The organism is Lysinibacillus composti (genome assembly GCF_016908465.1).
Classification (GTDB): domain Bacteria; phylum Bacillota; class Bacilli; order Bacillales_A; family Planococcaceae; genus Ureibacillus; species Ureibacillus composti_A.
Genome location: NZ_JAFBDY010000001.1, coordinates 173015 through 288357, shown reverse-complemented (window position 1 = coordinate 288357; position 115343 = coordinate 173015). Strand labels below are relative to the sequence as shown.

General features: G+C 35.0%; 111 protein-coding genes, 1 tRNA gene, 1 other RNA gene, 1 pseudogene and 4 other annotated features (2 of these 118 running past the window's edge). Of the genes and pseudogenes, 12 read left to right on the top strand and 102 right to left on the bottom strand.

Going from position 1 to position 115343, the window contains the following annotated elements:
• The 8 genes from dnaK to gpr form a co-directional block, all read right to left on the bottom strand.
• Positions 1–397 carry the 5' portion of a molecular chaperone DnaK gene (dnaK, locus tag JOD29_RS01345; protein WP_124762142.1) on the bottom strand. 1442 nt of this gene lie to the left of the window's left edge, so the window shows 397 of its 1839 coding nt (coding positions 1–397); the start codon lies at positions 395–397; its stop codon lies off the left edge, out of view.
• Positions 398–460: 63 nt separating this feature from the next.
• Positions 461–1069 (bottom strand): nucleotide exchange factor GrpE, encoded by a 609-nt coding sequence (gene grpE / locus JOD29_RS01340; protein WP_124762144.1) that lies wholly within the window; start codon positions 1067–1069, stop codon positions 461–463.
• 12 nt (positions 1070–1081) lie between these two features.
• Complete coding sequence (gene hrcA, locus JOD29_RS01335) at positions 1082–2119, bottom strand: heat-inducible transcriptional repressor HrcA (RefSeq protein ID WP_124762146.1); 1038 nt, start codon at positions 2117–2119, stop codon at positions 1082–1084.
• A 90-nt stretch (positions 2120–2209) separates the two neighbouring features.
• The gene (gene hemW, locus JOD29_RS01330; RefSeq protein WP_124762148.1) at positions 2210–3355 is read right to left on the bottom strand and encodes a radical SAM family heme chaperone HemW; all 1146 of its coding nucleotides are present in this window, start codon (positions 3353–3355) and stop codon (positions 2210–2212) included.
• A gap of 148 nt (positions 3356–3503) precedes the next feature.
• Positions 3504–3827 (bottom strand): hypothetical protein, encoded by a 324-nt coding sequence (locus JOD29_RS01325; protein ID WP_124762150.1) that lies wholly within the window; start codon positions 3825–3827, stop codon positions 3504–3506.
• A gap of 263 nt (positions 3828–4090) precedes the next feature.
• Positions 4091–5917 carry a translation elongation factor 4 gene (gene lepA, locus JOD29_RS01320; protein ID WP_124762152.1) on the bottom strand — a complete coding sequence of 609 codons (1827 nt, stop codon included), beginning with the start codon at positions 5915–5917 and terminating at the stop codon, positions 4091–4093.
• 324 nt (positions 5918–6241) lie between these two features.
• Entirely contained in the window at positions 6242–7072 is an 831-nt protein-coding gene (gene spoIIP, locus JOD29_RS01315) for a stage II sporulation protein P (RefSeq protein WP_124762154.1), read from the bottom strand.
• A 51-nt stretch (positions 7073–7123) separates the two neighbouring features.
• Positions 7124–8152 (bottom strand): GPR endopeptidase, encoded by a 1029-nt coding sequence (gene gpr / locus JOD29_RS01310; protein ID WP_124762156.1) that lies wholly within the window; start codon positions 8150–8152, stop codon positions 7124–7126.
• 162 nt (positions 8153–8314) lie between these two features.
• Here gpr and rpsT point away from each other — a divergent pair, with 162 nt between their 5' ends.
• Positions 8315–8566: a 30S ribosomal protein S20 gene (rpsT, locus tag JOD29_RS01305; protein WP_124762158.1), complete on the top strand. Its 252-nt coding sequence runs from the start codon at positions 8315–8317 to the stop codon at positions 8564–8566.
• A 201-nt stretch (positions 8567–8767) separates the two neighbouring features.
• Here the strand turns inward: rpsT and holA are convergent, their stop codons facing one another.
• The gene (gene holA / locus JOD29_RS01300; RefSeq protein WP_124762160.1) at positions 8768–9781 is read right to left on the bottom strand and encodes a DNA polymerase III subunit delta; all 1014 of its coding nucleotides are present in this window, start codon (positions 9779–9781) and stop codon (positions 8768–8770) included.
• Positions 9782–9957: 176 nt separating this feature from the next.
• Here holA and JOD29_RS01295 point away from each other — a divergent pair, with 176 nt between their 5' ends.
• A complete protein-coding gene (locus tag JOD29_RS01295) occupies positions 9958–10122 on the top strand; it encodes a YqzM family protein (RefSeq protein WP_124762162.1) in 165 nt (54 codons plus the stop codon).
• Positions 10123–10239: 117 nt separating this feature from the next.
• On the opposite strand, the gene JOD29_RS01290 is transcribed toward JOD29_RS01295, so the two are convergent.
• The 13 genes and pseudogenes from JOD29_RS01290 to JOD29_RS01230 all read right to left on the bottom strand — a co-directional run bounded on the left by JOD29_RS01290 (position 10240) and on the right by JOD29_RS01230 (position 20057).
• Positions 10240–12333: a DNA internalization-related competence protein ComEC/Rec2 gene (locus JOD29_RS01290; protein ID WP_239585509.1), complete on the bottom strand. Its 2094-nt coding sequence runs from the start codon at positions 12331–12333 to the stop codon at positions 10240–10242.
• Between the two features lie 277 nt (positions 12334–12610).
• A pseudogene (locus JOD29_RS01285) lies at positions 12611–13060 on the bottom strand (ComE operon protein 2); the annotation flags it as partial.
• Between the two features lie 75 nt (positions 13061–13135).
• Positions 13136–13783, bottom strand: coding sequence for a helix-hairpin-helix domain-containing protein (locus tag JOD29_RS01280; RefSeq protein ID WP_124762167.1), 648 nt, complete (start codon positions 13781–13783; stop codon positions 13136–13138).
• Between the two features lie 105 nt (positions 13784–13888).
• Entirely contained in the window at positions 13889–14629 is a 741-nt protein-coding gene (locus tag JOD29_RS01275; RefSeq protein ID WP_124762169.1) for a class I SAM-dependent DNA methyltransferase, read from the bottom strand.
• A complete protein-coding gene (gene rsfS / locus JOD29_RS01270; RefSeq protein WP_124762171.1) occupies positions 14629–14982 on the bottom strand; it encodes a ribosome silencing factor in 354 nt (117 codons plus the stop codon). Before rsfS ends, JOD29_RS01275 begins: the two co-directional genes overlap by 1 nt.
• Positions 14983–15051: 69 nt before the next feature.
• On the bottom strand, positions 15052–15621 hold the full coding sequence (gene yqeK, locus JOD29_RS01265) for a bis(5'-nucleosyl)-tetraphosphatase (symmetrical) YqeK (protein ID WP_124762173.1): 570 nt from the start codon (positions 15619–15621) through the stop codon (positions 15052–15054).
• Complete coding sequence (locus JOD29_RS01260; RefSeq protein ID WP_124762175.1) at positions 15608–16180, bottom strand: nicotinate-nucleotide adenylyltransferase; 573 nt, start codon at positions 16178–16180, stop codon at positions 15608–15610. Before JOD29_RS01260 ends, yqeK begins: the two co-directional genes overlap by 14 nt.
• An 11-nt stretch (positions 16181–16191) precedes the next feature.
• A complete protein-coding gene (yhbY, locus tag JOD29_RS01255; RefSeq protein ID WP_124762177.1) occupies positions 16192–16497 on the bottom strand; it encodes a ribosome assembly RNA-binding protein YhbY in 306 nt (101 codons plus the stop codon).
• Between the two features lie 47 nt (positions 16498–16544).
• Positions 16545–17366 (bottom strand): shikimate dehydrogenase, encoded by an 822-nt coding sequence (gene aroE / locus JOD29_RS01250; protein ID WP_124762179.1) that lies wholly within the window; start codon positions 17364–17366, stop codon positions 16545–16547.
• A gap of 46 nt (positions 17367–17412) precedes the next feature.
• Positions 17413–18516, bottom strand: coding sequence for a ribosome biogenesis GTPase YqeH (gene yqeH / locus JOD29_RS01245; RefSeq protein ID WP_124762181.1), 1104 nt, complete (start codon positions 18514–18516; stop codon positions 17413–17415).
• Positions 18516–19037 (bottom strand): YqeG family HAD IIIA-type phosphatase, encoded by a 522-nt coding sequence (locus tag JOD29_RS01240; RefSeq protein WP_240033579.1) that lies wholly within the window; start codon positions 19035–19037, stop codon positions 18516–18518. The genes yqeH and JOD29_RS01240 overlap by 1 nt, the downstream gene beginning before the upstream one ends.
• 57 nt (positions 19038–19094) lie before the next feature.
• A complete protein-coding gene (locus JOD29_RS01235) occupies positions 19095–19232 on the bottom strand; it encodes a hypothetical protein (protein WP_158610509.1) in 138 nt (45 codons plus the stop codon).
• A gap of 42 nt (positions 19233–19274) precedes the next feature.
• Positions 19275–20057, bottom strand: a complete 783-nt coding sequence (locus tag JOD29_RS01230) for a phosphatidylserine decarboxylase (RefSeq protein WP_124762185.1) — start codon at positions 20055–20057, stop codon at positions 19275–19277.
• Positions 20058–20304: 247 nt separating this feature from the next.
• Here JOD29_RS01230 and pssA point away from each other — a divergent pair, with 247 nt between their 5' ends.
• Both pssA and sigK read left to right on the top strand, forming a co-directional pair.
• A complete protein-coding gene (gene pssA, locus JOD29_RS01225) occupies positions 20305–20844 on the top strand; it encodes a CDP-diacylglycerol--serine O-phosphatidyltransferase (protein WP_124762187.1) in 540 nt (179 codons plus the stop codon).
• A gap of 119 nt (positions 20845–20963) precedes the next feature.
• Positions 20964–21707: an RNA polymerase sporulation sigma factor SigK gene (gene sigK / locus JOD29_RS01220; RefSeq protein WP_124762677.1), complete on the top strand. Its 744-nt coding sequence runs from the start codon at positions 20964–20966 to the stop codon at positions 21705–21707.
• Between the two features lie 321 nt (positions 21708–22028).
• On the opposite strand, the gene mtnN is transcribed toward sigK, so the two are convergent.
• The 17 genes from mtnN to recD2 all read right to left on the bottom strand — a co-directional run bounded on the left by mtnN (position 22029) and on the right by recD2 (position 40045).
• The gene (gene mtnN, locus JOD29_RS01215; protein ID WP_124762189.1) at positions 22029–22721 is read right to left on the bottom strand and encodes a 5'-methylthioadenosine/S-adenosylhomocysteine nucleosidase; all 693 of its coding nucleotides are present in this window, start codon (positions 22719–22721) and stop codon (positions 22029–22031) included.
• Between the two features lie 105 nt (positions 22722–22826).
• A complete protein-coding gene (locus tag JOD29_RS01210; protein ID WP_124762191.1) occupies positions 22827–23513 on the bottom strand; it encodes a YrrS family protein in 687 nt (228 codons plus the stop codon).
• A 283-nt stretch (positions 23514–23796) separates the two neighbouring features.
• Positions 23797–24282: a transcription elongation factor GreA gene (greA, locus tag JOD29_RS01205; protein ID WP_124762193.1), complete on the bottom strand. Its 486-nt coding sequence runs from the start codon at positions 24280–24282 to the stop codon at positions 23797–23799.
• Between the two features lie 358 nt (positions 24283–24640).
• Positions 24641–25279: a uridine kinase gene (gene udk / locus JOD29_RS01200; protein ID WP_124762195.1), complete on the bottom strand. Its 639-nt coding sequence runs from the start codon at positions 25277–25279 to the stop codon at positions 24641–24643.
• Positions 25280–26557, bottom strand: a complete 1278-nt coding sequence (locus JOD29_RS01195; RefSeq protein ID WP_124762197.1) for a peptidase U32 family protein — start codon at positions 26555–26557, stop codon at positions 25280–25282.
• A gap of 16 nt (positions 26558–26573) precedes the next feature.
• Positions 26574–27506, bottom strand: coding sequence for a peptidase U32 family protein (locus JOD29_RS01190; RefSeq protein WP_124762199.1), 933 nt, complete (start codon positions 27504–27506; stop codon positions 26574–26576).
• A gap of 6 nt (positions 27507–27512) precedes the next feature.
• Positions 27513–28145, bottom strand: coding sequence for an O-methyltransferase (locus tag JOD29_RS01185; protein WP_124762201.1), 633 nt, complete (start codon positions 28143–28145; stop codon positions 27513–27515).
• 320 nt (positions 28146–28465) lie between these two features.
• A complete protein-coding gene (gene mltG / locus JOD29_RS01180; protein ID WP_124762203.1) occupies positions 28466–29584 on the bottom strand; it encodes an endolytic transglycosylase MltG in 1119 nt (372 codons plus the stop codon).
• Between the two features lie 340 nt (positions 29585–29924).
• Positions 29925–30446, bottom strand: coding sequence for a DUF1292 domain-containing protein (locus JOD29_RS20680; RefSeq protein WP_124762205.1), 522 nt, complete (start codon positions 30444–30446; stop codon positions 29925–29927).
• A 272-nt stretch (positions 30447–30718) separates the two neighbouring features.
• Positions 30719–31033, bottom strand: coding sequence for a DUF1292 domain-containing protein (locus JOD29_RS01170; protein WP_124762207.1), 315 nt, complete (start codon positions 31031–31033; stop codon positions 30719–30721).
• 153 nt (positions 31034–31186) lie between these two features.
• Positions 31187–31603, bottom strand: coding sequence for a Holliday junction resolvase RuvX (gene ruvX, locus JOD29_RS01165; protein WP_124762209.1), 417 nt, complete (start codon positions 31601–31603; stop codon positions 31187–31189).
• Positions 31604–31611: 8 nt separating this feature from the next.
• Positions 31612–31878 carry an IreB family regulatory phosphoprotein gene (locus JOD29_RS01160; protein ID WP_124762211.1) on the bottom strand — a complete coding sequence of 89 codons (267 nt, stop codon included), beginning with the start codon at positions 31876–31878 and terminating at the stop codon, positions 31612–31614.
• Positions 31879–32048: 170 nt separating this feature from the next.
• Positions 32049–34709 carry an alanine--tRNA ligase gene (gene alaS / locus JOD29_RS01155; RefSeq protein ID WP_124762213.1) on the bottom strand — a complete coding sequence of 887 codons (2661 nt, stop codon included), beginning with the start codon at positions 34707–34709 and terminating at the stop codon, positions 32049–32051.
• A gap of 66 nt (positions 34710–34775) precedes the next feature.
• Positions 34776–35027, bottom strand: a binding site (T-box leader).
• A gap of 57 nt (positions 35028–35084) precedes the next feature.
• Positions 35085–35855, bottom strand: a complete 771-nt coding sequence (locus JOD29_RS01150) for a sporulation protein (RefSeq protein ID WP_124762215.1) — start codon at positions 35853–35855, stop codon at positions 35085–35087.
• Between the two features lie 77 nt (positions 35856–35932).
• Positions 35933–36361, bottom strand: coding sequence for a DUF1801 domain-containing protein (locus JOD29_RS01145; RefSeq protein ID WP_124762217.1), 429 nt, complete (start codon positions 36359–36361; stop codon positions 35933–35935).
• Between the two features lie 186 nt (positions 36362–36547).
• Entirely contained in the window at positions 36548–37198 is a 651-nt protein-coding gene (locus JOD29_RS01140; protein WP_124762219.1) for an SIMPL domain-containing protein, read from the bottom strand.
• Between the two features lie 351 nt (positions 37199–37549).
• Complete coding sequence (recD2, locus tag JOD29_RS01135) at positions 37550–40045, bottom strand: SF1B family DNA helicase RecD2 (protein ID WP_124762221.1); 2496 nt, start codon at positions 40043–40045, stop codon at positions 37550–37552.
• 314 nt (positions 40046–40359) lie between these two features.
• Between recD2 and hisA the strand changes: the two genes are divergently transcribed.
• A complete protein-coding gene (gene hisA / locus JOD29_RS01130) occupies positions 40360–41118 on the top strand; it encodes a phosphoribosylformimino-5-aminoimidazole carboxamide ribotide isomerase (protein ID WP_124762223.1) in 759 nt (252 codons plus the stop codon).
• Positions 41119–41155: 37 nt separating this feature from the next.
• On the opposite strand, the gene JOD29_RS01125 is transcribed toward hisA, so the two are convergent.
• From JOD29_RS01125 to cymR, 5 genes are all read right to left on the bottom strand, one after another.
• On the bottom strand, positions 41156–42367 hold the full coding sequence (locus JOD29_RS01125) for a NupC/NupG family nucleoside CNT transporter (RefSeq protein WP_124762225.1): 1212 nt from the start codon (positions 42365–42367) through the stop codon (positions 41156–41158).
• A gap of 202 nt (positions 42368–42569) precedes the next feature.
• The gene (locus tag JOD29_RS01120) at positions 42570–43229 is read right to left on the bottom strand and encodes a tetratricopeptide repeat protein (protein ID WP_124762227.1); all 660 of its coding nucleotides are present in this window, start codon (positions 43227–43229) and stop codon (positions 42570–42572) included.
• 59 nt (positions 43230–43288) lie between these two features.
• On the bottom strand, positions 43289–44410 hold the full coding sequence (gene mnmA / locus JOD29_RS01115; RefSeq protein WP_124762229.1) for a tRNA 2-thiouridine(34) synthase MnmA: 1122 nt from the start codon (positions 44408–44410) through the stop codon (positions 43289–43291).
• 19 nt (positions 44411–44429) lie between these two features.
• On the bottom strand, positions 44430–45572 hold the full coding sequence (locus tag JOD29_RS01110; protein ID WP_124762231.1) for a cysteine desulfurase family protein: 1143 nt from the start codon (positions 45570–45572) through the stop codon (positions 44430–44432).
• A 60-nt stretch (positions 45573–45632) separates the two neighbouring features.
• Positions 45633–46052, bottom strand: coding sequence for a cysteine metabolism transcriptional regulator CymR (gene cymR, locus JOD29_RS01105; RefSeq protein ID WP_124762233.1), 420 nt, complete (start codon positions 46050–46052; stop codon positions 45633–45635).
• Positions 46053–46170: 118 nt separating this feature from the next.
• On the opposite strand from cymR, the gene JOD29_RS01100 reads away from it, so the two are divergent.
• Positions 46171–47457, top strand: coding sequence for a replication-associated recombination protein A (locus JOD29_RS01100; RefSeq protein WP_124762235.1), 1287 nt, complete (start codon positions 46171–46173; stop codon positions 47455–47457).
• Positions 47458–47549: 92 nt separating this feature from the next.
• Here JOD29_RS01100 and JOD29_RS01095 read toward each other — a convergent pair whose 3' ends face one another.
• The 5 genes from JOD29_RS01095 to hisS all read right to left on the bottom strand — a co-directional run bounded on the left by JOD29_RS01095 (position 47550) and on the right by hisS (position 52734).
• The gene (locus tag JOD29_RS01095; RefSeq protein ID WP_124762237.1) at positions 47550–48083 is read right to left on the bottom strand and encodes a hypothetical protein; all 534 of its coding nucleotides are present in this window, start codon (positions 48081–48083) and stop codon (positions 47550–47552) included.
• A 292-nt stretch (positions 48084–48375) separates the two neighbouring features.
• A complete protein-coding gene (locus JOD29_RS01090; RefSeq protein WP_124762239.1) occupies positions 48376–49137 on the bottom strand; it encodes a tRNA threonylcarbamoyladenosine dehydratase in 762 nt (253 codons plus the stop codon).
• A gap of 178 nt (positions 49138–49315) precedes the next feature.
• A non-coding RNA gene (gene ssrS / locus JOD29_RS01085) (6S RNA) lies at positions 49316–49507 on the bottom strand.
• Between the two features lie 163 nt (positions 49508–49670).
• Positions 49671–51437: an aspartate--tRNA ligase gene (aspS, locus tag JOD29_RS01080; RefSeq protein ID WP_124762241.1), complete on the bottom strand. Its 1767-nt coding sequence runs from the start codon at positions 51435–51437 to the stop codon at positions 49671–49673.
• A 34-nt stretch (positions 51438–51471) separates the two neighbouring features.
• Positions 51472–52734: a histidine--tRNA ligase gene (gene hisS, locus JOD29_RS01075; RefSeq protein ID WP_124762243.1), complete on the bottom strand. Its 1263-nt coding sequence runs from the start codon at positions 52732–52734 to the stop codon at positions 51472–51474.
• Positions 52735–52848: 114 nt separating this feature from the next.
• Positions 52849–53091 (bottom strand) — a binding site (T-box leader).
• A 258-nt stretch (positions 53092–53349) separates the two neighbouring features.
• On the opposite strand from hisS, the gene JOD29_RS01070 reads away from it, so the two are divergent.
• On the top strand, positions 53350–54981 hold the full coding sequence (locus tag JOD29_RS01070; RefSeq protein ID WP_124762245.1) for an N-acetylmuramoyl-L-alanine amidase family protein: 1632 nt from the start codon (positions 53350–53352) through the stop codon (positions 54979–54981).
• Positions 54982–55035: 54 nt separating this feature from the next.
• Here the strand turns inward: JOD29_RS01070 and JOD29_RS01065 are convergent, their stop codons facing one another.
• The 7 genes from JOD29_RS01065 to JOD29_RS01035 all read right to left on the bottom strand — a co-directional run bounded on the left by JOD29_RS01065 (position 55036) and on the right by JOD29_RS01035 (position 64886).
• On the bottom strand, positions 55036–55914 hold the full coding sequence (locus JOD29_RS01065) for a manganese catalase family protein (RefSeq protein ID WP_124762247.1): 879 nt from the start codon (positions 55912–55914) through the stop codon (positions 55036–55038).
• A gap of 77 nt (positions 55915–55991) precedes the next feature.
• Positions 55992–56432 (bottom strand): D-aminoacyl-tRNA deacylase, encoded by a 441-nt coding sequence (gene dtd / locus JOD29_RS01060; protein ID WP_124762249.1) that lies wholly within the window; start codon positions 56430–56432, stop codon positions 55992–55994.
• A 184-nt stretch (positions 56433–56616) separates the two neighbouring features.
• Positions 56617–58812, bottom strand: coding sequence for a RelA/SpoT family protein (locus JOD29_RS01055; RefSeq protein ID WP_124762251.1), 2196 nt, complete (start codon positions 58810–58812; stop codon positions 56617–56619).
• 313 nt (positions 58813–59125) lie between these two features.
• A complete protein-coding gene (locus tag JOD29_RS01050) occupies positions 59126–59638 on the bottom strand; it encodes an adenine phosphoribosyltransferase (RefSeq protein ID WP_124762253.1) in 513 nt (170 codons plus the stop codon).
• Between the two features lie 14 nt (positions 59639–59652).
• Positions 59653–61983 (bottom strand): single-stranded-DNA-specific exonuclease RecJ, encoded by a 2331-nt coding sequence (gene recJ / locus JOD29_RS01045; RefSeq protein ID WP_124762255.1) that lies wholly within the window; start codon positions 61981–61983, stop codon positions 59653–59655.
• 147 nt (positions 61984–62130) lie between these two features.
• Positions 62131–64398 (bottom strand): protein translocase subunit SecDF, encoded by a 2268-nt coding sequence (gene secDF, locus JOD29_RS01040; RefSeq protein WP_124762257.1) that lies wholly within the window; start codon positions 64396–64398, stop codon positions 62131–62133.
• Positions 64399–64568: 170 nt separating this feature from the next.
• Complete coding sequence (locus JOD29_RS01035; protein WP_124762259.1) at positions 64569–64886, bottom strand: post-transcriptional regulator; 318 nt, start codon at positions 64884–64886, stop codon at positions 64569–64571.
• A gap of 88 nt (positions 64887–64974) precedes the next feature.
• On the opposite strand from JOD29_RS01035, the gene JOD29_RS01030 reads away from it, so the two are divergent.
• Positions 64975–66498, top strand: coding sequence for a putative polysaccharide biosynthesis protein (locus tag JOD29_RS01030; RefSeq protein WP_124762261.1), 1524 nt, complete (start codon positions 64975–64977; stop codon positions 66496–66498).
• On the opposite strand, the gene JOD29_RS01025 is transcribed toward JOD29_RS01030, so the two are convergent.
• From JOD29_RS01025 to safA, 8 genes are all read right to left on the bottom strand, one after another.
• Positions 66466–67119, bottom strand: a complete 654-nt coding sequence (locus JOD29_RS01025; protein WP_124762263.1) for a DUF421 domain-containing protein — start codon at positions 67117–67119, stop codon at positions 66466–66468. The genes JOD29_RS01030 and JOD29_RS01025 overlap by 33 nt on opposite strands.
• Positions 67120–67377: 258 nt before the next feature.
• Positions 67378–67638 (bottom strand): preprotein translocase subunit YajC, encoded by a 261-nt coding sequence (yajC, locus tag JOD29_RS01020; RefSeq protein ID WP_124762265.1) that lies wholly within the window; start codon positions 67636–67638, stop codon positions 67378–67380.
• Between the two features lie 169 nt (positions 67639–67807).
• Positions 67808–68953, bottom strand: a complete 1146-nt coding sequence (tgt, locus tag JOD29_RS01015; RefSeq protein WP_124762267.1) for a tRNA guanosine(34) transglycosylase Tgt — start codon at positions 68951–68953, stop codon at positions 67808–67810.
• Between the two features lie 48 nt (positions 68954–69001).
• The gene (gene queA, locus JOD29_RS01010; RefSeq protein ID WP_124762269.1) at positions 69002–70039 is read right to left on the bottom strand and encodes a tRNA preQ1(34) S-adenosylmethionine ribosyltransferase-isomerase QueA; all 1038 of its coding nucleotides are present in this window, start codon (positions 70037–70039) and stop codon (positions 69002–69004) included.
• Positions 70040–70064: 25 nt separating this feature from the next.
• Positions 70065–71060 (bottom strand): Holliday junction branch migration DNA helicase RuvB, encoded by a 996-nt coding sequence (gene ruvB / locus JOD29_RS01005; RefSeq protein WP_124762271.1) that lies wholly within the window; start codon positions 71058–71060, stop codon positions 70065–70067.
• A 16-nt stretch (positions 71061–71076) separates the two neighbouring features.
• Positions 71077–71697 carry a Holliday junction branch migration protein RuvA gene (gene ruvA, locus JOD29_RS01000; protein WP_124762273.1) on the bottom strand — a complete coding sequence of 207 codons (621 nt, stop codon included), beginning with the start codon at positions 71695–71697 and terminating at the stop codon, positions 71077–71079.
• 173 nt (positions 71698–71870) lie between these two features.
• Positions 71871–72722 carry a phosphotransferase gene (locus JOD29_RS00995; protein ID WP_124762275.1) on the bottom strand — a complete coding sequence of 284 codons (852 nt, stop codon included), beginning with the start codon at positions 72720–72722 and terminating at the stop codon, positions 71871–71873.
• Positions 72723–74195 (bottom strand): SafA/ExsA family spore coat assembly protein, encoded by a 1473-nt coding sequence (gene safA, locus JOD29_RS00990; RefSeq protein ID WP_205101600.1) that lies wholly within the window; start codon positions 74193–74195, stop codon positions 72723–72725.
• Positions 74196–74341: 146 nt separating this feature from the next.
• Here safA and JOD29_RS00985 point away from each other — a divergent pair, with 146 nt between their 5' ends.
• Entirely contained in the window at positions 74342–74872 is a 531-nt protein-coding gene (locus tag JOD29_RS00985; protein WP_124762277.1) for a transcription repressor NadR, read from the top strand.
• Between the two features lie 129 nt (positions 74873–75001).
• Here the strand turns inward: JOD29_RS00985 and JOD29_RS00980 are convergent, their stop codons facing one another.
• The 21 genes from JOD29_RS00980 to JOD29_RS00880 all read right to left on the bottom strand — a co-directional run bounded on the left by JOD29_RS00980 (position 75002) and on the right by JOD29_RS00880 (position 93810).
• Positions 75002–75388 carry a thiol-disulfide oxidoreductase DCC family protein gene (locus JOD29_RS00980; RefSeq protein WP_124762279.1) on the bottom strand — a complete coding sequence of 129 codons (387 nt, stop codon included), beginning with the start codon at positions 75386–75388 and terminating at the stop codon, positions 75002–75004.
• Between the two features lie 10 nt (positions 75389–75398).
• The gene (pheA, locus tag JOD29_RS00975; RefSeq protein WP_124762281.1) at positions 75399–76277 is read right to left on the bottom strand and encodes a prephenate dehydratase; all 879 of its coding nucleotides are present in this window, start codon (positions 76275–76277) and stop codon (positions 75399–75401) included.
• 107 nt (positions 76278–76384) lie between these two features.
• Positions 76385–76840: an ACT domain-containing protein gene (locus tag JOD29_RS00970; RefSeq protein WP_124762283.1), complete on the bottom strand. Its 456-nt coding sequence runs from the start codon at positions 76838–76840 to the stop codon at positions 76385–76387.
• A gap of 183 nt (positions 76841–77023) precedes the next feature.
• Positions 77024–78313, bottom strand: a complete 1290-nt coding sequence (gene obgE, locus JOD29_RS00965; RefSeq protein ID WP_124762285.1) for a GTPase ObgE — start codon at positions 78311–78313, stop codon at positions 77024–77026.
• Between the two features lie 5 nt (positions 78314–78318).
• The gene (locus JOD29_RS00960; protein WP_240033576.1) at positions 78319–78855 is read right to left on the bottom strand and encodes a Spo0B domain-containing protein; all 537 of its coding nucleotides are present in this window, start codon (positions 78853–78855) and stop codon (positions 78319–78321) included.
• A gap of 799 nt (positions 78856–79654) precedes the next feature.
• Positions 79655–79954 carry a 50S ribosomal protein L27 gene (gene rpmA / locus JOD29_RS00955; RefSeq protein WP_124762289.1) on the bottom strand — a complete coding sequence of 100 codons (300 nt, stop codon included), beginning with the start codon at positions 79952–79954 and terminating at the stop codon, positions 79655–79657.
• A complete protein-coding gene (locus JOD29_RS00950; protein WP_124762291.1) occupies positions 79951–80307 on the bottom strand; it encodes a ribosomal-processing cysteine protease Prp in 357 nt (118 codons plus the stop codon). Before JOD29_RS00950 ends, rpmA begins: the two co-directional genes overlap by 4 nt.
• A gap of 17 nt (positions 80308–80324) precedes the next feature.
• Complete coding sequence (rplU, locus tag JOD29_RS00945; protein ID WP_097072744.1) at positions 80325–80633, bottom strand: 50S ribosomal protein L21; 309 nt, start codon at positions 80631–80633, stop codon at positions 80325–80327.
• Positions 80634–80647: 14 nt separating this feature from the next.
• Positions 80648–80723 (bottom strand) — a sequence feature (ribosomal protein L21 leader region).
• A gap of 42 nt (positions 80724–80765) precedes the next feature.
• Positions 80766–81404: a site-2 protease family protein gene (locus tag JOD29_RS20330; protein ID WP_239585507.1), complete on the bottom strand. Its 639-nt coding sequence runs from the start codon at positions 81402–81404 to the stop codon at positions 80766–80768.
• Complete coding sequence (locus JOD29_RS00935) at positions 81377–81940, bottom strand: M23 family metallopeptidase (RefSeq protein WP_124762293.1); 564 nt, start codon at positions 81938–81940, stop codon at positions 81377–81379. The genes JOD29_RS20330 and JOD29_RS00935 overlap by 28 nt, the downstream gene beginning before the upstream one ends.
• A 92-nt stretch (positions 81941–82032) precedes the next feature.
• Positions 82033–82830, bottom strand: a complete 798-nt coding sequence (gene minD / locus JOD29_RS00930; RefSeq protein WP_124762295.1) for a septum site-determining protein MinD — start codon at positions 82828–82830, stop codon at positions 82033–82035.
• Position 82831: 1 nt separating this feature from the next.
• Positions 82832–83500 carry a septum site-determining protein MinC gene (locus JOD29_RS00925; RefSeq protein WP_124762297.1) on the bottom strand — a complete coding sequence of 223 codons (669 nt, stop codon included), beginning with the start codon at positions 83498–83500 and terminating at the stop codon, positions 82832–82834.
• Positions 83501–83527: 27 nt separating this feature from the next.
• Positions 83528–84052, bottom strand: coding sequence for a rod shape-determining protein MreD (mreD, locus tag JOD29_RS00920; RefSeq protein WP_124762299.1), 525 nt, complete (start codon positions 84050–84052; stop codon positions 83528–83530).
• Positions 84049–84972, bottom strand: coding sequence for a rod shape-determining protein MreC (gene mreC / locus JOD29_RS00915; protein ID WP_124762301.1), 924 nt, complete (start codon positions 84970–84972; stop codon positions 84049–84051). Before mreC ends, mreD begins: the two co-directional genes overlap by 4 nt.
• Positions 84973–84985: 13 nt before the next feature.
• Positions 84986–86005, bottom strand: a complete 1020-nt coding sequence (locus JOD29_RS00910; protein ID WP_124762303.1) for a rod shape-determining protein — start codon at positions 86003–86005, stop codon at positions 84986–84988.
• Positions 86006–86356: 351 nt separating this feature from the next.
• The gene (gene radC / locus JOD29_RS00905; protein WP_124762305.1) at positions 86357–87055 is read right to left on the bottom strand and encodes a RadC family protein; all 699 of its coding nucleotides are present in this window, start codon (positions 87053–87055) and stop codon (positions 86357–86359) included.
• 15 nt (positions 87056–87070) lie between these two features.
• A complete protein-coding gene (locus JOD29_RS00900; RefSeq protein ID WP_124762307.1) occupies positions 87071–87658 on the bottom strand; it encodes a Maf family protein in 588 nt (195 codons plus the stop codon).
• A gap of 92 nt (positions 87659–87750) precedes the next feature.
• Positions 87751–88374: a hypothetical protein gene (locus JOD29_RS00895; protein WP_124762309.1), complete on the bottom strand. Its 624-nt coding sequence runs from the start codon at positions 88372–88374 to the stop codon at positions 87751–87753.
• A 146-nt stretch (positions 88375–88520) separates the two neighbouring features.
• On the bottom strand, positions 88521–89777 hold the full coding sequence (locus JOD29_RS00890; RefSeq protein ID WP_124762311.1) for a bifunctional folylpolyglutamate synthase/dihydrofolate synthase: 1257 nt from the start codon (positions 89775–89777) through the stop codon (positions 88521–88523).
• Between the two features lies 1 nt (position 89778).
• Positions 89779–91062, bottom strand: coding sequence for a bifunctional folylpolyglutamate synthase/dihydrofolate synthase (locus tag JOD29_RS00885; RefSeq protein WP_124762313.1), 1284 nt, complete (start codon positions 91060–91062; stop codon positions 89779–89781).
• A 96-nt stretch (positions 91063–91158) separates the two neighbouring features.
• Positions 91159–93810: a valine--tRNA ligase gene (locus tag JOD29_RS00880; RefSeq protein ID WP_124762315.1), complete on the bottom strand. Its 2652-nt coding sequence runs from the start codon at positions 93808–93810 to the stop codon at positions 91159–91161.
• Positions 93811–93953: 143 nt separating this feature from the next.
• Positions 93954–94332: a binding site (T-box leader), on the bottom strand.
• 183 nt (positions 94333–94515) lie between these two features.
• Here JOD29_RS00880 and JOD29_RS00875 point away from each other — a divergent pair.
• Entirely contained in the window at positions 94516–94713 is a 198-nt protein-coding gene (locus JOD29_RS00875; RefSeq protein WP_124762317.1) for a hypothetical protein, read from the top strand.
• Here the strand turns inward: JOD29_RS00875 and JOD29_RS00870 are convergent.
• From JOD29_RS00870 to JOD29_RS00815, 12 genes are all read right to left on the bottom strand, one after another.
• Positions 94690–96156: a hypothetical protein gene (locus JOD29_RS00870; protein WP_124762319.1), complete on the bottom strand. Its 1467-nt coding sequence runs from the start codon at positions 96154–96156 to the stop codon at positions 94690–94692. The genes JOD29_RS00875 and JOD29_RS00870 overlap by 24 nt on opposite strands.
• Positions 96157–96273: 117 nt before the next feature.
• Complete coding sequence (hemL, locus tag JOD29_RS00865; protein WP_124762321.1) at positions 96274–97566, bottom strand: glutamate-1-semialdehyde 2,1-aminomutase; 1293 nt, start codon at positions 97564–97566, stop codon at positions 96274–96276.
• Position 97567: 1 nt separating this feature from the next.
• The gene (gene hemB / locus JOD29_RS00860) at positions 97568–98548 is read right to left on the bottom strand and encodes a porphobilinogen synthase (protein WP_124762323.1); all 981 of its coding nucleotides are present in this window, start codon (positions 98546–98548) and stop codon (positions 97568–97570) included.
• Positions 98549–98551: 3 nt separating this feature from the next.
• A complete protein-coding gene (locus JOD29_RS00855) occupies positions 98552–99307 on the bottom strand; it encodes a uroporphyrinogen-III synthase (protein WP_124762325.1) in 756 nt (251 codons plus the stop codon).
• Positions 99297–100229 carry a hydroxymethylbilane synthase gene (gene hemC / locus JOD29_RS00850; protein ID WP_124762327.1) on the bottom strand — a complete coding sequence of 311 codons (933 nt, stop codon included), beginning with the start codon at positions 100227–100229 and terminating at the stop codon, positions 99297–99299. The genes JOD29_RS00855 and hemC overlap by 11 nt, the downstream gene beginning before the upstream one ends.
• A gap of 18 nt (positions 100230–100247) precedes the next feature.
• Positions 100248–101075, bottom strand: coding sequence for a cytochrome c biogenesis protein CcsA (ccsA, locus tag JOD29_RS00845; protein WP_124762681.1), 828 nt, complete (start codon positions 101073–101075; stop codon positions 100248–100250).
• 148 nt (positions 101076–101223) lie between these two features.
• Positions 101224–102585 carry a glutamyl-tRNA reductase gene (hemA, locus tag JOD29_RS00840; RefSeq protein WP_124762329.1) on the bottom strand — a complete coding sequence of 454 codons (1362 nt, stop codon included), beginning with the start codon at positions 102583–102585 and terminating at the stop codon, positions 101224–101226.
• Between the two features lie 284 nt (positions 102586–102869).
• Positions 102870–103451 carry a ribosome biogenesis GTP-binding protein YihA/YsxC gene (yihA, locus tag JOD29_RS00835; RefSeq protein WP_124762331.1) on the bottom strand — a complete coding sequence of 194 codons (582 nt, stop codon included), beginning with the start codon at positions 103449–103451 and terminating at the stop codon, positions 102870–102872.
• The gene (gene lon / locus JOD29_RS00830) at positions 103452–105770 is read right to left on the bottom strand and encodes an endopeptidase La (RefSeq protein ID WP_124762333.1); all 2319 of its coding nucleotides are present in this window, start codon (positions 105768–105770) and stop codon (positions 103452–103454) included. It lies immediately after the preceding gene.
• 309 nt (positions 105771–106079) lie between these two features.
• Complete coding sequence (gene clpX / locus JOD29_RS00825; RefSeq protein ID WP_124762335.1) at positions 106080–107342, bottom strand: ATP-dependent protease ATP-binding subunit ClpX; 1263 nt, start codon at positions 107340–107342, stop codon at positions 106080–106082.
• Between the two features lie 219 nt (positions 107343–107561).
• Entirely contained in the window at positions 107562–108851 is a 1290-nt protein-coding gene (tig, locus tag JOD29_RS00820) for a trigger factor (RefSeq protein WP_124762337.1), read from the bottom strand.
• A 115-nt stretch (positions 108852–108966) separates the two neighbouring features.
• Complete coding sequence (locus tag JOD29_RS00815; protein WP_124762339.1) at positions 108967–109959, bottom strand: tetratricopeptide repeat protein; 993 nt, start codon at positions 109957–109959, stop codon at positions 108967–108969.
• A 419-nt stretch (positions 109960–110378) separates the two neighbouring features.
• Between JOD29_RS00815 and JOD29_RS00810 the strand changes: the two genes are divergently transcribed.
• Positions 110379–111125 carry an SDR family NAD(P)-dependent oxidoreductase gene (locus tag JOD29_RS00810; RefSeq protein ID WP_124762341.1) on the top strand — a complete coding sequence of 249 codons (747 nt, stop codon included), beginning with the start codon at positions 110379–110381 and terminating at the stop codon, positions 111123–111125.
• Between the two features lie 214 nt (positions 111126–111339).
• Positions 111340–112362: a threonine aldolase family protein gene (locus JOD29_RS00805; protein WP_205101598.1), complete on the top strand. Its 1023-nt coding sequence runs from the start codon at positions 111340–111342 to the stop codon at positions 112360–112362.
• Between the two features lie 183 nt (positions 112363–112545).
• Here JOD29_RS00805 and JOD29_RS00800 read toward each other — a convergent pair.
• The 5 genes from JOD29_RS00800 to racE all read right to left on the bottom strand — a co-directional run.
• Positions 112546–112619 (bottom strand) — tRNA-Arg (locus JOD29_RS00800).
• Positions 112620–112754: 135 nt separating this feature from the next.
• Entirely contained in the window at positions 112755–113267 is a 513-nt protein-coding gene (locus tag JOD29_RS00795) for a metallophosphoesterase (protein ID WP_124762345.1), read from the bottom strand.
• A 61-nt stretch (positions 113268–113328) separates the two neighbouring features.
• Positions 113329–113922, bottom strand: coding sequence for an XTP/dITP diphosphatase (locus tag JOD29_RS00790; RefSeq protein ID WP_124762347.1), 594 nt, complete (start codon positions 113920–113922; stop codon positions 113329–113331).
• Complete coding sequence (gene rph / locus JOD29_RS00785) at positions 113919–114680, bottom strand: ribonuclease PH (protein ID WP_124762349.1); 762 nt, start codon at positions 114678–114680, stop codon at positions 113919–113921. The genes JOD29_RS00790 and rph overlap by 4 nt, the downstream gene beginning before the upstream one ends.
• A gap of 319 nt (positions 114681–114999) precedes the next feature.
• Positions 115000–115343, bottom strand: partial view of a glutamate racemase gene (racE, locus tag JOD29_RS00780; RefSeq protein ID WP_124762351.1) — the 3' end only. 451 nt of this gene lie beyond the right edge of the window; only the last 344 of its 795 coding nucleotides appear in the window; its start codon lies off the right edge, out of view; it ends in the stop codon at positions 115000–115002.

Here is a 115343-nt window from a genome sequence, read left to right as displayed (position 1 = left end):
TACCAGCATCTTTTGTCGCTTGGCGTTGCGCGTCATTGAAATAAGCAGGTACTGTAATAACAGCTTTAGTTACTTTTTCACCTAAATAGTCTTCAGCATAGCCTTTTAAATATTGCAAGATCATTGCTGATACTTCTTGTGGAGTATATTCATTATCTTCAATTTTAACTTTTTCATTTGTACCCATTTTTGATTTAATAGATAAAATTGTGTTTGGGTTTGTAATTGATTGACGTTTTGCAACTTCCCCAACTTGACGTTCACCGTTTTTGAATGAAACAGCAGATGGAGTAGTGCGGTTACCTTCTGGGTTTGGAATTACTTTTGGTTCGCCGCCTTCTAAAACAGCTACACAAGAGTTTGTTGTTCCTAAGTCAATACCAATAATTTTACTCATATAAATTTTGCCTCCTAAAATTAAGAAAACTAATCTGTTATTTTCATGAATTATTTTAAATGATTATTCATTTACTGAAACCATTGAAGGTCGTATTACACGATCTTTTAATTTATAACCTTTTTGAAGTTCTCTTAAAATGATTCCAGAGTCTTTACTATCATCTTTTTCTTGCATAACAGCTTGATGAATAGTAGGGTCAAAAACTTCACCTTCTGCTGGAATTAATTCAAGTCCCTCTTTTTTAGTAGCTTCAATAAGTGATTTGTATACCATTTCAATTCCTTTATAAAGTGAAGTGGCATCCTCTGAAGTTACCTCAACTTGTAATGCACGCTCAAAATTATCGATAACAGGCAGTAAATCAGATAATAAAGATTGTGCACGATATTTTTCCGCCGCTTCACGATCAAGTTGTGTACGACGGCGTAGGTTATCAAAATCAGCTCTCAAACGTAAGAAGCGATTTTCTTCTTCGGCTAGTTTAGTTTCAAGTTCTGCAATCTTAGACTGGTATTCATTTTCAAGTAAAGTCTCTTCTTTTAACTCAGTATCTAAACTTTCGTTGGCAGTTGAAGCTTCATTAATAGTTTCAACCGAGTCATTTACTTCCACATTTTGCTCTGTTACTTCTTCAAAGTTTTGCTCTTTTTTTTCTGTCGTCTCAGACACGTCTAATCCTCCTTAAAATCCATCACTTAGCTTATTAGAAAGGGCACGTGTTAATCCGCTTCTCATAATGTCAAGCAAAGAAATAACACGTTGATAATCCATTCGCGTAGGCCCAATAATGGCGATTGACCCTTGTTGATCATCACCAATTAAATAACTAGCCGTGATTACGCTACAGTCTTCCATTGCTAAATGGTTGTTCTCTGAACCAATTCGGATATGGATACCTTGATGATCATCAGGGTGTAATAATGAAATAACTTGGTTTTCTTTATCCATTAATTCCATAAGCATACGTACTTTATTTAAGTCGTGAAATTCTGGTTGATTCAGCATATTAGTTTTTCCACCGAAATAAAGTTTACCATCATTTTGGAAAGTTGTAATATTCATTAACGATGAAATAATAGAATCTGCCTTCGAAATATGTTGTCTTAGAACTTCAACTGTTTCTAATTCAAGTTTTCTCTGGAGTTCAAGTAAAGGGATTCCATTTAATCGGTCATTTAAAATATTTACTATTTTCTCTATATCTGAAGGACTAAATCCTTTAGGTAGATTAAATGTTTGATTTTCAACATGTCCATTGTCAGTGACAATAATTGCAACAGCTGTTTGTTCAGTTAATGGAACAATTTGAAATCTTTTTACTCGGTGATTTCTAACATTCGGCCCAAGCAAAATCGTTGTATATGTTGTTAATTCAGACAATATATTTGCCGACTCGCGAATCACTTGTTCCATTTCAATAATTTGATTTTGGAATAAAGATTGAATCGAGCGAATCTCTTGGACTGACATAGTTTTTGGTTTTAATAAATGATCAACATAAAAACGATACCCTTTCTCAGATGGTACACGACCAGATGATGTATGGGTCTTTTCAATAAAGCCTAATTCCTCTAAATCGGACATCTCATTTCGTATCGTTGCAGGACTAAATGTAATCCAATCCTTTTTTGATATTTGACGGGAACCTACTGGCTGAGCTGAAGTAACAAAATCATCAACGATTACCTGTAAAATTTGTAATTGTCGATTTGTTAGCACTGTTTATCACCTCTGTTAGCACTCGATAAGATAGAGTGCTAATACTAATAATAAATTATCAAATCTCATAAATGATGTCAACGGAATCGCTCAATCTTCTAATAAAAATTGTTGAAATACGTCGTTTCCTAGATAACGTCCTTTTTCACTTAATCTAATGCCTATTTCATCTTCTATTAACAATCCCTGTTGAGTTAACTGTCGAATAATGTCGCCGTATTTCTCGTGCATAGAGACCTGAAATCTCATCTCAAATTCTTTAAATGTAACTCCTTCATTTTTTCTTAACCCTAAAAACATATGCTCTTCACATTTTTCAGTAGTAGAAACCACATGTTCTCTTACTGTAGGTCGATTTCCACTTTCAACTGATTCCATATATTTTTTAATTGGTCCGTGGTTCGAATAACGTTGTCCATTTAGATAACCATGGGCCCCAGCACCGAAACCAGCGTACTCATCATTATCCCAATAAATTTTATTATGAATTGATTCAAAACCTTTGGACGCAAAATTACTAATTTCATACTGATTAAGTCCGTTCGCCTTCATTTTGTTCATTAATAGACCATACATTTCAGCTTCTGAATCTTCAGTTGGTAAAGAAAGTTTTCCTTTTGAGTACTGGATATAAAATACCGTTTTCGGCTCAACAATTAATGAGTATGCAGAGTAGTGTGGTAAATTCAATTGTAATGCTTTGTCTAATGTATCTTCCCACTGTTCTAGAGTTTGACCTGGTAATCCATACATTAAGTCGATACTAATATTTTGAAAACCAACTTCTTTTGCCTTTTGAATGGTTTCATATACATGATTATTCGAATGTGTTCGCCCCAATTTCTTCAGTAATTCTTCATCAAAAGATTGAACTCCCATACTTAACCGATTGACGCCACCATTTATTAATGCAATAAGCTTCTCCACTGTTAGCTCATCAGGATTCGCTTCAGAAGTAAACTCAACCACATGTTCCATTGGTAATTTTTCTTGAATCAATTGTAGAAGCCTTTCAAGTTGTGTTGCAGAAAGGGCAGTTGGTGTTCCCCCTCCTAAAAAAACAGTTTCAATTTTTTGAAATTGTTCCGGCATTTCTTTTACTACTATCTCTATTTCTTTACCAACTGCTTCAATATATTCATCTACAGGCTGATTTTTAAAAAATACTTTATTAAAATCACAGTAATTACAGATTTGATGACAAAATGGGATATGTATGTAAACGCCTCTAGCCAAATAATCAACTACTTTCCTTGTAAGTTAGTACTTCACTATATTTTACAGTTTCAATATAAAAATTCAATTTTACCGCACATTCATACTTCGATTTCTCCTAAAAATAAAAAGCGTACTTACCGTTTTCTACACAATAAGTACGCTTAAATTAATATGTAACTAATGTTTTTTCATTATTTAAAAATAATATCATATCGATTGCAGAAAATTTTTCAAATCTAGTAGTAAATTCAAGTGCCTCAGCACCCGATTTGAAATAATAAGCATTAAGCTCTTTCACAATTTCATATTGTCCACCGTCTAAATTGATTAAATATACACGGATTACTGAACAAGAAGGTACTAATTCCAATTCTTCTTCCGCTAATAAAATGCCAAGATTTCCAGTCTCTTCTAAAACGATAGTGCGAATCAGCTTTAAATTATCTAGCTCTAAGAAGTATGAACTATTTCCCTCAATATTTTTATTCATTTGTACAACCCCTTCGATATATTTTTAAAATAAGTTTACAATAGTGAAAATTACATACTGATGAATATGTATATTATTTACAATCCTTACTTTTTTACTAGGATTAGTGCTATTGTAATATAAAAGTCAGACAAAGAAAATACACATTTTAGATGTATTTTATACATGAAATAACAAAAAGTGGGTACCCCTGTAAAGGATTCCCACTTTTTAATTATGATTGATCATCCAAAAATATTACAATACTCAATCAATGACCTAATTTATTTTTTATCTTCCATTTTTAAGACTGCCATGAAAGCTTCTTGTGGTACTTCAACAGATCCCACTTGCTTCATACGTTTTTTACCTTCTTTTTGTTTTTCAAGAAGTTTACGTTTACGTGAAATATCTCCACCGTAACATTTAGCAAGAACGTTTTTACCCATCGATTTAATTGTGGAGCGTGCAATAATTTTTTGACCAATTGCAGCTTGAACTGGAACTTCAAATTGTTGACGCGGTATTAATTCTTTTAACTTCTCAACAATCACTTTTCCACGCTCATAAGCAAAATCACGGTGAACAATAAAGCTTAATGCATCGACTGTCTCACCATTTAATAAGATATCCATCTTCACAAGTTTAGATGGTTTATAACCAATTAACTCATAATCAAATGATGCATACCCTTTTGTATTTGATTTTAAGAAATCAAAGAAATCATAGACAATTTCAGATAATGGCATTTCATAAATAATACTTACACGACTTGAATCTATGTAATCCATCGTCATAAAGTTGCCACGTTTCATCTGGCAAAGCTCCATTACTGCGCCTACATAATCGTTTGGCACCATAATCGTTGCTTTTACATACGGTTCTTCAATACGATCGATTTTTTGTGGATCCGGCATCATAGAAGGATTATCAACTTTTAAAATTTCACCATTTGTTAAATGAACATCATAAATTACAGATGGTGCAGTTGTTATTAAGTCGATATTAAATTCACGTTCAATTCGTTCTTGGATAATTTCCATATGAAGTAATCCTAAGAATCCACAACGGAAACCAAAACCAAGAGCTTGTGAAGTCTCTGGCTCAAATTGAAGAGCAGAATCATTTAACTCTAATTTTTCTAATGCTTCCCGTAAATCGTTATATTTCGCCGTATCAATTGGATAAAGACCGCAATATACCATCGGGTTTAATTTCCGATATCCTTCAAGTGGTGTCTCAGCAGGACGGTTTGCAAATGTAACTGTATCCCCCACTCGAGTATCTGCAACATTTTTAATTGAAGCGGTTAAATAACCTACATCACCGACAGTCAGCTCACTTTGGGGAACTGATTTTGGAGTATGAACCCCCACTTCAATAACTTCGAATTCGGCTCCTGTTGCCATCATTCGAATTTTATCGCCAGCTTTTACTGTTCCATTTACGATACGGATTGATATAATAACACCCTTATATGCGTCATAAACAGAGTCAAAAATTAATGCTTGTAATGGAGCATCCGGATCCCCTGTTGGTGCAGGTACTTTTTCTACAATTTGTTCTAAGATTTCTTCAATCCCAATACCTGCTTTTGCCGAAGCTAGAACTGCTTCTGAAGCATCTAGCCCGATAACATCTTCAACTTCCTGTCGTACACGCTCAGGGTCTGCAGCGGGTAAATCTATTTTATTAATAACAGGTAATATTTCAAGATCGTTATCAAGAGCTAAATAAACATTGGCAAGTGTTTGAGCCTCAATTCCTTGAGCCGCATCGACAACTAAAATTGCACCCTCACAAGCTGCTAAACTTCTTGACACCTCATACGTAAAATCGACATGTCCTGGTGTATCGATTAAGTGGAAAGTATAAACCTCTCCATCTTTAGCGTTATATTTTAATTGTACAGCATTCAGTTTTATTGTAATTCCACGTTCACGTTCTAAATCCATCGAATCTAATAGCTGAGCTTTCATTTCTCGTGAAGTTAACGCTTTTGTTTTTTCTAATATGCGGTCAGCTAATGTTGATTTTCCATGGTCAATGTGCGCAATAATAGAAAAGTTTCGTATATTCTGTTGTCGCTTTAGTCTATCTTCTCGGTTCATGTAGTTGTCCACTCCTAATCAAATACGCCTCCCGCGTATGATTCTACAAACTTGTAGAAACATATTGAGCAAATTTTGTAACAATTTTCATAACAAAAATTGTTACAAAATCATTCATACGCTGGAGGCTTTAACCTTTATCAGTAGAGGGTACACCCTACTGAAATATAGTAAAAATTTAATTCATATACGTAAGAAAATGTCTTTTTCTTCGCAAAAAGGCTAATCTTATTTGAATTATATCAGTGAACAAGCTATTTACGCAATGTTCGAGTAAAAAAAACATGATTATCATAATAATCAACAACAATTCTAATAATTGTTTTAAGATGCTAATTCTGGATTCGCAAATGTTTTTGCAATCGCTTGGGCTAAAATGGAAATTGTGCGGTACACTTCATCTTCCGTATTATCAGGTCCACCAATTTCAATTAATAGTATTTCTTTAGCCAAATCTTGATTGTATACACCGTCAACACCTTCGCCTTTTTTCTCAATAATTCCACGAGAAATTCCTGGAACAATACTATTTAGTGAACTATTCAATGCATTTGCATTGCTTAAATTCGCCTTGTAATTTGGATTTTCAGCTCCAATAACAAATGCAACCTTCGCATAATTAACTTCATTGTGCTTAATTGTCGTTTTTGCTCCAGGTAGAGAATCCCGATGAATATCTAGAATTAAATCATATTTTTTTTGCTTTATTTCTTTACTTAGATAAGGTCTAACTGTGGCGTATGCCTGGTACATCTGTGCACCATTTTGTTTTAGCAACTTCATTACATCGACATCCAATGTGGTTGCCGTTAAACCGTTCAAGCGGAAATAATCTGCCATCGTCTTTTGCATGGAGAAAAGATTCGTTTGATCATCGTAAACTGCAACTGTTCCATTGGCATTTTTCATGACCGGTTTATATGTTTCATGAGAATGTGTAAAGACAAATAAGACTTCAAATGGATTATAATTTGGTGCTACATCTGTAGCCGTAACTGTTTCACTGCTTGCTGCATAAACGACTGGCTTTTCTTCAGCTTTTTCTTTAGGATGCACTAATTTTTCGTTATTCGGAAAAGGCAATTGTCCTGCAATTATAGGCAACATAAAAAAGAAGAATAGAAAAACAGATAATACTTTTAATTTTTTTAACATTGACATCCTCTCCTTCCACTACCTTATGGAGAGGAGAGAAAATTTAGAACATTATTTTGCTGTTTTGTTAACCCATTTAAATAAGCCTGAACTGATTAGATAAGAGTACTTATTAATCCATATATCGACTTCTTTCGGCGTAACAATTAGCCGTTCTGGATGAGAAGACAGAACTTCTTGGAAAAGTTGAAGTCGGTCATTCTGAGACCAGGTAGACCACTCACCAAAAATTGGTTTTAATACACTAAAATCAATTCTTTCATTTGGATCAGGTTGCCATGAGGTAACAGATAGCTTTCGAGAAGGCTTATCTTTCTCATGAATTTTTGCTGCAATAGAGCGAAAAACTTTTTCGACAGCATCCGCGATAATGACTGTTGCATCAACAACTGTTGGAATCCCAATTGCTGTAACAGGTACTCCTAATACTTCCTTCGATATTTCTGCTCTTTGATTGCCAACACCGGATCCCGGATGAATACCAGTATTTGTAATTTGAATCGTTTTACACAAACGATCACTTCCTCTTGTTGCTAATGCATCAATGACAATAACTAGTGCTGGTTTAATTTTTTCTGTCAATGCATGAACGAAGTCACTTGTTTCAAAACCTGTTTGTCCTGTAACACCTGGAGCGTACATAATAAGGTGTTCATTCGGATGGTCTAATTGTTCAATTTGCATTGAATCAATTGCAAAAGGACCAACTGCGTCAGGTGTAATTGTCTTATTTCCTAGTCCAATTACGAGAACTTTATCGTCTTCTCCTAGTGTGATTCCTTTATGAATATCATTTAAATACTTCATAAATGCAGCTTCTAACTGTTTAAATCCTATATCATCATCGATATTTAATGTGGGAACTGAGAGAGTAATATAAGTACCTTCTTTTTTTCCTATCTCTTCTTGTCCTTGTTTGTCGACAATGACTTTCGTAATTTTGACCCGATTCTCTTTAATCTCTTCAATTAAAACGCCATTTGAATCTTTTAATTTCTCTTTTTGCTGTTTGGTCTGGTGGGCAACAACCTCATCTGCTTCATCAATAAGATCGGTTCTGCTCCAATTTACTTCTGCCATATAATCACCTCACTTTTATAATGTTCAAACTGTCAAGTAAATATTCTTTGCATTTATATCTTGCAATTATTCCGTGCGTTTGGTAGAATGATTTTTGTTGTATTGACACATGAAACTAATGAGAAGTTACTCATCTCGTACCTTACTTAGGAGGTGAAAGTTATGCCAAATATTAAATCTGCAATTAAACGTGTAAAAGTTGCTGAAAAAGCAAACGCAGCTAATTCACAAGCTAAATCTGCAATGCGTACAACTGTTAAAAAAGCTGAACAAGCTTTAGCTAACAACGCTGAAAACGCACAAGAATTAGTAGTAGCTGCTTCTAAAGCTCTTGATAAAGCAGCTTCTAAAGGTCTTATCCACAAAAACGCTGCAGCTCGCAAAAAATCACGTCTTGCTCAAAAAGCAAACTAATGAACTTACAAAGATCAATTGCATTATGCAATTGATCTTTTTTCCATCTTCAAGAAATTCTTACGTTATTATAGATAATTACTATTTTTAAATGTACTGACTTCTGTTTTAGTAAACCTTTGTGAGTATATTAGCCATTTCAGCTGATATAAATACAAAAAATCCATCCTATCAAGGATGGATTTTTTGTTAGATTTTAAATTATAGCTTCTTCAACAAGAACATCTCTAACAACCGCTCTCTATTGCCACCAGTTGACTTTAATTGCAAGTCAATTTCTGACAATTTTTGAAGAGCTTTCAAGATGTTTTCTTCACTTGGCCGTTTTCGATTTTCAACCATTAACTTTACACGGTAAGGATGAATCTTTAAATTTTTTGCAATTTGAGTAGGATGATAACCTTTTTTCTGCAAATAATAAACATTGTTCATCGTTCTAATGTTAGAGGAAAGTAACCCAACAAGCATGATGGGTTCTTGTTTTTGTCGTAATAGATCATGATAAATTTTAAGTGCTTCTGTATTATTATGTTCTAAATATGCATTCAACATTTTAAAAGCATCATGCTCTAATGTTTTGGCAACTAAATCCTGCACTAAATGGTCAGTAATCTGCTTATCATCTTGACCTAAATAAAGACAAATCTTCTCAATTTCCATTTGCAATTGCAACATATTGGCGCCAACCATTTCGACTAATTTATCGATTGCTTCATTGGAAATTGTTTTACCATAAGCATCTACTGCATTACGGATCCAGACAGATAAATCATTTTCGTTTAATGTTTCAGCGTTTAATACGACACTATTTTGTTTCATTGCTTTTGTAATTTTTTTACGCTCATCTAATTTTTCATAAGGTGCAATAAAAACAGTAACTGCAAAGTCAGAAGGATGATCAAGCCAAAGTTCAAGTCTTTTTAAATCATGGTCAATCTTTTCTTTTCCCTTTTCTGTAGCTTTTAAAAAGAGAGCATTCTTTGCAATAACAAGCTTACGTTCTGTAAAAAACGGATATGTATCTGCTTCGTCTATAACTAAATCTACTGGTGATTCTTCTAAGTCAAAGGTCATCATTTCAAGTTCTTCATTAACTGTTAATGCACTTTTTAATCTATTTATGGTTTCATCTATAAAATACGATTCTTCTCCAACAATACAATATACTGGAGCTATTTGACCATTTTTAATGTTTCTCCAAATCTTATCAAACATGAAGGGAACCTCCCTATTAACTATTCGTACTTTCAAGTATACACTTTTTTATATTTCTTGCATCTTTGTCGAAATTATGTCATCTTAAAAATTGGAACGTAGTAGAAATTGCCTCAATCAATATGGCTTTTTAATATGCATTGACTTATAATGGAATTTGAGTAGGAGGGATTTATATGGGACATCAAAACGATAACTTTGTAACACATAATCCATTTGAAGGTAAAAATGGAGCTTCTATGCGTAACGATGCAATCGATGCTGGCGTTGGGTTTGGAGTATCATTTGTATTCTTTGCAATAATGTTTATCATTGCAACAATAATCGATGCTGCCGCTTAATGACATCCGCCGGAAACTTGCAATCATTTTTTAATTATATTTCTCTTTACCCTTCTATAGAAGCGTAAGACTTCTACTGAAGAAGGTAAAAAGCTTTGTCATTTTGACAAAGCTTTTTTATTGGTTTTCTCTCGTATAAGTCGTTTCTAGTTTCAATTGCTCTTCTTCTACTTTAATTTCAATCGTCCCAACTTCTCCCGTTACAAGAGAAGATAATTCTAATTGATTAAATCGCTCCACAACTTCTTTACTTGGATGCCCATATCGATTATTTTCACCCGCGCTAAAAATCGTTAACGAGGGATTTAATTGATTAATAAATTCCTCAGTACTAGATGTTTTACTGCCATGATGTCCTGCCTTTAGTAAATCAATATTCTTTAATTCAGGTAACTTACTTATTAGTTCATATTCCCCCTCTTTTTCTAAGTCCCCTGTAAATAACGCATCAAAATTGCCTTTCTTAATGTACAAACCAAGTGAATCGTTATTTCCTTCATACGTTGTTTCATCGGGCCAAACATATTGAAAAGTAACATTTTGTACCTTCCAATGATTTAACGAGAGTTGTTCTTTAATTGGTATTTGCTGTTTAACCGCTTCTGTAATTAAATCGTCCATGATCTCTTTCTTATATGAACCCGGTGAAATATGAATTTCAACTACCTTTATTTCTTTTAGAATTTCTTCTGCTCCTTCAACATGATCGGCATCAGCGTGTGTAATTATTAATTTGTCAATCACATTAATTCCCTTCCCTTTTAAATAGGGCACAACAATTTGTCGACCAACTTCATAAGGGGGGGATGGCATTTTCCACTCCTCTTGTTGGAATCGAAGTAACCCTCCTGTATCAATTAGAACTACTTCTTTTTGAAAGGGTAACTCAATGAGTATACTGTCACCCTGTCCTACATTAATAAATGAGATTTTCAATTCGTTAAATGCTTTACCACTAAAATGCAAACATAATATTGGTAATAGTAAAGATATTACGACTTTGTACCATTTATCACGTATATCTAGTAAATAAAAGGTTATAAAAACCCCTACAAAGGCTATAGCTAATAGAAATAGTGATGGCTTTCCTGGATTCCACAACTGGTAAGGTAACGATTGTAAAACCTCAATTAACTTTGTAATGAATAAACGACAAGGCTCATATAGCCAAAACATGATGGATGCGAACGGACCAGGTAAAAATGTAAGAACAAGTAGCAAGATATTTATAGGAAGGATAATAAATGAAAAAAGTGGAACAAAAGGAATATTTACCATAAAAGAAGAGATACTCATTTCATAAAAGTGAAAAAGTAACAGAGGGTAAACGAGTAATTGACAAACAAAAGTAATAAAAAATGATTGTACAATCCAAGAGGAAAATCGATTAATAATATGACTAGAAAAGATTAAGGCAGCTGTTGCCAAATAAGATAGTTGAAAACCTACTTGGTAAATTGACCAAGGCTCTAATAATACAAAACATATAAAACTTACACAGAGCGCATCATCGACCGTTAGGTGGCTTTTATAGCGAATTAGAACAACTAACTCAACCATTAGTACAGATCGCCATACAGAAGGTGTACCACCTGCTAGAATTGCATAAATCGGTAAAATTACAATTAACACAATGGTAGCAATTTCACGGCGTACATTTAACCTTAACAGTCCTTGGAAAAACATAAAAGAGACGATAGCAATATGAAGGCCTGAGATCGCAAATAAATGTGTAATACCTAATATTTGATAGGCCCTAGATGTCTCATGATCCACTTGTTCCTGATAGCCAATTAAGAGTGCCTGCGCTTCCGCAGTAAGTGTTTGGGGAAAAGTTGATTCAATATGTTTGATTAATTTATAGCGGTGGCTACTAATTCTTTGGGAGAATGATGTTTTCGTTTTCACAAATCTCCAATTAGAAATTTCTAATATTCCTTTTGCTCCCTTACCTTTTAAATAATTCTCCATAGAAAATGCATATTTATGTGGGGGCTTTGACGGTTCAACAACTACTCCTTCTACGACATACTGTTTCCCCACTAACGGGATGGATTGATGGAAACGTTTTTCTTCTTCAGACTGAAACTCATAAAGAACATATACTATTCTCCCTTCATCATCCTCCATGAATCCACGTAATTTAGAACCATTTATTTTATATTCGCCTGTCCATGTTAAGACTGTAGGTAATTGTAATGGCTTATTCAAGTCCTTTAAAAGAATTGAAAAATAGAAAAATGCCACCAATCCAAGAACGCTTACGCTGATGATATGGAAGATTTCTATTCTCCTATAAATGCAATATAAAACAAGTAATCCTAGTAACATTAAAAGCCTCACCGATTCGTGGGCTGCAATTGCGGCAACTAAAATCGACAAGGCGTAGAATAACGTTTTATGTGTAAAGAATTTTATCAAATAAATCATTCGCCTTCTTTTCAGATAGGTAACAATTTTTCGATAGAAGCACTTAGGCTACAAGTTACTTTAGAAAATCAATTTTTGCCCCATCAAATGGTACATGTACGACATTCACGTTAGCCTTTTCAAAAAGTTCTAAAGCATAAGGATTATTTTTATAATCACTAGCATAATAGACATTCTTTATGCCTGATTGGATAATTGATTTCGAACAAGATAAACACGGAAAATGAGTTACATAAAGATCTGCATCTTTAGTAGGTGTACCATACTTTGCACATTGTAATAATGCATTCACTTCCGCATGGATTGTACGAATACAATGATTGTCCACTACATAACAACCCTTCTCAATACAATGTTCATCCCCAGAGATGGACCCATTATATCCTGCTGCAATTATCCTATTTTCGCGTACAATGGTTGCACCAACTGCTAACCTCGAACATGTACTTCTAAGTGCTAATAAATGGCTTTGTGCCATGAAAAATTGATCCCATGTAATGCGCTCCATATGACTACCTCCATTACGATATATAGTTTAAGTTTAGTAGTAAAATGCTATATATGCAATGTTGTAATTATTTGATTATTTAACAACGATGGAATCTTTCAATTTCTCAAACGTTTTTTCACCAATTCCAGAGACGTTCTTTAATTCATCGATTGATTTAAAAGAGCCATTTTCATCACGATATGCCAATATTGCCTGAGCTTTAGAAGGGCCGATTCCTGGTAATGTAGAGAGAGCCGTTTCATCCGCCGTATTTAAATTCACTAGATCGCCTGATGACGGACTTGCGTTTGAATTAAATGATGTAGAATGAACCCCTTGTCCAATGGATTGCATTTCATCAAGGCTCTCCCCTTTTTTAGGTATATAGATGACCATTTCATCTAGTAACTTTTGCGCATGATTAATATAGCGTGTTTCTGCCTCTTCTAAATAACCACCAGCATAAGTGATGGCGTCTATTACTCTTTCCTCTGAGGTTAATTGATAGACTCCGGGGAATTTTACAGCACCTTTAACATCGACAATTACCTGTTTATTTGAAACTATTTCATTTTGTTCATTATTTGTTTGGTCATTACTCAATTGTTTTGTTTGTTCATTAACTTGTGGAATTGTTGTAATTAACTCTTCAGTGGTTTTAGATGAGTCTTTTTGTTGAAGTGAAAAATAAAAGAGGATTAATAAACAAAGAATGCCTGGGGAACAGCATCTTTTTTCCATATTTACCAATGATTTTTTGAATTATAAAAAACACCCTTTCGCCAGAAGGTAAATCATATGGAGACATCTCTAATATACATAATTTACCTTCATTTGAAAAGATGTTTATTTTACTGCTCGGAAAAATATTCTTTCACTATATTCAGTTGGCACATCTTCTGTAAAATCAGAAGTAATTTCTATATGTGAAAATCCAACTTCTTTTAGCCAATTTACATAGGTTTTTATTGGAAAAGTTCGTTGATAATGTTCTTCATCAAAACGTTCAAATAAACCAGATTTTTCGTCTATAGCAAAGAATGTCATTTGATGAAAAACAGAATGAACCTCTTCTCCTTCTTCTGTATGCCAAACATACAATAATTCACCATCATCATATGTAAAAGGGCCCGACATAAAAACCTCATTCATTTTAAAAAGAGAGTGTACATCAAAAAATAATTGACCACCATCTCGTAAAGCGTTATACATACGCTTTAATGTTTCGTAAACTGCAGTTTCTTCTTGTAAGTAATTGATTGAATCGATTGGAATTACAATAACATCAAGATCCGCAAAACCTTCTAGTTCATCCATTGACATCGCAAAAAATGGGATTGAAGCCCCAAGCTCTTGTCCCCTTGAATAAGCAACACTAAGCATTTCTTCAGATAGATCTATGCCACTCACTTGATAACCTTGTGTATGAAACAATAATGCAAGAGTCCCGGTACCACAACCAACATCTAAAAGGTTTGAATAATGATCACTTGGTGCATGGTTTACAACCCATTCAACATATTTCTCATAAGGGATATCCTGCATAAGTTCATCGTAAAAATCAGCAAATCTTCCGTAACTGCTCATTATTCGTAAGATGGCGCATCTAATTGAGGAGCATCTCCCCAAAGTCGCTCTAAATTATAAAATACTCGCTCATCTTTATGGAAAATATGAGCTACGACGTCACCTAAATCAACTAAAATCCAACGTGCAGAATCAAAACCTTCTACTCGTTTCACATTATAACCATTTTCTTGTGCTTTCTCTTGCACTTCGCGTGCAATCGCTTGTGTTTGTCGATCTGAATTAGCATGGCAAATAATGAAATAATCAGCTAAAAGAGAAATACCTTGCATATTTAATACAACAATATCTTCTCCATGTTTATCATCAATCGCTTTATAAGCAATTTGTAGTAATTTTTCGTTTTCGGTCATTCTCACTTTTCCTCTCTATAATCAACTATTCCTCGCTGTAGTAGCTCTACAGGAGTTTTTATACAACTATTAAGCTGTAGTATCGGACGAAATAACATCATTGTAGCACTCGATCGATACCGGGAAAATTGGTTGCTTTGAGTGTACTAAAAAGGCAATTGAATGACGAATACATGCACGCATCGCCTTATTCAAATCAACCTCTACCTTTTTACGCAATTTTTCAACTCCATCAAATTTCCGGTTCGGTTCGATCATATCTGCTATATAAATAATTTTTTCTAATTTCGACATCCCTGCACGACCTGTAGTATGAAATCGAATCGAGTTTAGTATGTCTACATCATGGATATTGAATTCAGTTTCAGCAATCCAAGCACCAACTGGGCCATGTAATATTTCAGAACCCCAGTCACATAGTTTTGGATCTAATTTATGTTCTTTAACAATTTGACGCATCCAATCTTCATCAGCATATTTTGCAATGTCATGTAAGATGGCTGCAGTTTCAGCGGAATTTACATTCTCCCCATATTTCTGAGCAAGATAAATCGCCGTTTCCATAACACCAATTGTATGAATGTATCTTTTTTCGGGCATACGTGGTTTAATTGCAGCTAAGTATTCATCGCGTCCCATAAAGACCTTCCTTTCGAATATACATCTCTACATCTTCAGGTAATAAAAATTTTAATGTACCACCCGTTCGAAAACGGTTTCTGATTAAAGTAGACGACAGATCGATTTCGGGTGCTTCTACCATTGTTACATCAAATTTATTTTCAGCCTTTGTACCAGGACGTTTGAATCCAATAAAACGAACAATTTTACTTAATTTATCTATTTCATGCCATGTATGTAACGAATCGATCATATCGCCACCAATAATAAAATAAAACTCTACATCCGACTCACGTTCACACAAAGCAACCATTGTATGATAAGTATACGAAATTCCACCACGTTCAAGCTCAATTCTTTCAACTTTAAAATAAGGGTACGCCTTGGTAGCTAATTCAACCATTTTTAGCCGATTCTCCATTGATGCGTCATCACTCATTAGCTTGTGTGGTGCAATAGCATTTGGCATAAATCGGACTTCATCAAGCTGTAATGCATAATATGCTTCATTCGCCATAATTAAATGTCCGATATGAGGAGGATTAAATGTACCTCCGATAATGCCAACCTTTTTCATATGAGTACACCTTATTTCTTTTCGACTTTTGGTAATACAATCTTTTTATTATTTTTAGATTCTTTATATAAAACGACCGTTAAGCCAATTAATTGTACAAGTTCTGCACGAGTTCCCTTAGCAAGTGCTTCTGCTACATCATGCTTTTCTTCTTCGCAATTATCTAAAATGCGTACTTTTATTAATTCACGAACTTCAAGTGCCTCACTAATTTGACGTAGCATCTGTTCATTAACCCCACCTTTACCTACTTGGAAGATTGGTGTTAAATGATGTGCTTCTGCACGTAAAAAACGTTTTTGTTTGCCTGTTAGCATAAATTACTTATTTCCTCCTACGAAGATCCCTTCTACTTAAGACATCTTCACTTTAATTGTTCTGTTAATTTCTTTATCATTGAACTTGTATTTGGATACTCGTCTAGCCAATATTTAAACGCAATAGCACCTTGATGAACAAACATCCCTAATCCATTCACAATGACCGCCCCATTTTTTTTAGCATCTTCTAAAAATGGGGTCATTAAAGGATTATACACAATATCGGCAACAATTGCCCCTGTAATTAATTTATCTAAAGATATTGGAAGTGAAAAATCACTTTTCAATCCAGCAGATGTTGCTTGTATAATGATACCAAAGTCATTTAATGATTCAGTTGCTTCCTCCAATGAAATCGCTCTTCCAACACCAAGTTCATAAATGATGGTTTGAGCTTTAGCAACTGTACGGTTTGTGATGGTTATATCTTGATAGCCAAATTGTTTCAGGGCAAAGGCAATCCCACGAGATGCGCCACCTCCACCTATTAATAAAACCTTTTTATCACGATGGTCAGTACCTACTTGTTCTTCAAGTGAATGTACAAAACCGGAGCCATCTGTATTATAGCCTTTTAGTTTTCCATCTGATAGACGAACAACTGTGTTTACTGCACCCATTTTTTTTGCTGTCTCATCTAGCTCATCTAAAAAAGGAATGATAGTTTCTTTATGTGGGATTGTGACATTCCATCCACTTGCGCCTAAAAGCTTCAATGATTTCACAGCTTGTTCTAATTGTTCTGGAATTACATGAAGCGGCAAATATGCCGCATCAATATTTAGTTCTTGAAACCAACTATTATGCATTTCTGGTGATTTGGAATGTACAATCGGATCACCAATAACAGCAAACCATTTCTTCATTTCCCTTCATCCTCTTTCTCTCTCACTCTTAGTATATCTCTCTTTGCTAAATCAATGATGGTCTAATAAATACTTCTACACCTTTTGGAGCGTGTGCAGCAACTACAACATTTGGATGTTGTACTGTAATCCATCCTAACCCTGAAATAACAACATCAGTCTTACCTTCTTTAATGGAAAATTCATGTCGCACTAATTCAGGTAATTGATCTATATATTCTTTGGATGGTGGGGCTAATAATTCACCTTTATGTTCGGAATAAAGGCTGTCTGCTCTTTCTAATTTCGTACGATGAATAGGTAGGTCGTTCGCCGCATAAATTGTAAACGCAGATCGTTCACCTTTAATAAAATCAAATCGAGCAAGGGCTCCAATAAATAACGTTTGTCCTTCGTTCTGTTGGTATACTTTCGGTTTTATTTCTTTTTTCGGCGTAATAAATTTCAGTTCACTTGAATCAATATGGTGGGCCATTTGGTGATGATTAATGATCCCTGGCGTATCATACAGTGCAGCACCATCATCAAGCGGAATTTCAATCATATCTAATGTTGTACCAGGGAAATGTGAAGTGGTAATAACATTCCCTTCACCTGTTGCCTGTTTAATGATTCGATTAATAAAAGTTGATTTACCTACATTTGTACAACCCACCACGAAAACATCTTTTCCTTGTCTATGCGTTTCAATAGCATCAATTACTTCACCCATCCCCAAACCTTTATGTGCACTAACAAGTAATACATCAATCGGTTGTAGTCCAAGCGATTTTGCTTCTCTTTTTAACCAATTAACCACTTTTTTAGGCTTAACTGATTTCGGTAATAAATCTGCTTTATTCGCAACCAGAAGCACTGGATTTTTTCCTACGAAACGATGCAGTCCAGGTAGCCAACTACCATTAAAGTCAAATATGTCTACAATTTTTACAATAAGACCTTCTTGTTCTCCAAGACCATTTAAAATACGTAGAAAATCATCATCTGTTAAACTTACTGGTTGGATTTCATTATAGTTTTTTAACCGAAAGCAACGTTGGCAAATGATTGTTTCCTTTTCTAAAGATGAAGGTGGTGCATATCCTAATTCATTCGGATTTTCTGTTTGGATTTCTGCCCCACAACCGATACATGATGGTGTTTCAATCATTACTGTTCCTCCCAAGTTTTAATACCTTTTCGTTTTAAATAATTAAATACTCGTCGCTCTACTAGACGATTAAACTTCGTTACTAAACCGTCTGAATCCGCTACAGGACGCACTAAAAATGTATATAGGTTTAGACGATTCGCACCTAGCACATCGGTTAGCATTTGATCGCCTACCATTGCAGCTTCATTTTTACGTAATCTTAATTTAACTAATGCAGTTAAATATGCAGAACCTAAAGGCTTTCTTGCATTATGAATAAAAGGGATTCCAAGAGGGTCCGCAAAACGCTTTACACGTTCTTCATTGTTGTTCGAAGCAATAATAATTTTAATACCTGCATCTTGCAGCATTTTCATCCATTCTGCAATTTCTTCTGTAGCATCCGGGCGATTCCATTCAATTAATGTATTATCTAAGTCCGTAATAATACCTTTAATCCCGAGATCTTTTAATTTCTCAGGCGTAATTTCATATACAGTGTTAACAAATTCATCTGGTAATAAAAATTTAGCCAAAATTCATAAGTTCCCTTCTTTTTTCAAAATGCTAGTACAACTTTTATGTGAATAATAAAATCACATGCCCTTGGCGTATTTGCGACTGTCGAAAGCTTCGTCACAGTCAAAACTTTTGCGCCCAGAATTTTCCCTTGCTTGCGAAGGAAAATTCTTTGAAAATTGCATGTCTCCACCGGAGGCTTTAACTTTATTCATTGGGGAATACCCCCCAATGAATAAAGTTAGACAATGCTAAAATTATACCATAATTGCTATTGTTTCTCCCATTTTCACAGTATGCCCTTTTTGAACATTATTTGTAAATTTGATTGTATTTTTCTCAAATAATAATACAACGGTAGAACCAAATGAAAAATAGCCTACCTCTTCTCCTTTTTTCCACGTTGTTGTTCTATTTGTTAACTCAATTGAATTAACAAACATCGCACCAACTTTCACTAGAGTAAAAAATTTTTCATCATCATACTGTAATTCACTAATTAGTCTATAATTATGACTTATTGGCTTTTTCCCATATTTTAAACCCAATTGATTTACTGGATAAGACTTCCTTCCAAGTACAAATTGGCGGATGACTGTAGCATCTAATGGACTGTGAACACGATGGTAATTCGCGGGGCTTAAGTAAAAGACAACGAACTTCCCGTTTATATATTTTTCAGCACTTTCAGCATTCCCAAGTAAGTCATGTAATGAATAATATTTATTTTTGACAGTAAAAACAGCATCACTCTTAATATCACCAAAGGATTCAATTTTAGCATCAACAGGACTAATAAAACAATCATCATCATGATTAATAGGACGTACACCTTCTTTTAATGTCCGTACAAAAAAATCCTGTAAACTAGAAAAATAATTAACATCTTTCGAAACCTCATTCATATCAATATTGTATACTTTAGTAAAGTTATGAATAAGATTTTTACTAAGTGATGATGAAGTGATTCTTTTTAATACGATTGAGCTAATTTTTCCATTTGATAATTCTATTAAACGTTGGTAGATTTTTTCCTTCATCTTGTTCCCCCGAGATTATCTAATATACATTATTCCTTAATAATAATTTTAAAAGTTAACGATTGTTTTACACAGTATAAGCTAATACTTCCATTAGTTTTATTCTAACCACAAGTTAAAGTTATAAAAGTAATATGCTTTCAAGTTCGGATTAATAGCAATTGGTATTATTATGTCCGACTTACATTTTATACTTTTTCGAAGTATAATAGATAAATATTATTAGTGCAAAGGAGAGTGTTTCCCCATGTTTCTTTTGCATATGGTGGATACCACAGTTAAGAAATTGAAATCTCATGTTGCGAATTTCATTACACTTTGTAATTTATCATTTGGTGGAGCCTCAATTATGGCTACATTAAATGGAGCTTATAGTTATAGTGTACTCTTTATTTTCATTGCCGCGTTTTTAGATCGGTATGATGGCAAAATTGCCCGTAAATATAATCAAGAATCAGAATTAGGTAAGCAATTAGATTCGATGAGTGATATTATATCATTCGGTGTTGCGCCGGCCCTTCTTATGTACCAAAATGTTCTAGTAGATTTTGAAGTTGCAGGTATGATTATGACAATTCTTTATATTGCTTGTGGTGCTTTCCGATTAGCTCGTTTTAATATAACAGAATCAACAGGATATTTTGTTGGTCTACCAATCACAGCAGCAGGTACTTTTTTGACAATTTCATTTTTACTTATTCCATTCGTTGGATCTGTGTTTTACATGTTCCTTGTCCCAATCATTGCAATTTTAATGATTAGAACATTTTCAATAAAAAAAATATAAATTAGACGATGCAATCAGATAAAAGGTTGCATCGTTTTTTTTGCATTGATTTCGCTATAATTCTCATTTTCGCATACACCTTATCATATAATGTCGAAAAAGAGGAAAGGATGACGTACCTGAGCGGAATCTTTGCGTCTTTAATGCAGCTATGGTTAGATATACCGACTTTCCTTGGCTATCTAAAAGGGCAGGCATTTCATCGACCATTTACAAAAGAAGAAGAAGCGAAAGCTATAGAAAGGTTTATGCAGGGTGATGAACAAGCAAGGTTAGATTTAATTGAACGGAATATGAGACTAGTCGCACACGTTGTTAAAAAATTCCACCCTCAACATGAACAATTAGATGATTATATTTCTATTGGTACCATCGGATTAATGAAAGCGGTTAGTAGTTATACTCCTGATAAAAAGACACGGCTTGCTACTTATGCAGCTCGTTGTATTGAAAATGAGATTTTAATGCATTTACGTGCACAAAAGAAGGTCCAAAAAGACGTATCCCTTTTTGAGCCAATCGGAGTGGATAAGGAAGGACAATCTTTACAAATCCGAGACTTACTTCAGCTTGATGAACAACCCGCAATTGAAAAAATCGAACAGAAAGAAAGCTTTGAACAGTTGTACGAATATTTAAATACTTTAGAACCACGTGAACTAGAAATTATTGTTTATCGTTATGGATTAAATAATAATGATCCTCTAACCCAAAAAGAAATTGCCCAGAAATTAAAAATCTCTAGAAGTTATGTTTCTCGAATTGAAAAAAGAGCACTTGTAAAATTGTATCAACAATTTAAACACAATCAAATTGAAAAAGAAAAGGAAAAAGAAAGAGAACGTGAAAAAGAACTCAAGTAAATTTAACTACTCGTTGTGAGATTAGTTGTGACTTTCATAGACTGTTTTTATCTATCACCGAAATATAAAAAATTTAAAAAGCTCATTTAAGACTAAGTAACAGTCTTAAATGAGCTAAAAATTTTATTTATTAATCGTGCGTTTCTACATTTGTACCATAAAATACCACAATTCCAATAATTGTTGTTACTGCTACTGAAGCAGCCATTAGTATAAGCACAAAATTTCCCTCCCTTTGGTTTATTTTACAATTATCGTACCATCTTTAACTAAATAATACTGTATCTTTTTGCACAACTTCAATATTTTTTGATTAATTGATTATAATTTTGTAATTGTCTTTAACACGATTTCTGATGAATGTTTCGCAGCAATTGGTAAAAACTCGTCAAAACTTATATTTGATTCTTTTCCAGCAATATCTGATAGTGCACGAATTACAACAAATGGTGTTTTGAATTGATAACACACTTGTGCCACAGCAGCCGCTTCCATTTCAACAGCCTTCATTTCTGGGAAGTAAGATCTTACTTGTTCAACACGGGTAGGATTACTCATGAAGACATCTCCAGAACAAATTAGTCCGACTCCAAATTGATGTTCCCCTATCTCAGATACCGATTCTTGTGCAATATTAATTAATCGTTCATCAGCTGGAAAAGCAGCTGGCAGTTGTGGCACTTGCCCGATTTCATAATTAAACGCTGTAACATCTACATCGTGGTGTCGAACTTCTTTTGAGATGACAACAGCACCCACCTCTAATTCTGGGTCATATCCACCTGCTGAACCCGTATTAATGACGACATCAGGTTTAAATTCATATAATAAAACGGTAGTTGACATTGCAGCATTTACTTTCCCAATACCACTTTTCAATAGGATAATTTCTTTTCCTTCATAAGTACCAGTGGTAAATTCACTATTAGCAATTGTTGTCACCTTCGCGTTTGAAAGTGATTCCCTTAAAATTTCTACCTCTTCTTCCATTGCACCAATAATTGCAACTTTCATTAGATAATCCTCCAATACTTTACAGCACTATTTCTTACGATAAAGAAAAGGTAAGCTTTCGTCAATAGTTTGTTCCTAACCCTGTGCAAAATATGCACCATCAACTTACTTTAATTCTTCAACTTTCACTGGTTTCCAACCTTCATTTTCTATCCATTCAATACTAACTCTGTATTTTTGTGATTCATCCTTAGATGAAATGACTGCAATAGATGAGTTACTACTGCCATTATTACGAACTGACCAGTAAATAACATTGTTTTCCTCTAAATTAACTGCATTACGAAACGTAACTAGTTTTTCTTCATAATCCACATGACCTTCCCTGTAAACAGAAACATGTTCTCCTGTTTGCTTAGTAGGTGTTGGTTGCCAACTAGAATCTACAACTTCTTGCTTCACTTGTGGATCTGAAGACTTATGTGTAGTTAATTTTGTAGGAAGATTTACTGATTGTTCTTTTTCTTCCGTCTGATCCTCGTTTTTCGCAGAAACTACTGTTTTATCAGAAGATGATTGTTCTTCTTCACCTTCTTCTTCGCTTACTATTTCCTCACTTTTTGGTGATTGATTTTTTCCTTGAAGATATTTTTCAGCTTGAGTTTTATTTTCAGATGCAACTTCTGTCTCGTCATCTTTTGTGAAAAGAAAAACCAGATTTGCAATAATTAATATTGAAACTATGGCAATAAGTACATTTAACAGTTTATCGGATTTTTTCGGTCGTTTTTTCCTTTGTTCACGTTTTGATAATCTCGAACGATTCTTCGAATCAAATTCATTGTTTCCCATTCATTTATTCCTCCTAGAATGAATTCACTTCCATTTTATCAGTAATTATCGTTAAAACACATAAATGTTACCAATTTTAATTCATTTGTTATATAAAAATTACAATTGATAACAGAACGACTTATATTACATTAATTCGAAAAAAAAGGAACTCTCGTGCTTCAACTATCGGTAGAGTTTGGGTGCGAGCACAAAGAGTTAATGATTACAACTTGACATTAAAAAAGACCCAAAGGAGTAACCTTTTGAGTCTTCAATGATGTATCTTTTCGTTATTAAAATATTAGCGATCGGCCTTAATTGAAACGATGCGAACTTCCATATCTCCACCAGGAGTAGATATTTTTAAAACGTCATTCACTTTATGTCCTAATAAAGCTCTTGCAATTGGAGAGTCATTAGAAATACGTCCTTCGAAAGGATCTGCTTCAGCAGAACCGACAATCGTATATTCTTCTTCATCACCATCTGGAAGTTCAATGAATGTAACAGTTTTTCCAAGTGTTACGATATCGCTTGTACCTTCTGCTTCTTCAATAATTACAGCATTACGTAGCATAGATTCAATATTTGAAATACGACCTTCTACAAAGCCTTGCTCTTCTTTTGCAGAATCGTATTCTGAGTTCTCAGATAAATCACCGAAACTGCGAGCTATTTTAATACGCTCAACAACTTCTTTACGTTTAACTGTTTTTAAGTACTCTAATTCATCCTCTAATTTCTGTTTTCCAGCCAATGTCATAGGATATTGTTTTTCGTTTGACAAGACAATTCACTCCTTAAATCTCTCTTTTGTCGGTTTAGACACCTACTTTACACTTATGTAGATTTGATTGCAAACGGTTTCCTTACATAATAAAAAAGTGTAATAGTAGTAGAAAACCCGGTTAGTAGTTAAGCATATGAAGCAAACATAGCCATTAGAAGGCTTTTTGCTAACTTAACTATTAACCGAATTTCTTCGTCAGTTCTTATACAATTGTTAAATGAAATTTAGTTCAACATGCAATTAATTCTCTCAGAGATGTACTTTGCGACGAGAAGGCGCAAGAGTAACTTTTTAGATTGAAATAGTGTCTGAGATAAAAATAACATGTAAAAAATCCCAATACTCCATCATCATATTACACAATTGACTTTGTTTCAAGAATAGTTTTAATTTTTGTAACCATTAAGTCAATTGCTACTTCGTTCTCTCCACCTTCTGGGATAATGACATCTGCATATCTTTTTGTAGGTTCGATAAATAAATTATGCATCGGGCGAACAGCTGTTATATATTGTTCAATGACAGATTCAATTGTTCTACCACGTTCCTTAATATCTCTTTCCATACGTCGAATTATACGTAAATCTGAATCAGTGTCAACAAATAATTTAATATCCATTAAATCTCTTAGACGTTTGTCTTCAAGAACTAGAATACCTTCAAGAATAATGACATCTTTAGGCTCAACATGAATGCTTTCTTTAGATCTCGTATGATTGACATAATCATATACTGGTTTTTCTATTGATTTATGTTGTAGTAGGGCATTCAAGTGTTCAATTAATAAATCATTATCAAATGCCAATGGATGGTCATAGTTAGTTTCTAAACGTTCTTCAAAGGTTAAATGATCTTGATTTTTGTAGTAATAGTCCTGTTCAATAACAACAACAGAATGATTTCTGAAAACATCATAAATGGCACGTGTCACACTCGTTTTACCTGAACATGAACCACCTGCTATCCCTATTACTAAGGGGCGCTGCTCGCTCATTTATTTATTCTCCTTTCGCATCATGTTGTTTTTAAATAATGGACGATTTACTTTAAACTTCACAATTTGTAGAGGATGATTTGCTACTTCTAACTCATTACCCTTTTCATCCCAAATTTGGCCTACTTCCATTGTGAATGTGTCAAGATCCGGACCAAAAAATTCAATTGTATCGCCTGACTTAAAGTAGTTGCGTTGTTGTAAAGTAACTAACTGAGTATCTTGATCATAATCAAGTACTAAACCAGCGAAATCCCATTTTAATTTTGTTGCGTGTGATCCAAACATTTGTTGTTCATAACTTGGCTCACCTTCAAAGAAACTAGATGCTGTTGCACGGTTTGCACAACGGTCAAGCTCCTCTAACCACTCTTTTTTAATTGTAAAGTTTTCAGGATCTGCACAATAAGCATCAATGACTTTACGATAAACAGAAATAACTGTCGCAATATAGTGTATTGATTTCATACGCCCTTCAACTTTAAGTGAGTCAATTCCTAGTTCAATCATATGTGGAATAGATTCAATTAACTTTAAATCTTTGGGACTCATTGCAAATGGGGCATCATCATCGCTAAATAAAGCTTTTTCTGCACCATCTACATTTTCATATAAATCATAATCCCATCGACAGGATTGACAGCAACCACCTCGGTTTGAGTCTCTAGCAGTCATATGATTTGATAATACGCAACGTCCTGAGTACGCAATACACATTGCTCCATGAACAAATGCCTCGATTTCGATATCGACTTCTTCTTTCATTTTAAGCATTTCTTCTGCACCAACTTCACGTGCAAGTACTACACGATGTAGCCCTTCTTCTTTCCAATATTTCACTGCTTTCCAGTTCGATAAAGATTGCTGAGTTGATAAATGGACCTCTACTTCAGGAGCTACTTTCTTACAAGTTTCAATAATTAATGGATCGGCTACAATAATACCTCGGACACCACAATCTGCAATTGCACGAAGGTATTCTTCTAAGCCATCCATATTTTCGTTATGGGCAAAAATATTCGTTGTTACATATATGCTTGCTCCATATTTTTTGGCAAATTCAACACCTTCACGTATTTCTTCGATTGTAAAATTACCAGCATTAGAACGTAACCCAAACTCTTGTCCACCAATGAATACTGCGTCAGCTCCGTAATGAACAGCAATTTTTAATTTTTCTAAACTTCCTGCAGGTGCAAGTAATTCAGGTTTTTTTGTAATAACACGTTTTCCATTAACTGTTTCACGTATTTTTTCATTTTCTATTAATTGAAGCATTAGAGACGCTCCTTTCTTAGTAAACTGTTTCCTTAAAAATAAATCCTGTATCTAATGGACGTAATTTGGGTTGGATTGCTTCAATTTGTTCGAATAATTCATTTTTAATATCGTCATAAGCATCTTCGCCATTGTGGTAGTATGCGTCAATTGCTTGACGATATAGTTTTGTTACCGTTACGATATATTCTTCAGTTTGAAGAACACCATCAAATTTTAATGAATCTATTCCAGCTTCTAGAAGCTCCGTCAATTCATCAATTAAACACATATCATTTGGTGAAAAAATATGTGTACCATTAATATCTTCATAAATTGGATACTTATTTTTACGTTCTTTATCATGTAAGAACATATTTTTATTTTCTTTTCTATTTGCTATTTCCATTACTTCATCGCGATATAAGAAGTAGTTCCCTAATAATGAACGTTTTGATTGAAACATACAAGTCATCCCATGAACTTGTACTTCTACTTCTACATTTGAATTTTCTTTTATTTCTAAGATTTCATCTAACGAAAGTTCACGAGCAAGAACAGCACGTGTTGCGCCGCGCTCTCCCCAATAATTTGCTTGGAACCAGTTTGTTGCAATTGTTTCTGGATTCCAGTGAAGTGGAATGGTAATACCCAATTCACGAACTGCCATTACAACAGCTGGGTCACCAAATATTAATGCATCTACACCAATTTTTTGCATTTCTTTTAAATATTCATCTAATGCATCTAAACGGTCATTATGAAATATTGCATTAACTGCAACATAAACTTTTTTCCCCACATCTTGTATTAGTTTTGTACTTTCCGCGACCTGCTCTACATTAAATTCGCCTGCTAAGCGTAATCCAAATTTTTGTTCACCGATTACAAATGCATCTGCACCCGCTTTAATTAACTCTTTAATATGGTCAATTGATTTCGGCGTCACTAATAATTCTGGTTTTTTCAACTTACGTCACCTCTTTAAACAAATTAACAACCCATCACCAACTGGGAAAAATGAGCAAATATAATCTGGATGATGCATAATCCAGTCAGCAAAATTTTTAAGATTTCGTATCATTGTCCTTTTTCTTCTAGGGACATCTTTTAAATCCAAATCTGATAATCCGTGCATATACATATTATCAATATAAATAACACCACCTGATGGGACAAGTGGTGAATATCTTTCAAAGAAACGTTGATATTGACCTTTTGCCGCATCAATAAAAACAGCATTAAAAGTAGATGAAATATCCTCAACCTCTACTTCCAACGCGTCTCCTTCAATCACCGTAATTCGGTTTGCTACTTCTGAGCGTGAAATAAATTTTTTCGCAATTTCAACACGTTCATGATCTCTTTCAATCGTCACGATCGAACAATTGGGTAATGCAAGTGCCATTCGCATAGCAGAATAGCCAATTGCAGTGCCAATTTCTAAGATACTAGAAGGTTTTTGAATGCGAAGTAATTGATTTAATGCCTCTATTGCTGAAAGTTGCATAATCGGAACATGGTTGTCCATTGCATATCTTTCCATTTCTAGTAGCAAGTCGTTACGTGGATGAATGAAGGTTTCAATATAAGCATTTGAAAATTCCATTATGCTAGAACTCCTTCATATCGTTTATGACCAACAAAAACTGGCCCAATTTAAAAACACAACTTTGGCAAGTTGGGTACGAGTTGATGTTTTACTAATAACAATTTCATAAAAAATTTATCATTTCCTATCCGTCAAAAAAAAAGACCAAAAAATTTTTTGGTAATTTACATTTGTCTACAATTGAACAAAAAATCACAATCTATAATAGCACGAAAATAGAAGGAAAGCGAATAATCTTTTCATCAGAATCTAAGAATAATACTAAAACTATACTTAATTCTAAGATAATTGACTTAATCCGTTTCCTTCTAAGTTTGTTATTTTAAATATTTATCTATATTTAGTAAATGTTCATCATAAGTCTTTGCAAAATGATTCATGCCTTTTTTATCTGCTAAGAAATATAAATACTCAGTTTCAGATGGACTTAATGCTGCTTCAATTGAAACTTGCCCAGCATTTGCAATTGGGCCAGGTGGTAAACCTTGATTTACATATGTGTTATATGGATTTTTAACTTCTAAATCTTCATAAAGTACTCTTTCTTTATGAGAACCTAGAGCATATAAAACTGTGGGATCTGTTTGAAGGGGCATTTCAATTTCTAAACGATTATAAAATACACTTGCAATTGTTTCTCGGTCTGTTTGAGCAGTAGCCTCTTCTTCTAATAACGATGCGAACGTTAATAATTCATGCACAGTCATTTGTTTCTCTTCTAAAATTGATTCATATTGTTTAATGACATCATTTGTTTGAGAAATCATCGTTGAAATGATCTCATCGAGTTTTGGATCAGCCTCATAAAATCCGTAAGTTGCTGGATATAAGTACCCTTCCAATGCATACCTTATGTTTCCGGCTAAAACATCCTCTGAAATTAATGATGGGTAAGTTTTCATCATACTTTGAATGAATTCTGGATTATTAACTCTTTCCATAAATTCTTTTGCTGTAAACTTTGTATTTTTTTCAATGATTTTTGAAATTTGATCAAGTGTTAACCCTTCAGGCACCGCAACAGTAAACACCGGTTCACGATAAACCTTCCCTGTTTTTAAACTTTCAATTATTTCATCCAACGTCATGGCTTGTGTTAGTTCATATGTTCCTGCCTGAAACTCAGATTCATTTTTAAATTTTGTATAATATTTAAAGATACGTGCATTTTTTATAATTCCATTTGTTTCAAGTATAGATGCTATTGTACTTATTCCAGATCCAATTGGAATTTCTACTTCAATTCCTTTTGTAGAATTTGGATCAATCGGTTCCAACGCTGAAGTCACGTAATTGTAGCCAGTAATTCCAACAATTCCTATAATAAGTATAACGACTAATGTTACGATAGTAACAATGCGCCGAACAACTTTCGCTTCTTTTTTACGCGTATTGATTTTATCAATCATTTCTTGTTTTTTCGTATCCTTTTCCATAGCTACCTCCCTTACATCTCTTAATAATACAAGAAATCACAAGAAGTGACAAATACGTTAGTCTTGCTCTGCAAGACTAACGTATTCTGCATCGAAAACGAGTGGAAGCGTAGTGACAGGTGCAAACATTAGAAAGTTCAACGCCATTAATAAGTTGTAATTATATTAATCAAATAACGAAGGTGTTCTGCGCCAAATACGAGTGGCAGTGTAGTGACAGGTGCAAACCTTGGAAAATTTACTTAGATAGAAATCTTAGCACCACTAAAATCGTAATTACATAAAAAAAGACTCAGAAAGATTGTAGCCTTTCCAAGTCTTTTTCTATTATATTTGCAGCTTACTGTTGTGTCTCTAAAGTTTGGATTTCCTGTTCAATTGCTGCCCATTCTTCATCTGTTTCGATAGGAAGGAGTTCGTTTATTCCACCATCTTCACCCTCAATGAATGATGCAGCAAAAATTTCACCCACTTCATCTTGATCAGCAAAAGTATACAAAATATAAGACTTCCCGAATTGTTCTAGATCAAACTGATGAATGATTTCACAAATGGCCTCTTCTCCATTTTCGTCAACTACAGTGAAGTATTCTCCAACTGCATCACCAAATTCAGCAGCTAACGTACTTAAAACCTCATCAGCCATATCCCATTCCTCTTCTGTTTCAAGCGGAGTGAAATTCGTCATATGACCGTTTTCATCTAATTCATATCGAAGTGCCGAAACTTCTTCACTTTCATTCCCATTTTCGTCAAGTGCGGTATAAAGTACATATGATAACTCATCTGTATCATAGGTAAAAAGGACTTTACACTGTTGATTAGTACCGTCTTCTAATGTAATTTTAAAAGTTTCTTCCATTGTAATACCTCCAATTAATTAAATGCGCCTGGCATTTGCGAATGTGTGCTAGCTTTCGCCGGAACAAAAATATCGCTTCACCTACTAAAAGTGGCGTTATCAGTGGTAAGTGCCGTTCTTGGCCTGAAGCTCTTAGTTTCAATCTAGGTTATCTAACCAAACCCTACTGTAAAAACTTATCCCATCTTCATTCCACAAATTAAAAGAGCTTTTTAGCGATTGAAGTTAAAAAAGGTAGGCGACTTGCCTACCTTTTAATTATTAAATACTAATTACTCTTCATCTTCGTCATCAAGTTGATCTTCAAGAGCATTAAGGACATCTTCAATTAAATCCCATTCTTCATCAGTTTCAATTGGTTGTAATTCTCCATCTTCTCCATTTTCAGATGGAACAAATGATGAGGCGAAGATTTCAATTTGGCCGTCTTCATCTTCATCAGCACCAATGATTGAATAAAGTACATATGATTTTCCGAATTCTTCAGAATCAAATGTATGAATGACTTCACATAATTGCTCATTTCCTTGTTCATCTACAATTGTAATGTGACGATGTTCGTGATCGTGTTCGTGTTCATTTACCATTACTGGGCACCTCTTCATTAAATTTAATATTTTACATTCTCATACGCGACGGATTTATATTCCCTGTCGCAGGGGCATTCTGGGATAGAATTAACTCTTGCCCCTGTCGCTTTGGCTTTCGGGGCATAGAACTAGCATTCACATTGGTGAATGTTAGTTCTTACTATCTAAATATCCCTGAAGGATCATAACAGCTGCCATTTTATCAATGACTTGTTTTCTTTTTTTCCGGCTAACATCTGCTTCGATAAGCATCCGTTCCGCGGCCATAGTCGTTAAGCGTTCATCCCATAAAGTAACGGGTAGATGAAATGTCTCTTCAAGTAGCTTTTTATAATTCTCAGAAGCTTCTCCACGTGGACCTATCGTATTATTCATGTTTTTGGGATACCCTACGACAAACTCTGTAACAGCATATTCCGCTACTAGTTCTTTTATACGTTCGATCCCAAATTCGCTAGCTTCTTCATCTATCTTAACAGTTTCAACACCCTGTGCCGTCCAACCTAATGCATCACTCACTGCAACGCCGACTGTTTTAGAACCTACATCTAAACCCATAATTCTCATAATTTTATTTAAGCCTCATTATTCTTCCTAATATAAAATTTCACAAGCTCCTCAAGAATTTCATCACGTTCGAGCTTTCGAATTAAGTTTCTTGCGTCCTGATGGCGAGGGATGTATGCCGGGTCACCAGATAATAAATAACCAACAATTTGGTTTGTAGGATTATACCCTTTTTCTTCTAAAGAGGCATATACCTTTAACATCACTTGCTTCACTTCTTGTTCCATTGATTCTTCAGGAAAACTAAATTTCATTGTTTTATCAAACGAACTCAAGACCAGCACCTCGCTTTCAGAAATAAGGAAATGGTAAATCTTGTACGCATCTCCATTTTCTCTATTATAACTTATATTTTAATTCATTCAATAACGACATAATTTATTTTGTAATATATTTAATATTTAGCTTGCGAACAACTCGAAAAAGCTTGTCCCTATCAGAGGAATTATATCGATTTAACGTAATCATACACAGATTGTAATGCTTCATCAAGTTTAGACACTTCTTTCGCACCAGCCATTGCCATATCCGGACGACCGCCACCTTTACCGCCGCATTTTTCTGCAACAGATTTGACGATATTACCAGCATGGTAGTTCCCGCCTACGATATCTTTTGTGACACCCGCGCATAGCATTACTTTATCACCATCAGCTGCGCCAAGTACAATCACTGCATGATCTAACTTTGTTTTTAAATCATCCATCATTTGACGAAGTTGATTATTATCTTTTGCATCTACTCTTGTAGATAGTACTGTAACTTCTCCAATTTTTTGAGCTGCGTCTATAATAGCCCCTGCTTGTGCATTTGCAATTTTTTGAGATAAAGACTCATTTTCTTTTTGTAAGTCTTTGTATTCTGATTGTATACCAGTGACTCTTTGCACTAAATCTTTTGGATTAGCTTTAAATTGTGCAGCAGCTTCGTGTAAAATTCCTTCTTCTTCTTTTACTGCAAGATAAGCTCCCTTACCTGTAACTGCTTCAATACGACGTGTGCCAGCACCAATACCACCTTCAGAAATAATTTTAAATAAACCAATTTCTGAAGTACGTTTTACGTGAATCCCACCGCAAAGTTCTACTGAATAGTCACTTACTTGAACTACACGTACAACATCACCGTATTTCTCACCGAATAAAGCCATTGCCCCCATTGCTTTTGCTTCATCAATAGGCATTTCTTCAATAACTACTTCGATATCTTCCCAAATTTTTTCATTAACTATACGTTCAATTTGTTCTAACTCTTCTTTCGTTACTTGTCCAAAGTGAGAGAAGTCAAATCTTAATCGGTCTGGACCTACATAAGATCCTGCCTGATTAACGTGTTCACCTAATACATCTTTAAGCGCACTTTGCATAATGTGAGTAGCTGTATGATTTTTTACGATTAAATTACGCTCATTACGGTCAACCGTTGCTTTAACTTGATCATTAAGATTCATTTCACCTGATTCTACAACTACTGTATGAAGAGGTTGTCCATTAGGAGCTTTTTGGACATCTTTTACAAAGGCTGTAAATGCATCATTCCCAATTGTACCGTGGTCAGCAATCTGTCCACCCATTTCAGCATAGAATGGAGTTTCTGCTAAAATCACAAGCACTTCTTCACCTTCTGAAGCAACTTGAACTTCTTGTCCGTTGGCAACCATTGCAACAATAGATGTTTCCGTTTCTAATGTTTCATATCCTACGAAATTAGATTCTTGTTTTAAATTTGCTAATACTTCTGATTGGACTTGCATTGAATCAACATCTTGACGAGCAACACGTGCACGTTCACGTTGCTGTTCCATTGAAACTTCAAATCCTTCATGGTCTACCGTCATTCCCGATTCCTCAGCATACTCTTCTGTTAATTCAATTGGGAATCCGTAAGTATCATATAAACGGAAAGCATCCTCACCTGGAATCACGTTTAACCCTGCAGCTTTTTGCTTTTCTATTACTTCTGAAAGGATTGCAAGTCCACCGTCAAGTGTTTCGTGGAAACGATTTTCTTCATTTTTAATTACACGTTGGATAAATTCTGTTTTCTCTTTTACCTCTGGGTAGAAGTCAGACATAATTTCGCCAACAGTTGGAACTAGCTCAAACATAAATGGTTTTTCAATTCCAATTTGTTTTGCATAACGAACTGCACGACGTAGTAAACGACGTAATACATAGCCTCTACCTTCGTTTGATGGAAGAGCGCCATCTCCTATTGCAAATGCAACAGTTCGGATATGGTCTGCGATGACTTTAAATGGCGTATTAATATCTTCTTCACTACCAAAGATTTCTTTTAAATCTATTTCTCCTGGGCGTTTATATGAACGATTTGCAAACTGTTCAATCTTTTCGATAATTGGCATAAATAAGTCAGTATCAAAGTTAGTTGGAACATTCTGAACTACCGAAGCCATACGCTCTAGTCCCATACCCGTATCAATGTTCTGTTTTGGAAGTGGAGTATATGTGCCATCAGGGTTGTGATTAAATTGAGAAAATACTAAGTTCCATATTTCAAGATAACGCTCATTTTCTCCACCTGGATACATTTCAGGATCATCTGAATCATTTCCGTATTCTTCACCACGATCATAGAAGATTTCAGAGTTTGGACCAGAAGGACCTTCTCCAATATCCCAGAAGTTCCCCTCAATACGAACAAGGCGTTCCTCAGGAATACCAATTTCATTTTTCCAAACATCATACGCTTCTTGGTCTTCAGGATGAATCGTAATAGATAATAAATCAGGGTTGAAGCCCATCCATTTCGGATCTGTTAAAAACTCCCATGCAAAGTGAATAGCTTCTTTTTTAAAGTAATCACCAATTGAGAAGTTCCCTAACATTTCAAAGAATGTATGGTGGCGTGCTGTTTTTCCTACGTTTTCAATGTCGTTAGTACGAATTGACTTTTGTGCATTTGTGATTCGAGGATTATCTGGAATAACTCGGCCATCGAAATATTTTTTTAATGTAGCAACACCTGAGTTTATCCATAGTAATGATGGGTCATTAATTGGAACAAGTGGTGCTGATGGTTCTTGTGAATGTCCTTTTTCAATGAAAAATTCTAAATATTTGCGACGAATTTCTGTTGCTTTCATTTTTGTAAATGCCTCCTAATATGCTTATTCTATCCAGTAAGTGCAAATAAAAAAGCCCTCATCCCAAAAAGGGACGAAGACTATTGTTAATGTTTTCGCGGTACCACCCTAGTTACAGTTTAGATAGTAGATATGCGATTTGCAAAGTGTACTCCTAGTTAAACTGTCTCTCTAGCACTGTAACGTAAGTGAACGGCAGGGATTAGCTGCACTCTGGATTAGCTTTCAGTCAATACTTACGTGAAGATTCTTTCAGCCCAAGGAATCTCTTTCTTTCCACCTGCGTAACTGACTTACTTTTTCCATCATTGTTTTCCAATATTCTGCTCTAAATTATATGAAAATGATTTCAATGTGTCAATTATAACATCTAATTTATGCGTAGCGCGATATAACTTGTTTTAATTTATCACTTAAATTATGTAAATCTTGTTGTGTAATTGACACTCTTACGAAACTTTCATCAGCATCCAATGCTTCTGCTAAGAAACCTCCTAGCCCCCTTGCTTTACGGTCCACTTGTAGTAATAACTCTGCAGACTGCTCTGTTTGCGATAAAAAAACAACTTCAAGTTCATCTAATCTCCCTCTGAACAATCCACTATATGGAACAAACTCAAATTCCTGAACAAATGGATAATGACCACGGAATCGACGAGATGCCTGTTCACAATCAGCTTTACTTAATCTGAAACCAAGTTGTTGGACTTCTTCAAGTACTGCTGTTGCAATTCTAGACGGGCGAATTTCAATAAAGTCTTTATCTTTTGCATCAGCACCACTGCGAATATCTAATTCTGTCGTAACCCAAACACTTGTTGCTCCGATTGTAATTGGTGCATCTATTGGAATTACAAATGAAAACGGAATAATCTTTGTTTCATTACCTTGAATAGTAAAGGGTTCACTTACTCTATATTTTTGAATTGGAGATGTTGCTGTGAATTTATTGTCGTCTACTTCCTTAATATAAGTCGTATATAATGTTAAATAAATTGTATCAATTTGTTGGTCAATATTGCCACCATATACTTCTACTTCACCACGGACTGTTTCTCCAGCAACATATGAAGATTTTTCAAGTTTCGTATCAACCTTAGCTGCACCTATACCAATACTCGCTAACACTTTATTAAAAAATGACATTCAAAGCTCTCCTATCTAATCGTTTTTCACTATTACATTTACGAGCTACAGAATAAAAGGTTTCAGCAAATTATTTATTAATCCTCTGGGTACATTTTTCTTAAAAACGTAATAGATTGAGCAATAAGTTCTTTTAACACTTCTACATCGATATCCGCGATTTTATTAATATAAACACATGCTTTTCCTGTAGTATGTTTACCGAAACGTTGTAAAATCTCTTCTCTTTCTGTATCTCCTGTTGCAAAATATAAACTAATTTTTGCTTTTCTTGGTGAGAACCCAACTAATGGAGCATCCCCTTCGTGACCCGTAGCATATTTATAATGATAAGATCCAAACCCAATAATACTGGGACCCCACATTTTCGCATCGTACCCCGAAGTTTCCTCAAAGATTTGCAACAATTTATAAGCATCTTCTCGTTTTTGGGGGCTATCTACGCTTTCAATAAATTCAAACACACTATTATCTGTTTGCTTAGTTTTTTGTTCGTATTTTGCCATTGGGTACCTCCGTTTAGAATTAGGTTTAAAACAAATAATTTACTTTATTATAAACATAGTTTTCATCTGTAGCATTTGATAAATTTTAACTTTTAATTTGAAAAATCGTTTTAAGATTGTTTATCAAGATTAAAGACTTCCTCTACTGTTACCAATGGTCTAACACTTTTTGATACAATATATTTATTAGTATTGATATTTCACTTGAACTGTTGCATTGATTGTTATGGTTCCTGGTTCAATTGGTGTTTCTATAGCTTGCTCCGTAAAGGCAACGGTTTTGAACAAAATAGGACCTCCTACACTTTGTTCTGTTACTTCAATTGCTTGGGGCATATAATTTAACCCTAATGAACGTGCAATTGCACTAGCCTTTGAATTAGCATCTTGAATTGCCAAGCTTAATGCTCTTTCATAATAGGGTGACTCATCCTCAACTTTAAACTTTAAAGATGAAATTCGATTGGCACCATTCTGAATGGCAGTATCAATAATAACGCCTACATCGCTTAAGTTTCTTACTGTTACGTTTATAGCATTTCGAACTTCATACCCCCTAAATACTTGACGTCCGTCCACATAATCATAAAGAGGCATTACATTAAAAAAAGCAGTTTGAATGTCATCTCGATCAATACCAAGAACAAGAAGGGATTGAATGACTTGATTAGTAAGGCTAGCATTTTCTCTCTGCGCTGTCGCTATATCCATATTTTGTGTACTTACTTCAATTTGTACTTCTGCAATCGTCGGCCTAACTGTTAATTCACTGTTTCCCGTTACGGTAATGACACGGTAGCTTGGAGTAATAGGATGAAAAATTGATGAATGGAACACTTCATTCCACCTTTCGTTTTGTCATACAAATAAATTTATGCGTAAATTCGAGGAAACTTGTCATTCAAAAGATTTGCGAAATACCGACATCGAACTCTGATATATTTATTATTAAGTGAGTATTCTACTGCTAATTCTAATTTGTACTTATCTTTCGTTAAGTCGTATAGCAAAATCTTTATTTCCTTTATTCACTCTTCAAACTGTCTTGAAATAGCATATTTAATTGACTATTTTCTACTCTTTTTAATTGTAGGCAAAACATAAAAAAACACCATTCTTCTCAATTGAGAAAAATAGTGTTTTCTTCTTAAAAAGGAATTTATCCCTTTAAATATTTGATAAGCTAAATTAATCATCTTCCAAAAAATCATATGGGCTTACGCCTTCCATTCCAATTAAAGGATGAATATATGGTGCAGTTTCAGTATTTAACACGGGCTCCATAGCATTACCGCGCACCTTGAACATTTCCTGTTGTTCTATTTTTGGTACTGGAATAGATTCCTCCGTTAAAGCTTTCTTTACTGTTGCTGAATTGTGGTCACTTTTTTCTTCAACTATTACTTCATCAACCATCATTGGATTTAGTCTCGCTCTTAAACTCGTTAATCGTTGTAAATCGTCCGTTTTTGCTAGACCTGCTGAAAGTACATCAGGTTCTCCACACAAGATTAAGAAGCTTTTGGCACGTGTAATTCCTGTATATAAAAGATTTCTACGGAGCATTTTTGAATAGCCGCGTACTATTGGCATAATCACCGTTTGGAATTCACTACCTTGAGATTTATGAATCGAACAGCAGTAGGCTAAAGTGATTTGATTTAAATCTCCACGTTGGTAAGTCACTTCATTCCCATCATAGGAAACAACCAGTAAATCTTGTTTTTCGATCGTCTCTTTTGCACGGATTATTGCGATTACTTCCCCCATATCCCCATTGAAGATATTACTCTCAGGTTGATTCACTAACTGCAATACTTTATCGCCGATACGGTATACCACATCTCCGAAAGCAAGTTCCTTCCTTGAGCCGTCTACATTTGGATTGACAAGTTCTTGAATTTTTTTATTTAACATGTCAATTCCAGCAGGTCCTTTATACATAGGAGCGAGCACTTGAATATCTCGAATGGATTGTCCTTTTGTAATTGCACTTTTTACGATTTGAGTTACAACATTTGCTACTTGATCAGCAGATGCTTTAATAAAGGAGCGGTCTGTTGTTTTATCTGTTAATGTTTGCGGAATAGTACCTTTTTTAATTTGATGGGCTAATTCTATTATTGTTGAACCTTCCGCCTGTCGATAAACATCAGTTAATTCTACTGTTGGGATTTGTTTGGAAGCTAATAAATCTTTTAATACTTGTCCAGGTCCAACAGGTGGAAGTTGATCTTGGTCGCCAACAAATACTACCTGTGCATCTTCACTTATGCTTTTTAGTAATTGATGAGCTAGCCACGTATCTACCATGGACATCTCATCAATAATAATAAGTCGCCCTTCAACTTCCCTTTCAGTCTCTTCTTCCTTTTCCTGTCCATTAAAACCAAGAAGTCGATGAATTGTCATGGCAGGTAGGTCCGTTGATTCCGCTAAACGTTTTGCTGCTCTTCCTGTTGGAGCTGCTAATACAATTGGAAATGGCTCTTCTTTTTGCGCATATTCTTTTGGATTTAAGGATAAACCATGAAGTTCCGCATAGACTTCTACGAGACCTCGTATAACAGTAGTTTTCCCCGTACCAGGTCCCCCAGTTAATATCATGACAGATGAATTTAGTGCACATTCGATGGCCTGAACTTGTGTCTCCGCATAGGACACTTCAAATCGCTCTTCAACTTCACCGATAGCTTTTCGAATTTCATCTTTTGAAAATCGTTGTTGAGACTCATTTGTTTTTAGCAAATCTACTATTTTAGATGCTATCCCGATTTCACTAAAATAAAGAGACGGTAAATAGAGTCTTGTTTCTTCACCACAAATTTTGCTTTCCTCACGCATTTCAATAACTGCTTCGGAAATTGACTCATATGGAATTACTTCAGATTGGCTTTGCTCTAGCATCTTTTTTACATCTGGCAAAACATGCTCCGCATCTAAAAACACATGTCCTTCTGATAATGCCGCATTCGTTAAAATATGTAAAACCGCTGCCTTAATGCGATCGGGATGATTGCCTTTAATTCCAAGTCTAGCTCCAAGTTCATCCGCTCGCCCGAATCCAACACCTTCGATATCTTCAATTAGTCGATAAGGATTTTCGGTTAGTAGTTGAATTGTTTCCTCGCGATAATTTTGGTAGATTTTCATTCCTAATTGTGGACCGAACCCCCATTGACTTAGTTGAATCATGATTCGTTCTAGTCCTAGGTTTTCTTGTAACGTTTGACGAATCATTATCTTTTTATCGTCATTTAAACGAGGAATCACATCTAATGCTTCAGCGTCTTCCATAATTCTCTTAATTGCATCCGTTCCAAGTTTTTCAACTATGAGTTCTGCAGTTTTTTGTCCAATTCCAGGAAACAAATCACTAGATAGAAAATGCACGACCCCCTGCTCAGTTGCAGGAACCTCCTTTTCAAAGGTTTCAGCTTGGAATTGTAGGCCGTATTTTGGATGTGATTTTAAATTACCAGTAAAGCGATATAATTCATCCTCTGTTAATTTTGGAAAATAACCAACAACAATGATTTCCTTATCACTATATTGTAAATTGGTCTCTTGAATTTTCACCCGGACAATTGAATACATATTTGTTGGGTTATGGAAAATGGAAACGATTGGACGGCCAAGTACGAACAATTGATTCACTTCAAATAAATTCAAATGATTTGCCACCCTTGTACGCCCCCTTTAATTACATTAATTACATTTTTCGTACTTTCGATTTTATCATAACCTAACTAAGCTGTCTTACTTATTCCTACTAAACAATGGGAACTCGATATTTTTGATGATGAATGATATGATATTTTTAACCTATTGGCTCTGTAATTCACTTTATTTAACTCATATTCTTCCTCCTTACAAAAGGATAAGTTGATGATATACAATGTTGAATTCTCTACCATTTATATAGTGAATTTCTTATGTTACAGAGACAGTTACTAGTATTTTTTTATGAATTTTTAAAGAAGGGTTTGTGAGATTTCGTGGAATTTAGACCTTGCATTGATTTACATGATGGGAAAGTAAAACAAATCGTCGGGAGTACACTAGGTCATAAAGACCAGTCGGTTGTTGAAAATTTTATTTCTGAAAATGATTCTACTTATTTTGCTAAGATGTTTGCAAAAGATGGTTTAACTGGCGGACACGTCATTATGTTAGGGACTGGTAATGAAGATGCTGCTCTACTTGCACTTAAAGCCTATCCTGGTGGTTTACAAGTAGGTGGTGGCATTTCTGGTGAAAATGCCAAGAAGTATATCGATGCAGGGGCAACACATGTTATTGTCACATCTTATATATTTCATGATGGTCAATTAGACTTGGAACGATTAAATAGGTTAATTGATGAAGTAGGAAAAGAACATATTGTAATTGATTTAAGTTGTAAAAAGCGAGAGGATAAATGGTTTGTTGTAACAGATAAGTGGACGAAATTTAGTACCTTTGAAGTAAATGCTCAATCAATTCCCTATATTGAACAATTTTGTGATGAATTATTAATTCATGCTGTAGATGTAGAAGGAAAAAGAAGTGGAATGCAGGAAGAATTAGTGAGTGATCTTGCGAAGTGGACATCCATTCCAACAACCTATGCGGGTGGGGTACGGTCACTTGAAGACCTTCAAAAATTCGAAAAACTTTCAGATGGAAAACTTCACGTAACAATTGGTAGTGCACTTGATATATTCGGTGGAGACCTACCTTATCAAGACGTCGTTTCTTATTGTAAAAAGAGATAAAATTAAAAGGCGTGTAGATTTTTTACACGCCTTACTTTTAAATAAACATTCCTGCAATTGCTGCACTTAATAAAGAAGCAAGCGTTCCAGCAAAAACTGCTCTTATTGCCATTTTCGCTATAATTGGACGACGGTTTGGTGCCATTGATCCTAGACCACCAATTAGTATAGCCATTGAACTTAAATTAGCAAAACCACATAATGCAAAACTAATAATCATTACGGTTTTATCCGATAAATTCTGGATATCTGGTGCAAAATTTGAATACGCAACAAATTCATTTAAAACAAGTTTTTGCCCAATATATGAACCTGCCGTAACCGCTTCTTGCCAAGGTACACCTATGGCAAAGGCTAATGGTGAAAAAACATATCCAAGTATACCTTCTAAAGTAATATGGTCAAAACCAAAGATAGAACCAATACCACTTAAAATCCCGTTAAGAAGAGCAATCAATGCGATAAACGCCAATAACATAGCTCCAACATTCACAGCTAACTTCAAGCCATCTCCTGCTCCACGAGCAGCTGCATCAATGACATTAGCAGAGTCTGACCCCTTGTCTAATTTAAAGTTTGAATCATCCACTTTTTCTGTTTCAGGTAACATTAACTTAGCCATAACTAATCCGGCTGGCGCTGCCATAAAACTAGCAGCAATTAAATATTCTAACGGAACCCCTAATAATGAGTATCCAACTAATACTGAACCCGAAACTGAAGCTAACCCTCCAGTCATTACAGCAAATAGTTCAGATTTCGTCATTTTCTCTAAGAATGGTCGAATTACTAATGGAGCTTCTGTCTGCCCAACAAATATATTTGCAGCTGAGTTTACAGATTCCACCTTACTCGTACCTAATAATTTAGATAAAGCCCCTCCAAGAATACGAATCACAATTTGCATAATACCGAGATAATAAAGAACAGAAATTAATGCCGAGAAGAAAATAATTACAGTTAAAACATGAATGGCAAATACAAAACCAGTTGCTTCTGTGTCTGCTAAAGGCCCAAAAACAAAAGTAATTCCTTCATTTGCATAATTAATTAAGTTTTGTATCCCTTCTGAAATTCTCATTAAAACTTCTCGTCCAAATTCCCATTTTAAAACCACAAAGGCAAAGGCTAATTGGATCGCTAATCCCCCAATAATCGTTCTCCAATTTATAGCTTTACGATTCATTGAAAATAAAATAGCGATCAGAACGACAACTAGAATACCAAAAATTCCCCACAAAATATTCATATAACACCTACTTCATAGACTATGTATATTCATAAGTCAGACGACTAACAAATAAAACTAATATAGATTTTAACAAATAAAGGTGTTCATCTTGATTTAAAAATTTATTCACACTTTTTTTATATTTCTATATTTTTTCTTTTTCCCCAACTTATTTTGATAAAAATAAAAAGCCGACCAATTAAGGCCGACTTATGTTCTATTAGTTAAATCTTTGACTTACCATATCATAAATGTACTTCGCTTGTGTAAATTCAGGTTGTAACGTATAAGCTGCTTTTAAATGATGCAGCGCTTGTTCACTTTGCTCTGTAGAAACAGCATATAACACACCTAAATTATAATGGGCATCTGCATTCTTTTCGTCCTTTTCTAAGACATATTCTAATTCTACTTTCGCAAGATCAAACATTTCTAAAGTACATAGTAAAATTCCATACGATAAACGAATTTGCAAGTCATCTGGTGCTAGCTCAGCAGCACGTTGCATATATGGTAACGCAAGCTTAACTTTTTCTTCTCGTTCAAATGATTTTGCTAACATATAGTAAGCATCCGCACCTTCTATACCATGGTCAATAGACTTTTGATACAATTTTGCCGCTTCAATAAAACGTTCAGTATTATAGTATAAATTTGCTAGTCCATAATATGCTGTAGCTGCAGTTTCGTCAATTGTGATTGCTTTTTGGAAAAAGCGTTCTGCTCTCTCTGCATCATTCATTACTGCCAGTAAGTTTCCAAAATTGATATACCCAATTGCTTCATTAGGGTTATTTTCAATTGCTCCAGTAAATGCTTTTGCTGCATCTTCATATCGTTTTTCTTGAAATGCTTTGATCCCGATTTCGTTAAAATCCATGTAACCCTCTCCAACATAACAAAATTTTAGACGACTATATATAGTCGTCTAAACAATTCCTATCCAACGTAAGTTAACTTTTCACTATCTTTGAAAACTTCATCAATTGTTCCGCCACCTAAGCATTCGTCGCCATTATATAAAACAACGGCTTGGCCTGGTGTGATGGCACGTACTGGTTCTGCAAAGGTAATCTGTGCACGACCGTCCTCAAGCAATTCCACCTCTACCGGAGTATCTTCTTGGCGGTAACGGAATTTTGCAGTACAATTAAAGACTTTTTCTTTTGGTTTATTAGTTGTAAAGCCCATTTTTACTGCAGTTAATGAAGTTGAATATAAAGATTCATGGTGGAAGCCTTGTCCAACATAAAGGACATTTCTATCTAGATCTTTCCCTAGAACAAACCATGGCTCGCCCTCGCCACCAATGCCAAGGCCATGACGTTGACCAATTGTGTAATACATTAAGCCATCATGTTGCCCCATAACTTTTCCATCAAATGTTTCCATTTTTCCTGGTTGCGCAGGTAAATACTGGCTTAAAAATTCTTTGAAGTTTCGCTCGCCAATAAAGCAAATACCTGTAGAATCTTTTTTCTTTGCTGTAGCAAGCCCAGCTTCTTCAGCAATTTTTCTAACTTCTTTCTTTTCGATATTTCCTATAGGGAACATAACATGCTTCAACTGTTCTTGTGAAAGTTGGTTTAAAAAATACGTTTGGTCTTTATTATTATCTACCCCACGCAACATGACTACTTCTCCATCGCGTTCTTCAACTCGTGCATAGTGTCCCGTTGCTAAATAATCTGCCCCCAATTTAAGAGCATGTTCAAGAAATGCTTTAAATTTAATCTCTTTATTACACATGACGTCTGGGTTTGGGGTACGCCCAGCTTTATATTCTTCTAGGAAATAAGAAAATACTTTATCCCAATATTGCTTTTCAAAATTTACTGCATAATAAGGAATCCCGATTTGATTACATACTTTTATTACATCATCGTAATCTTCTGTTGCGGTACATACACCAAATTCATCAGTATCGTCCCAGTTTTTCATAAAAATACCGATTACGTCATAGCCTTGTTTCTTTAATAAATAGGCAGCAACAGACGAATCGACCCCACCTGACATTCCAACAACAACACGAATTTGTGATGGGTCTCTTGTTTCTACCATTGTGTTCACCTTTTCTATGTTAATTCGCAAGTCTCTTAACTATTTTTGCTGTTTTTATAGCTGCTGCTTTAATCATTTCTTCTGTTAATCCGATTCCGAAACTAAAGCGAATTGAATTACGCAACTCTTCAGTACCTGCTCCAAACATTGCAACAAGTACATGTGAAGGATCTATAGAACCAGCTGTACAAGCTGACCCACTTGAAGCAAAGACTCCTTCAATATCTAGATTCACTAAAAACGATTCAACTTCCATACCTTTAAAACTAATATTTAGTACATGTGGTAAGAAGTATGATTCATGACCGTTCACTTCAAAGGAGACCTGTTCACTTTTTAAAACATCTATAAAAATTTCACGATAACGCTGATACGTTTTTTGTTTTTCTTGAAGCCCATTTTGTGCAATTTCTACTGCCTTTGCAAATCCGACCGCTGCTGGTACATTTTCAGTCCCTGCTCGGCGTTTTTTTTCTTGGGATCCTCCATAAAAAGTAGCCGCTAAAGGTATTCCAGTTCGCTGATATAAAAAACCAATTCCTTTAGGACCGTTTAATTTATGGCTTGAAACACTCAATAAGTCGACGTTTAGTTCATCGACATTTAGTTTTTCAATACCGAATGCTTGAACTGCATCAGTATGGAAGATTGCTTGATGTTCTTTTAATAATTGTCCAATCTCTGCAATTGGTTGAGTTGTCCCTACCTCATTATTTCCATACATAAGCGTCACTAAGATTGTATCATCACGTAGTGCTTTCTTAAACTCATCAACTGAAATCCGACCTGTTCGATCAACTTGTAAATAAGTAACTTCAAAGCCCTCTTTTTCAAGCTTTTCACAAGCATTCAGTACTGCATGATGTTCAATTTGTGTAGTAATAATATGTTTGCCCTTTGAACGATTAGCATATGCTGTCCCAAAAATCGCTGTATTATCAGCTTCAGTACCACCACTTGTTAGAATAATTTCATTTTCCTTTGCACCGATTGCTTTTGCTAATGTGGAACGAGCGTTATCTAAAACTTTACGTGCTGCACGTCCAGCTGTATGGATACTTGAAGGATTACCATATACTGACTCCATTGCCTTATGAATCTCAATGATAACATCAGGATGCATTGGCGACGTGGCAGCATGATCTAAATAGATGGATTCCATCGTAAATCATAAACTCCTTTATACTGCTAAATAATTTGAACTATGTGTTATTTATTATGGTTAAATATAGAACATATAACCATCGTAATCATTATCGTCCTTATGTTTTGCTAAGTCATCAATTGTCGTTGTTTCAAGAACATTTTTAACGGCATCACGGATTCGAATCCATAATTCTCTTTGCGGAGATTCTTCATTTTCAATACCTTCAACTGGTTGAATTGGTCCCTCCAACGTTTTAATAACATCAGCTGCGGAGATTTTTGAAGGAGGAAGTGCTAACAAATATCCTCCATATGCCCCACGTACACTTTTTACTAAACCAGCAATTCTTAACGGAGAAACTAATTGCTCTAGATATGCTTCAGAAAGCTCTTTCTCAGCAGCAATTTGACGCAGAGGAATCGGTCCCTCTCCATAATGCTTTGCAAGTTCTATCATAATTGTTAATCCATAACGACCTTTTGTAGAAATTTTCATTATAACACCTCAATCTTTCTTGTCCATTCATAAGCTCAAGTATACCATAACTCCTTTAATTCCACTCGGAAAAGGTCTATTATTAGTGTATCTATTGAAAAGATCGGAGGATTTTGACATGCAAAATGAACCATTAGCTTTTCGAATGCGTCCTCGCAATTTAGATGAAGTCGTAGGACAACAGCATATCATAGGAAAAGAAACAACATTATATAAAATGATTCAAAATGGACATGTCCCATCAATGTTGTTATATGGGGAACCAGGTATAGGGAAAACTTCGATTGCCCACGCCATCGCAGGAAATACGAAGCTTCCATTCTTTTCACTTAATGCAACTCATGCAGGTAAGAAGGACATCGAGCAAATCGTTGGGGAAGCAAGACTTGTAGGAAAAGTTATTTTATTTTTAGATGAAATCCATCGGTTTAATAAATTACAGCAAGACACTTTACTACCACATGTTGAGAATGGTTCTATTGTTTTAATTGGTGCAACGACAGAAAACCCTTTTCATGATGTCAACCCAGCTATCCGTTCAAGATGCGGTGAAATCCTACAATTAAAACGACATACGATTGAAGATATAAAACAGTTGATTAGAAACGCATTAACAGACCAAGAACGTGGGCTAGGAAAAATAGAAATTGATATTTCGGACGAGCAAATTGAAAAAATAGCCATTGCCGCTAACGGTGATGCGAGAAAATCATTAACTCTACTTGAATCCATTTACTTTGCTTCAGATGAAGTTGATGGAAAAATAATTATTAAAGATCATATCATCGAACATCTTTCAAAAAGAATCGGTGTTTACGGCGATAAAGGCGGATCACATTTTTATAACTTATTATCTGCTTTACAAAAATCAGTTCGCGGTAGTGATACAAATGCCGCGCTTTATTACTTAGCACATCTTCTTGAAAATGGAGATTTAATAGCAGTTTGCAGAAGGTTACTTGTAATGGCCTATGAGGATATTGGATTAGCAAATCCAGATGTGGGGGCACATGTATATGCTGCAACAGAATCTGCAAAGGTACTTGGGCTACCAGAAGCAAGAATTCCACTTGCTAACGCTATTATTGAAATGTGCTTATCATCCAAATCAAATTCTGCGTATAGTGCCTTAGACTCTGCAATAGCTATGATTCATGAAGGGAAAACAGGAGATATTCCTTCACATCTACGAGACGCCCATTACGAAGGTGCAAAAGTACTTGGACACGTTGGATATAAATATCCTCACGATACGCCAATTGGGACTTTTGGAGGTTGGGTAGATCAGCAGTATTTGCCTGATAACTTAATTAATGTTGAATTTTATAAACCTGTGATTGCTGGAGATGAAAAGCGTATGGCTGCCATCTATGATAGACTGAAAAATTTTAAATCCCCCAAATAATAAGTCCAAGTTAGATGTTCAATCAAAACAAATTATCTTTGGATTAAAAAATAGACAAGGTCATAATGACTTTGTCTATCTTTGCTAAAATTTTAATTTATAGTATCTGCTTTTGTTCCGATGTGCAGTTCATAAAACGCTACTAAGCATTCATCTAATTGGTAGTCTTGAGAATAATAAAATTTCTTAAAATTCCCCTTAGCTCCATCCATTAAATCTATTTCTTCATAAGTTTGACTAATTTCTTCTAAGAGTTCTTTATTTCTTTTTTGAACGTTTGAGAGACAATTCACAGCATTCTTTAATAGTAATAAAACATTCTCTTTTTCTGATAAATCATTTAAATTAACTAAATTCTTTTTCGAAAGGGCTCTAAAATACATTAAACGTGCAGCTATATCCATAAATAATGCCCAGTATAAATTCGACTTAGGTAATTTCCCATCATTTTGTTCTACATAGTTTTTATAATAAGAAACAAGTTGGTTAAATAGTACATCTAAATCATGATAGGCTTTTTTCCAGTTTTGCGAAGTATCAATATTATCAAATATTACTTCTTCCATCTTTTCTTGCAGTTGAGATACATTTAAAAGATTGTTTTTAATTTCAATCGTTAAAACCAATTATCTCACTCCCCTTTTCCCGGTTGGCTATATGTTTACTATACCAATAATCACTAGAACATTATTCCGAATATAGAAAATAACGCAAAAATTGAAATATGATTGCTGATTTGAATCATTTTCTACAATATTCCGAACATAAATAAACAATATTTAATCTATTAATATAAAAATTTTCAACACAATAATTATTTCAATATAATATTTATGAAAAAATTTAATGTAATTTTTAACAGTTTATAAGAAAATAAAAAGTAGCAAAATCACAACTCTTGATTTTGCTACCAAAAGATTATTGTTGTACTCTGTTTATTTTTATATCTTTAAGAATGTCATTTATTACCCAGCTAGCGGCAATTAATCCAGCTACAGATGGAACGAAAGCGTTTGATGACGGTGGCATCTTTGCTTTACGAATAGTAGCATTTGGATTCCCAACTTCGCCAACTACATCTTCTCTAACAACAATTGGTGATTCATCTGAAAATACAACCATTACACCTTTTTTAATTCCTTCTTTTCGAAGCTTTGTACGGATGACTTTTGCTAGTGGATCTGTATGAGTTTCAGAAATATCCGCGATTTTGAATCGTGTTGGATCCATTTTATTAGCTGCACCCATGCTTGAGATAATTGGAATATTACGTTTTAAACATTCCTTCATTAAGTGAATTTTATACATTACTGTATCTGAAGCATCAATCACATAATCGATTCCTTTATCGAAAAATTCCTCATACGTTTCTTCTGTATAGAACATTTGCATATCAATTACTTCACATTCTGGATTAATATCAGCAATACGTTCCTTCATAATAGTTGATTTGGATCTTCCGACTGTAGAAAGATAAGCAACAAGTTGACGGTTTACGTTAGTAATATCAACATTATCTTTATCGACTAAAATAATCCGTCCAATTCCACTTCTTGCGCATGCTTCAGCAGCAAAGGAGCCTACTCCACCCACTCCCAATATTGCGACCGTTTTACTCTTTAATTTTTCAAGTCCTTCTTTTCCAATAGCTAGTTCGTTTCTTGAAAATTGATGTAACATAATCTTTTGCCTCGCATTCTAATTTTCATACTCGGAATTATAACACTTGAAAAAACTACTCCGCAAGGGGAAAGTGGACTTTGGGTTACAGGACTTGATTATTCACACTTTCCGAAAGACAAAAAGAAAAAAGTGCCCGTTATAGAACACTTTTTTATATGTATTTTTTAATATTAGGGCGAATCCCGATTGTGCCGCATTGCCAGACGTTTTGAACCCGCAGCCCTTGCAGGGGGGTGTCCGCTTCAATTCTTTAAACGTCCCTCTTATAGTGTGCAGGGCTTGTTTGCCAAACCAAAATATGGACTCCCAACGATTTATTGTTCGGTCAAAACTATTATTAGAGCATTCACAAACACTTCAGGATTCGCGTTAAATAAATAATATCATCAATTATCAGAAAATTCAATACAATTAATATAAAAAATTATAAAAAATTTATTTTCTTACTTGTTGATGGCTATACAAAATTAAAACTAAAAAAACAGAAAATCACAACTGATTGTGATTTTCTGCATTAGTTTAAGGTTTAGTTAGCTATATTTTTTTACAGTTAAATTTAATTCTTTTAATTGAGCATCTGATACTTCACTTGGCGCAGACGTTAATAAATCACTTGCTGTAGCAGTTTTAGGGAATGCAATCGTATCACGTAAGTTATTACGACCAGCAAGTAACATAACAAAGCGGTCAAGACCGAATGCAAGACCTCCATGTGGTGGAACTCCATATTCGAATGCTTCTAATAAGAATCCAAATTGTTCTTGTGCATCTTCTTTACTAAAGCCTAGTAATTCGAACATTTTTTCTTGTAAGTCACGTTCGAATATACGAAGTGAACCTCCACCAAGTTCATAGCCATTTAAAACGATATCATATGCTTGCGCGCGAACTTCTGATGGATTTGTATCCATTTTTTCAATATCTTCATCAAATGGACGTGTAAATGGATGGTGAGCTGCAGTGTAGCGGCCTGCTTCTTCATCGTATTCAAGTAATGGCCAATCTGTAATCCAAAGGAAAGCATAGATTGATTCATCAATTAAACCAAGTTCTTTTCCAAGTTTAGAGCGCAATGCACCAAGTGCTGCGGCTACAACTGAAGATTGATCTGCAACAAATAATAATAAGTCGCCAGGTGCTGCATCAGTTGCTTTCATAATGTCTTCTACGATCTGACCTACAAAGAATTTTGCAATTGGACCAGTAAATCCTTCTTCTGTAACTTTAATCCAAGCTAATCCTTTTGCACCGTAAATACTAGCAAATTCAGTTAAGGCATCAATATCTTTACGAGTATACTTGTCGGCATTTGCCTTTACATTGATTGCTTTTACTTCTCCGCCAGATTCAACAGCTGCAGTAAATACTTTAAATGAAGAATCTTTTACGATCTCTGAAAGTTGAACTAATTCCAATCCGAAGCGTACATCTGGTTTATCTGAACCAAAACGAGCCATCGCTTCTTTATATGACATGCGTTGGAATGGTAATTGAACATCAATTCCTTTAGCTTCTTTCATAACTGTTTGGATTAAACGTTCATTCATTTCAATAATGTCATCCATTGACATAAATGAAGTTTCAATGTCCACTTGTGTAAATTCTGGTTGACGATCAGCACGTAAGTCTTCATCACGGAAACAACGTGCGATTTGGAAGTACTTTTCAAAACCAGAAACCATTAATAATTGTTTAAATAATTGTGGTGATTGTGGTAACGCATAAAATTCTCCTTCGTGTACACGTGATGGTACTAAATAGTCACGTGCGCCTTCAGGTGTTGATTTTGTTAAGATTGGCGTTTCTACTTCTAAGAAACCTTCATTTTGTAAAAAGTTACGAATTGAACGAGTAATATCAGAACGAAGCTTGAAAGTGTTATACATTGCTGGGCGACGTAAATCTAAATAGCGATATTTTAAACGTAGATCTTCACCAACTTCTACTTTATCTTCAATTGCAAAAGGTGGTGTTTTCGCTTCATTAATAATTTGAATTGATGAGGCAACCACTTCAATTTTACCTGTACTAATATTAGGGTTAACTTGACTCTCATCACGAAGAATAATTTCCCCTTCAATTTCTATTACGTATTCACTACGAATTTTATCAGCTAATTGAAGAGCTTCAGGTGCATCATCGCCAAATACAACTTGAACGATTCCTGTTCTGTCACGAACATCGACAAAAATAAGTCCACCTAAATCACGACGTCTTTGTACCCAACCTTTTAATACTACTTTCTCACCTACATGTTGTTCAGTGATTTCACCGCAAGCATGCGTTCTTTGTACCATTTGTCTTTCCTCCAGTATGAATCTAAAAAGTAATTTATTTTTGTAAGTAATTAACTAAATCATGGAATGCAACTTTTTCTTGGTTTCCTGATTCCATTTCTTTCACATTTACTGCACTTTCTTCAAGTTCAGTATCACCGATGACAATAACATATTTTGCACCAAGTCGGTCAGCAGATTTCATTTGCGCTTTCATTTTGCGATCAATATAATCCATATCTGCTGAAATTCCTTTTGTACGGAATGAACTTAATAATTCTACTGCTTTTTGCTTTGCAGCTTCTCCCATTGCAATTACGTATACATCTAATCCATCTTCTACATCAAGCTCTACACCCTCTGCTTCTAATGCAAGAAGTAGACGTTCTATTGACATTGCAAATCCAATTCCAGGAACATCAGGTCCACCGATATCTTCGACTAATCCGTTGTATCGACCCCCACCACATAATGTAGTAATTGCCCCAAATCCTTTTGAAGTACTCATAATTTCAAATGCAGTGTGATTATAATAATCTAATCCACGCACTAAGTTTGGATCGACTACATATTCAATACCAAGAATCTCAAGATATTTTTTTACTTCGGCAAAGTATTGAGCAGAAGCTTCAGTTAAATACTCTGTTAATGCTGGTGCAGATTCCATTAACGGATGCTCATGATCTATTTTACAATCTAAAATACGTAATGGGTTTTTCTCTAAACGTTTTTGGCAGTCAGAGCAAAATTCTTCGATACTAGGTTTAAAATGATTAATTAATGCTGTTCTGTGTGAATCTCGAGTTTCTTTATCACCTAGCGAGTTTATTACTAGTTTTAGGTCTTTTAATCCAACTGATTGATAAATATCCATCGCTAGAGATATCACTTCAGCATCAATTGCAGGATCTGCACTTCCAATAGCCTCTACACCAAATTGCACGAACTGGCGATAGCGTCCTGCTTGTTGACGCTCATATCGGAACATTGGGCCTACATATGAAAGTTTAATTGGTTGATCTGGTAATCCAAACATTTTATGTTCCACAAATGAACGAACCGCTGATGCAGTTCCTTCAGGACGTAATGTTAATGAACGTCCTCCACGGTCTTCAAATGTGTACATTTCTTTTTGAACAATGTCAGTAGTATCACCCACACCACGTTGGAACAACTCAGTTTGTTCAAAGATTGGTGTACGAATTTCTTTGTAACGATAAACACGACAAAGCTCTCTCATGATGGATTCGACCTTTTGCCATTTCGGTGTCTGTTCAGGTAATATGTCTTGCGTTCCTCTTGGTACCTTAAAACTCATTTATAGTCTCCTTCCTCTAATTCAATAATTACGCTAATCACATTAGCTAGGGCGATGTTTGTTATTCAGCGACATTAAGTAAAATAAAAAAAGCCTTCATCCCCTGCTTATACAGCAAGGGACGAAAGCTTGTAAATTCTTCCGCGGTTCCACCCTAGTTGATGTACAATTAAGTACACCCTCTTCATTTGTCGGATAACGGCCGATTCCGTTTCCCCCTACTCGTGTCTTTGACAGTTCGAAGGAAAGCCTCTCAAGTGTTTTTCACGATTACTTACTGTAGGAAAGATTTCAGCCTATGTCTTTCCCTCTCTATTCAGAAGTGGTAATTGCTACTTTCTTGGTCGTAAGCGTTTTACTTTTTTTCATTCTATCTAATCTTAAATATGTCCTATAAAGTTGTCAACTATTTTCAATTTAATTTTAACAATACAAAAATTTAAATGGGACAAAGTTGTTGAATATCTTCAAACAAACCAATTTCCCTACTAAACTCATATAAACTAGATATAAAAAACTATGGATTTTATATTAGGAATCCTTTTACAATATAGTAGACTCGAAATAATCTAAATTCTACCTAGATTACTAAAACTTTTCAGAGAGGAGCAAAAGATGAAAAACAAAATAATAGCAGGTATTATGACATTAATGTTATTTGTTTCCATTTCCGTTCCGTATATATATGGTTCAAATAATGCTTTTGCTTCTAACCCTGAATCTACAGGGTTAATCGTTTCAGCAGAACTTTTGTACCTACGTGATGGGCCCGGATTATCCTATCCGATTCTAACTACATTAGTAAAAGGACAGGAGCTTACATTTATTGAAAAGCAGGATGATTGGTACCATGTTTCAATTGATGGCCAAGAAGGTTGGGTTGCTTCATGGCTCACATCAAAACAACAGGGTCAGACAGAAGAAGTTCCCAATGCTAGTACAGGGATTTCACAAGTAGATCATCTAAATATTCGTTCTGAACCTTCTCTGTCAGGACCGGTATTAGGTCAGCTATCTTCAGGTGATGAAGTAAACGTAATTCAAGTACAAAACGACTGGACTGAAATTAACTATAATGGCATGAATGGTTGGGTTTCAAGTAATTATATATCTATCATTGTGGAGGAACAAAAATCTGAGCAATCCCCTTCCTCTTCTAAAGAAACAGAAGATGAACAGATAAACGACTCCACTTTAGTAGAAACGGATCCGAATACGTTTACTGTGATAGTTGATGCAGTGAATGTACGAAAGTCTTCAAATCTTTCTTCTAAAAAACTTGGTGTCATTTATAAAGGAGAGCAATATGAAGTTTTAGACCGTGAAAATAATTGGGTTCAAATTAAATCAAAGGATGGAACAGTAGGATGGATATATAGTTTTTATGGTTCTTTTTCCACTCAAGTAAAAGCAGCAAATGAGTCTACGAAAGACGAACCTTCATCCTCTTCATCTTCCGAAAATGAAACAGTTACAATTATTTACAATGGGACAAACCTACGTAGTGAAGCTTCAACATCATCCAACATTGTTGCACATGCAAATGCTGGTGAAACCTTCCCAATCATTTCACTGGAGGGCGATTGGTATAAGGTAAAAGTAAATAATGAGCCCGCTTATGTTGCGAGTTGGGTTGTTTCTACAGATGCCCATACTAGTACCCAACAGGAAACTCAAGAAGAGCGTAAGAAAGGGACATTAAAAGGTGTAACAATTGTCATCGACCCAGGTCATGGAGGAAATGATCATGGGACTACCGGTATACGAGGCACGAAAGAAAAGGATATAAATCTGAAAACTGTCGAATTCTTAAAAGCGAAACTAAGAGCCGCAGGAGCGACTGTATATTTAACTCGTGAATCTGATGTCTACGTTGATTTGCGTAAACGTGTTTCCATCTCACACCAGTACAACGCGGATGCTTTTATTAGTATACATTATGATGCAACAGATGATAGTTCTGTTTCTGGTTTCACAACTTATTATACAAACGGATACCAACAAGAGCTTGCAGAATACGTACACGATGGACTTGCAAAAAAGGTAGATATTAGAGACCGAGGCGTACAGCCAGGTAACTATTTAGTAACTCGAGAAAACCGTCAAAATGCAATCTTAATTGAGTTAGGGTATTTAAGTAATCCCAGTGAAGAACGAACTGTAACAACAGATTACTATAGGGAACAAGCTTCTCTAGGGATTTATCAAGGTATCCTTAACTACTTCGATGCACAGTTAGAAGAATAAGAAATGGGCGACTCATGATACGAGTCGCCCATTATTCTATTTAAGTACTTTCCCTTACCCTTTTGAAAGCAATCTTTTCAATATATTTTGGTATTCATCTGCACTTATGCCCGGTGAATACTCATCTTGTAACTCCTTCATATTTGGTACTTTGCCCCGTTCTTCTGGTATGCCTTCTAGAACAACTAAGGGTTGTCCAGTTTCCGGATGAAGTCCTTTCCAAATTTTATCGATATCCCGATAATCACCCACATAATTCCACGTATACAATACATGGCCATCTCCACGTTCTTCATACTTTCGAGCTGCTTCAAATACATGATGTTCTGTTATAGGGATAGGTAACATCTTTGCAACATTCACACCAGTTGCCATCTCAATTGCTTTTGCGAATGCCATAATATGGGCACCTTCACGAACAAGTAAATAACCAATCACTTCCCTAAAAACAGGATGGGTAGCCCTTTCATAAGCCATCATTTTTTCCTTGTGAGAACTATTTGCTAAAAAGAAAACATGTTGTAAATCAAGAGTTAAATTACCTGTAGAATAGACCAATTCTCCACTCAGTGGATTTCCTACTGAATCATTGTATAGATATAATTTTTTTGTTGGATTTTTTTCATTTTCGTGTTGAAGCTGTGAAAATTCTGTTTCTTCTCTGAAACTTGTCCCCACATTAAGTAAATTAAATGCAGAGACCATTAATTCTACAAGGCCTAGTTGTTCAGCTGTAATACTTGCAAGTAGATCATAGAATGGCTTCAATTTCATTTTTTCTCGAAAATTCATTGCTTGAAACATATACGTATTTAGTTTGTTTATTTCTCCTGATTTTCCCTTTATTAATTCTTGGACAATAGAAGCAGAGATTAAATCACCAGATTGAACTTCCGGTAATTCGATTGGTAAATAGTTAACTCGTTGGAACAAAAAGACACCCCCTATACTGTCATTTGTAACTTATGACAGTAAGGAGGCAGCTAATACTTTTAAATAGAGATTGGAGTTTATTTTGATTCTAAAATAATTGTAACAGGACCATCGTTAATAAGTGAAACGTCCATCATTGCACCAAAAATACCAGTTTCAACTTTTAACCCAAGACTTCTTAAAGCTTCATTAAAATCTTCCCATAATGGCTTTGCTACTTCCGGTCTTGCTGCTTCTATAAAGCTTGGTCTTCTTCCTTTTTTCGTTTCAGCGTATAAAGTAAACTGTGAAACAGATAAAATATCGCCACCATGTTCTAATATGGAATGATTCATTTTCCCGTCTTCATCTTCCCATAAGCGGAGTTCAGCCACTTTTTTTGCAACATACTGTATATCTTCAATTGTATCTGTATGAGTAATTCCAACTAATAGAACATAACCTTGATCAATTGCTCCAGTAATATTTCCGTCTACTGTAACTGAAGCTTGCTTACTTCGTTGAATAACTACTTTCATAATTAATACCTCATTTTATCCCGTATTATCGGACTGCCGACAAAATTCGCCACGTCCGTGACAACGTCGTCAATAGTACGTCCTGTACGTTGTAAGACACCCAATTTCAAGTGGAGTTAAGTGTCTGTAAAAACAACAATCAGCGGGGGGTAAGAAAAACCCCACACTGATGAGTTTTATATTACTAATTAATCACTCGTTGTACTGAATATATATCTGGCAATTGTTTAATACGTTCAACAACTTTATGCAATCCAGAAATATTAGAAATAGAAATCGTTAAATGGATTGTTGCAATTTTATCTCGATCCGCTCTTCCTGAAACAGCTAATATATTTGTTTTAGCTTCACTCACTGCCTGCATAACGTCATTTAAGATTCCAGGTCGATCAAAAGCGGATACTTCAATATCAACAGGATATTCTTTTCGCTCAACTATTTGACCGTGCTCCCATTCAACTTCAATTAGGCGATTTTCATTTTCTCCCTCTTGAACATTCGGACAATCCGCGCGGTGCACAGAAACTCCACGTCCCTTAGTAATAAACCCAACGATTTCATCACCAGGGACAGGTGTACAGCAACGTGATAATCTAATTAATAAATTATCAACCCCTTTAACAATGACACCTGATTCAGTACGCTTTTTCTGTGTAGGACTAGACATTTCTTTAACAATTTTTTCAAACGCTTCTTCTTGCTCACGTTCTTTACGCATTTTCTCTGCAAGACGGTTCACTATTTGCTGAGCTGTGATACCACCAACACCTACAGCAGCATACAAGTCATCTTCATTTGTATAATTGAATTTATCCATCACGCGTTTAATATTTTCAGTTGTAAGAACTTCTTTTAATTCAAAGTCTTGTGCCTTAATTTCTTTCTCAACCATGTCTTTACCTTTAACGACATTATCTTCACGTAAATGCTTTTTAAAGAAATTCTTAATTTTATTTTTTGCTTGTGAAGATTGAGCAAGTTTTAACCAGTCACGACTCGGACCAAATGATTGCTTAGATGTAAGGATTTCTATAATATCCCCTGTTTTTAATGGTGTATCTAACGGAACCATCTTACCATTCACTTTTGCACCAATTGTTCGATTACCAACTTCAGAGTGGACACGATAAGCAAAATCAATCGGTACTGAACCAGCAGGTAATTCGATCACTTCTCCTTTTGGTGTAAAGACATACACCATATCAGAAAATAGGTCAAATTTTAAGGATTCCATAAATTCTTCAGCGTTCGAAGATTCATTTTGGAATTCTAATATTTCACGGAACCAAGTCAGTTTTTGATCAAGACTCTCTTTATTGGTGTTAACGGATTTACCTTCTTTATAGGCCCAATGAGCCGCAATCCCGTACTCAGCAATCTGATGCATTTCTTTAGTGCGTATTTGTACTTCTAAAGGATCTCCGTATGGACCGATGACTGTTGTATGCAGCGATTGATATAGGTTTTGTTTTGGCATTGCAATGTAATCTTTAAAACGACCTGGCATTGGTTTCCATAACGTATGGACAATTCCAAGAACTGCATAACAATCTTTTATACTATCAACTAATATCCTCACAGCTAATAAATCATAAATTTCATTAAACTGCTTATTTTGAAGAACCATTTTACGATAAATGCTGTAAATATGTTTTGGGCGTCCATAGATATCCGCATCAATCTCAACGTCTTCAAGCTGTACATTAATTTCTTTCATGACACTATCTAAGTAAGCTTCTCGTTCAACACGTTTTCTTTTCATAAGACTTACAATACGATAATATTGTTGAGGGTTTAAATAACGTAAAGCTGTATCTTCAAGCTCCCATTTTATTTTTGAAATTCCCAGACGGTGAGCAAGAGGCGCAAAAATTTCTAACGTTTCATTTGATATTCTACGTTGTTTTTCAGCAGATAAATGTTTTAATGTACGCATATTGTGAAGACGGTCAGCTAACTTAATTAAAATAACACGTATATCTTGAGCCATCGCAATAAACATTTTTCTATGATTTTCAGCCTGTTGCTCTTTTTTCGACAGGTATTTAATCTTCCCAAGCTTTGTAACACCGTCTACTAGCATCGCAACTTCTTCGTTAAATTCACGAACTAAATCTTCTCTAGTAACCGTAGTATCTTCCACGACATCGTGAAGGAAACCCGCTGAAACTGTTTCCGGATCCATTTGAAGCTCTGCTAAAATTCCTGCAACCTGAATTGGATGAATAATATAAGGTTCACCTGAACTACGGAGCTGTTCTTTATGAGCTTCTTTTGCAACTTCATATGCTTTTTTGACAAAATCGACATGTTCATCGTTCATATATAATTTGACTTTCGCGAATACATCTTCGGGCGTCAAAATTTGCTCTTTCGCCATTCGTTGTCCACCTTGCTAATTAAATATTTTCGAAAAGTTATATAAATTTAATTTTATAAAAAATATGTATTGAATGTAAAGGTAAGTTGATAAAGAGTTTAAGAAACAATTTAAAACCGCACAATTTGTACACAATTTGTGACCATTATATGACAATTTATGAGAATAGCGGAAAAAGACATGTAACTCTTTTTTTTGAAATCGACAGTTGTTTTGAGGTAATCTAGGAGATGCTTGTTTGCAGCTAGGTACTTTCAATTTCAAAGTTCCATTTTTGAAGAAGGGACCTATCCAAAAGATAAGCCCCCTTTTATTAATATTCAATTAAGGTTTTGATTGGATAATTACCAATTTTTTCGCGACCTTTTAAATCTTCTAATTCGATAATAAATGCACAGCCAACAACTTCTCCACCTAATTTATTAATTAATTGGATAGTTGCATCCACTGTGCCACCTGTTGCTAGTAAATCATCAACAATTAACGCTTTTTGCCCAGGTTTAACAGCATCTTTATGCATTGTTAGAACATCAGAACCATACTCTAGACCATATTCTACACGTACAACTTCTCGAGGTAATTTCCCTTCTTTACGAACTGGGGCAAAACCTGCTTCAAGTGCATATGCAACTGGGCATCCAATAATAAATCCGCGAGCTTCAGGACCCACTATGATTTCAGCTCCTACCTCTTTTGCAAATTCAACAATTTTATCAACTGCATATTTAAAAGCTGGGCCATTATCCATTATTGTTGTGATATCTTTAAAACTGATTCCTTCTTTCGGCCAGTTTTCTACTGTTGTAACATATTCTTTTAAATCCATTAAAAAAATCCTCCTTAGGAATAGCTATATTCCTTCATTCGTACATCAAACCATTGTTTTAACTCTGAAAAAGTTGAATATAATAATTTTTGTTCCATTTCTAGTTGTTCTACACGGTTTTGATATGTAGGTGCTTCTGTCAAGTCACGTTTCGGTGCGTTGACGTTGACTGAAGTCAGACCATTTTCTATTGTAACAAAATCGAGATCAAAAAACACGTTTGTCATAAATTTTAAAATTTCTTCATTTAATCCAATATGTTTTGACAATTGATCAATATGTGCCTGTAAATTAAAGTTTGGTCTTTTTTTAAGAAATGTATAATACCAACCAAAATGTTGTCTTGATGGCATTCCATTAAAGTACTGTGACTCAGGTGTATAGAAATGCGCATAAATTCTTTTGGGTTTAATTTGTTCAATTGTTTTTTCTAAATGAATAGAAGTCTTTGGTAAATCAAGTAACACAATAAAAGGTGAAAACTCACTGTTTAAAGCATTAGAATCCACCAATTTTATCGGTGTATGAATCGATGATTGGTAGTAACTAATTGTTTCATTATTAAATGCAATAAAAGTAGTTTTATCTTTTGGAATCGAATCTAACCATTTACTATGGACTTTTCCACGATAATCAAACAATTGCCATTCATCTGTTTGAACGTCTGAAATCATAAATTGAGGCTTTTTTCTTCCTTGCCATTCATTGATTTGCAAATCACCAACGAATGACAATTGTACGTCATAAGAGATTTCATCATGTAAATTTCCTTGGTTAAAACCAATCGCATCAATTGAACCATACTCATCTTTTAATTCCATTTTTATATGGTTTTCTCCAGCACCAATTTTACGCATCGATCCAACTTTTACATTTTGCAATGCATAAGTTGGTTTTGAAAATCCAACGCCAAATGGACCTAATTTTTTTACTTCTTCAATTGCTTCTACAGAAATTTCACTTAACTCTAATGGAATATCTATAAATAGTTTAGGTGTTAATAATTCAGTTGTTAAACATTCACTTGCTTGTAAATGAAGGCGACTACGTAATTCATCGACATATTCTAATGGGAACGTCATCCCTGCTGCCATTGGATGTCCTCCGAAATGAGGTAAAATATCTCGATTTTTAGTAAGTTCATTAAACATATGGAATCCTTCGATACTTCTTGCTGATCCTTTGGCAGTTCCTTTTTCATAATCAAGTGATAGAACAATAGTTGGTCGGTAATACTTTTCTACAAGACGAGAAGCAACGATGCCTATTACCCCTGGATTCCAACCCTCTTTTGCTACAACTAAAACAAGTGAATGATTGATTTCTTCATTAGATTCGATTAGTGCAATCGCTTCTTCAGTAATTGATTTTACAATATCTTTTCGTTCAGCATTTTTTAAGTTTAATAGTTTAGCCCCTTCAGTTGCATACAAACTATTCTCACTCATTAAGAAATGAACTCCAGGTGCTGCATCTCCTAAACGGCCTATCGCATTCAGGCGAGGACCGAAATAAAAACCAATAGTATCCTCGTCGATTTCACGTTGATTAACTCCAGTTACTTCACAAAGAGCACTGATCCAAGGATTTGATGAATATTTCAACTGTTCGATTCCTTTTTGTACTAAATAGCGATTTTCACCTTCTAAAGGAACTAAATCTGCTACTGTTCCTATCGCAACAAACTCAAATAAATGATCAGGAATTTCCCCATATAGAGCATGAGCTAATTTAAAAGCAACACCGACACCAGCTAATTCTCCAAAGGGATAATGATTTTCAGGCACTCGAGGATGAATAATAATATCAGCAGGCGGCAAAATATCACTTGCTTCGTGGTGATCTGTTACAATTACATCCATTCCTAGTTCTTTCGCGAGACGGATTGGCTCAATTCCACTGATTCCATTATCGACAGTAATAATTAGTTGCACTCCATCTTCATGTGCTTTTCTAAATAATTCTTCATGTGGCCCATATCCATGGGTAAAGCGATTTGGAATACAAAAGTCTACGTCTGCACCTAAATCCAGTAATGCATTCATCATTACAGTCGTGCTTGTAATTCCATCCGCATCATAGTCACCATAAACTAATATCTTCTCTTCATTTTCAAGTGCTTGTTCAATACGCTCTACAGCCTCTTGCATTCCATTTAGTAGAAATGGATCGTGTAAATCATTTGCATTTATTTTTAACATCATTTTTGCAGTATCAGCATGTTCAAACCCTCTAGCTGCTAATATTTTTGCAGCGATGGTAGATATATTTAACTCATTCGATAATTTCTTTACAGTATCTATATTTGGTCGTTGAACAACCCAATTTTTCTTCGATTCAATCATGTTGTCACTCCCTTTACGAAGTTCATTATACAAGATTTCTATATGTAATAGGACACTTATACTATTATTTAAATATTTACATTAGTTTTGCAAAATAATAAAGCAGGATACATAATGATGTATCCTGCTTTACTTAACACGGTTCGATTATACCATCGGCTCGTCTGTACCCCATTGTTTTTTCTCTTTTTTCTCTACTACTGTTCCTTTTTTCTTCATCTCACGTGATTTTAATGTATACCAAATTTGAGCAGCTATACAGATAGATGAATACATACCAGTTATTAACCCAATTAATAAGGCAATTGAGAAGTTTTGAATGGCTGGCGCGCCTAAAATTAATAACGCGACTACCACAATGATTACAGTTAGCACCGTATTTATTGAACGTGACATTGTTTGTCGTAAGGATTTATTAACAATTTCAGCAAGTTCTTCCTTAGTTGAAATAACCCCTTTTCGATCAATATTTTCACGAATACGGTCAAACGTAACAATTGTATCATTGATTGAGTAACCTACAATGGTTAAGATTGCCGCAATAAACGTAATATCAACCTCTAAACGGAATACACTAAAGATTGCTACCATAAAGAATACGTCATGGATTAAAGACGCGATCGCACCAACACCCATTCTCCATTCAAATCGGAAAGCAACATAAATGATAATCCCTAAAGCTGCAATAGCCAACGCATAAATAGCATTTTTAACCAATTCACGACCTACTGTTGGAGATACTGTACTTACACTAGGTTCATGACCGTAATCTTTCATAACTTTTGCTTTAAAGTCAAGGATTTCCTTTTGATTTAGGTCATCTTTGTAAGTAACAACCGCCGTATTTTGTTCTTCTCCAGAAATAATAATTTTATCTGATGGGAAGCCAATTTGATCTAGGTAATCATGAATCTCTTCTTGCGTAGTTGCTTCATTTGTAAGAATTTCTACACGAGTACCACTTGAGAAATCTATACCCAAATTCAACTTAAAGATGCTAATCATAATAATACCAACAATCAATATAACAGCTGAAATCGTATAGAATTTTCTACGGTTTCCAACAAAATCTAAACGATCAAAGTTTGTTGATAAATCAAGCGATTCGAGTCCTTCAGATTTATCATGGATTTTTGATTTTCCAACTCCATATAATCCTGGTTTGTCAAAATATCCACTTTTAACAAGTAAACCTAGTAAAATACGTGATAGCCATACTGCTGTCACAAAACTTAGGACAATTGAAATCATCAGAGTCGTTGCAAAACCCTTAACTGAGCTTGTACCAAAGAAAAATAATACCGCTGCAGCTAGTAAAGTTGTTAATTGTGCATCCACAATTGCAGATAACGATTGTTTTGAACCTAAATGGTAAGCCTCTTTAACAGATTTACCAGTGCGCAGTTCTTCCCGTATACGCTCCGCAGTTAAGATGTTCGCATCGACAGCCATCCCTATACCTAACACTAGTGCTGCGATTCCCGGTAATGTTAAAACGGCATTAATACCATTAAATAAAAGTAAGACTAAATAAGTAAATACCGTTAACGTGATAATCGAAATGAAACCAGGTAAACGATAGTAGAATAGCATGAATATAAAGATTAAAATAACACCTATGATACTTGCGAAAACAGTACTTTTTAAGGCTTGGTCACCAAATTGAGCACCAACAGATGTTGAATATATTTCAGTTAATTTAACTGGTAATGCCCCTGCATTTAAAACACTTGCAAAGTCCTTTGTCTCTTGAACTGTAAAATTACCACTAATCATAACATCTGTCGTATTTAATACTTGAGATACTTGAGCAGCTGAAACAAATTTTGGTTCTGGTTTTTGCGCTTCTGCTGCGTAAGAATCTACACCTTCTTCAAAATCTAGCCATACGACCATTAAATTTTGACCTTGACCCATAGCAGAAATTTTTTGTGTAACTTCAGCAAATTTAGATGCATCTTTTAATGTAAGTGTAACGATTGGACGATTTTGTTGATCAAAAGAAGCAGCAGCTCCTCCTTCTTTCAAATCTGTACCGTCTAGTAATAAGTTATCATTTACATCTCGGAACGTTAAATTAGCCGTACTTGATAACAGTTCACGAGCAGATGATTGATCGTCAACTCCTGCAAGCTGTACACGAATTCGATTTTTACCTTCTACTTGGATACTAGGTTCACTAACTCCAAATTGGTTAATACGATTCGATAGTGCAGTTGTCGTATCCGTAACTACATCCTGTGTAATTTTTTGACCTTCTTTAAGTGGCTGCACTTCATATAAAACCTCAAAACCACCTTGTAAATCTAAGCCGAGTTTTACATCTTTTAAAACTCCCTGAACAGTCGCCCCCATTGCAGCAAATAAAACAACTACGATGAGCACAAAAGTAAAAATACGGCTCTTTAACTTCATTGAATATCCTCCTCGGGTAATATGTAAAGCGCATTCTTTACATATAAAACGTTAAAAAGCGTAATTATTAGGATGATAAAAATCATACTAAAAAAATCACTACTCTTATTTATGTACAAACTCATTATGAAACACGGATTGCCTCATGTCAATTTACGATACTAGTAAAATTATTCCTTTACTTGTACCCTAGGATTTAATAGTTCTTTTAGTTCATCTTGGTTTACTTCTGAAAACCAATTTGTTGATTTAAACTGTTGAATCTGTGCAAAACTAACAATTTCCGAAGCTTTAATTGAATAAATCGTTTCAATTACTCCATATAATGGTAGTTTATCAATCGATTGTTTTTTCCACTTTTTCTTTAAACAATAATTCCAAATATCTTGGGTAGTGATCCCATCATACTCAAAATATTTAATTTCCTCTAACTTGCTTTGTAATACAGGCAATACTTTTTTGAAAAGCTCTTCGTGTAGAATCTTCATAATGAATCACCCCATAGTTTTAACTATATAAGAACAAGCATACAAATATTGTATCTGATATTTCTTTATATGAGAAGGGATGTAATAAATGGGGTCGTTCGTTAAAGGTACAATTTTTCTTACGCTCGTCATATTTTTATCTAAACTCTTTGGCTTTGTATATAGAATGCAATTTATGCGAATTGCAGGAGAAGAAGCCGTAGGGGTTTATATGACTGCGTATCCCGCCTTTATCTTCTTTATTTCGTTAGTTTCACTTGGTCTACCAATTGCTGTTGCGAAAATAGTAGCCGAGCTACATGCGAAAAAAAAGGACGGGCAATTACAAGCTGTACTAAAAACAGCTATTAAATGGTCAGTATTTTTCATCATCTTGTTTATTCCGCTACTGTATTTCTTTATTCCAATTTTGGCGGGGAATCTATTACAAAATGAAGCAACAACTGTTACATTGTATATTGCATTAGCAACTGTTCCTGTAGTTGTTTTCTCTGGAGTATTAAAGGGATACCTTCAAGGAATTGCAAACATATCAGCAACTGCTTGGTCTCAAATGCTTGAACAATTAATTCGTATAGGACTTATTACATTTTTATTACCGTTTTTTGTAACACCAGAAAACCCTACTTTAACGGCTGCCTATGCAATGGCCATTACAGCAGTTGGAGAAGTTTTTTCTTTTATTTACTTATACATTACGTATTTATTTTCGAAAAAACCAAAAAAATCAAAATCAGAAGTAAACAAGCCTTACCCTGCAATGCCACTTCTTCGGATTGCTGTACCTTCTGCTGGTAGTAAATTATTCGGTACATTTACATGGTTTTTAGAACCAATTGTTTTCTTAAAAGCACTAACAGTAGCAGGAATGACTGCAGCTGGTGCTACAACACTTTATGGGATTATTTCAGGTGTACATATTCCTTTATTATTGTTCCCTTCATTTATCCCTAATGCACTGGCTATAGTCTTAATTCCTGCTGTTAGTGATGCGATGGCTAGAAACAATTATTCTTTATTGAACGATCGAATTGGTATGTCTTTACGCTTATCTTCAATAATCGGTTGTTATGCTGCTACTTTCTTTTTCCTTCATGGTGATGAACTTGCAATGAAATTATTTCATTTGGAAGAAAATCGAGGATTTATGAAGGTTTTAGCACCTATTTTTTACTTTTACTATATACAAAGCCCACTACATTCCATTTTACAGGCAATCGATGAGGCTCGCCCAGCAATGATGAATTCTATTTATGGAGGGCTTGGAAAGCTATTTATCATGTTTGTTTTAGCATCTCAACCATTTATCCAAGAATTTGGTGCAATTATTGCTATTGGTTTTGGTGTATTAGTGACATCGTTCTTACACATTGCAACACTTCGTTCCCATAAAATGATTAGTGCTGGTTTTCGATTCTTTGCCATTCCATATTTATTATTTGTTGTTACATGCGTCATTCAATCATACGTAATCCCTTATTTAAATTTTGATTTTTGGACAAATAGTGGGATTACACTATTAATTCTTACGGTATTCCTATTAATGACAAAACAATTCCAATGGAGTGATTTTAAATTTTTACGATCCATTGTTCGTCGCACTCGCCTTTAATTGAACATGTAATTGTTGCTTCTCATAACAACAGTAGAAAATATCTTCAATCTTTTCATACCCATCTTTCTTTAATAAATTAAAGAGCCATTTCTCATCTTTTTGCATTAACTTTAAATGTCTATGCACAATGATTCCATCAACAATTAGGGGTATAACTAGAGGGTCGTCATCTTTCAAGAATATCGATAGTTTTCCTGAAGGTTCTAAAAACGCATAAGAAATATTTTGAACAGATGGCACCCTCTCTTCCCTTAATTGTTGAAATAAGTCGTCAAGATTATATCTTTGCTTTCTCATTTCTTCTTCTTGAATAACACCATCCCTAACCATTAAAGAGGGATCACCATCAATTAAATCACGTACTTTTTTGCTTTTTAAAGTTAATAATGAGTTTGCATATTGTATTAAAAACAAAACAAAGATTGGAAAAATAGATTCAAAGATTGGTTTATCGAGCTCATCTAATGAAAACGCAACAACTTCCGCAATTAAAACGAAAACAACTAAATCCATGATACTCAGTTCTCCGACTTCTCTTTTCCCCATTAGTCGGAATACAATAAGAACAAGAACATATAAAAAAATGGTTCGTAAAAGAATTTGAATATAAATTTCCATTTTCAACACCCCCTCAATACATTGTGGGCTTTCAAAAAAGTTACTATTCATAAATTAGGCAAAATTAAAAGAGGTTGCCCAGAAAATCAAAATTTCTAGGTAACCTCTTTTACTACATATTAAATATCCGCAACTCGCGCATATATAGTTAATTTTTACAAAAAACATTTAGACTTGCAGAGTGGTGCATTAAAATACCACCTTTATGGGAACAAAGACCTTCTAAAAGTACTACTTTTTAGATAGGCTCTTTGTTATTTAATCTGCAATAACTCGTCCTATTGCTTGTCGTTCAAATTTTAATCGTGTTTTACCGTCTACAAGTACATAAACTGCAGAGTCTTCAATAGCATCCACTTCGCCATGAAGTCCTCCAATCGTTACAACACGATCACCCTTTTTTAAGTTATTTTGCATTTGCGCTGTAGTTTTTTGTCTTTTTTGCGCTGGTCTAATTAATATAAACCACATTGCTACGAACATAATTATTATCGGTAGTAAACTAACAATTGTATCCATTTTTACTAATCCCCCTTTCTAATTCACACTATATAAGTATATTATAAATGAAGGGAAAAAAGCGATTTGAAACTATTATTTTTATGAACATTTTCGTATTTTTCTACTTTTCCCTATAATTTTAAAGATACATACAATTTTTAGCTATTTTACAACAACATAAAGAATATTAGAAATTTTTTGCATTAGGTTTGTTAAACCCATATTTTTCAAAGAATTCTTCACGGAAATCTCCTAGTCGATCTTCTCGAATTGCTTGACGCACTTGTTCCATTAGGTTTAGTAAGAAATGTAAATTATGGTATGTCGTTAAGCGAATACCAAATGTTTCTTCTGTTCTAATTAAGTGACGGATATATGCTCGAGAATAATTTTTACAAGTATAGCAATCACAGTTAGGATCTAATGGTCCGAAATCACGTGCATATTTTGCATTTTTCACAACAAGGCGACCTTCAGAAGTCATTAACGTACCATTACGAGCGATACGGGTTGGTAATACGCAGTCAAACATATCTATTCCACGAATTGCACCATCGATTAATGAGTCTGGTGAACCAACTCCCATTAAATAGCGAGGTTTATTTTCAGGAAGCAAAGGCGTTGTAAATTCTAAAACGCGGTTCATGATTTCTTTTGGTTCCCCAACAGATAGCCCTCCAACTGCATAACCTGGTAAATCAAGTTCAACTAAAGCCTCAGCACTGCGTTTACGTAAATCTTCAAACTCTCCACCTTGAACGATTCCAAATAGACCTTGATCTTCTGGACGTTGATGGGCATCCTTACAACGTTTTGCCCAACGAGTTGTACGATCAACAGATGCTAACATATAGTCATAAGTGGCTGGGAATGGTGGGCATTCATCAAATGCCATCATAATGTCTGAACCTAGATCATTTTGTATTTCCATTGCTTTTTCAGGACTTAAGAATAGTTTGTCACCATTTAAGTGATTACGGAAATGTACGCCCTCTTCTTCAATTTTGCGGAATTCACTTAGTGAGAACACTTGGAATCCCCCTGAATCAGTTAAAATTGGACGGTCCCAATTCATGAACTTGTGCAATCCGCCTGCTTCTTTTACAATATCATTCCCTGGACGTAACCATAAATGGTAAGTATTCGATAAAATAATGCCTGCGCCCATTTCTTTTAAATCTTCAGGTGACATCGTTTTAACAGTTGCTTGTGTACCTACCGGCATAAAAGCTGGTGTTTCAAAAGAACCATGTGGTGTGTGGACAATCCCTAATCGGGCTCCTGTTTGCTTACAAGTTTTAATAAACTCATATCGAATTGCTGGTTGTGTCATAATATAAATTTTTCCTCTCTTATAAAAAAATACTGCATTAATTTTATTTTAGCGGCTTGGACGTATAAACATGGCGTCTCCGAAGCTAAAGAAACGATATTTCTCTTCCACTGCTTTATTGTATGCATTTAGAATAATTTCTCTAGATGTTAGCGCACTAACAAGCATGACTAATGTAGACTTTGGTAAATGGAAATTCGTAATTAGGCCATCAATGGCTTTATATTCAAATCCAGGATAAATAAAGATATTTGTCCAACCCTGTTCTGCTCGAATTTCACCATCGTACTTTTGCGCAATTGTTTCAAGTGTACGTGTTGATGTTGTACCGACAGCGATCACTTTCCCACCATTAGCTTTTGTACGATTTATGACTTCTGCTGCTTCTTCAGATACACTATAAAATTCTGAATGCATATCATGATTTTCAATTGAATCTACACTTACAGGTCGAAAAGTTCCTAAACCAACATGAAGGGTAATAAAGACAATCTCAATTCCTTTTTCTTTAATTTGCTCTAAAATTTCATTGGTAAAATGTAGACCAGCAGTTGGTGCTGCAGCTGAACCAATTTCTTTTGAATATACTGTTTGATAGCGTTCGCGATCATCTAATTTTTCATGAATATAAGGAGGTAATGGCATTTCTCCTAATTTGTCTAAAATTTCATAAAATATTCCGTCATAACTAAATTTAAATAGACGGCCACCATGATCTAACTCCTCTGTACACGTTGCTTTTAAAAGACCATCACCAAATGTAATTTCAGTACCAACTTTTACCCTTTTGGCTGGTTTTACAAGTGTTTCCCATTCATCATCTTTACCTTGTTTTAAAAGTAATACTTCAATATGAGCACCTGTTTCTTCTTTTGTTCCAAAAAGACGAGCTGGCATTACTCGCGTATCGTTTAATACTAAACAATCCCCTTTTTGTAATTGATCTACAATATGTTTAAAATAACTATGCTCTACTTCACCAGTCCCTCGGTCTACAATCATTAGGCGACTTGCTGTACGATCCTCTAATGGTGTTTGTGCAATTAGTTCTTCTGGCAAGTGGAAATCAAAATCTTCTACTTTCATATAAATACTTCCTTTTTATTTAGTGTTACGATTTAATATAACCAAAATGTTCATAAGCTAATGTTGTTGCAACACGTCCACGTGGTGTTCGTTGAATAAAACCCATTTGCAATAAATACGGCTCATAAACATCTTCTATTGTCACTCTTTCTTCCCCAATAGATGCGGCAAGTGTATCTAGTCCTACAGGCCCGCCACCAAATCGTTCAATCATGCTAATTAATAAATTGTGATCAATATGATCTAATCCTCGTGGGTCAACTTGCAATAATTCTAGTGCCTGTGCAGCTAATTCTTCTGTAATAGTTCCATCACCTAAAACTTGTGCATAATCACGTACACGTTTTAATAAGCGATTTGCAATTCTGGGTGTTCCTCTTGAACGTTTTGCAATTTCATTTGCTGCTTTTTGATCCATCTCCACATTAAATAATTTGCTACTTCGAATAACAATATTCTCTAATGATTGCTCATCATAGAAATCAAGTCGTAATAAAACACCAAAACGATCCCGTAATGGTGCCGATAAAGCCCCTACTCTTGTTGTAGCACCCACTAATGTAAATGGAGGCAAATCAAGCCGTATCGACCGCGCTTCAGGCCCTTTTCCTACCACAATATCGAGACAAAAGTCCTCCATTGCTGGATATAGTACTTCTTCAATGGCACGAGGTAGACGATGAATTTCATCTATAAATAATACATCTCCTGGCTGAAGAGAGCTAACAATCGCAGCTAAGTCACCAGGTCTCTCTATGGCAGGACCACTTGTTAACCGAACATTTACATTCATCTCGTTAGCAATAATCGTTGCTAGAGTTGTTTTACCTAAACCGGGAGGGCCATATAACAAAACATGGTCTAAACATTCTTCTCGTTGTCTTGCGGCTTCAATAAAAATTTTCAAATTTTCTTTTACTTTATGTTGGCCAATATATTGCGACAACTTTTGTGGACGAAGAGATAGTTCGATTTGGTCGTCAAACTCATCCGCGTCACTAGAAATAATTCTGTTTGACATATTACCTCCTCCTCCATTATTTCAGTTTTAATAGTAACTGTAATGCAAATTTCATATAGTCTTCTGTCGTTGAAAGATTGACTTGATCTTCTAACTGAGACTTAATTTTTGACAATTCCTTTTCAGAATAACCTAATGCTGTTAACGCAAGAATAGCCTCTTCTAGTTCTTGTTTGTGTGGATTTACTCCAAATAGAGGCAATTCATCTTCGGTACTTGGTAATTCAATCGTTTCAAGAAGGGATCCAAGTTTTCCTTTTAAATCTAGAATCATTTGACGGGCAGTTTTTTTTCCAACTCCCGGAAACTTCACTAGGAATGTTTCATCTTCTTGTTCAATTGCTTGAATTACTTGAGTTGGATTGCCACTTGCTAAAATTGCTAGTGCACCTTTAGGTCCGATTCCTGAAACTTGAATAAGTTTAAGGAATAAATCTCTCTCATCCAAAGACTTAAACCCAAATATGTCTTGTGCATCTTCGCGAACATGCATATGTACAAAAATCTTTTGTTTTTCATTATTTATGCGGAAAGCAAAGGGATTGGGTGTGAAGATCTTCCACCCAATCTCCTGTTGTTCTAAAGCGATATAAGCTGGAGTTATACGTGTAACTTGTCCAATTAAATAATCATACATTGTAAATCCCTCACATTTCACTGTTTAAGATTATATCATAATGTTCGTATTTTCCCCGAACAAATTCCTTAAGCCAAAAGAAAGACCGCCTTTTAGACGGTCTTTACTTAATACATTTAAATATTATTCTATCATAAAACTGATTTTAATCCCATGATAAGAAGATTCGTATTTTAGCTTTGAAAAATTTCAATTTCATTCATTAAAGCAGGCCAATGTCTTAATGCTTTTTCTGTAAACGGCATTAAATAGTCTAAGAAGGCCTCTCGCTCAATTTCACCTAAATGTAACACAAATAACCATTCACGCAAAAGCTCATTTGGATATTGTAAATAGTGCAATTTAGGTAAGCAGTTTTGCATTAAATACGGATTTTCTTTCATAAGTAACTTTAGATCATAATTAATGGTAGGTAATACTCTATGCATCCACAGGATCAATTCTTCTGAAGGATCACCAATTACTCCTAAATCAAAATCAATGAGTTTCATACTACCATCATTAAGAACTAAAAAATTATGATGAACAACATCGCCATGTAATAACGTTACTCTTTTCTTTGCTCTGTCATTTTGTTGTTTACGCATTTGTTTTAAAACATTGTTTGCATATAAAGTAATATCGTAAAAGGCATGTTGGAGATACGGAACTAACTCTTTTTCATTATTTAAAAACCTTTCTAATCTTGCATTCCACTTTTGATATAAATGTTGACGCGGAATGATGTAATTGCTCTTCCAATCTATTACGTTACCTGTATCATGTAACGATTTTAATATGTGCAAAGCATCTTTACGATGTTTAGCTTTTGAGAAGTCGGCACTTGAGCTATGTTTTTGCCATTTCTGAATTAGTAAATCTGGATCCTTGCTTTTAATCAAAGGAATAACATATGGAAACTCGATAGCTTCTAATTGTCTATGAATGAATTTTACTTTTTCTGCAGATGTTGAACTATCGTATTTTTTTATAAAAAGTGTTCCTTTTGATGTTTCTTGTTTCCATATATTGTTTTTAATTTGCATTTAGTAAGACCATGGATTGTAATATGGGTGTTGCGGGTATTGATGTTGATAATGGTTGCTTTGATTACATCCGCAAGGTTTCTGTGGCATTTGTGGCATCATTTGCGGCATAATTCCGTAATGGCCAGGGTATTGTTCTGATGGATATGCACCTAAACTTTCAGGTTGTTGATAATAATAATTTGCTAACTCTGCCTCTTTCTCTGCACATTCATCATCGAGTCTACCATGGTTTACATGTTTCATATGATTGGCATGATGATCGTCATGTGAATACATTTCACCTAATTCACTTGCGCCCGCTACAAAGCCTTGATTTGAAGACGATGGAGATGAACTCGAATCTAATAACCAATCAGGTAATTTTTCTTCAATCGGTAATGTTTCCATAGCTGGTGACACTTGCTCAGGCGACTCAAACATAGACTCATATTGAGTCTGATCAAAATATGGCATCATTTGATAGGGTTGTGCTTCATGGCATCCACATGGTTGATGATGTTGCATGAATTGATATGGATTCACCTCTTGACATCCACATGGTTGGTGTTGCATGAACTGATACGGTAGCATCTCGTGACATCCACACGGTTTATGATGTTGAGGCATTGGATAGTGTTCAGGGAAATGACACGGATGACATGGATTGAACGGAACATACACAACATGTGTTTCTGGCATCGGCATAGGCATTGGCATCGGCACATGCTCTGTTTTTGGTTGCTCAATATAGATTGGCTGTACTTGCGGCATTGGCATTGGCATCGGCATTTGTTGCATTGGCATTACTATTGGTTGTGGTTGTGGTTGTGGCTGTGGCTGTGGTTGCATAAATTGCAGATCTGCTTTTGGTGAAATATTAGTTTTTGGTGAAACATCTATTTTTGTACTTGGTGAAACATTAGTTTTTGGTGAAACATCTATTTTAGTATTTGGCGAAATATTAGTTTTCGGTGAAACATCTATTTTTGTATTAGGCGAGATATTAGTTTTTGGTGAAAAATCAATTTTTGTATTTGGTGAAATATCAATATCTGTTTTAGGCGAAAAATCAAAATCTAAATTTATATTTGGTAATGTGAACCCACCTTTACTTGGTTGTGGCATAGGCGCTGGTGGTGGTGTTGGCATTGGCATTGGTTGAGTCATTTTTTCTTTCGTCATTTTTTCTTTTGGAAGCATTTCTTGCATAGACTCCACCATTGGCTCCGGTGTTGGCATTGGTGTTGGCATTGGCGTTGGCATCGGAGCAGGCATCGGAGCTGTTAGTTGTTCTTTCCCCATTGAACCTCTAGATGGTGTTGGTGATGGTGTTGGTGTTGCGCCATCAGGTAAAATAATCTCCATACCCGGTACAATATAATCAGGATTTGCCAAATGGGCATTTAACCTTTTTAATTCATCAAAACCAATTCCGTATTGTTTCGCAATTTTCCAAAGTGTATCACCTTTTTGAACAATATGAGTTCGCACAAACATCCTCCTTTTCTCGTTTTATAATATGTTACTCAGTTGAAAAGGACACAAAAAATAAAACGAATGTTTTCGTTCCTCGTGATAAACTATGAATGAAGGCGTATTATATATACATAGAAATGTTTCGAATGAGGGGTTTATAAATGAAAAAATTGTTAGGCGAAAATCGTAGAAATGCACTGCTCAATTTACTTAGAAAAGCAAATGGTCCTCTAAAAGGAACAGAATTAGCTAAGCATACAAATGTTTCAAGACAGGTAATAGTAAATGACATGAATTTATTAAAAGCACGGAACGAACCCATCTTGGCTACTAGTCAGGGCTATATTTATATTCAACAGGACGACTCAATTCAAACTTTTGAGCGAAAAATTGTATGCTTACATACTCCCCAACAGGCAGAAGATGAGATGATTACACTTGTCGATTGTGGAGTAACTTTAAAAAATGTAATTGTTGAACATCCGGTGTACGGAGAGATTACAGCCTCTATTATGGTATCAAATCGATTTGATGTTGCTAACTTTATCGAACATATTAAGGAAACAAACGCAAGCTTACTTTCAGATTTAACTGATGGAACTCATCTTCACGTCATATCTGCAACTTCAATCGAACAACTAGATCACGCAGAACAAAAGCTACGTGAGAAGGGTTATTTAATTGAGGGTTAATCACTATATACGAATAAATGCGTTCAAATTTTAAACATTTTGGTCCATCTCTAAAGACGGAACTCTTCTAATTGAAAAGAAGTTAAAAAAACGTCCCTCTTTTGGGACGTTTTTTTGAGCCGGAACTCATTACAAAAATCGCTCTAAATCATCTTTTGTTGGAATACGGCATTGATTACTTTTGTTTAGTTTATGGCGATTTTTTGCAACTAAATCATAGACGAGGTTTCGAATTGGAGATGGAACAATGATAAATACATACAACAATTTCCAATGTCGATTAAGCTGCTTGCATATTCGCAGGACTGCACTCGATTTGGTATAAATTTTTCCACCTTCGATTAAGACAATACTATCCAACGTTTTTGCCACTCTATGCTGTTGTAACAATTGTTGCCCCTTTTCGCCTTGAATTGATGCAAACTTGAATTGTTTTCTAAGATCACGTTTAATAATAAACTGGACACTTCGATCACAAAAATGACATTCACCATCAAACAAAATTATATTAACCAAATTGCACCCCTCAATTTTCCGGTGTTAAATATGTATAATATGTTCCGAGTGACTTAACTGTACATCCAAGTACCTGTAATTCTTCAACAGCACCTTTCATCATCGGTTCTTCTTCATCGGCAATTATGTCTGCAATAAAGAAATAATCCCCAAGTCCTGTCTTTAACGGACGTGATTCAATTTTACTTAAATTTAACTTACGCCATGCGAAAACTGATAGGACTTGATGAAGAGCACCTGAAACATCAGATGGTAATGTAATCATAAACGTCGTTTTTGGTTTACCTTCTGATTCTTCAATCGATAAACGACCGTTTTTCTTTGACACTACAAAGAACCGAGTATGATTAAAATGGAAGTCATGAATGTTTCGTTCAACAATTTCTAAATCATATTTTTCTGCTGATGACGCATTTCCTATTGCCGCAATACAGAGTTCCGGATGTTCAGCGACTAGCTTTGCTGCAGCAGAAGTTGATGAATATTGATGTAGTGGTACTTTACTAAAACGATAATGCAAGTACTTATGACATTGAGCTAATGCATGTGGATGCGAATAAACTCCTTCTATATTATTCCAATTCATTACTTGCGCTTTATTTACCATTAAATGCTGTTGAATTTTAGACAATACTTCCCCAACAACATATAAATCTACTTCATGAAATAAATAATCAACTGTTAGCGTAACTGTCCCTTCCAATGCATTTTCTACAGGAACCACTGCTAAATCTACTTTACCTTCAGAAACAGCTTCAATACATTCTGGAATTGTTCTATAGGGTTCTAATATTTCATTACTATTAAATAATCCCTTTGTTGCTAAAAAGGTAAATGATGCTTCTGGCCCTAAATAGGCAATACGTTTTCTTGATTGTAGTTCTGTCACTTCTTTTTCCTCCTAAACCAAAAGTATTTTAATATTCTGTCTTTTTGTCATAAAAAGAATTGGAACACAAAATAGTGTCCCTTACTTTAATTGAATAATTATGTAAACTATAATGCACCGGAACTAATAATTTCAGCTGATTCCACAAATTCTAATTTCTTAAATTGCTGTACTAATTCATCTAAGTCAATCGTCATACTTGTTACATCTAGAGAAAGAGTGACATTTGCTCGCCCTTGTATCGGAATTGTTTGATGAATTGTCAATATATTGCAATGTGATTCTGAAATAATTTCTAGTAGTCTTGCTAGTGTTCCTTTCCGATCTTGTAATTGAATAAAAACTGTTAGAATTCGTTCTTGCACAATAGAGTGAAAGGGAAAAACAGCATCTCGATATTTATAGAATGCGCTGCGTGATAAATCCACTTCCTTAACTGCGTCCCAAATTGAAGACACGGCACCACTTTGTAAAAGATGTTTTGCTTCTAAAGTTTTTTGCATAGCATCTGTCAGTACATCTTCGCGTACTAAATAATATCTTTGATTCGCGATGTTTTTCATACTTTACCCCCTAAATCAACTGCCATATGGAAACTTTTATCCAGACTAACAAGCCACTCTAGGAAGAATGAAAGTAGATGTTGATTCTAATAAAAGATTCAACACCTAACTTTTGCATCCTTAATTTTATGTCTGAATTTTATTATGCCCAAGAATTGTTCTGGGAAAATGAGAATAAAAACATTACTCAACAAACTCAAATTCGAATTCTAATAGTCGTACGATATCTCCATCTCGAGCACCGCGTTCACGTAATGCCTCATCGACTCCCATAGCACGTAATTGACGAGCAAAACGTCTAACCCCATCTTCTCGACTAAAGTCAGTCATTTTAAATAAACGTTCAATTGTATCACCTAATAATACATATGCGCCATCATCATCGCGTGAAATTTCAAAGTCTTGACCTTTCTTCTCATGTTTATATAGAACTGTTGCATCGCTTTCTTCCTCTTCAATTTCATGAAGTTCAAATTGCGGTGTTACTTCTAGAAGGTCCGCGATTTCAAATAGCACTGGTTTTAGCCCCTGGCGTGAAACAGCTGAAACAGGATATACCTTAACAGTATCTCCAACCTTTTCAAGGAATGTTTGTAGGTTTTCCTCAGCTTCAGGCATGTCCATCTTATTTGCTACGACTATTTGTGGGCGCTCTGTTAGTCGTAAATTATATTGTTTTAATTCTTCGTTGATTGTTACATAGTCCTCGTATGGTTCTCGACCTTCCATACCTGACATATCAATGACGTGAACAATAACTCTTGTTCGCTCAATATGGCGTAGGAATTGCATTCCTAATCCAATACCTTGATGTGCACCTTCAATTAATCCTGGTAAATCAGCCATTGCAAAACTACGTCCGTCTTCTGTTTCTACCATCCCTAAATTTGGTACAATTGTTGTAAAGTGATATGCGCCAATTTTTGGTTTTGCAGAAGATACAACCGATAATAAAGTTGATTTTCCTACACTCGGAAAACCAACTAATCCGACGTCAGCTAATACTTTTAATTCTAATATAACATTTAATTCTTGTCCTGGCTCCCCTTTTTCTGCAAGTTCAGGTGCAGGGTTCGCAGGAGTAGCAAAACGTGAGTTTCCACGACCGCCTCTTCCACCTCGAGCGATAATGGCTTGTTGTCCATGTTCTACTAAATCTGCAATAACAGCTCCAGTTTCTTCATTCATAACCACTGTTCCGGGTGGGACTTTTACAATTAAATCGCCTGCATTTTTACCATGCATGCCTTTAGACATACCATGTTCTCCACGAATTGCCTTAAAGTGACGTTTATAACGAAAATCCATTAAAGTACGTAAACCTTCCTCAACTTCAAAAACTACATTTCCGCCATGTCCACCGTCTCCTCCAGCTGGACCACCCATTGGTACATATTTTTCGCGGCGAAAAGCAACCATTCCATCTCCACCGTCTCCGCCTTTTACATAGATTTTCACGTGATCAACAAACATTTAATTCACTCCTGTTCAAAAGTCAATACATATTTCCAAAAATTATTTGTCTGTACTATTGTTTCAACTGCTATTCTATCTAATGTTGGTTGTTGAAACGATTCTGTATCCCACTGTCCCTTTAATTCAAAAGTTAACTGCAGGTATTCCTTGTCTGTAGAAATTTCAATCAATAAATGTTGTTCCATAAATGGATCTAAATGATCATATACATGAATAATTGTCTTTTCCAAGTAATCAGCAATTAACTCATCAACCTCTTCTTCGACTGGTGAATTCACTTTACTATTAATTTCTATCTCTATGGCAGGAAAGCGCCAACGTACTGTTTGGAACCATTCAACAGTCTTAGATAATGCTAATTTGTTTAGATTAGAATTTGCCTTACATTGTTCAGATATTTGTTCAATTAATTTTTTTGATTCTTCTACACGGCCTAAATCTAAATTCATTTTAATTAGCTGAAGTTGATTCAAAAAATCATGATTGGCAAATCGTAAAACTTCACTGATTGATAGTGTTCGATTAGTCAATTCCCTCACCCCAATCCAAAATAACAACACAATAAATATATTGTCGAATAATTAATTTTACCTCCGCTAATTGTGTTCGGGTTTAGGTCATCAGAATACTTTAAGACAAGTAACCACAAGAGCACCACTCTTATGCTAATTTCTATATTCCACTCAAAATCCGTTACATCCATAGGAGGCTCTAATTCCATTCAGTCGAATTTAAAACCCCTAGGTAAATAAAAGAAATTTGCATTTATTTTCTACCTATAAAGTTGAGAGCCTTTCACTGAATGAAGTTAAAATGTCCTACTTAGTATAGCAAGTTTTTCTATAATTTTCCCCAATACTCACCTTTTTAGCATGGACTACTATAAGAAAACTTCAATTATTCATAGAAAAGTGAGAACGCCCGCTTAGCTCCGCGACGGCAAAAACGCGACATCGTGTCGCATTGCCGTCATGACTCACGTCGTGTGAGCCTCAACAACTGGAAGAACTGACAAAAGGACGCTTTTTGTCCTTGCAGGCAGTTCTGAAGTTGTCGAGGAGCTGGCGTCCACAACTAGACATCTAAGGAAACAACCTAAAATCGCCACAAACGCGAGCAACGGTTCTATGACCGACATCACGTCAGACAAACAGCAGGTAACTCGTTCAGCTCAACATGAGCAAAAAAGTATCTCGTGTACCATTTTAATCATGAATCAGCACTAGCACACTATACGTCGGAAGTACCAAACCAACAAAAAAGCAAAAACTTTTCTACCAATATTTCTCCAATGAAAAAGGACTGCTGGCCAGCAGTCCTTTTAAGTAACTATTTAAATTATGCTTCTTGAGCAACTGGGTATACGCTAACTTTTTTCTTGTCACGGCCCATACGTTCGAAACGTACAACACCATCAACTTTAGCAAAAAGTGTATCGTCTCCACCACGGCCTACGTTTGTACCAGGGTAAATTTTTGTACCGCGTTGACGGTAAAGAATTGAACCACCAGTTACGAATTGACCATCTGCACGTTTAGCACCAAGGCGTTTTGCTTCAGAGTCACGTCCGTTTTTAGTAGAACCTACCCCTTTTTTAGAAGCGAAAAATTGAAGGTCTAAAGACAATAATAGTTTCATTCTGTTCCACCTCCTACTAGATTGTAATTTATGCGAATATATTGTCCGTAACTTTCCACCATAGAATAAATCTGAGCAGTCATTACTTGAACAATAAGTTGTAGTTTTGCATCGACATCAGAATCGAGATCAGTAGGAAGATCTACTCGTAAGTAACCCCCACCTTCAGTTGCCTGTTCAATTTTCGGCTCAATTTGTAGTAACGCGTAGATGGCATTAACAGTACCTATGGCAATTGTTGATGCACCAGCGCAAACTAAATCTTTGCCTGATTGATCGTACTCAGCATGACCTGAAAACTCAAATGCAGAAACATGTCTATTTTCATCGTGATGAATTTTAACAGTAATCAACCGTTTCACCTCACCTATTAAGCGTTGATTGACTCAACAACTAATTTTGTGTAAGGTTGACGATGACCTTGTTTACGACGGTAGTTTTTCTTCGCTTTGTATTTGAAAACAGTGATTTTTTTAGCGCGACCTTCTTTAACAACTTTAGCTGTTACAGTAGCACCTTCAACAGTTGGAGCTCCAACTTTTACTGTTTCGCCACCTACGAATAAAACTTTATCAAAAGTTACTACTTCGTCAGCTTGAACACCTAGTTTTTCAACATAGATTTCTTGTCCAGCTTCTACTTTGATTTGTTTTCCACCAGTTTCGATAATTGCGTACATTTTACTGCACCTCCTCTTAGACTAAGACTCGCCTGCTTGAAAGGTGATCTTTCGATACTTAAGACCTTTTCAGAGCGGTTGTAGCACGGGTGCTACAAACAAGAACATTAAAATATTACCATAGTGTAAACTTTAAGTCAATCGATTCATCACATATTTCTCAAAGGCTAAACGGAATTTACGATATCGCCATTCTTCGATTATTTTTATAAGTAAAAATATACTTAGGACAAATAAAAATAATGTTTTTGGAATTAAAATAAAAGTTACTACAACTATTAAAGAAATTAAAAGTAAAGAGATTGCTAAAAACATCACATAATTTCTAGCCTTAGGTGAAAATATTAAGATAAGTGATAAAACTACCCTACCACCATCTAATGGCCAAATAGGAACTAAATTAATAGCTAATAAAATCAATTGAATTTTTAAAAAAGGATCTGCAAAAAGAGGGTCAAGTAATGGTGTGATGGCGATACATATTAATGTAGCAATTGGGCCGCCTAATGCAATAATTAGTTGCTTTTTAGGTGGTAGGGATTGACCTCCCACAAGTTCAATTTCTCCACCATAAGGCATGATAACACATCTTTCCACTTTCACCTTAACCGTCCAAGCCGCAATCATATGTCCAACTTCATGAATAATTAAAGAGCTCAAAATAAGTGCATAATACGAGATATTACCATACATGACCATGCTAAATAAAATTGGCAAAAACAAAGGATGAATGATCATACGTCTCACGATTGCGTATACTCTTTCATCCACTCAATTGTTTGTTCTAAATTTAATATGTTGCCGTCTTTTTCAATTTGAATATAAAGATCGCCAACCTCTTTATTTGCTAATGTACTACCCTTTTCGATGGAAGTGTATGGTAACAATGAAAACGAATCTACATTACCGTAAGTAACGGTTGTATCGTCCTCATAAAAAACAGAAACTGTCTTTCCCGTATGCTTTGAATGACCTGTGTAAACGACTAGTCCATTTTCGATTGCAATGATTGGTATTGCCTCTTCATATGTTAACAAGTAACCATTATTATATGGTTTAACCGCAACAAATGATAATAATTCGTTATTTACTGTTTCTGTTGAAACGGTAATGGTAGAATCTTGATCCCTTCCAAAAACGCCTCTTAAAAAATTACGCATGAATGTTAAATCTTCTGAACTATAAACTATTTTTTTTACATCAAAGTGAATTTGACCACTATCTTGCAAACGACTTCCTATTAAGACAGCCGCACAAAGTAAAACAGCAACAACCCATTTCCATTTTTTCTTCACACGCTCATCCATTCGCTTTTTTTATATTATATGAGGAAGTTGAATTTGCGATTCAATTAGAAATAAAAAAGCTTTGTAGAATCTACAAAACTTTTCCTTTTTTACTATTTTGAAAATATGGAGATTAATTTTTTAAAGACACCTTTATGTTCGTCTTCTAAAGACATAAGTGGGACAGATTCTCCTAAAATTCTTCTTGCGATATTACGATATCCCAAAGAAGCTTTACTGTTAGGATCCATTACAATAGGCTCACCTTTATTAGAAGAAGAAATAACATCTTCACTATCAATTACAATACCCAATAAATCAATTGACAAGTGAGTTGTAATTTCATTAATATCTAATGTCTCACCTGAATTCATTAACCCTTTTCGAATTCGGTTAATGATTAATTTTGGTGGTTCAATTTCTTCTTGTTCAAGTAATCCAATAATTCGGTCTGCATCACGAACAGCAGAAATCTCTGGTGTTGTTACAACAATTGCTCGGTCTGCCCCTGCAACTGCATTTTTATATCCTTGTTCAATACCAGCAGGGCAATCAATTAGTACGTAATCATATTCTCTTTTTAATTCATCAATTAGGTTCTTCATTTGCTCTGGATTCACAGCATTTTTATCTGTTGTTTGAGCAGCAGGCAATAAGTAAAGTTTGTCGTCTACACGCTTGTCTTTTACAAGTGCTTGGTGTATTTTACAACGACCTTCGATTACATCTACTAAGTCGTAGATAATACGATTATCTAGACCTAAAACTAAATCCAGATTGCGAAGACCAATGTCAGTATCGACTAAACATACTCTTTTCCCTTGAAGTGCCAATGCAGTCCCTAGGTTAGCAGTCGTTGTTGTCTTACCTACACCGCCTTTACCTGAAGTAATGACTATTGCTTCACCCACATTAGCTTCCTCCTTTACTTGTAGTTAATAATGGACGTATATTTCTAAAGTCTTGTAATCTATTATACGATATTTTTCCATCACTATTAATATAGGCAAATAATTGATCTGCATTTTTCAATACTATTGGTTGTTCATTTGACATCACTTCGATTTGGTCCGCAATCATTACATGTGTTGGTAAGAAATGAGAGGCAGCAATAATTACATCCTCTTTACCATTCACTCCTGCGTGTACCATACCTTTCAAATTCCCTAGTATGTAAATATTTCCTCCAGCTTCGATTCTTCCATTTGGATTCACATCACCTATGACGATTATGTCTCCCTCAGCCTTCAATACTTGACCTGAGCGGACAATTCCAACATATGTATCACATTGATTCTCCAACATACGATGATTACATTCTTCAACTGTTATAACTTCACTATGAACATTAGAAACAAGCATTTTTCCAGGACCTTGTACAATTTGAATTAACTCTGTCATTTGCTCAGACGTGCAGTATCGATAGCCCAAATATAATTGAACATCTACTTTGCTATCGATACCTCCTTCTGAAACTTTGCGCTCGAGTTCTTCAACTAGCTCTGCGTAGGCACACTGATCATCAAGCCGAAGTACTAATCCTTCTTTCGTCCCTTTTATATGGACAAGCTGTTTTTTCATAATAAGCGACACCTCACGCATACCATTTTAAGAAATATCATCCGCTCGTTGTAATACACGTGCGTTTATTAAATATTTAAATGCCCATCCAAGCATTATTAAGAATAATAAATTCGCTATAATTGTTGGAAGTAATCGATTACTTAAAAAATCTGTAAAAGGAATCGACGTCAAATTAATGAAGAAAAAGAAATAGTACAATAAAATTTCCATCAACCCAACTAACAAAACAGACAAAATTGTAGTTACACTTAAATGTTGGTGGATAAATTTAACAGCATAACCTGCAACAAAACAAACTAATGGATATAAAAAGGAATATAATCCAATAATATCAATGTAAAAGACATCATACAAGAGTCCAAAAAACAATCCATACAAAATCGCACGTCCCCGATTATAATAGATTGAAATAAAAATCAGGTACAAAATAACAAAACGAGGCACCAAAAACACTGTTTGATCTCCAAAAGTAATTGGAGAAAACAGTGCAAAAACTGGTTCTAACAAAAATAAGACAACTGCTACAAATGGAATAAGAAAACGAATCATTTTTCCTCTCCCTCATCAGCAGTTGATTCTTCAACCTCATTAGTTAAATCTACATTTGTTCCTTCACCATCAGACCCATCGATTGAAACAATACTTCTTTTCGCAATAATTACATCCTGAAGCATTGAAAAATCTGCTGACGGTTTTACATATGCCATTTTTGTCAGTCCAAAGTCATCTGTCGTTACTTCAGTTACTTCTCCAATTAAAATTCCTTTAGGAAAAATTCCCCCTAATCCAGATGATACTATTTTTTCGCCTACTTTAACATCTAAACTTGAGTCGATTCTTTTTAATAATAATTCATTACGCTCTACGTCATATCCTTCAATTAGTCCAAAAACATCTTTGTTTTTTCCTTGAACCATTGCAGATACCCGATAATTTGGATTATTTGAAAATAAAAGTTCTACTTCAGATGTAAACGGTGTTACTAAACTAATTTTCCCGATTAACCCTTTGGATGTCATAACAGCCATATTTAGTTCAACACCATGTGCTGTACCTTTATTTAATATAATTTTTTCTTCCCATTGATCCGGATTCCGAGCAATAACTGTCGCATAAAGCGGATTAAAATCCTGTAAACTAGTCTCCTTATCAACAAGTTCACGTAAATTTTTGTTTTCTGATTTTAATGTATTAACTTCTGCTTGTAATACCGCAAACTCTTCTAAACGCATTTTTAAACGCTTATTTTCTTCGTAAGTTGTTAACAAAGAATTAATATCGTTAAAAATATTAGTTATGTAATTAGCTGGTTTAGCTACAATTGATTGAGCTAAACCAACTGTATCCTTAATAATTTGTTCGGGTAATGTTGCGTTTTGACGATCACGTAATGAGAAGCTAATCAATGCCACAAGAAAAATCATGCCAACAAGTAGCAATATTAATTTCTTGCTTGTAAAATGTGGCATTGTCTTTACCTCCTTACCCTTTTAACTGTTGAGAGCGAACTAAATCTATGTGATCTAAAGCTTTGCCAGTACCGATTGCAACACAGTCTAATGGGTTTTCTGCTATAAATACAGGCATATTAGTTTCATCACTGATTACTTTGTCTAAATTACGTAACAATGCTCCACCACCAGTTAAGACAATTCCGCGTTCCATTACGTCAGCAGAAAGCTCAGGAGGTGTTTGCTCTAATGTTTTCTTAACCCCATCAACAATAGCAGAAATTGCTTCACGTAAAGATTCACATATTTCATTTGATGAAATTTCAATTGTTTTTGGTAAACCAGTTAATAAATCTCTTCCGCGAATTTCCATTTTTTCATTGAAATCATCCACACGAGCAGTTCCAATTTCAATTTTAATTTTTTCAGCAGTTCTTTCACCGATTGTTAGGTTATATGTTTTACGAATATAACTAATAATTGAATGATCCATCGCATCCCCACCGATACGAACAGACTCACTTGTAACAATACCACCTAAAGAAATTACAGCAACTTCTGTAGTACCTCCACCGATATCAACTACCATTGACCCTGTTGGATCCCAAACTGGTAATTCAGCACCTATAGCTGCAGCAAAAGGCTCTTCAATAGTAAATGCATCTTTCGCACCTGCTTGACGAGATGCATCGATAACTGCACGTTGCTCTACTGATGTAATTCCATAAGGAACACAGATCATTACGTTTGGTTTCTTCCAGTTTGAACCTGAATTTTTTAAAGCTTGTCTTAAATAATACTGAATCATAGCAGTTGTAATATCAAAGTCTGCAATAACTCCATCCTTCATAGGTCTAATTGCAACAATAGAACCTGGTGTACGCCCAATCATATTTTTCGCATCATTACCAACGGCAACAATGTCACCTGTTTTCGTATTTTTTGCAACAACAGAAGGCTCTCTTAAAACAATACCTTTTCCTTTAATAAAAACTAATGTATTCGCTGTGCCAAGATCGATCCCGACATCCTTATTTCCTAATCCAAACAATTTTGTACTCCCTTTCTATTTACGCCATACATATTAATGCTCTCCAAAATCATAAGATTTATTATAGCGGATTATATCGAAAAATTATAGTGCCACATATACTGTTCTTCTAAATTTGTCGAAACAGTATTAAACATGTCTGTTTATTTAATTTTATGTCGAAGTTATATTTTAAAACAAATAAAAACATAATGAAAGTTTTTACATTCTTGTAACAACTGCACGAAATATATAAACGTTTTGTCTTAAAAAAGGTTCGCTGAAATTTAGTTGTAATAAAAAAACCGAAAAATCCTATCTTTTAGGATAATTCGGTAGTTTTTCAATTTACTGTAATAGCCAAATCCTTCTTTACATATATCCTTTTTCTTTTAAGCTTATGAATTGATGGTCTCCAATAATCACGTGATCTATTAACTCAATTCCGATTATAAATCCAGCTTCAAGTAATCTTTTTGTTACTTCAATGTCTTCGGGACTAGGTGTTGGGACTCCACTTGGATGGTTATGTGCACAAATTATAGATGCTGCTGAACGTTTTACAGCTTCTCGAAAGATTTCACGTGGATGAACGATAGAAGAATTAAGACTTCCTATAAAAATTGTTTGCTTATGAAGGATTTGATTTTTTACATTGAGGAAAAGTACAACAAAATGCTCTTGTCTAAGGGAAGACATTTCGGGTATTAAGTAATCTGCTGCATCTTTTGGAGAACGGATTGTATACCTGGAGTCTACTTGTTTCTGTGATAATCTTCTACCCAATTCAATTGCTGCAAGAAGTTGTACCGCCTTTGCCTCCCCAATCCCTTTTATGGATATAATTTCTTCTAAGGTCGCATGTTTTAGTTCATGTAATTTTTCAAAATAGTTTAAAACTCTGTTTGCAAGTGTTAATACCGATTCTTGTTTTGTACCTGTTCTTAGTAATATTGCAATTAACTCCTGATTTGAAAGGCTTTGTGCACCTTGGCGAATTAGCCTTTCTCGTGGCCGATCTTCTATGTGAACATCACGAATCATGAGTTCAGGAATAGCGGCAACAGACATTATACTTCACTTCCCTTATATTGTAATGATAGTTAACGTAATTAATTTTTCGCAAACACTTGCTAAAGGTAATCCCACTACATTGTTATAATCACCTTCAATTCGTTCCACGAATAAAGCACCGTCTGTTTGAATTCCATAACCACCAGCTTTATCAAATGGATCGCCTGACTTAACATATTCTTCAATTATTTTTTGTCCGAGTTTTTTAAATACTACCACTGTCTCTTCGATAAAAGTTTCTTCACGACCATCTGGTGTAATAATTGCTACTGCTGTCATAACACTATGACGATTATGCGACAGCCTTTGTAGGTGGGTTACAGCCTCTTCTGGTGTTTTTGGTTTATGAAGTAGCTCATCCTGAAACACAACCACTGTATCTGCACCAATAATTGTCTTTCCTCTTTCTTTTTTTGCTACATCCCTTGCTTTTAATAAGGCTACCTCACGAACATAATCTTTCATTGAATTAGCCTGTACCGTTGTTTCTTCGACGTCACTTGTCACTACTTCAAAAGGGATTCCCAATTTTGAAAAAAGCTCTTTACGCCTTGGGGATGCTGACGCTAAAACTAGTTGATGATTAGTAGTAAATTTCATATCCATACCTCCTACTACTATCATAGCCGAGGAAAGGGAATTTGAAAATTTATGCCAAAATAAGAAATTTGATTTTGCCACTTAAATGATGATTAAAATTGGATTTTCAGACAATCATTTTCGCTATAATAATGTGATAATAAGTGTAATCTGATGACAGACAAGTCTTCAGAAATGCTTGATAATGCTACTGTTATCGCCTTCCAGTCCTGTGGTAACGAGTCAGGTACTTGATCTTTCTCAAAATAAAATTTTGAACGTTCCTCACTTTTAAGTTGTGCTGGTAGATCTTGAATGCTAGATTCCTCGCAAGCATCGCCAATAAACTTAAAAGGTTTTACAAAAGAAGACGGGTTTTCACTTAATTTCACACTTTCTTTTGTAGTAGATATTGACGACCATACGTAAAAACTTCCATCCACTTCGACAATAGTACTTTTATTTAAACTCGGATAGCCCGAAATAAACGCGTTTGCAGCTTCAGAGGACGAAAACATACCATGTTGATTGGCGAAAAATTGCTCAGAAAATTGTTTAGGTGTATTATTCTCAGCTTCATTTGATTGCACTGGAATTACTTCCTCATTACTTGTTTCAGTTGAATTCATTGAATTAAGTAGAATAACAAAAAATATTACTCCTACCAATCCTGCAGCGGAGCCTAAAAAAGCAGCTTGTAGTAGTTCTTTTCTACGAATTACTTTAGGAAAATTCATACACTTCACCTCTATTGTAACCCTATCAAATTAAGTACAAAAAAAAGCGAGACTAATGTCGCCTCGCTTAAAAAAGTTTTCGCAAATTCTTTTATTCTTCGATAAACATTTAGACTATTCTTTCCTTTTCGCACTCATTTTAACAATTATTTCACAAGCATTTTTTGTCGAATCTCACTCAATAAATAAAGCGACCCGGTTACAATACATTTTTCGTTGTTTTGTGATGCATTTTTTAAGAATGGCACAACGTCTCGGATTACCTGCTTATTCTTTGCATTTGAAACGTTAATTACCTGATTTGCTTGCATAGCACGATTATTTTCAAAATCTACAAAGAAAAATTCATCGCTTATAGTTTCTAAAATACGTAAAACCGTCGCAATATCTTTATCAGCTAACATACCGACTACAAATCGAATTTTTTCATTTGGAAATTGTTGTTGAATTGTTTTAACAAGCATTTCAGCACTTGCTGGATTATGAGCACCATCGAAATATATATTTGGGAGAACTTGTTCAAATCTTCCAGGTAAACTTGCACTAGAAACACCTTGGCTCACTTTACTATGATCTATGACAAGAGCTAATTTCTCCGCTACTAGATAAAAAGCCGTTATTGCTAATGCCATATTTTCACCTTGATGTACCCCTAATAAACGACTACGTTTTAAGTCGTTTATAACTACATTATTGATGACATTTATATAAATATCACGATTATTTGAATTTTCAACACGGAAATCTCGATTTAGCTGGAGTAGTGAAGCATTATTCAATATCGCCTCTTTTTCAACAACTACTAATGCTTCTTCAGGTACCCTTCCGACTACTACCGGTTTTCCATCCTTAATAATTCCTGCCTTATGATACGCAATACTCTCTAGTGTCGGCCCCAAAAATTTTGTATGTTCTAATGCAATACTTGGAATGATTGATACAATCGGCACTACTACATTCGTACTATCCTCACGTCCCCCCATTCCTGCCTCAATTAAAACTAAATCAACATTTTTAGTTGAGAAATAAAGTAAAGCCGCGCAAGTTAGTAATTCAAAATCTGTCAATAAACCACTTAATCCTGCATACTTCATTTTTCGGAAAACCTCATCCATCTCGCTTTCAAGTATTGGAGTCCCATTAATTTGAATTTGGTCATGAACATCCATAATACAAGGAGACATAAACTTTCCAACTGTTAAGCCATGCCCCCTTGCAATCGAATCAAGAAATGCGAGTGTGGAGCCTTTACCATTTGTCCCAGCAATATGAACAACATTTAGATTTTTATGTGGGTGGTCTAGTAATTGTAAGGCATGATACATGCTAGCTAATCCAGGTTTAATAGAGTCATCGCTTCTTATTTCCCAACGAGACTTATATTCATCAAACTTCGGTATCAATTTATTTGCCCCCTCTTTGTAATAGGAACTTCCGCACATCTGCAATAAAATAAAGTGATCCTGTAATGACTAGAAGTTCATTTTCTTTTATTTGCAAAATTTCATCTTCAAGTAAATAGCGCCAATCTTTCTCATAACGCACATTTTGGTGCTGTGACTTAGATGCCAATATTTCAGCTTTCTCTGCTCGTGGTAATGGAATTTCAGTGAAGCTCATAGATAAGGCCTCTTGATCCATCATTTGAATACTTTTTTGATGATCTTTATCTTTTAGAGCAGCATAAACAAATTTATAATGATGGTTTGGATAATTGCGTTTTAATGTTTCAATTAATGCTGCTGTACCTTCAGAATTATGTGCACCATCGATAATAATTTGTTTACCGAAATGTTCAAAACGCCCTTCCCACTTTGCTTTTAATAGACCTTGGCAAATGCTTTGATCATCGATGTCGGGTAAAAAAAGCTTTGCAGCAGTAATTGCTAATGCAGCATTGTTCATTTGATGCACGCCCTCCATTATCACTGGAACATTTTCAGTGAGATGACCAAATGCAACATAGTCAAAAGTTTGTGGAATGGTATGATGCACTACATTACTAATAAGTATTTCTTGTCCCAAAGCATAACATTTCGCGTTACATTCGTCTGCTTTTTCTCGTATAACTCGAAGTGCTTGAGCCTGTTTCACCCCTACTACAACAGGTTTGTTTTCTTTAATAATTCCGGCTTTTTCAAAGGCTATTTTTTCATAGGTATCTCCTAATAAATCGGTGTGTTCTAATGAAATAGTCGTAATAACAGAAACCTCAGGCGTGATCACATTAGTCGAGTCTATTCTCCCTCCAATTCCTGTTTCAATCAAAGCAACATCAACCTTTTCATTGGCAAAGTGCAGAAAAGCCAATATAGTCATGATTTCAAAGAAACTTGGAACCTTACCATCTAATTTTGTTTCTATTAAATTCAAAACTAGATTCGTATATTTTAGGAACTGTTCATCCAATATTTGAACTTTATTGATAGTAATACGTTCATTTACACGTTCAAGGTGCGGAGATATAAAAGCACCTACAGCAATACCTTGTTCCATTAATATCTCACGTGTTGCATTTAAGGTAGACCCTTTACCGTTTGAACCAGCAAAATGAATAAATTTTACTTTTTCATGGGGGTTTCCTAAGTTTTCTAAAAGTATACGGACAGCTTCTAATGGTTCGCCTTTATATGTACTAGCTTTCAATGAAAAAATAAATTCTGTACATTCATCTATTGAATGAAACATGTCATTCACTCCTGTAATTTTGGCAATGCCAAACAAAATTTGATCTAAATTCAATAGAAAAAAATGCCCTAGTATAACTAGGACATCTTTATAATATTACATATTTTTTAATTCTGCTAAACGTTTTTCAACTGTCTCATACTTTTCTTGGTAATCAGCAAGTTTCTCACGTTCTTTAGCAACTAATGCTTCAGGTGCCTTCGATACAAATTTTTCGTTTGAAAGTTTACCTGATACTAGTTTTACTTCTTTTTCCCACTTCTCAAGTTCTTTTTCAAGACGAGCAACTTCCTCTTCTAGATTTATTAATCCTGCAAGTGGTAAGAATAGCTCCGCTCCAGTTACAACCGCACTCATTGATTGACTAGGTGCTTCAAGGTTTTCACCAATTGATAATACCTCTGGATTACAGAATTTCTCAATGTAGGCTTTGTTCGCTTCTAGAACTTTTACAGTTTCTTCGTCCTTTGCTGCAATAAATAACGGTACCTTTTTACTCATAGGTGTATTTACTTCTGCACGGATGTTACGAACAGAACGAATAATATCCATTAGCAATTTCATGCTTGTTGATTCTTCAGCAAAATTAAATTCTTCTTTTACTGTTGGCCATGCAGCAACTGTAATTGACTCACCTTCGTGTGGTAGGTGTTGCCAAATTTCCTCAGTTATAAATGGCATTAATGGGTGTAGTAAGCGCATTGTTTGATCCAATACATAGGCTAATACTGAACGAGTAGTTTTCTTAGCAGCTTCATCTTCACCGTAAAGTGGAAGTTTTGCCATCTCAATATACCAAGAACAGAAATCATCCCAAATAAAGTTATAAAGTTCACGTCCAACTTCACCGAATTCATATTTATCCGACAGCGTTGTAACACGTTCAATTGTTTCATTTAATCGAGTTAAAATCCACTTGTCAGCAACATTTAAATTGCCTGTTAAATCGATTTCCTCAAATGTTAAGCCTTCCATGTTCATTAATGCGAATCGAGATGCATTCCAAATTTTATTGGCAAAGTTCCAAATGGATTCTACTTTTTCTGTTGTATAACGTAAATCTTGACCTGGAGATGAACCAGTTGCTAAGAAGTAACGTAATGAGTCTGCACCATACTGGTCAATTACATCCATTGGGTCAACACCATTACCAAGGGATTTACTCATTTTGCGTCCTTCACCATCACGTACTAACCCATGAATTAATACATCTTTAAATGGTCGAACGCCTGTAAATTCTTTACCTTGGAAAATCATACGAGATACCCAGAAGAATATAATATCGTATCCAGTTACTAACGTATTTGTTGGATAATAGCGTTTGTACTCTTCATTTTCAGTATCTGGCCAGCCCATTGTTGAGAACGGCCATAATGCAGATGAGAACCAAGTATCTAATACGTCTTCATCTTGTGTCCAATTCTCAGGGTCTTTTGGAGCTTCTTTGCCCACATAAATTTCACCTGTTTGATTATGATACCAAGCCGGAATTTGATGCCCCCACCATAATTGACGTGAAATACACCAATCATGGATGTTTTCCATCCAACGGTTGTAAGTATTTTCAAATCGGTTTGGTACAAAGTTTACCTTTTCAGATTCACTTTTTTGAATTTCTAAAGCTTGCTCTGCTAGAGGTCCCATTTTAACAAACCATTGTGCAGAAAGGTATGGTTCCACAACTGCACCCGAACGTTCTGAGTGTCCTACTTGATGTGTATGTGGTTCAATTTCAACAAGAACACCTGCTTCTTTTAAGTCAGCAACAATTTGCTTACGGCATTCAAAACGATCCATGTTTGCATATTTGCCTGCTAAATCATTCATCGTTCCATCTTCATTCATGACAAGAATGCGTTCTAAGTTATGACGATTACCAACTTCAAAGTCGTTCGGGTCATGTGCAGGAGTCATTTTTACAACACCTGTTCCAAATTCCATATCAACATAAGTATCACCAACGATTGGAATTTCACGCCCTACGATTGGAAGAATAACTGTTTTACCAATTAAATGTTTATAACGCTCATCCTCTGGATGCACAGCAACTCCTGAATCCCCAAGCATTGTCTCTGGTCGAGTTGTTGCAACTCGTAATTTACCCGAACCGTCAGCTAATGGGTATTCCATATGATAGAATGCTCCCTCTACTTCTTTATGAATTACTTCAATATCAGAAAGAGCAGTTTTTGCTGCAGGATCCCAGTTAATAATGCGTTCACCACGATAGATTAATCCTTTTTCATATAACTTAACAAACACCTCTTTAACTGCATCTGATAAGCCTTCATCCAAAGTAAAACGTTCACGAGTATAATCTAGAGCTAAACCAAGCTTTGCCCATTGTTCACGGATGTGACCTGCATACTCTTCTTTCCATTCCCAAGTTTTTTCAAGGAATTTTTCGCGACCTAAATCATATCTTGTAACACCATCTTCACGAAGTTTCGCTTCAACTTTCGCTTGTGTTGCAATACCTGCGTGGTCCATACCAGGTAACCAAAGTGCATCGTAGCCTTGCATTCGTTTCATACGAATTAGAATATCTTGTAGTGTTGTATCCCATGCGTGACCTAAATGTAGTTTTCCCGTTACGTTTGGCGGTGGAATGACGATTGAGTATGGTTGTTTACCGCTTTGGGGTTGTGCTTCAAAATACTTACCTTTTAACCACCAATCATAGCGCCCTGCTTCAATGCTCCCTGGTTCATATTTTGTGGGCATTGAATTATTTAGTTCTTCTGTCAAATTAAGTTCCTCCCTTTATTTAAAGCAATAGCTTTCGCTAGCAATAGAATTATTTAGGTAGCAGCAAATTGAGTAAGACGCATTCATTTTAGACATCGTACTACGTATTTAACTAAATAAAATAAAAAAACTCCTTTCGCCTATAAAAGGACGAAGGAGTTAGATTAATCTATTCGCGGTACCACCTTTAATTCCGAGAATGTAAAAAATAAGGCAATTGCGATCTAAATGAATGCACTGGTTCCATAGAACGTTTTGTTCTAATTTTGGTTACATAGCGCTTAATCTAGAGTCGCGTTCTTTCGAGCAACACATATACTGAAGTATAGAGTTACTGGCTTTATTTTAAGAGTATTCTCGGCTCTCATTGCGATAACGGTGTAAACCGGCGTTTGTTACTGTTAGTTCACAAAAGCTGCTCGTAGGCTACGTTCAAATGGTTGCATTGCAGAAACTTTTCAGCTAACGTTTCCTCTCTTTTGCAAGCAAAAGCATTTTACTCTTCCTATTCATTGCATCCTTATTTAAATTTGCCTTGGCATATTTGCGTTCAGATTTTAGTTGTTCCTTTAAAAATCTGTGACACCAAACAAGGCAAAAACTTTATTTAACTCTTTTAAAAGCAAAATAAAGTTTAACTGTTTATATATTATAATATTACATCAACAGTTTTCAAGTTACAACAAATATGAAAGGGTGTAAAAAATGAAAAAACGTAAGAGTTACAATCCTTGGTTATTGCCACCTTGGCTTCGAAAATGTCGCTTTTATTGTAGAGGTATTATTTTACCTTTAACAATCTTCCAAGGTTTACGTACATTATTTTTCCCGACAACTTGGGACTTTTTATTCTTACTTCTATTGGGATTATTTACTTATCTATTCTTCACTGACTTTATTTGAACGTAAATCCAATAGTGTATAGGATTCTGATAAATCACTGAAGAAATCATCTTGTTCATACGGAGACGGTACATTAATTGTTGCTTTACCTTCAGATGAATAGTCCTTTACATCGATAATTTCAACAATGTCATTTTGATTGATTTTAACTTCATTATATTCAATATCCAACAGATGATTTTGTTCATATTCAACCGGGGCTTGATAGTTGAATAAGTGTTGATGATTTTGTTTTGACTCAGCGAATTGAATTTCTAATTCTTCTTCACGTTCTGGTTGTGTATACTGAATTTCAAGCTCTTGATCTAGTTTTGGCTCAATATACTCAAGTTCAATGTCTTGGTCTAATTTGGGCTCGGTATACTCAAGTTCAATGTCTTGGTCTAGTTTTGGTTCAGTGTATTGAATGTCTAAATCTTTTGCAATAGACGGCTCTGCATTCTCATCTATTGTTTCATTTGTAAAAGATGGCTCCAGGGTCTCTTCTACCTCTTCAGTTGTAAAAGAGGGCGTTAGAGTCTCTTCTACTGTTTCATTTACAGAGGATGGCTCTACGGTCTCTTCTACTGTTTCATTTACAACGGATGGCTCCAGGGTCTCTTCTACTGTTTCATTTACAACGGATGGCTCCAGGGTCTCTTCTACTGCTTCATTTACAACGGATGGTTCTAGGGTCTCTTCTACTGTTTCATTTACAACGGATGGTTCTAGGATCTCTTCTACTGTTTCATTTACAACGGATGGTTCTAGGATCTGTTCTACTGTTTCATTTCCAACGGATGGTTCTAGGATCTGTTCTACTGTTTCATTTCCAAAAGATGACGCTGTATAATCAATTTCCAGACTATTATCTATTGATGGGTCAATATTGTCATACTCTTCAATTTGTTCATCAATAAATTCTGTCTTATTATTTAATTCAAAAGCTTGATTATTATTACTGCTGCTTGTACTACTCTCAGTATTTTGGACCGTTTCTAGCCTTGTAAAAACAGGTTGTTCGTAAGCTAGTTGTTCTGAAGGATGATGTTCAAATAATGACTCAGCTTCTTCATATACACATTTTGTTTCCCATTTAAACGTACAACTTGAACCATCATATACGAAGAAATTCACATCATTTACAAAAAGTTCAGGTTTATTAAGTTGTGCAATTTTTTCTCTAGGTAAATCAACTTCTAAAGGTAATGCATACTCAAAATAACCATCATTTCCATCAAACTCTAAATGTTCAATCAATGTCCCTTCACAATACTGTGGTAGGTGACTTGGATTAAATCGTACAACTGCAGTAATATGATAAATTCCAACTAAACGAACGGACTCATCTGTTTCAACTTGTTGCCATCTTGGTTTTATATTTACGGAGATAACTTCCTCTACAATTCCTAAGTCCTCAGGGAACACAAATTGTGTCATCATTTCCCAATTAATATTTTGCACACGACATCCCTCCCGTAAATACAATATGCTTGTCATTTTAAAGTATGCAAAAAAAGAGTGCCCTCTTCTATTAATTGAAAAGGACACTCGGAAAATTATTTTATTATAGTGAAAAAACTACTTTCTAGCTAATTTTGCAAATACATTATGGAATGCGTCTACAGTTTTTGCAATGTGTTCTTCAGTATGCGCAGTAGAAAGAAATAACCCTTCAAATTGAGACGGTGGTAAGTATACCCCTTCTTCAGCCATCAATTTAAAATATTCAGCAAATAATTCTAAATCCGAAGTTTTAGCCGAAGCAAAATCAGTTACATCTTCATTTGTCAAGAAGAAGCCAATCATTGAACCTGCACGATTCACTGTATGAGGAATATTATACTTAGTTGCAGCCTCACGGAAACCTGCTTCTAATTGATCACCTAGTTTTTTGAAATACTCATAATTTTCAGGTGTTAAACGACTAAGTGTTTCAATACCAGCAGTCATTGCAAGAGGGTTACCTGACAGTGTACCTGCTTGATAAACTGGACCAGCTGGTGCGATTTTCTCCATTAATTCACGTTTACCTGCAAAAGCACCTACAGGAAGTCCACCACCAACAACTTTACCTAAACAAGTTAAATCTGGATCAATTCCAAAGTAACCTTGAGCGCAATTGTAATCTACTCGGAAACCAGTCATAACTTCATCGAAAATAAGAATGGCACCATTTTCTTCTGTTACTTTACGTAATCCTTCTAAGAATCCCGGTTTAGGTGGCACTACTCCCATATTACCTGCAACTGGCTCCACAATAACTCCTGCAATATTTTGACCATATTTTTCGAATACAACTTGTACCGCCTCTAAATCATTGTAAGCAACTGTCATTGTATTTTTCGCAATATCTGCAGGTACACCAGGACTATCTGGCAAACCTAAAGTAGCCACACCCGAACCAGCCTTAATTAATAAGGAATCACCATGTCCATGATAAGACCCTTCAAATTTTAAAATAATGTCACGACCAGTGTATCCACGAGCTAATCGAAGAGCAGCCATTGTTGCTTCTGTTCCCGAAGAAACAAAACGTACCATTTCAACAGAAGGTACACGGTCAATCACTAATTGTGCAAGTTCTGTTTCAAGTTCAGTTGGTGCACCAAAAGATGACCCTTTTTCTGCTTGTGCCTGAATAGCCTTTACAACATCCGGATGAGAATGTCCTAAAATAAGAGGACCCCAACTAAGTACATAATCAATATATTCATTGCCATCGATATCTTTAAGAATGGCACCTTTTCCTGATTCCATAAAAATTGGATCTGTATTAACCGATTTAAATGCTCGAACAGGGCTATTTACCCCACCTGGCATTACATTAACTGCTTCTTTGAATGCTTTAACTGATTTATCATTTAGGTGCATATTATTTCTCCTCCAACCAACGAGCTACATCTTTTGCATGATAAGTTAAGATCATATCCGCTCCAGCACGTTTCATTCCTAATAACGATTCAAGTACAACACTTTTCTCATCAATCCAACCATTTTGAGCAGCTGCTTTTACCATTGCATATTCACCACTAACGTTATATGCAATAATTGGTAAGTTATAGTTATTACGTACATCACGAATGATATCTAAATATGCAAGAGCAGGTTTAATAATAATCATATCTGCCCCTTCGTTAATATCTGATTCAGCTTCGCGGAATGCTTCTAAACGATTAGCTGGGTCCATCTGATATGTTTTGCGGTCACCAAATTGAGGTGCACCATCTGCAGCGTCACGGAATGGACCATAATATGCTGAAGCATATTTTACTCCGTAAGACATGATTGGAATATTTTCAAAACCAGCTTCATCTAAACCTTTACGAATAGCAGCAACGAAACCATCCATCATATTTGAAGGAGCAATAATATCAGCACCAGCTTGCGCTTGTGATACTGCTGTGCGAGCTAATATATCTAATGATGGATCATTAAGGATTGTTTCTCCTTCAACTAGGCCACAGTGACCATGGTCAGTATATTCGCATAGACAAGTGTCAGCAATTACAAGTAATTCTGGGTGGCGCTCTTTAATAAATCGAGTCGCCTCTTGAATTATGCCGTGGTCATGATATGCTCCCGTACCTACAGCATCCTTTTCAATTGGAATACCGAAGAGAATAACTGCTGGAATACCTAATTCAACAACTTCGTTAATTTCTTCCTCTAAATGGTCTAATGAAAGTTGCCAAACACCTGGCATGGAAGGTACTTCACGTTTTATATTTTGGCCTTCAACAACAAACAAACCATAAATTAAATCCTCTTTGTGCAAATATGTTTCTTTTACCATAGCACGCATAGTTGCAGAAGAACGAAGTCTTCGATGTCTTTGGAAATTTACTTGTGTCATTAGTTAAGCATCCTCTCGTTTTGTTATTTCTTCAATTACTGCCTTCATTGTATATTCTTTAGGCATATATGTAACTTCTGCACCGTAATCTTTGATTGCAGCAGCAGTAATATGACCAATACTAGCGAATTTGACTTGTCCCCATCCAACATCTATTGCAATATGCTTTGCATAAACATCCACTGCAGATGGACTAGCAAAAATGATAATGAGATTCGTTGTAGTATGAACCAATTCAATCAAGGGTTTTATTGAGGTAAAGTTTTCTCTCGTTTCATAGACAGTCCACTCTTTAATCGCAAAGGGTAGACCGTTTTTCAACGTATCCTTTGCCCGATTCCCACGAACGAATAAACATTTAGGTTGTTCTCCCGCAATGATTGGAAACTCCTTCACAAAAACATCCGCGCTATAGACAGAAGGCATAAAACTAACTGATAGATCGTTGTCTTCCAATAACTCTGCTGTTTTTGTACCGACCGCAGCAATTTTCACTTGAATTTGCGAACTTTTCATACCTAAACGCTTCATTTTTTTACAAAATGCCTCAACCGCATTTTTACTAGTGAAAATAAGCCAATTATATTGATTTACATCCGTTAAATATTTCTGATCATTGCCGTCAATAATTTCTTTTGTATCAATAAGTGGACAAAATTTAGCTTGTCCACCTAGTCTTTCTATTTCATTTATAACGGTTGTTGTACTAGCAGAACCAGTTACAACAATTGTTTTACCGCTTAAAGGTTTAATTTGCATCAAGCTCAGCCTTTACTTTTTGGATTAAGTCAAAGGCCCCTTGCTTCGTTAATAGCTCTGCTACTTCTTTTCCTAACTCAATCGGATTTGTTCCTGTAATAGACTCTTTATAAATAACAGATGCATCAGGTGCTGCTACTAAACCTGTAAGAGTAATTTCCTCACCATTAGTTTTTGCAAACCCTGCAATTGGTACCTGGCAACCACCATCCATTGCTGCTAAGAACGCACGCTCTGCATGGGCCTCATTCCAAGTGCTTTGATCTGTTAGCTTCGTAAGTTCTGCTAACAATTCTTCATCATCAGCACGACATTCAATCCCTAGTGATCCTTGAGCAACTGCAGGAAGACAAAGATCTATATCAATAAATTCGGTAACCACTTCTTCACTCCAACCAAGTCGTTTAAGTCCAGCAGCAGCTAATATAATTGCATCAAAATCTTCGTTTTCAAGTTTCGCTAAACGAGTATCAACATTGCCACGTATCCATTTGATTTCAATATCTGGACGTGCTTGGAGTAATTGTGCGCTTCGACGTAGAGAACTTGTACCGACTATAGCCCCTTTTGGAAGATCCGCGAATTTAACATGTCCTTTTGAAATGAATGCATCACGCGCATCTTCACGAGGGGGAATACAGCCTATAACTAATCCTTTAGGTAATACAGCAGGCATATCCTTCATTGAATGTACGGCAAAATCAATTTCTTTATTGTAAAGTGCTTGTTCGATTTCTTTTACAAAAAGACCTTTTCCACCGACTTTTGAAAGTTGTACATCTAATATTTTGTCACCCTTTGTAACAATTTCCTTTACTTCAAACTCAAAAGGTACTCCCGCATTTTTCAATTCGTTAATAAACCAGTTTGTTTGAGTTAAAGCTAATTTACTTTTTCTAGAACCAACAATAATTTTTCTCATGATGAACCTACCTTTCTGCTAATACCATAAATGGAAGTTGGAAAGTTTACTCCCTAAAAAGAAATTAATAATAACTAATAAAAAGGTATAAATTTGCGCTAATGCAAAGTTTAAACCGGTTAATTTTCCACTTTTATGCAAAACAAGAAGGATGAAATACGCAATTGTAATCACGAACGAACCCAATATTTTCACATCAAGCATTGATAATCCTTCTAATGTCATAAATGCCCATTCCAACCCTAATAATAAACTAACAAAAATTATAGGAACGCCTATTACTAACGAGTAAAACATCCAATTACTTGTTTGATATAAGGTTGGTAAACGCGACCATAATCTAGAGTACTTCTTTTCTTTTAAAATTCGGTAAACTATTAAATAAAGGACCGAAAAAACAAAAGACAATGTAAATGCTGCGTATGCAATAATTGCAAAAGCAATATGAATTACAAGCATTTCTGATACAAGTGATTCTACCATTGGATGCTCAACATTATTTGGGGCAAATAAATGGATGGTAACAAAAATGAAACCTAAAACATTTATAAAAAACACAGGTAAATCAACACGTACAATACAATGTAAAATGATTGATAGAGAAATTAATAACCATGCATAAAAATAGATTCCCTCAGTTAATGATAAAATTGGAAATCGTTTAATTTCATAAATATATAATAAGAAAAATATAGTTTGCAAAACCCAGACAATCGAAACAAGCCAAAATGCAAATCGACGAATTTTTACTTGTTTAAAGAAATAATCAATAAAATAAAAAACAATACTAATTGCATAAAGGACAACCATGATTTCATAAAGCCTAGCCATTGCTAATTCTGTCATCATTTGCAACCCTTCTTAAGCTTTTACAACTTTTCTTTTACTAATACTTAATCTTTCTCAAAAATTGGATAAAGAGAAACAACACAAATAGGCGTTTTCGTATCTTAGAATATCATACCGATACGAAAACGCCTTAATTTATTGCCTTTTAAAAGGATAAATTTGTATTTATAACCGAATCAATTGTCGCTTTTTCTTCACGTTCTTTATCTCGATTATGTTGTACAATGACTTCTTCCTGAACTTCTTCTTCTATTCCAAAAATTTGTTGGAATAATTGAAGTTGCTGTTCAGCTTTTGGGGCATTTGCCATTTCCTTCGCTTGAAGAATCGGCTCCTTCAGCAACTGATTAATAATAGATTTCGTATGCTTATTTAAAATTTTACGTTCACGCTCAGTTAATTCCGGCATTTTATTTAAAATGCTTGTCATTGTTTCTTCTTGAATTCGATTTGCTTTTTTTCGTAGTGCTGAAATTACTGGCACTACACCAAGTGTTGCAAACCACTCTTTAAATTGAACAACTTCATGTCCAATCAGTTCAGTAATCTCTCTTGCAGCATTTTCACGTTCTGCTAAATTTGCTTCTACAATTCCTTGTAAATCATCAATATCGTATAAGAAGACGTTTGGTAAATCACCGATACGAGGATCTAAGTCACGCGGTACAGCAATATCAACCATAAATAATGGCTTACCTTTTCGTAAACGTTCAACGAATTGCATTAATTCATAATCAATTACATATTCAGTAGAACCTGTTGAACTAATTAAGATGTCCGCTTCAAGCAAAGTACATTGTAACTCTTCCATTGATTTTGCATCGCCATTGAACTTTTCGGCAAGTTTATGTGCTTTTTCAAATGTACGATTAACTACAGTAACTTTTCCAACTCCATTACCGTATAAATTTTCAATAGCGAGTTGTCCCATTTTTCCTGCTCCTAAAATCGCAACATGTTTGTTTTTAAGAGAGCCAAATATTTTTTTTGCTAACTCCACTGCTGCATAGGAAACAGATACCGCATTCTCACCTATTGCTGTATCGTTATGTGCACGTTTTGCAAATGTTACAGCTTGTTTGAACAGTTGGTTGTAAATGGTTCCAGTCGTACCTATTTCTTGAGCTTCTAAAAAGCTTTTCTTAACTTGTCCAAGAATTTGAGTTTCGCCTAATACCATTGAATCAATACCAGATGTCACACGGAATAAATGATGTAAAGATTCGTCATCTTCACGGATATATAAATGATTATCAAATTGATTCATTGGAATGTCAAACCAATCCGATAAGAATTTCTTTATATAGTAACGACCGGTGTTAAGTTGGTCAACAACAGCGTATATCTCAGTTCTGTTACATGTTGACACAATGACATCTTCTAATATACTTTTTTGTTTTTTTAGTTCAGCCATTGCAGTCGGTAATTCACTTTCGATAAACGACAATTTTTCACGTATCTCGACTGGGGCTGTTTTATAATTCAAGCCTACTACGAGTGTATGCATGACCTGATCACACCTCACACTTTCTATTTCACAGATTCCATTTTAACATATTCCAAGGAGCTTTTTAATTATCATTTGTGAACATGCTATGAAACCATTATTTATTTAGAATAATTCTAATTAAGTGTAACAAATATTACGTTATGTTTCAATATAAATGTACCTGTCCATAATAACACACTATTCCTGATAACTTAAGTTTGAAAACAAATTAAATTCGACAATATTCTTAAAAGGGTGTGACACGTTTATGTCCACCCTTTTCGTTCGTCTTGTCATATGTACTACATGCGCTGTTCTATTTCAGCCCATGCAAGTTCAAACCCAAGTCCTTTTTCAGAAGAAAAAACAATTATTGGGTCATTGTGATCCATATTCAAGGTTTCTCTTACGATTTTTTTATGTTTATCCCACTTACCTTTTGGGATTTTATCTGCTTTTGTTGCAATAACAATAGCCGGGATATTGTAATACTTTAAAAAATCATACATCATACAATCATCATTAGTTGGGGGATGACGCAAGTCCACAATTAAAACGACAGCACGTAATTCCTTACGCGCTGTTATATATCGTTCAATCATTTTACCCCATGCTTCACGTTCAGTCTTCGATACTTTCGCATAACCATAACCAGGTACATCTACAAAAAACAGCTGTTCTTCAATTTTGTAGAAATTAAGTGTTTGAGTTTTCCCAGGTTTAGAAGAAATGCGCGCGAGAGATTTCCGCCCAATCATTCTGTTAATAAAGGACGACTTCCCTACATTAGAACGACCGGCTAGAGCAAATTCAGGTAGCCCATCTTCTGGGTATTGTTCTGGTCGGACAGCACTAATTACCATTTCGACATTTTGGACTTTCATTTAAAAACCTCCCATAAGCGCAATATCAAGAACTTCTTCTGCTGAAGAAACTGGTTTGAATGTTAGTTGTTCTCGAATTGTTTCAGGAATATCATCAATATCACGCTCATTATCTTTCGGGATGATAATAGTCGTTAAGCCGGCACGATGCGCACCTAATGACTTTTCTTTTAACCCACCTATAGGTAATACACGACCTCGTAGTGTAATTTCACCAGTCATTCCAATTTCACGCTTGATAGGCTTATTAGAAATAGCGGAAACAAGTGCAGTTGTCATTGTAATCCCTGCTGAAGGTCCATCCTTAGGTACAGCTCCTTCAGGTACGTGAATATGAATATCGTGTTTGTCAAAGAAATCTGCATCAATTTCAAGCTTATCTGAAAGTGAGCGCACATAAGATAATGCTGTTTGTGCTGATTCTTTCATTACGTCACCAAGTTTACCTGTCAATTGCAATTTACCTTTACCTGCTGTAATAGATACTTCAATTTGAAGTGTGTCACCACCAACAGTTGTATAGGCTAAACCAGTTGCTACTCCAATTTGGTTTTCCGTTTCTGCCTGACCGTAACGGAACTTGTGTTTACCTAACATTTCAATTAATACTTTAGAATTCACAGTAACACGCTTTTTATCACCGGATACAATGATTTTAGCAGCTTTACGGCAAAGTGCAGCAATTTGTCTTTGTAAATTACGTACACCTGCTTCACGCGTATAATAACGTATTAAATCAACGACCGCCTCGTCTTTTATGACAAGTTGGGATTTTTTCAAACCATTTTCTTTTAACTGTTTAGGTATTAAATGATTTTGAGTAATTGCAATCTTCTCAATTTCTGTATATCCAGCAATTGAAATGACTTCCATACGGTCTAATAAAGGACCAGGAATTGTACTTAAATCATTTGCGGTTGCAATGAATAATACTTTCGATAAATCATAAGGTTCCTCAAGGTAATGATCACTAAACGTATTATTTTGTTCTGGATCAAGAACTTCAAGCATTGCAGCAGAAGGGTCTCCACGGAAGTCATTAGACATTTTATCAATTTCATCTAATAAGAAAACAGGGTTTATAGTACCTGCTTTTTTCATTCCTTGAATGATTCGACCTGGCATTGCTCCAACATAGGTACGGCGGTGTCCACGAATTTCTGATTCGTCACGTACCCCACCTAAAGAAATACGGACAAAATTACGGTCTAGACTTTCTGCAACCGAACGAGCTAAGGAAGTTTTCCCTACTCCCGGAGGTCCTACTAAACAAAGAATTGGCCCTTTAATAGTTTGCATTAACTGACGAACTGATAAATACTCTAAAATTCTTTCTTTTACCTTTTCTAGACCATCATGATCACGATTTAAGATTTCTTCTGCATGTGCAATGTCTAGACGATCTGTGGTACTTTCTGTCCAAGGAAGTGTTACAAGCCACTCAAGGTAATTTCGAATAACACCGCTCTCAGCACTTGCAGCAGGCAATTTCTCATATCTGTCTAATTCCTTTAGAGCGATCTTCTTAGTCGACTCAGGCATACCTGATTCGTCGACACGCTTACGTAAATCTGCTACTTCGCCGCTTTTACCATCCCGATCGCCAAGTTCAGATTGTATTGCTTTCATTTGCTCACGTAAGTAATACTCTTTTTGAGTACGTTCCATGGCCTGCTTGACTTTTGAATTTATTTTCTTCTCAAGATTTAATACTTCTTGTTCATCGTGTAAACGAATAATTAAATGATCTAAACGTTTTTTCACATTAAAGATACTTAAAATTTCTTGCTTTTCAGCAATTTTAAGTGGTAAATGCGAAGCAATAATATCAGTAAGTCTACCCGGTTCATCGATATCGATCACTGACTCGATTGTTTCAGTTGTAATCTTGTTTGATGATTTAGCATACTTTTCAAAGTAACTAATTAATGTACGCATTAATGCCTCAATTTCGGCATCTTTCTTTGAATCATCCTCATGTATTTCAAGATCCACTATTGTAAAGTCTTCTTCCTCAGCATAGTTAACAATTTTCGCACGGCTAATGCCTTCAACTAAAATGCGTAGTGTCCCATTAGGTAACTTTAGCATTTGTTTTACATTAACTAATGTACCAATTGTATAAAGTTCTTCTTGTGTTGGCTGTTCAACTCGTAGATCTTTTTGTGTAGCTAAGAAGATTTGGTTATCGTTTACCATTGCATGTTCTAAAGCTGCTACAGATCGCGCTCTACCTACATCAATATGTAAAACCATTGAAGGGTAAACCAATAATCCGCGTAAAGGCAGTAATGGGATATTCTCTTTCATTTTATCCATGCGGGTATTCACCTCCATCCAATTTATCCGAATCAACCCGCCATTGTAGTATGTGAAAAAATCACTATATTTCACTTACAAAGAAATAACAATATTTACAGCATCTGAAATAGTAATATATTGTAGTCTTACAGGTTCTAGCCTCATATAGTGTTATTATGTGGTTATTATTTTAATTAATGAATATTTGCGATATGTAACATTTACCAATATTTTTAGTTGTAGAAAGAGCTGACTTACGACTTTAACGGGAATCCGTATCTCGAAGCCAGCTCTTTTGTTGTATCTGTAGTAAGAACTAATAATAATTTATGCAGAAGTTTTATTATTGCTTAGTTCAGTTCCATCAGAAAGTATTAATTTTGGCTGCTCTTTTTCTAATATGGCTTCCTTCGTCACGATACATTTCACGATATCTTCACGGGATGGAAGCTCAAACATCATTTCAAGCATTGTCGCCTCAATAATAGATCTTAAACCACGTGCACCAGTTTTTCTTTCAATTGCTTCTTGTGCAATAGCTTTCAAAGCATCTTCTTCAAATTCTAGTTCAACTTGGTCTATTTCAAGCATTTTTTGATATTGCTTAACTAATGCATTCTTAGGTTCAGTTAAAATTTGAACTAATGCTTCTTCATCTAATTGCTCTAATGAAGCAAGGACAGGTAAACGTCCAATAAATTCTGGAATTAACCCGAATTTTAATAAATCCTCAGGAATTAGCTGAGAAAGTAGGGATTTAGTTTCTTCTTCAACTTTTGTTGGATCAGAACCAAAGCCAATTACTTTTTGACCTAAACGACGTTTAATGATACTTTCGATTCCATCAAAAGCTCCACCAACGATAAATAAAATATTTGTCGTATCGATTTGTAAAAATTCTTGATGTGGGTGCTTTCGACCTCCTTGAGGAGGAACACTAGCTACAGTACCTTCTAGAATTTTTAGTAGTGCTTGTTGAACACCTTCACCTGAAACATCACGAGTAATAGAAGGGTTCTCGGATTTACGAGCAACTTTATCGATTTCGTCGATATAAATAATGCCCTTTTCTGCACGTTCTATATCATAATCAGCAGCTTGTATTAATTTTAATAAAATATTTTCAACGTCTTCCCCTACATAACCAGCTTCTGTAAGTGAAGTTGCATCTGCAATTGCAAATGGTACGTTTAATATTCTTGCTAAAGTTTGGGCAAGTAAAGTTTTACCACTACCAGTTGGTCCAATTAATACAATATTCGATTTAGATAATTCGACATCATCAATCTTACTATTTGAATTAATTCGTTTATAGTGATTGTAAACAGCAACAGCTAATGATTTTTTAGCACGTTCTTGTCCAATAACATATTCGTCTAAAATTGCTAATATCTCTTTCGGCTTTGGAATGTCTTGAAGTTCAATTTCTTCTTCCACACCCAATTCTTCTACGACAATTTCAGAGCAAAGTTCTATACATTCATCACAAATATAGACACCCGGACCGGCTACTAATTTGCGCACTTGTTCTTGTGGTTTACCACAAAAAGAGCATTTTAAATTGCCTTTTTCATCATTAAATTTGAACAATTTGCTTCACCCCTATTCAAGCAACAATCTTACAAGATTCCCACTAGATAATCAAATAAGTTGTTTACTATTGCTAATTCTTTCTTTTATTTTAGCAACAGTGTAAAACGTTATGTATGTTAAAACAAGGTACGTTATTAATCGTACCTTGTTCTACATTCTAAATATAAATATTCATTTTTATTTTACTAAATAAACAGAAATCATTCAGTAAATTTATTATGAAATTTTTGCGTTTTCAACTAGGAATTCAACTGTTTTTTGAGTACGAATATCGTTTTCAAGAATTTCAGTTGAGCCACCTAAAGCAGTGATGATTTGTTCCTTTGTCATACCGAATTGTGAAGTCATTTTTTCTAACTCTGCGTTAACATCTTCTTCAGTAATTTCGATATTTTCAGCTTTTCCGATTGCTTCTAATGTTAAAGAAACACGTACACGGTTTTCAGCTTCTGGACGCATTTGCTCATGTAAAGCATTTTCATCTTGACCAGAGAATTGATAGTAAAGATCAAGAGTCATACCTTGCATTTGTAAACGTTGACCGAATTCATCAATCATACGGTGGATTTCGTTATGAATCATTGATTCTGGAATTTCGATTTCAGTGTTTTCAGCAGCTTTTTCAACTAATTCATCACGTAGAGCGCTTTCAGCTTCTGATTTCTTTTGTTCTTCTGTTTGAGATTTAATTTTTGCACGTAATGCATCTAAACTTTCAACTTCTGGGTCAATTTCTTTCGCGAAATCATCGTTAAGCTCTGGAAGTACTTTTGTTTTAACTTCTTTAATTGTTACTTTGAAAGTAGCTTCTTTACCAGCTAATTCTGCAGCATGGTATTCTTCTGGGAATGTTACAACTACATCTTTAGATTCACCAGCTTTTAAACCAACTAATTGTTCTTCAAATCCTGGGATGAATGAGCCAGAACCGATTTCTAGTGGATAGTCTTCCCCTTTTCCACCTTCAAATGCTTCTTCACCTACAAAACCTTCGAAGTCGATTACAGCTGTATCACCTTCAACGATTGCTTCGTCATCTTTAATTTCTAACTCAGCTTTGCGTTTTAATTGTTCTTGAATTTGTTCTTCAACTTCTTCATCAGTTACAGTAGTTTCTAATTTTGTCACTTCAAGACCTTTATATTCACCAAGTTTTGGTTCAGGTTTTACAGTTACTTTAGCTGTAAATGTGAACACTTGGTTTTTAGCAAAGTCTTCAGTTCCTGAGATTTCTGGATAGTCAACTGGAGTAATACCAGTTTCATCGATTGCAGTTGAATATGCATCAGGTACAAGAATTTCTAAAGCATCTTGGTATAGTGCTTCTACACCAAAACGTTTTTCAAATAGTGGACGAGGCATTTTTCCTTTACGGAAGCCTGGCACGTTAATTTCTTTTACTACTTTAGCAAAAGCCTTATCTAAAGCTTTGTTTACTTCTTCAGCTGGTACTTCAATTGTTAAAGTACCGATATTTCCTTCTTGTTTTTCCCATTTTGCTGACATGTATAATACCTCCAAAATTGTTTACTAAGATTACCAAACCACTCGTTTTATACGATTTTGACAACCATTTTAGTATATCATAGTTGGCATGAGTTTCAACTTTTTTCATTTCTTATTATAGTTCTGTTAACTTCTCAAGATTTTGCAAAAAATCAACAACCTCGTAATCCATTTCTCGAATACTACCAAACATTGTTCGAACAAAATCAATATAACTTAATGCTACATCTTCCGAATCATAGTCCAACCACTCAAAGGGATACGTAACAATTGAATGTTTTGAAATTAAATATTGAACCATTTCCAATATAGAAGGTTCTTGATCCAATTGCTCATTAACAAGATCAGAAACTTTATTAAATTGCGGTAATTTAGTAGGCAGTTCCATTTTTGATGGATTCACTTCCATCTCCCTACCAAATTTCGAAATAGTTAAATTTATATCAACATTTTGTTCAACCAATAATATTAGAATCAAGCTCTTAATAAAGGTATGTGTGGTTTCATTTTCTACAATGGCCTTTAGTTGTACGACAATCGGACGAATATTTACCGTAGTTAAACTATGAACTTGCATAAGTTGTTCATTAGGTTTTAACGATAAAAAATAGTCAATTGAAAATGTATCAACATCAAGCTGAAGTTTATTGTTTACTATATCTTCCTGCTGATAGATATTCTCAGCAATATTAGCATTTAACTCTTTTAAACGTTGGAATTTTTCAATTTGGTCAGCTGGAATAGCTTCTTCTTCTAATAAAGACGTTATAATACTTTCCACCTGTTTATACTGTTTTAACTGGATACAAATTGTTAAATATAATTCCATTACTTCTAAGTACATAGATGGACCGATACTTAAAAGCTCTTCACAGATTTCTTTCGCTTTTTCAAAAGACTTTGCTTCATATAATGAGTAAGCATATACACTAAGAGTTAGTTCATCACTTTCGTCACTATATTTCAATGCTTCTTCAAAGTTTTTATTGGCTAAATCATATTGATACGTCTCTACATATTCATGCGCTTTTGCAATTAATCTTTCAACTGTCCCAGGAAAAAGAACGACATTTTCGAAAGTAGTTATTTTATTTCGTTTTTTCCTCAAACTGTCACACTCCTAGGTGTAATATGCTAAAAAATGTTTGTATATCGATGTTATTTTACCTTTAAATAATTATGTGAACAACAGAATTCGTAAAATTTACATATTTCGGGGAATATTTCTTTTAATAAGCACATTATACAAATTTATATCTTTAATGATTTTGACTAAACAATAAGCATAAATACCCTTTGTTATTTATCAATGTTACCCTTAAGTATTATTTTTAATCGACTTTTTATTAGCAAGTCACCGTTCTACCTACTCCACATTAAAATCCTACCCCTAGAATCAAGAAATCATTAAAAAATATCTGTCAGAATGAAAATTTGACTTATAATATTTTGCAGATGTTTTATTTTTTGCCACTCATTTTTTGTATAATTGGTGAATGTTTATAAAAATGTTATTGGAGGTTGTATATGTTTCAAAATAAAGTAGTAATTGTAACTGGGGCCGCGCAAGGGATAGGTAAAGAAATAGCCACACAATATGCAAAATCGGGTGCTAATGTCGTGCTTGCAGATGTCAATGCAAATTTAGGGGAAAATGTATGCAAGGATTTAGTGGAACAGGGGTATTCCGCCTTCTATATTCCAACTGATGTAGGAAGGGAAAAAGATGTTAGTTTACTCATGACAAAGACAATTGAACGCTATAAAAAAATAGATATCCTCGTTAATAATGCAGGTATTTTTCGCCCACTATCTCCCTATGATTTGTCATTAGAACAATGGGATGAGGTCATCAATACGAATTTACGAAGTGTCTTTCTCTGTTCAAGGGAGGCCGCAAAGTTTATGCGATTAAATGAACGGGGTGGAGCGATTGTTTCTATGGCCTCAACTAGAGCAAAGATGTCAGAGCCTCATACCGAATCATATGCTGCGTCAAAAGGCGGAATCGTAGCACTTACACATGCACTTGCCTGTTCTTTTGCTCCGGACCATATTCGAGTAAATTGTATCTCACCTGGATGGATTGAAACGGGCGATTATAATGCGCTTAAAGAAATTGATCATAGCCAACATTTCTCCGGTCGTGTTGGAAGACCCGAAGATATTGCAAAAGCTTGTTTTTATTTAACAGATGAACGAAATGATTTTGTTACAGGTATTGATTTAACCGTTGATGGTGGAATGACAAAAAAAATGATTTATGAAGAGTAAAAGAAAGTGTATATTTATGCTACTTTAGTTAAACGCATTTATTTATAAAAATAAAGTTAAAACGTTTTAAAGGCCTCAAAAAAGATTTTAAAACGTTTTTAATCTTTACTTTCTTAAGAATGATAGAATTAACCATAAATGCATTACAGTTCTTTCTATTGGTGATGATGTACCCTTTTGATCTTAAATCTAAAAATAAATGAGGTATAGAGAAATGAAATATAGTTTTAGAAATGATTATAGCGAAATGTGTCATCCAGAAATTATGACTGCCTTAATCGAAGCAAAAAATGAACAAAATGTGGGGTATGGTTTAGATATTCATACAGACAATGCAAAATTACTTATTAGGGAAAAATTAGAATGTGAAAATTGTGATATCCATTTTGTTACTGGTGGAACTCAAGCAAATGTATCCGTAATATCATACGCTTTACGAGCCTTTGAAGCTGTTCTTGCGTGTGAATCTGGTCATATTAATGTCCATGAAACAGGAGCAATTGAAGCGACTGGCCATAAGGTATATACCGTAAAGGGCCGTAACGGCAAATTATATCCAAGTGATATAACAAAATCATTAAAATACCACCAAGATGAGCATATGGTTAAAATCGGAATGGTCTATATCTCTCAATCAACAGAAATTGGCACTGTTTATACCTATGATGAATTGAGAGCTTTATACAATTGTTGTAAAGAGAATAACTTATATCTCTATATCGATGGCGCTCGTTTATCAAGTGGGCTTGCTGCAAGTGATGTTCATTTTAATATGTTGAAAGATCTATGTGATGTTATGTACATCGGGGGAACGAAAATTGGAATGCTTAGCGGCGAAGGTATTGTAATTTTTAATGATAAACTAAAACCTTACTTTAGATATCATATTAAAAATAAAGGAGCTATGCTTGCAAAAGGATATGTAGTTGGAATCCAATTTGAAGCTGCTTTTAAAGATGATTTATATTTTAAAATGGGGCAACACGAAAATGAACTTGCTAGATTCTTAAGTAGTGAATTGAAACAATTAGGAATCCCAATGTTAAGCGAGTCACCTACGAATCAGATATTCCCAATATTTAACAAAGATGATGTGAATGAATTAGCGAAACTCTATGAGTTTGAAATTTGGGAAGAAGTCGAGAATCAAATTGCAATTAGATTTGTTACCTCATGGTTTACAACAAAAGAGAAATGTATCGAATTAATTAATGATATAAAAAATTTAATTCAATAAATGATTAGAATTCCACACCTCTAGCTTTAGAGGTGTGGAATTTTGCTAAAACCACTTTGCCACTAACTACCGTACATTATTTGAGACTGCTAGCTTAAGACATTTGATAAAAGATTGTATAAAAAAAAATCAAACAAAAAAAGCTTCAAAACCGTATTTGGCTTTGAAGCTTTTTCCTTATGACGTCCCAGGAGGGATTCGAACCCCCGACCGTACGCTTAGAAGGCGTATGCTCTATCCAGCTGAGCTACTGAGACATTAGTCATTCATTACTGAAGGACAATTATTATTATATTGGAGATACGATGGAAAGTCAACAGTTTCATAAAAAGTTTTTTTGCATTTTTTCCTACTTAAATTTATATGAGTTGGAAAGACCTTTTATGAATAAATCACATTAAATTTTCTAAAGGATATTGTTTCGAGAAGAGTTCATTACCCTGATGGGAAAATGCTGTAACCAACCATTGGTCTCCATCAAATTCAACTATACAATAGCTTTTTTCAATTCTTGCACGTGGTTTCAATAAGCTGCCAGGATTTACAAACAAAATATTTTCCATTAACTCAGAACCTAATACATGTGAATGTCCAAAAAAAACTGCGTCTGCTTCTAATTCTTTTGCTCGGTAATAAAGATTCATGATGTTTGATTTCACATTTAGCAAATGTCCGTGTGCAACAAAGATTTTTACCCCATTCATTTCAACAAGCTCTTCCTCTACAAAACGGTCATCTCGATCACAATTACCGCGCACTCGCAATACTCCCTCTAAATACGGGTGATCAAATGGTAATTCACTATCTCCACAATGAATGACAGCATCCACACTAGGATGAGATTCACGAACTTTATTTATAACTTCAGCGTCACCATGCGTATCACTCATTACTAGTAGCTTCACATCAGTTCCCCTTTTACAAATATAATTTATTATAGGGGGGAACTCCCCCCATCTTTTGAGACTATTTTAAAATATTCGGAAGCTCCATTGCTAATTTACGAATGGCATTCCCTCTATGTGAGATTTTCCCCTTCTCATCAGGAGTTAATTCTGCCATCGAACATCCTAATGAGGGTACAAAAAAGATTGGATCATAACCAAATCCATTAGTCCCTTGTTTTTCATGTAATATTACACCTTCACAAGTACCAAAAACTGTTTTTGTTTCAATGTTTGGACCCGCTATAGCTAACGCACAACAGAATCTTGCAGTACGTTCTGAATCAGGAACCCCTCTCAACTTTTCAATTACTTTTACAATATTTGCTCCATCATCATGGTCACCAGCATATCTGGCAGAATAGACACCTGGCTCTCCACCTAATGCATCTACTGCTAACCCACTATCATCGGCAATTACGATCTTCCCTAAGGTACTGGCTAACGTCTCTGCTTTCAAAATTGCATTTTCCTCAAACGTTGTACCTGTTTCTTCGATTTCCAAGTTTGGCGCAACATCAAACATCGTTACCACTTCAAACCCTAGTGGTGTAAAAAGTGCTTCAAAATCCTTTGCTTTTCCCTTATTCTTTGTTGCAATAACTACTTGCTTCATTTTGATTCCCCCTTAGCCGAACCGATTAAATTTGCTGTATCTCCTAGTACTTCTTTTTGTATTGAGATCAGTTCATTAATTCCTTTTTCACCAAGGCAAAGAAGTGAATTTAATTCTTCTCTCGAAAATGTCGCTTCTTCTCCTGTACCTTGAATTTCTACAAATCGTCCTGCACCGGTCATTACAAGATTCATGTCAACTGCTGCGGCTACATCTTCAACATAACATAGATCTAAAACAGGTCCAAAATCTTTCACAATCCCAATACTTGTTGCAGCTAAATAATCGATAATTGGAAATTTAGCAAATGGTTTTTCCCCATGTTTTTTTGCCAAAGCTAAAGTTAAAGCAACAAATGCCCCTGTAATGGAAGCCGTACGTGTTCCACCATCCGCTTGAATAACATCACAGTCAATCCAAATCGTTTTCTCACCTAATGCTTCTAAATTAACAATTGCACGTAAAGCACGTCCAATTAAACGTTGTATCTCCATAGTTCGGCCGTTTACTTTACCGCGTGTAGATTCTCGGGGTGTTCTGTCTGCCGTTGCGCGTGGTAGCATTGAATATTCAGCAGTAATCCATCCTTTACCTTGTCCGCGTAAAAATCCTGGCACTTTATCCTCAATAGTAGCATTACAAATTACTTTTGTATTACCTACCTGTATGAGTACAGAACCTTCAGGATGCATTAAATAATTTGTTTCTATTTGAACTGGTCTAAGTTCATTTACAGCTCGTCCATCATGTCTTGTCATAGTTGACCTCCTAGTATTTCGCGAAAACCATCTTACCATAAAATTATGATATTGAAAAAGCTTCCTCATCCTTTTTCTATTTTAATAATATATACATATACTTTAATAAACGACATATTTTGAGAGAAAAGAAAAAAGCTCGAAAGTAACTTAATACTTACGAGCACAAATAGTCCCCTCTAAACATCCCTATTACAATTAAGTTTATTCTTCTCCACGTCATAAGTACACAACGAAAACGAACAACATAATCCATTTGTTACATGTATCTCTGCATTCATTCTATATGTTATATTGGTAACGCTTATATGGATAAAATTTAAAGTTTAATTCGACGTATATCTAAATCTTTTTTCTCTAGCCAATTTTGAGCTATTGTTCGAAAAATTGGCACTGAACCAGTTGCAAAAAATATATGCTGTGGATCACTGGAAGCCGTGTTTAACATTTCATGATAACCTAATACTGCTTCCACTTCTTTTGCCGTTTCTTCAGCTGAAGATAGGACAAAGACATCCGATCCAACAACTTCCTCAATATGATGCTGAATGATAGGGTAATGTGTACATCCAAGAATCACAGTGTCGAATTTTTTATTTGCGAGTGGCTTTAAACCTTTTTTAACTAAGTCGAATGCAAATTGTCCTTCGTATTCACCACTTT

Bases quoted from the DNA above. Each gene is read 5' to 3' on its own strand.
- JOD29_RS01325 (WP_124762150.1), bottom strand. From the start codon at position 3,827: ATGAATAAAAATATTGAGGGAAATAGTTCATACTTCTTAGAGCTAGAT.
- lepA (WP_124762152.1), bottom strand. From the start codon at position 5,917: ATGAACCGAGAAGATAGACTAAAGCGACAACAGAATATACGAAACTTT.
- spoIIP (WP_124762154.1), bottom strand. From the start codon at position 7,072: ATGTTAAAAAAATTAAAAGTATTATCTGTTTTTCTATTCTTCTTTTTT.
- gpr (WP_124762156.1), bottom strand. From the start codon at position 8,152: ATGGCAGAAGTAAATTGGAGCAGAACCGATCTTATTGATGAAGCAGAT.
- rpsT (WP_124762158.1), top strand. From the start codon at position 8,315: ATGCCAAATATTAAATCTGCAATTAAACGTGTAAAAGTTGCTGAAAAA.
- holA (WP_124762160.1), bottom strand. From the start codon at position 9,781: ATGTTTGATAAGATTTGGAGAAACATTAAAAATGGTCAAATAGCTCCA.
- JOD29_RS01295 (WP_124762162.1), top strand. From the start codon at position 9,958: ATGGGACATCAAAACGATAACTTTGTAACACATAATCCATTTGAAGGT.
- JOD29_RS01280 (WP_124762167.1), bottom strand. From the start codon at position 13,783: ATGGAAAAAAGATGCTGTTCCCCAGGCATTCTTTGTTTATTAATCCTC.
- JOD29_RS01275 (WP_124762169.1), bottom strand. From the start codon at position 14,629: ATGAGCAGTTACGGAAGATTTGCTGATTTTTACGATGAACTTATGCAG.
- rsfS (WP_124762171.1), bottom strand. From the start codon at position 14,982: ATGACCGAAAACGAAAAATTACTACAAATTGCTTATAAAGCGATTGAT.
- yqeK (WP_124762173.1), bottom strand. From the start codon at position 15,621: ATGGGACGCGATGAATACTTAGCTGCAATTAAACCACGTATGCCCGAA.
- JOD29_RS01260 (WP_124762175.1), bottom strand. From the start codon at position 16,180: ATGAAAAAGGTTGGCATTATCGGAGGTACATTTAATCCTCCTCATATC.
- yhbY (WP_124762177.1), bottom strand. From the start codon at position 16,497: ATGCTAACAGGCAAACAAAAACGTTTTTTACGTGCAGAAGCACATCAT.
- aroE (WP_124762179.1), bottom strand. From the start codon at position 17,366: ATGAAGAAATGGTTTGCTGTTATTGGTGATCCGATTGTACATTCCAAA.
- yqeH (WP_124762181.1), bottom strand. From the start codon at position 18,516: ATGATTGAAACACCATCATGTATCGGTTGTGGGGCAGAAATCCAAACA.
- JOD29_RS01235 (WP_158610509.1), bottom strand. From the start codon at position 19,232: ATGAATAAAGTTAAAGCCTCCGGTGGAGACATGCAATTTTCAAAGAAT.
- JOD29_RS01230 (WP_124762185.1), bottom strand. From the start codon at position 20,057: ATGAAGGAAAAAATCTACCAACGTTTAATAGAATTATCAAATGGAAAA.
- pssA (WP_124762187.1), top strand. From the start codon at position 20,305: ATGTTTCTTTTGCATATGGTGGATACCACAGTTAAGAAATTGAAATCT.
- mtnN (WP_124762189.1), bottom strand. From the start codon at position 22,721: ATGAAAGTTGCAATTATTGGTGCAATGGAAGAAGAGGTAGAAATTTTA.
- JOD29_RS01210 (WP_124762191.1), bottom strand. From the start codon at position 23,513: ATGGGAAACAATGAATTTGATTCGAAGAATCGTTCGAGATTATCAAAA.
- udk (WP_124762195.1), bottom strand. From the start codon at position 25,279: ATGAGCGAGCAGCGCCCCTTAGTAATAGGGATAGCAGGTGGTTCATGT.
- JOD29_RS01195 (WP_124762197.1), bottom strand. From the start codon at position 26,557: ATGCTTCAATTAATAGAAAATGAAAAAATACGTGAAACAGTTAATGGA.
- JOD29_RS01185 (WP_124762201.1), bottom strand. From the start codon at position 28,145: ATGGAATTTTCAAATGCTTATATTGAAACCTTCATTCATCCACGTAAC.
- mltG (WP_124762203.1), bottom strand. From the start codon at position 29,584: ATGGAAAAGGATACGAAAAAACAAGAAATGATTGATAAAATCAATACG.
- JOD29_RS20680 (WP_124762205.1), bottom strand. From the start codon at position 30,446: ATGGAAGAAACTTTTAAAATTACATTAGAAGACGGTACTAATCAACAG.
- JOD29_RS01170 (WP_124762207.1), bottom strand. From the start codon at position 31,033: ATGGTAAATGAACACGAACACGATCACGAACATCGTCACATTACAATT.
- ruvX (WP_124762209.1), bottom strand. From the start codon at position 31,603: ATGAGAATTATGGGTTTAGATGTAGGTTCTAAAACAGTCGGCGTTGCA.
- alaS (WP_124762213.1), bottom strand. From the start codon at position 34,709: ATGAAAGCAACAGAAATTCGTCGCAAATATTTAGAATTTTTCATTGAA.
- JOD29_RS01150 (WP_124762215.1), bottom strand. From the start codon at position 35,855: ATGTCATTTTTTAATAAAGTGTTAGCGAGTATTGGTATAGGTGCAGCT.
- JOD29_RS01145 (WP_124762217.1), bottom strand. From the start codon at position 36,361: ATGGCAAAATACGAACAAAAAACTAAGCAAACAGATAATAGTGTGTTT.
- JOD29_RS01125 (WP_124762225.1), bottom strand. From the start codon at position 42,367: ATGAATATTTTGTGGGGAATTTTTGGTATTCTAGTTGTCGTTCTGATC.
- JOD29_RS01120 (WP_124762227.1), bottom strand. From the start codon at position 43,229: ATGGATTTTAACGAAATCGGGATCAAAGCATTTCAAGAAAAACGATAT.
- mnmA (WP_124762229.1), bottom strand. From the start codon at position 44,410: ATGGTAGAAACAAGAGACCCATCACAAATTCGTGTTGTTGTTGGAATG.
- JOD29_RS01110 (WP_124762231.1), bottom strand. From the start codon at position 45,572: ATGGAATCCATCTATTTAGATCATGCTGCCACGTCGCCAATGCATCCT.
- cymR (WP_124762233.1), bottom strand. From the start codon at position 46,052: ATGAAAATTTCTACAAAAGGTCGTTATGGATTAACAATTATGATAGAA.
- JOD29_RS01100 (WP_124762235.1), top strand. From the start codon at position 46,171: ATGCAAAATGAACCATTAGCTTTTCGAATGCGTCCTCGCAATTTAGAT.
- JOD29_RS01090 (WP_124762239.1), bottom strand. From the start codon at position 49,137: ATGTTACATCAATTTTCAAGAAACGAACTAGCTATTGGAAAAGAAGGA.
- aspS (WP_124762241.1), bottom strand. From the start codon at position 51,437: ATGGTACAAAGAACGCATGCTTGCGGTGAAATCACTGAACAACATGTA.
- hisS (WP_124762243.1), bottom strand. From the start codon at position 52,734: ATGAGTTTTAAGGTACCAAGAGGAACGCAAGACATATTACCTGAACAG.
- JOD29_RS01070 (WP_124762245.1), top strand. From the start codon at position 53,350: ATGAAAAACAAAATAATAGCAGGTATTATGACATTAATGTTATTTGTT.
- dtd (WP_124762249.1), bottom strand. From the start codon at position 56,432: ATGAAAGTAGTTATTCAACGAAGTAAGCAAGCTTCAGTTACAGTAGAC.
- JOD29_RS01055 (WP_124762251.1), bottom strand. From the start codon at position 58,812: ATGGCGAAAGAGCAAATTTTGACGCCCGAAGATGTATTCGCGAAAGTC.
- JOD29_RS01050 (WP_124762253.1), bottom strand. From the start codon at position 59,638: ATGGATTTAAAAGAATATGTTACAACAGTAGAAAACTGGCCGAAAGAA.
- recJ (WP_124762255.1), bottom strand. From the start codon at position 61,983: ATGATTGAATCGAAGAAAAATTGGGTTGTTCAACGACCAAATATAGAT.
- secDF (WP_124762257.1), bottom strand. From the start codon at position 64,398: ATGAAGTTAAAGAGCCGTATTTTTACTTTTGTGCTCATCGTAGTTGTT.
- JOD29_RS01035 (WP_124762259.1), bottom strand. From the start codon at position 64,886: ATGAAGATTCTACACGAAGAGCTTTTCAAAAAAGTATTGCCTGTATTA.
- JOD29_RS01030 (WP_124762261.1), top strand. From the start codon at position 64,975: ATGGGGTCGTTCGTTAAAGGTACAATTTTTCTTACGCTCGTCATATTT.
- JOD29_RS01025 (WP_124762263.1), bottom strand. From the start codon at position 67,119: ATGGAAATTTATATTCAAATTCTTTTACGAACCATTTTTTTATATGTT.
- yajC (WP_124762265.1), bottom strand. From the start codon at position 67,638: ATGGATACAATTGTTAGTTTACTACCGATAATAATTATGTTCGTAGCA.
- tgt (WP_124762267.1), bottom strand. From the start codon at position 68,953: ATGACACAACCAGCAATTCGATATGAGTTTATTAAAACTTGTAAGCAA.
- queA (WP_124762269.1), bottom strand. From the start codon at position 70,039: ATGAAAGTAGAAGATTTTGATTTCCACTTGCCAGAAGAACTAATTGCA.
- ruvB (WP_124762271.1), bottom strand. From the start codon at position 71,060: ATGTCAAACAGAATTATTTCTAGTGACGCGGATGAGTTTGACGACCAA.
- ruvA (WP_124762273.1), bottom strand. From the start codon at position 71,697: ATGTATGATTATTTAATTGGACAAGTTACACGTATAACTCCAGCTTAT.
- JOD29_RS00995 (WP_124762275.1), bottom strand. From the start codon at position 72,722: ATGCAAATTAAAAACAATATATGGAAACAAGAAACATCAAAAGGAACA.
- JOD29_RS00985 (WP_124762277.1), top strand. From the start codon at position 74,342: ATGAAAAAATTGTTAGGCGAAAATCGTAGAAATGCACTGCTCAATTTA.
- JOD29_RS00970 (WP_124762283.1), bottom strand. From the start codon at position 76,840: ATGAAAAACATCGCGAATCAAAGATATTATTTAGTACGCGAAGATGTA.
- obgE (WP_124762285.1), bottom strand. From the start codon at position 78,313: ATGTTTGTTGATCACGTGAAAATCTATGTAAAAGGCGGAGACGGTGGA.
- rpmA (WP_124762289.1), bottom strand. From the start codon at position 79,954: ATGAAACTATTATTGTCTTTAGACCTTCAATTTTTCGCTTCTAAAAAA.
- rplU (WP_097072744.1), bottom strand. From the start codon at position 80,633: ATGTACGCAATTATCGAAACTGGTGGAAAACAAATCAAAGTAGAAGCT.
- JOD29_RS00935 (WP_124762293.1), bottom strand. From the start codon at position 81,940: ATGGATGAGCGTGTGAAGAAAAAATGGAAATGGGTTGTTGCTGTTTTA.
- JOD29_RS00925 (WP_124762297.1), bottom strand. From the start codon at position 83,500: ATGAAAAAACAGCTTGTCCATATAAAAGGGACGAAAGAAGGATTAGTA.
- mreD (WP_124762299.1), bottom strand. From the start codon at position 84,052: ATGATTCGTTTTCTTATTCCATTTGTAGCAGTTGTCTTATTTTTGTTA.
- mreC (WP_124762301.1), bottom strand. From the start codon at position 84,972: ATGCCACATTTTACAAGCAAGAAATTAATATTGCTACTTGTTGGCATG.
- radC (WP_124762305.1), bottom strand. From the start codon at position 87,055: ATGTCTGTTGCCGCTATTCCTGAACTCATGATTCGTGATGTTCACATA.
- JOD29_RS00900 (WP_124762307.1), bottom strand. From the start codon at position 87,658: ATGAAATTTACTACTAATCATCAACTAGTTTTAGCGTCAGCATCCCCA.
- JOD29_RS00895 (WP_124762309.1), bottom strand. From the start codon at position 88,374: ATGAATTTTCCTAAAGTAATTCGTAGAAAAGAACTACTACAAGCTGCT.
- JOD29_RS00885 (WP_124762313.1), bottom strand. From the start codon at position 91,062: ATGTTTCATTCAATAGATGAATGTACAGAATTTATTTTTTCATTGAAA.
- JOD29_RS00875 (WP_124762317.1), top strand. From the start codon at position 94,516: ATGAAAAAACGTAAGAGTTACAATCCTTGGTTATTGCCACCTTGGCTT.
- hemL (WP_124762321.1), bottom strand. From the start codon at position 97,566: ATGCACCTAAATGATAAATCAGTTAAAGCATTCAAAGAAGCAGTTAAT.
- hemB (WP_124762323.1), bottom strand. From the start codon at position 98,548: ATGACACAAGTAAATTTCCAAAGACATCGAAGACTTCGTTCTTCTGCA.
- JOD29_RS00855 (WP_124762325.1), bottom strand. From the start codon at position 99,307: ATGCAAATTAAACCTTTAAGCGGTAAAACAATTGTTGTAACTGGTTCT.
- hemC (WP_124762327.1), bottom strand. From the start codon at position 100,229: ATGAGAAAAATTATTGTTGGTTCTAGAAAAAGTAAATTAGCTTTAACT.
- ccsA (WP_124762681.1), bottom strand. From the start codon at position 101,075: ATGACAGAATTAGCAATGGCTAGGCTTTATGAAATCATGGTTGTCCTT.
- hemA (WP_124762329.1), bottom strand. From the start codon at position 102,585: ATGCATACACTCGTAGTAGGCTTGAATTATAAAACAGCCCCAGTCGAG.
- yihA (WP_124762331.1), bottom strand. From the start codon at position 103,451: ATGAAAGTCCAAAATGTCGAAATGGTAATTAGTGCTGTCCGACCAGAA.
- lon (WP_124762333.1), bottom strand. From the start codon at position 105,770: ATGGATAAAATGAAAGAGAATATCCCATTACTGCCTTTACGCGGATTA.
- tig (WP_124762337.1), bottom strand. From the start codon at position 108,851: ATGTCAGCAAAATGGGAAAAACAAGAAGGAAATATCGGTACTTTAACA.
- JOD29_RS00810 (WP_124762341.1), top strand. From the start codon at position 110,379: ATGTTTCAAAATAAAGTAGTAATTGTAACTGGGGCCGCGCAAGGGATA.
- JOD29_RS00805 (WP_205101598.1), top strand. From the start codon at position 111,340: ATGAAATATAGTTTTAGAAATGATTATAGCGAAATGTGTCATCCAGAA.
- JOD29_RS00790 (WP_124762347.1), bottom strand. From the start codon at position 113,922: ATGAAGCAAGTAGTTATTGCAACAAAGAATAAGGGAAAAGCAAAGGAT.
- rph (WP_124762349.1), bottom strand. From the start codon at position 114,680: ATGACAAGACATGATGGACGAGCTGTAAATGAACTTAGACCAGTTCAA.